The organism is Cyclobacterium sediminis (assembly GCF_054781075.1).
The window spans coordinates 978,785-1,094,127 of record NZ_BAAGVC010000003.1 but is presented as its reverse complement, the minus strand read 5'-3'; the positions used below and the strand labels follow the sequence as shown (position 1 = coordinate 1,094,127).

At 39.3% G+C, this 115,343-nt stretch carries 80 protein-coding genes (2 of these 80 running past the window's edge); 48 read left to right on the top strand and 32 right to left on the bottom strand.

The features are described 5' to 3' along the window. From ACYVHJ_RS06820 to ACYVHJ_RS06810, 3 genes are all read left to right on the top strand, one after another. Positions 1–1,160, top strand: partial view of a 7TM diverse intracellular signaling domain-containing protein gene (locus tag ACYVHJ_RS06820; protein ID WP_460513468.1) — the 3' portion only. 979 nt of this gene lie to the left of the window's left edge; only the last 1,160 of its 2,139 coding nucleotides appear in the window; the start codon falls outside the window, past its left edge; the stop codon is at positions 1,158–1,160. A gap of 3 nt (positions 1,161–1,163) precedes the next feature. Beyond that, the gene (locus ACYVHJ_RS06815) at positions 1,164–2,252 is read left to right on the top strand and encodes a hybrid sensor histidine kinase/response regulator (RefSeq protein WP_339903666.1); all 1,089 of its coding nucleotides are present in this window, start codon (positions 1,164–1,166) and stop codon (positions 2,250–2,252) included. Between the two features lie 194 nt (positions 2,253–2,446). After that, the gene (locus tag ACYVHJ_RS06810) at positions 2,447–2,986 is read left to right on the top strand and encodes an inorganic diphosphatase (protein ID WP_339903665.1); all 540 of its coding nucleotides are present in this window, start codon (positions 2,447–2,449) and stop codon (positions 2,984–2,986) included. Positions 2,987–3,084: 98 nt separating this feature from the next. On the opposite strand, the gene ACYVHJ_RS06805 is transcribed toward ACYVHJ_RS06810, so the two are convergent. From ACYVHJ_RS06805 to sppA, 3 genes are all read right to left on the bottom strand, one after another. Beyond that, entirely contained in the window at positions 3,085–5,712 is a 2,628-nt protein-coding gene (locus tag ACYVHJ_RS06805) for a valine--tRNA ligase (protein WP_460513465.1), read from the bottom strand. A 122-nt stretch (positions 5,713–5,834) separates the two neighbouring features. Then, positions 5,835–6,731 (bottom strand): endonuclease/exonuclease/phosphatase family protein, encoded by an 897-nt coding sequence (locus tag ACYVHJ_RS06800; protein WP_460513463.1) that lies wholly within the window; start codon positions 6,729–6,731, stop codon positions 5,835–5,837. 12 nt (positions 6,732–6,743) lie between these two features. Then, positions 6,744–8,504 (bottom strand): SppA family protein, encoded by a 1,761-nt coding sequence (gene sppA, locus ACYVHJ_RS06795; protein ID WP_460513461.1) that lies wholly within the window; start codon positions 8,502–8,504, stop codon positions 6,744–6,746. 78 nt (positions 8,505–8,582) lie between these two features. On the opposite strand from sppA, the gene folK reads away from it, so the two are divergent. Continuing rightward, positions 8,583–9,068 carry a 2-amino-4-hydroxy-6-hydroxymethyldihydropteridine diphosphokinase gene (folK, locus tag ACYVHJ_RS06790; RefSeq protein ID WP_460513459.1) on the top strand — a complete coding sequence of 162 codons (486 nt, stop codon included), beginning with the start codon at positions 8,583–8,585 and terminating at the stop codon, positions 9,066–9,068. A 180-nt stretch (positions 9,069–9,248) separates the two neighbouring features. Here the strand turns inward: folK and fabD are convergent, their stop codons facing one another. Both fabD and ACYVHJ_RS06780 read right to left on the bottom strand, forming a co-directional pair. Then, positions 9,249–10,127: an ACP S-malonyltransferase gene (gene fabD, locus ACYVHJ_RS06785; RefSeq protein WP_460513457.1), complete on the bottom strand. Its 879-nt coding sequence runs from the start codon at positions 10,125–10,127 to the stop codon at positions 9,249–9,251. Between the two features lie 166 nt (positions 10,128–10,293). After that, entirely contained in the window at positions 10,294–13,068 is a 2,775-nt protein-coding gene (locus ACYVHJ_RS06780) for a T9SS type B sorting domain-containing protein (RefSeq protein ID WP_460513455.1), read from the bottom strand. 477 nt (positions 13,069–13,545) lie between these two features. On the opposite strand from ACYVHJ_RS06780, the gene ACYVHJ_RS06775 reads away from it, so the two are divergent. The 7 genes from ACYVHJ_RS06775 (at position 13,546) to ACYVHJ_RS06745 (ending at position 21,013) form a co-directional block, all read left to right on the top strand. After that, on the top strand, positions 13,546–14,229 hold the full coding sequence (locus ACYVHJ_RS06775) for a succinate dehydrogenase cytochrome b subunit (RefSeq protein WP_460513453.1): 684 nt from the start codon (positions 13,546–13,548) through the stop codon (positions 14,227–14,229). Between the two features lie 46 nt (positions 14,230–14,275). Continuing rightward, complete coding sequence (locus ACYVHJ_RS06770; protein ID WP_460513451.1) at positions 14,276–16,210, top strand: fumarate reductase/succinate dehydrogenase flavoprotein subunit; 1,935 nt, start codon at positions 14,276–14,278, stop codon at positions 16,208–16,210. Between the two features lie 29 nt (positions 16,211–16,239). Further along, entirely contained in the window at positions 16,240–16,989 is a 750-nt protein-coding gene (locus ACYVHJ_RS06765) for a succinate dehydrogenase/fumarate reductase iron-sulfur subunit (RefSeq protein ID WP_339901366.1), read from the top strand. 161 nt (positions 16,990–17,150) lie between these two features. Next, positions 17,151–18,575, top strand: a complete 1,425-nt coding sequence (locus ACYVHJ_RS06760; RefSeq protein ID WP_339901364.1) for a sodium:solute symporter family protein — start codon at positions 17,151–17,153, stop codon at positions 18,573–18,575. 18 nt (positions 18,576–18,593) lie between these two features. Then, entirely contained in the window at positions 18,594–19,034 is a 441-nt protein-coding gene (locus ACYVHJ_RS06755; protein WP_339901362.1) for a GNAT family N-acetyltransferase, read from the top strand. Between the two features lies 1 nt (position 19,035). Beyond that, positions 19,036–20,106, top strand: coding sequence for an alanine racemase (locus tag ACYVHJ_RS06750; RefSeq protein WP_460513448.1), 1,071 nt, complete (start codon positions 19,036–19,038; stop codon positions 20,104–20,106). Positions 20,107–20,428: 322 nt separating this feature from the next. Then, entirely contained in the window at positions 20,429–21,013 is a 585-nt protein-coding gene (locus ACYVHJ_RS06745) for a porin family protein (RefSeq protein ID WP_460513446.1), read from the top strand. A gap of 157 nt (positions 21,014–21,170) precedes the next feature. Here the strand turns inward: ACYVHJ_RS06745 and ACYVHJ_RS06740 are convergent, their stop codons facing one another. The 5 genes from ACYVHJ_RS06740 to truA all read right to left on the bottom strand — a co-directional run bounded on the left by ACYVHJ_RS06740 (position 21,171) and on the right by truA (position 26,229). Beyond that, a complete protein-coding gene (locus ACYVHJ_RS06740) occupies positions 21,171–22,052 on the bottom strand; it encodes a carbohydrate kinase family protein (protein WP_339901356.1) in 882 nt (293 codons plus the stop codon). Beyond that, complete coding sequence (locus ACYVHJ_RS06735) at positions 22,045–23,388, bottom strand: MFS transporter (RefSeq protein WP_460513443.1); 1,344 nt, start codon at positions 23,386–23,388, stop codon at positions 22,045–22,047. The genes ACYVHJ_RS06740 and ACYVHJ_RS06735 overlap by 8 nt, the downstream gene beginning before the upstream one ends. A gap of 231 nt (positions 23,389–23,619) precedes the next feature. Next, the gene (locus ACYVHJ_RS06730; protein WP_460513441.1) at positions 23,620–24,315 is read right to left on the bottom strand and encodes a hypothetical protein; all 696 of its coding nucleotides are present in this window, start codon (positions 24,313–24,315) and stop codon (positions 23,620–23,622) included. Positions 24,316–24,726: 411 nt separating this feature from the next. Beyond that, entirely contained in the window at positions 24,727–25,248 is a 522-nt protein-coding gene (locus ACYVHJ_RS06725) for a DUF4494 domain-containing protein (RefSeq protein WP_339901349.1), read from the bottom strand. Between the two features lie 186 nt (positions 25,249–25,434). After that, positions 25,435–26,229, bottom strand: coding sequence for a tRNA pseudouridine synthase A (gene truA, locus ACYVHJ_RS06720; RefSeq protein ID WP_460513439.1), 795 nt, complete (start codon positions 26,227–26,229; stop codon positions 25,435–25,437). A gap of 191 nt (positions 26,230–26,420) precedes the next feature. On the opposite strand from truA, the gene ACYVHJ_RS06715 reads away from it, so the two are divergent. Then, a complete protein-coding gene (locus tag ACYVHJ_RS06715) occupies positions 26,421–27,929 on the top strand; it encodes a sulfatase family protein (protein WP_460513437.1) in 1,509 nt (502 codons plus the stop codon). Between the two features lie 127 nt (positions 27,930–28,056). Here ACYVHJ_RS06715 and ACYVHJ_RS06710 read toward each other — a convergent pair whose 3' ends face one another. The 6 genes from ACYVHJ_RS06710 to ACYVHJ_RS06685 all read right to left on the bottom strand — a co-directional run bounded on the left by ACYVHJ_RS06710 (position 28,057) and on the right by ACYVHJ_RS06685 (position 38,677). Continuing rightward, positions 28,057–28,416, bottom strand: coding sequence for a four helix bundle protein (locus ACYVHJ_RS06710; protein ID WP_460513435.1), 360 nt, complete (start codon positions 28,414–28,416; stop codon positions 28,057–28,059). A gap of 170 nt (positions 28,417–28,586) precedes the next feature. Beyond that, positions 28,587–29,933: an enolase C-terminal domain-like protein gene (locus ACYVHJ_RS06705; protein ID WP_339901341.1), complete on the bottom strand. Its 1,347-nt coding sequence runs from the start codon at positions 29,931–29,933 to the stop codon at positions 28,587–28,589. Between the two features lie 53 nt (positions 29,934–29,986). Then, positions 29,987–31,255 carry a galactonate dehydratase gene (gene dgoD, locus ACYVHJ_RS06700; protein ID WP_460513432.1) on the bottom strand — a complete coding sequence of 423 codons (1,269 nt, stop codon included), beginning with the start codon at positions 31,253–31,255 and terminating at the stop codon, positions 29,987–29,989. 288 nt (positions 31,256–31,543) lie between these two features. Next, positions 31,544–33,082, bottom strand: a complete 1,539-nt coding sequence (locus ACYVHJ_RS06695) for a RagB/SusD family nutrient uptake outer membrane protein (protein WP_460513430.1) — start codon at positions 33,080–33,082, stop codon at positions 31,544–31,546. A 4-nt stretch (positions 33,083–33,086) separates the two neighbouring features. After that, positions 33,087–36,218 (bottom strand): SusC/RagA family TonB-linked outer membrane protein, encoded by a 3,132-nt coding sequence (locus tag ACYVHJ_RS06690; RefSeq protein WP_460513428.1) that lies wholly within the window; start codon positions 36,216–36,218, stop codon positions 33,087–33,089. Between the two features lie 1,220 nt (positions 36,219–37,438). Beyond that, positions 37,439–38,677, bottom strand: coding sequence for a mandelate racemase/muconate lactonizing enzyme family protein (locus ACYVHJ_RS06685; RefSeq protein WP_460513427.1), 1,239 nt, complete (start codon positions 38,675–38,677; stop codon positions 37,439–37,441). A 247-nt stretch (positions 38,678–38,924) separates the two neighbouring features. Between ACYVHJ_RS06685 and ACYVHJ_RS06680 the strand changes: the two genes are divergently transcribed. The 7 genes from ACYVHJ_RS06680 (at position 38,925) to ACYVHJ_RS06650 (ending at position 52,982) form a co-directional block, all read left to right on the top strand. Further along, positions 38,925–40,079 (top strand): DUF4221 family protein, encoded by a 1,155-nt coding sequence (locus ACYVHJ_RS06680; RefSeq protein ID WP_460513424.1) that lies wholly within the window; start codon positions 38,925–38,927, stop codon positions 40,077–40,079. Positions 40,080–40,709: 630 nt separating this feature from the next. Then, a complete protein-coding gene (locus tag ACYVHJ_RS06675) occupies positions 40,710–41,954 on the top strand; it encodes a serpin family protein (protein ID WP_460513422.1) in 1,245 nt (414 codons plus the stop codon). 1,910 nt (positions 41,955–43,864) lie between these two features. After that, entirely contained in the window at positions 43,865–47,419 is a 3,555-nt protein-coding gene (locus ACYVHJ_RS06670) for a PAS domain-containing protein (protein ID WP_460513420.1), read from the top strand. A 14-nt stretch (positions 47,420–47,433) separates the two neighbouring features. Beyond that, on the top strand, positions 47,434–47,919 hold the full coding sequence (locus ACYVHJ_RS06665) for a DinB family protein (protein ID WP_460513418.1): 486 nt from the start codon (positions 47,434–47,436) through the stop codon (positions 47,917–47,919). A 430-nt stretch (positions 47,920–48,349) separates the two neighbouring features. Continuing rightward, positions 48,350–50,527 (top strand): NACHT domain-containing protein, encoded by a 2,178-nt coding sequence (locus ACYVHJ_RS06660; protein WP_460513416.1) that lies wholly within the window; start codon positions 48,350–48,352, stop codon positions 50,525–50,527. After that, positions 50,524–51,414: a hypothetical protein gene (locus ACYVHJ_RS06655; RefSeq protein ID WP_460513414.1), complete on the top strand. Its 891-nt coding sequence runs from the start codon at positions 50,524–50,526 to the stop codon at positions 51,412–51,414. Before ACYVHJ_RS06660 ends, ACYVHJ_RS06655 begins: the two co-directional genes overlap by 4 nt. 257 nt (positions 51,415–51,671) lie before the next feature. Beyond that, complete coding sequence (locus ACYVHJ_RS06650) at positions 51,672–52,982, top strand: J domain-containing protein (RefSeq protein ID WP_460513412.1); 1,311 nt, start codon at positions 51,672–51,674, stop codon at positions 52,980–52,982. Positions 52,983–54,958: 1,976 nt separating this feature from the next. Here ACYVHJ_RS06650 and fdhA read toward each other — a convergent pair. Both fdhA and ACYVHJ_RS06640 read right to left on the bottom strand, forming a co-directional pair. Continuing rightward, positions 54,959–56,149, bottom strand: coding sequence for a formaldehyde dehydrogenase, glutathione-independent (gene fdhA / locus ACYVHJ_RS06645; protein WP_460513407.1), 1,191 nt, complete (start codon positions 56,147–56,149; stop codon positions 54,959–54,961). Positions 56,150–56,423: 274 nt separating this feature from the next. Next, a complete protein-coding gene (locus tag ACYVHJ_RS06640; RefSeq protein ID WP_460513405.1) occupies positions 56,424–58,490 on the bottom strand; it encodes a M13 family metallopeptidase in 2,067 nt (688 codons plus the stop codon). A gap of 270 nt (positions 58,491–58,760) precedes the next feature. On the opposite strand from ACYVHJ_RS06640, the gene ACYVHJ_RS06635 reads away from it, so the two are divergent. Both ACYVHJ_RS06635 and ACYVHJ_RS06630 read left to right on the top strand, forming a co-directional pair. After that, positions 58,761–60,521 (top strand): DUF5060 domain-containing protein, encoded by a 1,761-nt coding sequence (locus ACYVHJ_RS06635; protein WP_460513403.1) that lies wholly within the window; start codon positions 58,761–58,763, stop codon positions 60,519–60,521. A gap of 193 nt (positions 60,522–60,714) precedes the next feature. After that, a complete protein-coding gene (locus ACYVHJ_RS06630) occupies positions 60,715–62,907 on the top strand; it encodes an APC family permease (protein WP_460513401.1) in 2,193 nt (730 codons plus the stop codon). Positions 62,908–63,367: 460 nt separating this feature from the next. On the opposite strand, the gene ACYVHJ_RS06625 is transcribed toward ACYVHJ_RS06630, so the two are convergent. The 3 genes from ACYVHJ_RS06625 to ACYVHJ_RS06615 all read right to left on the bottom strand — a co-directional run bounded on the left by ACYVHJ_RS06625 (position 63,368) and on the right by ACYVHJ_RS06615 (position 66,748). Then, positions 63,368–64,618 carry an NRAMP family divalent metal transporter gene (locus ACYVHJ_RS06625; protein ID WP_460513399.1) on the bottom strand — a complete coding sequence of 417 codons (1,251 nt, stop codon included), beginning with the start codon at positions 64,616–64,618 and terminating at the stop codon, positions 63,368–63,370. Between the two features lie 15 nt (positions 64,619–64,633). Next, positions 64,634–65,707, bottom strand: a complete 1,074-nt coding sequence (locus tag ACYVHJ_RS06620) for an Ldh family oxidoreductase (RefSeq protein WP_460513397.1) — start codon at positions 65,705–65,707, stop codon at positions 64,634–64,636. 75 nt (positions 65,708–65,782) lie between these two features. Further along, positions 65,783–66,748, bottom strand: a complete 966-nt coding sequence (locus ACYVHJ_RS06615) for a Ppx/GppA phosphatase family protein (protein WP_339903650.1) — start codon at positions 66,746–66,748, stop codon at positions 65,783–65,785. A gap of 356 nt (positions 66,749–67,104) precedes the next feature. On the opposite strand from ACYVHJ_RS06615, the gene ACYVHJ_RS06610 reads away from it, so the two are divergent. The 6 genes from ACYVHJ_RS06610 to ACYVHJ_RS06585 all read left to right on the top strand — a co-directional run bounded on the left by ACYVHJ_RS06610 (position 67,105) and on the right by ACYVHJ_RS06585 (position 75,413). Further along, positions 67,105–67,641: a lipocalin family protein gene (locus tag ACYVHJ_RS06610; protein WP_460513395.1), complete on the top strand. Its 537-nt coding sequence runs from the start codon at positions 67,105–67,107 to the stop codon at positions 67,639–67,641. A 282-nt stretch (positions 67,642–67,923) separates the two neighbouring features. Further along, the gene (locus ACYVHJ_RS06605; RefSeq protein ID WP_339903652.1) at positions 67,924–68,862 is read left to right on the top strand and encodes a mechanosensitive ion channel family protein; all 939 of its coding nucleotides are present in this window, start codon (positions 67,924–67,926) and stop codon (positions 68,860–68,862) included. Positions 68,863–69,236: 374 nt separating this feature from the next. Further along, a complete protein-coding gene (locus tag ACYVHJ_RS06600) occupies positions 69,237–69,710 on the top strand; it encodes a MarR family winged helix-turn-helix transcriptional regulator (protein WP_460513392.1) in 474 nt (157 codons plus the stop codon). 5 nt (positions 69,711–69,715) lie between these two features. After that, positions 69,716–70,834: an efflux RND transporter periplasmic adaptor subunit gene (locus ACYVHJ_RS06595; protein WP_460513390.1), complete on the top strand. Its 1,119-nt coding sequence runs from the start codon at positions 69,716–69,718 to the stop codon at positions 70,832–70,834. A gap of 57 nt (positions 70,835–70,891) precedes the next feature. Then, complete coding sequence (locus ACYVHJ_RS06590) at positions 70,892–74,053, top strand: efflux RND transporter permease subunit (RefSeq protein WP_460513388.1); 3,162 nt, start codon at positions 70,892–70,894, stop codon at positions 74,051–74,053. 4 nt (positions 74,054–74,057) lie between these two features. After that, positions 74,058–75,413: a TolC family protein gene (locus ACYVHJ_RS06585; RefSeq protein ID WP_460513386.1), complete on the top strand. Its 1,356-nt coding sequence runs from the start codon at positions 74,058–74,060 to the stop codon at positions 75,411–75,413. Between the two features lie 112 nt (positions 75,414–75,525). On the opposite strand, the gene ACYVHJ_RS06580 is transcribed toward ACYVHJ_RS06585, so the two are convergent. Further along, positions 75,526–76,962 (bottom strand): SusD/RagB family nutrient-binding outer membrane lipoprotein, encoded by a 1,437-nt coding sequence (locus ACYVHJ_RS06580; protein WP_460513384.1) that lies wholly within the window; start codon positions 76,960–76,962, stop codon positions 75,526–75,528. A gap of 10 nt (positions 76,963–76,972) precedes the next feature. After that, positions 76,973–80,227 carry a SusC/RagA family TonB-linked outer membrane protein gene (locus ACYVHJ_RS06575; protein WP_460513382.1) on the bottom strand — a complete coding sequence of 1,085 codons (3,255 nt, stop codon included), beginning with the start codon at positions 80,225–80,227 and terminating at the stop codon, positions 76,973–76,975. A 430-nt stretch (positions 80,228–80,657) separates the two neighbouring features. On the opposite strand from ACYVHJ_RS06575, the gene ACYVHJ_RS06570 reads away from it, so the two are divergent. Then, a complete protein-coding gene (locus ACYVHJ_RS06570) occupies positions 80,658–82,055 on the top strand; it encodes a M56 family metallopeptidase (RefSeq protein WP_460513380.1) in 1,398 nt (465 codons plus the stop codon). Between the two features lie 355 nt (positions 82,056–82,410). Here ACYVHJ_RS06570 and ACYVHJ_RS06565 read toward each other — a convergent pair whose 3' ends face one another. Next, positions 82,411–83,601: a winged helix-turn-helix domain-containing protein gene (locus tag ACYVHJ_RS06565; RefSeq protein WP_460513378.1), complete on the bottom strand. Its 1,191-nt coding sequence runs from the start codon at positions 83,599–83,601 to the stop codon at positions 82,411–82,413. 62 nt (positions 83,602–83,663) lie between these two features. Continuing rightward, a complete protein-coding gene (locus ACYVHJ_RS06560) occupies positions 83,664–85,178 on the bottom strand; it encodes a sulfatase (protein WP_460513375.1) in 1,515 nt (504 codons plus the stop codon). A gap of 277 nt (positions 85,179–85,455) precedes the next feature. On the opposite strand from ACYVHJ_RS06560, the gene ACYVHJ_RS06555 reads away from it, so the two are divergent. The 3 genes from ACYVHJ_RS06555 to ACYVHJ_RS06545 all read left to right on the top strand — a co-directional run bounded on the left by ACYVHJ_RS06555 (position 85,456) and on the right by ACYVHJ_RS06545 (position 87,927). Beyond that, a complete protein-coding gene (locus ACYVHJ_RS06555; protein WP_460513373.1) occupies positions 85,456–86,568 on the top strand; it encodes a DUF6920 family protein in 1,113 nt (370 codons plus the stop codon). A 194-nt stretch (positions 86,569–86,762) separates the two neighbouring features. Continuing rightward, the gene (locus tag ACYVHJ_RS06550) at positions 86,763–87,287 is read left to right on the top strand and encodes an RNA polymerase sigma factor (protein WP_460513371.1); all 525 of its coding nucleotides are present in this window, start codon (positions 86,763–86,765) and stop codon (positions 87,285–87,287) included. Next, positions 87,271–87,927 carry a hypothetical protein gene (locus ACYVHJ_RS06545; RefSeq protein ID WP_339902860.1) on the top strand — a complete coding sequence of 219 codons (657 nt, stop codon included), beginning with the start codon at positions 87,271–87,273 and terminating at the stop codon, positions 87,925–87,927. The genes ACYVHJ_RS06550 and ACYVHJ_RS06545 overlap by 17 nt, the downstream gene beginning before the upstream one ends. Positions 87,928–88,188: 261 nt before the next feature. Here the strand turns inward: ACYVHJ_RS06545 and ACYVHJ_RS06540 are convergent, their stop codons facing one another. Then, the gene (locus tag ACYVHJ_RS06540) at positions 88,189–89,631 is read right to left on the bottom strand and encodes a nucleoside hydrolase-like domain-containing protein (protein ID WP_460513369.1); all 1,443 of its coding nucleotides are present in this window, start codon (positions 89,629–89,631) and stop codon (positions 88,189–88,191) included. 557 nt (positions 89,632–90,188) lie between these two features. Between ACYVHJ_RS06540 and ACYVHJ_RS06535 the strand changes: the two genes are divergently transcribed. Further along, on the top strand, positions 90,189–92,684 hold the full coding sequence (locus ACYVHJ_RS06535) for a hypothetical protein (protein ID WP_460513367.1): 2,496 nt from the start codon (positions 90,189–90,191) through the stop codon (positions 92,682–92,684). 183 nt (positions 92,685–92,867) lie between these two features. Here ACYVHJ_RS06535 and ACYVHJ_RS06530 read toward each other — a convergent pair whose 3' ends face one another. Further along, a complete protein-coding gene (locus ACYVHJ_RS06530; protein WP_460513365.1) occupies positions 92,868–94,568 on the bottom strand; it encodes a right-handed parallel beta-helix repeat-containing protein in 1,701 nt (566 codons plus the stop codon). Positions 94,569–95,110: 542 nt separating this feature from the next. On the opposite strand from ACYVHJ_RS06530, the gene ACYVHJ_RS06525 reads away from it, so the two are divergent. The 3 genes from ACYVHJ_RS06525 (at position 95,111) to ACYVHJ_RS06515 (ending at position 97,061) form a co-directional block, all read left to right on the top strand. Beyond that, the gene (locus tag ACYVHJ_RS06525) at positions 95,111–95,410 is read left to right on the top strand and encodes an EthD domain-containing protein (RefSeq protein ID WP_460513363.1); all 300 of its coding nucleotides are present in this window, start codon (positions 95,111–95,113) and stop codon (positions 95,408–95,410) included. A gap of 78 nt (positions 95,411–95,488) precedes the next feature. After that, positions 95,489–95,875, top strand: coding sequence for a hypothetical protein (locus ACYVHJ_RS06520; protein ID WP_460513361.1), 387 nt, complete (start codon positions 95,489–95,491; stop codon positions 95,873–95,875). A 61-nt stretch (positions 95,876–95,936) separates the two neighbouring features. After that, complete coding sequence (locus ACYVHJ_RS06515) at positions 95,937–97,061, top strand: serine hydrolase domain-containing protein (RefSeq protein ID WP_460513359.1); 1,125 nt, start codon at positions 95,937–95,939, stop codon at positions 97,059–97,061. A gap of 43 nt (positions 97,062–97,104) precedes the next feature. Here the strand turns inward: ACYVHJ_RS06515 and ACYVHJ_RS06510 are convergent, their stop codons facing one another. Then, positions 97,105–98,160, bottom strand: a complete 1,056-nt coding sequence (locus ACYVHJ_RS06510) for a TolB-like 6-bladed beta-propeller domain-containing protein (protein ID WP_460513357.1) — start codon at positions 98,158–98,160, stop codon at positions 97,105–97,107. Between the two features lie 313 nt (positions 98,161–98,473). Between ACYVHJ_RS06510 and ACYVHJ_RS06505 the strand changes: the two genes are divergently transcribed. Both ACYVHJ_RS06505 and ACYVHJ_RS06500 read left to right on the top strand, forming a co-directional pair. Next, positions 98,474–99,541 carry a M42 family metallopeptidase gene (locus ACYVHJ_RS06505; RefSeq protein ID WP_460513355.1) on the top strand — a complete coding sequence of 356 codons (1,068 nt, stop codon included), beginning with the start codon at positions 98,474–98,476 and terminating at the stop codon, positions 99,539–99,541. 71 nt (positions 99,542–99,612) lie between these two features. Then, complete coding sequence (locus tag ACYVHJ_RS06500; protein WP_339903021.1) at positions 99,613–100,593, top strand: 2-hydroxyacid dehydrogenase; 981 nt, start codon at positions 99,613–99,615, stop codon at positions 100,591–100,593. Positions 100,594–100,598: 5 nt separating this feature from the next. Here the strand turns inward: ACYVHJ_RS06500 and ACYVHJ_RS06495 are convergent, their stop codons facing one another. Continuing rightward, positions 100,599–101,417 carry a ZIP family metal transporter gene (locus ACYVHJ_RS06495; RefSeq protein ID WP_460513353.1) on the bottom strand — a complete coding sequence of 273 codons (819 nt, stop codon included), beginning with the start codon at positions 101,415–101,417 and terminating at the stop codon, positions 100,599–100,601. Positions 101,418–101,618: 201 nt separating this feature from the next. Here ACYVHJ_RS06495 and ACYVHJ_RS06490 point away from each other — a divergent pair, with 201 nt between their 5' ends. The 5 genes from ACYVHJ_RS06490 (at position 101,619) to ACYVHJ_RS06470 (ending at position 105,607) form a co-directional block, all read left to right on the top strand. Then, on the top strand, positions 101,619–102,269 hold the full coding sequence (locus ACYVHJ_RS06490; protein WP_339903024.1) for a metal-dependent transcriptional regulator: 651 nt from the start codon (positions 101,619–101,621) through the stop codon (positions 102,267–102,269). A 6-nt stretch (positions 102,270–102,275) separates the two neighbouring features. After that, entirely contained in the window at positions 102,276–102,977 is a 702-nt protein-coding gene (locus tag ACYVHJ_RS06485; protein ID WP_460513350.1) for an IspD/TarI family cytidylyltransferase, read from the top strand. Positions 102,978–103,084: 107 nt separating this feature from the next. Then, positions 103,085–103,822 carry a LiaF transmembrane domain-containing protein gene (locus ACYVHJ_RS06480; protein WP_460513348.1) on the top strand — a complete coding sequence of 246 codons (738 nt, stop codon included), beginning with the start codon at positions 103,085–103,087 and terminating at the stop codon, positions 103,820–103,822. Between the two features lie 10 nt (positions 103,823–103,832). Then, on the top strand, positions 103,833–104,879 hold the full coding sequence (locus ACYVHJ_RS06475; protein ID WP_460513346.1) for a sensor histidine kinase: 1,047 nt from the start codon (positions 103,833–103,835) through the stop codon (positions 104,877–104,879). Next, positions 104,876–105,607, top strand: coding sequence for a LytR/AlgR family response regulator transcription factor (locus ACYVHJ_RS06470; RefSeq protein WP_460513344.1), 732 nt, complete (start codon positions 104,876–104,878; stop codon positions 105,605–105,607). The genes ACYVHJ_RS06475 and ACYVHJ_RS06470 overlap by 4 nt, the downstream gene beginning before the upstream one ends. A gap of 40 nt (positions 105,608–105,647) precedes the next feature. Here ACYVHJ_RS06470 and ACYVHJ_RS06465 read toward each other — a convergent pair whose 3' ends face one another. Beyond that, the gene (locus tag ACYVHJ_RS06465; RefSeq protein ID WP_010855875.1) at positions 105,648–105,869 is read right to left on the bottom strand and encodes a DUF2795 domain-containing protein; all 222 of its coding nucleotides are present in this window, start codon (positions 105,867–105,869) and stop codon (positions 105,648–105,650) included. Positions 105,870–105,945: 76 nt separating this feature from the next. After that, positions 105,946–107,196 (bottom strand): DUF349 domain-containing protein, encoded by a 1,251-nt coding sequence (locus tag ACYVHJ_RS06460; protein WP_460513342.1) that lies wholly within the window; start codon positions 107,194–107,196, stop codon positions 105,946–105,948. A 129-nt stretch (positions 107,197–107,325) separates the two neighbouring features. Here ACYVHJ_RS06460 and ettA point away from each other — a divergent pair, with 129 nt between their 5' ends. Together ettA and ACYVHJ_RS06450 are read left to right on the top strand one after the other, a co-directional pair. Beyond that, positions 107,326–109,005 carry an ABC transporter ATP-binding protein gene (gene ettA / locus ACYVHJ_RS06455; RefSeq protein WP_460513340.1) on the top strand — a complete coding sequence of 560 codons (1,680 nt, stop codon included), beginning with the start codon at positions 107,326–107,328 and terminating at the stop codon, positions 109,003–109,005. 163 nt (positions 109,006–109,168) lie between these two features. Then, complete coding sequence (locus ACYVHJ_RS06450) at positions 109,169–110,500, top strand: pyridoxal phosphate-dependent aminotransferase (protein ID WP_460513696.1); 1,332 nt, start codon at positions 109,169–109,171, stop codon at positions 110,498–110,500. Here the strand turns inward: ACYVHJ_RS06450 and ACYVHJ_RS06445 are convergent. Further along, positions 110,391–111,461 carry a zinc dependent phospholipase C family protein gene (locus ACYVHJ_RS06445; RefSeq protein ID WP_460513338.1) on the bottom strand — a complete coding sequence of 357 codons (1,071 nt, stop codon included), beginning with the start codon at positions 111,459–111,461 and terminating at the stop codon, positions 110,391–110,393. The genes ACYVHJ_RS06450 and ACYVHJ_RS06445 overlap by 110 nt on opposite strands. A gap of 164 nt (positions 111,462–111,625) precedes the next feature. Here ACYVHJ_RS06445 and rpsT point away from each other — a divergent pair, with 164 nt between their 5' ends. The 4 genes from rpsT to pheT form a co-directional block, all read left to right on the top strand. Continuing rightward, positions 111,626–111,877, top strand: coding sequence for a 30S ribosomal protein S20 (rpsT, locus tag ACYVHJ_RS06440; RefSeq protein WP_041934949.1), 252 nt, complete (start codon positions 111,626–111,628; stop codon positions 111,875–111,877). 174 nt (positions 111,878–112,051) lie between these two features. Then, positions 112,052–112,747, top strand: coding sequence for a RadC family protein (gene radC / locus ACYVHJ_RS06435; protein WP_339905894.1), 696 nt, complete (start codon positions 112,052–112,054; stop codon positions 112,745–112,747). 6 nt (positions 112,748–112,753) lie between these two features. Further along, positions 112,754–113,371: a DUF1684 domain-containing protein gene (locus ACYVHJ_RS06430; protein WP_460513335.1), complete on the top strand. Its 618-nt coding sequence runs from the start codon at positions 112,754–112,756 to the stop codon at positions 113,369–113,371. 54 nt (positions 113,372–113,425) lie between these two features. After that, positions 113,426–115,343 carry the 5' portion of a phenylalanine--tRNA ligase subunit beta gene (gene pheT, locus ACYVHJ_RS06425; protein ID WP_460513333.1) on the top strand. Its footprint extends 494 nt past the window's final position, so the window shows 1,918 of its 2,412 coding nt (coding positions 1–1,918); the start codon lies at positions 113,426–113,428; its stop codon lies beyond the right edge, outside the window.

Below are 115,343 nucleotides of genomic sequence, written 5' to 3'. Positions count from 1 at the left end.
CCAAAGGAAATAATCGATCTGCCTATTTCTTTTTACTGGCATGGAGCTTTTTATTGATAGGTCTAGTGGTGTATATCCTCCACAATTTGATGATCATTAATTTAGGTTCCTTTGCAAATGCTCCATTACTGGCAGGAACTGCTATTGAAGCTTTGCTACTTTCTTTTGCTTTGGCTGATAAAATCAATATATTAAAAAAAGAGAAAGAAAAAGAGCAATTAGATAAGTTGGAAGCTGTAAAGGAAAATGAAAGGTTAATAAAAGAGCAAAACATTTACTTGGAAAAAATGGTTAAGTCTCGAACAGAAGAATTGGAGTTGACCCTCAAAAACCTTCAAAATACCCAAACCCAGCTTGTAAATCAGGAGAAAATGGCTTCTTTGGGTCAGTTGACAGCAGGTATTGCCCATGAGATTAATAATCCGATAAACTTTGTGAGTTCAAATATATCTCCCTTAAAACGTGACATGAAAGATATTTTGGAGCTGATGGATGTTTACCGAGAGAAGGGTAAACTTGAATTTTCGGAGGAAAGTAAAGAAGAGATAGAAGAATTGGAAGAGGATATTGAGTTTGAATACCTTCTAGAAGAGGTGGATCAATTACTTACGGGTATGGAAGATGGTGCCAAAAGGACCGTAGAAATCGTTCGTGGATTGAAATTATTTTCTCGAGTAGATGAGCAAGATGTAAAAGAAGTTGATCTTCGTGAAGGGTTGGATAGTACATTAATCCTGCTTAATAGTACTATTTCAGGGAGGATTAAAGTGAATAAAAACTACGAGGAGATTCCTATGGTAGAGTGCCTTGCCGGGAAAATAAATCAGGTGTTTATGAATATCATTAGCAATGCTATTCATGCCCTCCTGGACCACCCCATTGAAGGTAGAGAGCCTGAACTTACAATTAACACCTCCTTTAAGGATGGATTTGTTAATATTGAAATAAAAGACAATGGTATTGGCATGCCGGAAAGTGTCAAAGAAAAGATTTTTGACCCGTTTTTTACCACCAAAGCAGTTGGTAAAGGTACTGGACTTGGACTCTCTATAGTTTATACCATAATTTTAGAGAACCATAAAGGTACCTTGGAGGTTGAATCTGAAGAAAATGTTGGGACAGTTTTTTATATAGGATTGCCAGTTAACCAAAAAGGATAACAGATGAGGAAGAGGATCGATGTGCTGTACATTGATGATGAAGATAATAATTTGAATTCATTTAAGGCAGCATTGAGGAAAGAGTTTAAAGTAAAGACAGCTATGGATGCTGAGGAGGGGTTGATCCTTGCTAAAAAATATGAATTTCAAGTGGTCATTGCTGATCAAAGAATGCCAGGAATGACAGGTGTTGAGTTTTTTGAGAAGCTTGTTGAGATTAACCCTGACCCAATCAGAATATTATTAACCGGCTATTCTGATATATCAAGTGTGATAGATGCCATTAATAGAGGGGAGGTTTATCGTTTTATAGACAAACCTTGGAATATTGAGCAAATTAAAAATGCGATCCTAAATGCTGCGGAAATATATGATGCAAGAAAGGAACTAAAAGAAAAAAATACCCGATTGCAGAAATTGCATTCTGAAATGAATCAATTCGTTTACAGTTTGTCGCATGAATTAAGAGGCCCTCTTATGAGTATTTCGGGTATTTCCAAATTAGCCAAAATGGAAGTTTCGGACCCGGGGATTATTGAATATTTCGAGATGATTGATTCAGCCACATTGAAACTGGATGACTTCATTTATAAAATGCTCGACTTTTACAGGTCTACTAAAATTGAAAACAAAGTTGTATCCATAAATTTCAATTCAATTTTGGATCAATTATTGGCTGAATACAAGGAGAAATGGGATCTTGTAGGAATTGAATTATTGGTTGAAATTGAACAAGAGGAGTCTTTCCATTCAGATGAATCAAAAATAAGGGTAATCCTTAATAATTTATTTAGTAACGCATTAAAGTTTCAGAAGGATGAACTAGGTAAATGGATAAAAATAGACATCAAGGCAAACAAGACAACTGCAGTAATTCAAATTTCTGATAATGGTATAGGAATTGAAGACAGGCACAAAAGTGATGTGTTTAATCTTTTTCATAGAGCTACACAAAGAAATGTGGGCTCCGGACTTGGTCTGTATATGGTGAAAGAGTCTATTGAACAACTCAATGGTAAAGTGGAACTCAACTCAATTTCCGGAAATGGAACTGAAGTTCTTGTTCATCTTCCAAATTTGTTAGATCGTTGATCTTGTGTTAGTTGTAGAATTCCCTTTTTTCCCGATTATTGGTTTAGGAAATTATTTCAATTAAAATCGCAATTTTCTACTGTCTCGTAAGCTTGAATATCTTCAAATCCTTTTTAAATTTTATTAATTCCTTTGTTGGGATATAAAATGGAGGTAATTTGCAACATTAGTTTTATCAATTAAGATGTTTTTTTATGATTAACCCTTGGCATGATGTAAGTATTGGGGATGACTCACCGGAGTACGTAACGGGAGTAATTGAAATACCCAAAGGAAGTAAAGGTAAATATGAACTTGATAAAAAATCAGGTATGCTTTTGTTGGATCGGGTGCTATTTTCAGCCGTCCACTATCCGGCAAATTATGGTTTCATTCCTCAGACATTCTGTGAGGACCATGATCCGCTAGATATATTAATTATTTCCCAAATTGATATACCTTCTATGACGCTTGTCAAAGCCAAAGTCATAGGTGTAATGAGAATGATTGATGGGGGAGAAGCAGATGATAAAATCATTGCTGTAGCTGCTGATGACCAGTCTGTTAATTATTATGAAGATATTTCAGAGCTCCCTCCTCATTTAATGAAAGAAACGCATCGATTTTTTGAGGATTATAAAAAACTTGAAAATAAAGAAGTGAAGGTGGAAGATTTTCTTGGTAAAGAAGATGCTATGCGAATTATTACCGAGGCCGTAAATTTGTATGACAGAACTTTTAGGACGGTAAAATAAAAATAATTTTAAGGTTTTTTCCTTTTATAAAATAACTCCTTTAATTCCCAATTTAGATTAGAAAAACTATTTTATATCGGGAATTAAAGGAGTTTTTTTTACCCTAGCTTTTTAATATTGTCTTCTAAGGCTTTTACTTTAGATTTGGCATCTTCCATTTTTTTCTTTTCCCTAGCTACCACTGCCTCTGGGGCATGATTGACAAAACGCTCATTTTCCAGTTTTTTGGATACAGCCTTCAAGAATCCCAAAGTGTAATCCAATTCCTTTTGAAGGTTTTCTCTTTCCTGATCAAGGTCAATCTTTTCATTCAATGGAATAAAAAATTCATCCGATTTCACCACGAAGCTAACGGCGTTGGCTACATTTTCGCCAAATTGTATGCTGGAAATATTGGCTAATTTGGAAATAATATCCCCATACCTATCGTATAGGCTAGTATTTGAGGTGTGAATGGTCAGTTCAAAACCTTCTTTTGGAGAAATTCCTTTGGATGCCCTTACATTACGAATTTGCGATACTATTTCAAATACCTTAGAAGCTTCTTCAATAATTTGGCTATCAAATTCGGCCGATTGAGGCCAAGAAGAGATCATTATGGCATCCCCTGCTTTCCTGTTACCCAACTGCTGCCAAAGTTCCTCGGTAATAAAAGGCATAAATGGATGTAAAACCTTCATAAGGTTTTCAAAGAAAACAATGGTCTGTTCTTTAGTAGCCTTGTCAATCGGTGCTTGGTATTCGGGTTTGATCATTTCCAAATACCAAGAGCAGAAGTCATCCCATATCAATTTATACACAGACATCAAAGCGTCTGAAATACGGAATTTCTGAAAATGATCAGCAATCTCATGAAGTGCTTGATTGAATCGGTTTTCAAACCAAGCAATGGCAGTGTTATTATTTGTATCTGCTTTTTCAGTCACTTCCCATCCATCAATCAAACGGTAGGCATTCCAAATTTTATTGCAAAAATTACGTCCTTGCTCTACAAGCTTTTCGTCATAGGGAAGGTCATTTCCTGCAGGACTACTGAAGAGCATTCCGGTCCTCACTCCATCTGCACCATATTGTTCAATCAATTCCAGTGGGTCCGGTGAGTTGCCCAAGGATTTGGACATCTTTCTGCCTAGTTTGTCTCTTACTATTCCAGTTAAATAAACATTTCTAAAGGGTTTCTCTCCCGTGTACTCATACCCGGCAATTATCATTCTAGCCACCCAGAAAAATAAAATCTCCGGTGCAGTTACCAAATCATTGGTAGGGTAGTAATAGGCCAAGTCCTTATTTTTTTCACCTGTTCTAAAAAAGTCAGGATCAAACACTGAAATAGGCCATAACCAGGAAGAAAACCAGGTGTCCAATACATCTTCATCTTGCCTCAAGTCTGAAGCAGTGAATTCTCCTTCATGGTTTTCATTGGCTAGTCTCACGGCTTCTTCAACCGATGATGCTACCACATATTCACCATTGGGAAGGTAATAAGCAGGTATTTGATGGCCCCACCACAGCTGCCGTGAGATGCACCAATCCCTTACGTTTTCCATCCAACTTTTGTACATGTTTTTGAATTTAGGAGGGAATAGCTTGACACTATCGTCCATCACTGCTTTAAGTGCAGGTTGGGTTATTTCCTCCATATTCAAAAACCATTGCATGGATAATTTCGGCTCAATTACTGCATCTGTTCGTTCAGAATGACCTACGTTGGAGGTGTAAGCTTCTTCTTTGTGTAGTTGTCCGGCCTCCTTTAATAACTTGGCAATCTTTTTTCTCGCAATAAATCGGTCCTCACCAACCAACAATTGAGCCTTCTCATTTAAGGTGCCATCATCACTCAAAATATCGATGACTTCAAGTTGATGCCTGATTCCAATCTCATAATCATTGATATCATGGGCCGGAGTGATTTTTAAGCAACCGGTACCAAACTCCATGTCGACATAGGCATCTTCAATGATTGGAATCGGCTTATTTATCAATGGGATAATCGCTTTTTTTCCTTTTAAATGTGTGAATCTTGGGTCCTCCGGGTGAATACATATGGCCACATCCGCCATAATGGTTTCCGGCCTGGTGGTGGCTATGGTAAGGTATTCATCCTCACCTTCAACCTTATAATTGATGTAATATAATTTTGAAGCAATTTCTTTAAAAATTACCTCATCGTCAGATAGTGCCGTTCGACCCTTGGGGTCCCAGTTTACCATTCTTATGCCCCTATAAATTTTGCCTTTTTTGTGTAAGTCGACAAATACATTGATTACAGCCTCGCTCAGATCCTTGTCCATGGTGAAACGGGTTCTTTCCCAATCACAGGAAGCCCCTAGCTTTTTCAGCTGCTCAAGAATAATCCCACCATATTTTTCTTTCCATTCCCATGCATGGGTGAGAAAAGATTCTCGGTTAAGTGATTTTTTTTCTATCCCTTTTTCCTTTAACATGGCCACCACCTTTGCCTCAGTGGCAATAGATGCATGGTCGGTTCCGGGAACCCAACATGCATTTTTACCTTCCATTCTCGCTTTCCTTACAAGGATGTCCTGGATGGTATTGTTAAGCATATGCCCCATGTGGAGTACACCGGTCACATTGGGAGGGGGGATTACAATGGAATAAGGTTCTTTATTGCTGTCCGGTTCAGAATGAAACATTCCATGTTCCATCCAGTATTGGTACCATTTGGATTCAGTATTTGAGGGGGTATATTTGGTAGGTAGTGCCATTTTAAATCATTTTGAGGTGCAAAAATAATAAATTAATACTTTTTGGCGCACCTTTATGGAAAGGATTACCAAAAGTTATCCGCTTTTTGCAAATAGAAGGACCTTGAATTGCTGTTAGGTTATTAATTGCCCAGCTGAACTTTTACCATTACCGGAAAGTGATCAGAAGGGTATTTTTTGCCATAATTATCCGATAGGGTTCCGTGGTGAAGCGTTTTTACTTTATCGTTCACAAAAATGTAATCGATTCTCTTATTGGGCAACATGTCCCATTTAAACCCTGTAAAGGTGCCCAATGGCCCATAAGGAGGGAGGATAGATTCTTTTTTACTGTCTTTCATCAAATTCCCCTTGGTGATTTCATCGTAGGCTGGATTGTCATCCTCAATATTAAAATCTCCCGTAAGGATACAAGGAAGGTTCTCTTTATTGATTGATTTGATTTTTTGAAGCACTAATTTGCTGCTTTCCTCTCTTGCTTTTTGTCCCCTATGATCATAATGAACATTGAAAACATAAAATTCTTGCTCATCTTGGGTTTTGAATTTTGCCCAAGAACAAACCCTATTCAAAGAGGCATCCCATCCTTTAGATGGTTTTTCTGGAGTAGAAGAAAGCCAAAAAGTACTTTGTTCGAGTAAAGTAAATTTTTCGGGATTATAAAATACAGCGCTAAATTCACCTTCTTTTTTTCCTGTATCTCTTCCCACACCTATGTATGGAAAATTCAATTCTTCTTTTACCAATTCAAGCTGGTTGAACAATCCCTCTTGGGTTCCAATGATGTCCATTTCATGGAATTGAATCAAGTTTATTAGATGTGGAGCCCTGTCTTCCCATAGATTTCCCTCATCATTTTGGTTCGCATAGCGTATATTGTAGGTAGCGATATTATAGGTTTCCTGCGCAATTAATGCATGGGTTTGAACCCCAATAAACAAAAGTAGTGCGACTTGAAATTTTAAAACAGGTAGATTGAAAATGGGTGCTTTAAATCCTGAAAACTTGGAAATATTCATTGTTATGTTTAGTTATTTAATTTCTGATTGAAAAGGTAAAAGCACCATGCTGCCTTGCAGCTTTTCGAGTCGTTCAAGCGTTTTAAAAATCTCATAGGATTGGCCCATTTTGATGCGTTGGTAGGTGCTCTCTACATCAGTGCCAAAATCTTCCATAATCTGTTCTAACATGCTTTTTTGTTTGGGGTAAACCACGAGTTTGTAATCCTCCTCTATGCCGGCTTTTTTCGCCGCAATCTCGATGGCATCATCAAAATCTCCCAATACATCTACTAAGCCTTTTTCTTTGGCCATTTTACCAGACCAAACCCTACCACCGGCTATGGCTAGCACTTGCTCTTTGCTCATATTTCTACCTTCAGAAACCCTACTGATAAAAGTATTATAACCTTCTTCTACCTTTTTTTGCATGATGGCTTTTTCTGCTTCTGAAATAGGTTTTGTCGGGTCAAGCAAGTTTGAATATTTGCCTGTTTTGACTTCATCTGTGGTAATACCAAGTTTGTTGTTCAAGAATCCTTTGGCATTGAACCATAAACCAAAAATACCTATAGATCCTGTAATGGTGTTGGGGTAGGCCACAATGGTATCTGCCGGTGCGGCTATATAATAGCCTCCGGACGCAGCATAATTGGACATGGAAGCGATCAATGGTTTTTCTTTTTGGGCTTCAGAAAGCTCCCTCCAAATCACCTCCGAAGCAATGACGGAGCCACCCGGAGAGTTAATTCTTATTACTATGGCCTTCACATCCTCATTTTTCCTGGCTTTCCTGATTTCTTTCAAAAAGCGATCAGAACTAATTTGATCCAAAGCTTCACCTCCCACAATTTCACCATCAGCAATGATAAGCGCTATGGTGTTTTCAGAAAGGCGATTTTTTGCTTTTGCAGTTTGATTGATTCCTGTGATGCCAATGCTGTTGATTTCTTTGCTGTCTTCAGATAGGCCCAACTTTTCCTTCAATCGTGTTTTTACCTGATCATCATACCAAAGTCCGTCGACCAATTTGTAGTCAAGCGCATCTTGAGCATTTCTTACCAACATACCATCATTAACCGATCTCATCTTTTCCAGGTCAAGCTGACGACTTTCAGCTACACCCTCTACAAGAACAGTGTTGATGTCATTGAGGTATTGTTTGGTCTGAAGTTGGTTTTCTTCACTCATTTTCTTTAAAATGAATGGTTCAACGGCGCTTTTAAATTCACCTACTCTAAAAATTACAGGTTCAATCTCTAATTTTTCAAATAGACCTTTGAAGAAAACCGGCGCACTTGCCAGACCATTGAATTCAACATCACCTATGGGGTTAACGTAGATTTCATCTGCTACGGAACTAAGAAAATAACCGGCCTCAGTATAGTACTCAGAATAAGAGACAATGAATTTTCCATTATCTTTAAACGTCTTGAGTGCATTTCTAATTTCCAGGATATGGGCTTGCCCCGCCGATAGCATGCCGCTTTCCAGGTATATTCCTTTGATGTCATCATTTTCTGTAGCTGTGCGGATGGCTTTAATTATTTGATTGAGTCCTATAGTGGTAGTATTCCCAAGGTAAGGTAGGGTTGGCAAACCAAGATCATCATCCGGCGCACTTTCTACAATCGGTATACCGTTGAGCTTTATGTGCAGCACTGAATTTTCTTCAATAGTCGCTTGATCCCCACTGGATCCAATAGCGATGATTCCGGCCAATAAAAAGAAGCCTATTACCCAGAAAATTAGCAGCCCAACAATGACGGCCAATACATTGCTCAAAAATTTCATATCTTTGCTCTCTTTTAATAATATTCAAAATTAACCTATTTTTCACAAAACTGTTGGTTTTGATTTAATTAATTCTTTATGCATCAGGTAGTATTGGGCTTAGGAGGAAATATGGGAGATAGGCTTTCTTTGCTCGACAAAGCAAGCAAACTACTCGTCCAAAAAATGAACTTGGAAAAGGCATCTTCAATCTATCATACAGCAGCTTGGGGAGGAAATTCGCAAGGGGCTTATTTAAATCAGGTGCTTGTGTTGAATACGTCTATGAAGGCGGAGGAATGCCTGAATTTTATCCAACAAATAGAAAAACAATTGGGCAGAAAGCGAGAGGTGAAGTGGGGGGATAGAACCATGGATATTGACATTCTCTATTTTGACAATGAAATCATTAATACCGAAAGACTGAAAGTGCCGCACCCTCAAATGACCTTAAGAAACTTTGTGCTGGTGCCCTTGGTCGAAGTCTTACCGGATTATATTCATCCTGAGTTTGGAAAGTCTTCCGTAGAATTAATGCAAGCGTGCGAAGACAAATTGAAAGTGAAGGCTTGGCAGGAGGGCTAAATAAACTTGGTAATTTCAATAAGAAAGCTTACAAATTCTCCTTTTATTTAGTAGGTCGTTTAATGGCTTTTTAGTGCGGATAGGATTGAATCAATATATGGGCTAAAAACCTAAAAACAAAAGCCTATTTCCATCTTTGGAAATAGGCTTTTGTTTCAAATTATTGCTATATAGAAAACACTAATCGAGCGATTTGGTTTCAACTTCTCTATTGATCTTTTTTACCAAGCCTTGCAATACTTTCCCTGGGCCACATTCTATAAATTGGGTAGATCCATCCTTGATCATGTTTTGTACAGACTGGGTCCACTTGACGGGAGCGGTAAGTTGAGCAATTAAATTTGCCTTGATGGCATCAATATCGCTAACTGCAGTGGTACTTACATTTTGATATACCGGGCAAATCGGTTCGGAAAAAGTAGTGGCATTGATTGCAGCTTCCAGCTTAAGCTTGGCAGGTTCCATTAGTGGAGAATGGAAAGCGCCTCCCACAGGTAGTGGAAGCGCCCTTTTAGCTCCTGCTTCCTTTAATTGCTCGCAAGCAATTTGTATTCCTTCCAAGCTTCCTGAAATGACCAATTGTCCCGGGCAATTGTAATTCGCTGCTACGACTACTTGTCCTTCAATGGAAGCACAAATTTCTTCTACCTTTTCATCGGCTAGTCCAAGAATGGCAGCCATGGTAGAAGGGTTGATTTCACAAGCTTCTTGCATGGCAAGGGCTCTTTGGTGAACCAATTTTAATGCATCCTCAAATTTTAATGCTTTGTTGGCTACAAGCGCAGAAAATTCCCCTAAGGAATGCCCTGCTACCATGTCAGGGTTAAAGTTAGCGGCTGTTAAAGCGGCTATGGCAGAATGGAGAAATACTGCGGGTTGGGTTACATTGGTTTGTTTTAATTCTTCCTGGGTACCATCAAACATGATATCGGTTATACTAAACCCAAGAATTTCATTGGCCTTTTCAAATAATACTTTGGCTTCTGAACTGCTTTCATAAAGTGACTTTCCCATGCCTGGGAATTGGGCTCCTTGGCCCGGAAACATATAAGCTACCATTGTAATTGGTTCAAATTTAAAATAAAGGCTCAAAGATAAGTAAAAAAATGAGTAGGCTCAATTTTTAGTTATTTGGTCATTATTTTTTAGAAGGAAAGATTATTTTAAAGTGATTAAAGGGTTAGGTCAAGACTTCATTTCTCCTTTACCATACATTATATGTTTATTATTTCATTAGTTGTACTGTTCCTTTAATCTTTTGCTGCCTACGGTTTTCGTCCAAGACATCAAAAAGAATTATGGCTTCATAGTAATAGGTGCCAGAAGGAAGATCATTACCATTTTGGTCTTTACCATCCCAATTGATGAAAATATTGTTCTCTGAAGCTTGAGCACTGTTGTATTCATGTACCAATACACCCCATCTGTTATAGATTTTGATGGCAACCGCTTCTACAAACCTTGGGCACTTGGCATAAGGATTGTCAAAAGCTTGAAAGGTTTCATTTATATTGTCTCCATTTGGGGTAAAAACGTTTGGAAGCTCATAGTATGGACAGTTATCAATACAAACGATATTACTTGGCTCACTTTCATTTCCGGACCGGTCAATGGCTGTGATATAATAACAGCCCTTCAGTTCACTTAAGCCCTCTATCCTTGTTTCATTGTTGATTACCGAAACATCTTTCACGAAGTTGAAGGTGCCTTCTTCCCCGGTTTCAGAGTAATAAATCTTGTAGCCATTTAACTCTGTATCGCAGTTGCCTGAGAAGTCAGGCTCCCAACTCAGGTCATGGTAGAAGTCGCTGAAGTTACAAGGCTTGTCTGCTAAAAAGGCTTCGCATTCAGGTCCTTCGTAGGAAAGTACCGGAGGACAAGGCAATCTGTCATCATCAGGTTTTGCACATACAATCTGTGATTTATTGGCCAACGGATATTCCAAAATGTCCAAATTATAATCCCCATTTGTAATTACATAATAGCAATATTCTTTTTCGGTATCCAAAGGAACACCATTATGGCTTCCATCATCAAGGAATACAAAACCATTCTGTGTAACATCTACTTCCCCAATCAATACAAAGGTATCTTCATCCGCGGCATTTGCATCCGTCCTATTTCTGTAAACCTGATGTGGGTATTGGGCAACTTCATTGTTCCAAGAGACTTCAAAATCCCAGCTCAATTCAATGGCTTCATTGATAATGGTGGGTTCTAGCCGGACTGAGGAGGCTGTATTGGACGAATCTGTTTTTACACCCTGAGACAGGAGAATTACTTGATAATTGTACACCAGATTTTCAGTATTGATATTACTGTCTGTAAAGACGGTGTCACTGGTGGTGATTAATGAAGTTCGGTCATTGGTTCCTGAAAACCCTTCACTTCGAAGCAATTCATAGGTGTATGGTCCCGGATACAATTGCGTGTCAATATCATATGGAGGAGTCCACCTTACTAAAATCTCACCTTCGTCTGTACTGGTTTTTTCTACGCTTACATTGGTGATTAGGGGTACGTCTACATCTATGGTGATACAAATTTCATCCGAAACATAACTTTCACCACTTCTTGGGGCCGGAAAAGCAGCTACCAATCGGTAACAATAGGTATTTCCCGGACTTAGTCCCATACCATTGTTATCGTCAAGGAATTCGACTTCGTCCATATTTGTGGTGCCTACCAGTTCATATCCGGGTCTAATACCGGTTTCACAAGAATCAGGTTCATAATTGTCACTATTGATCCTTCTCCAAACCTGCATGGTCTCTGCTGTATTGGCACAGGAATAAGGGTCCCATTCCAAATTGACTGATCTTCCCGGTGCTTGTTCAATTCCAAAGAAACTCGGAGGAGGAGCCACTACTGTGATATTCCAGGTTTTAATATCGATCAAAGATGGCCCGGAATCAGGATCATCCGCAATTCTCACCCTTACCTGATAAGTTCGGGCCCTGACATGGCTACATACGGTTTGCCATTGGAAATTAACAATGCCGGGAGAAGATTGAAAGGTTGAGATAGGGTTATAGGTGGCTGGTGAAGAGGTGATTTCAATGGGGTCTCCAAAGACCTCAATTAAAATTGGATCTCCATCAGGGTCCATGCCTTGAAAAATCTCTGTTATTTCAGTACCCGCTTCTACACATATATCATCCGGCATGATTAATTCAGGTCTTCGATTGTCCGTGTTTTCGACAATAATTTGCATGTCTCGCAGTACATAGCCGATTCGCGTCCATTCCCCTGCGACTAGGCGCCATTCTTCAATTCTAAAGGCAACATTGTATTGACCTGCAATGCCCGGAGCATCCCAAATTAAATCCCCGGTAACGGGGTCTAATTCCAATATGGGAGGAGTGGACCCATCTTGTTTAGTGAAGCTAAATTCACTTGAAGCAGGGCTTCTGTAATTGTTTACTTGGCGTTGAAATGCTTGTTTGGGAATGTCCAGCACATAGGCCAAACTATCCCCGTCAGGATCATAAGCTCCCGGATTGTGAATATAGGTTTGGTTGACGGCACCATTGTCTACAGGGGCAATGGTAAGAACCGGAGAATTATTGACACCTAAAAAGGGGTCAATATTAATCATGGTTTCAATATAAAAAGGAGTGTCTACAGATTGATCCATGTTTAAAGTATTCGCATTCCGGTTAAATTCCATGAATCGGATGGTGTAAGTTCCCGGACCTTGGTAGGTATGGGTAATTACAAAAGTGTTTTTTTCAATGTCATTTCCTAAGTTTTCTGTGCTCGTAATGTCACTTTCAGTATTGAGCACTTCAACTCTCCCATCCCCAAAGTCAATTTCCCCCGGGCCAAAAACTACAGAGGAGCGGGTATCTGTATAACCTACAACTGTTATTTTATAGGTCAATGTTTGGGTGGAGACTCTTTCGGCAATGATCTCTCCGGCTCTAATGTGGGTGGCATAAGAAGAGGCTGCGCTTAGCATCAAGGCCATTAAGCCCAAAAGAAAGTAACAATATTTCATATTTTGGTATATTTCAGCGGTTTGCTCTGGTCAAGTTATTTGGTTTTGTATTTTTAAAGTTTTCCATTCAAAACCACTCTATTAGATCAAAACGTTTTTATTTTTTCAATGGTTACCCTAAATTATAGCTTTATAGTGAATTTTTCACTTACAGTAGTATTTATTATTGTTTAGTTTTTATTTGGTTCTCTTTTTTCTCCGGATCTTTTATGGGCAATATTTAGAGATCATTTGCTCAAAATAATTAATTTGGACATTCATAGCGGTCTGATCTTTAACCTTTACTTTCTTGATTGGTAGAATTTATCAAACAAAACCACTGAAAGAGTAGTTACTAGTTAAGCAAATTTTAAATTTATCTGATTATTTAGAACTATTTAAAATAAGATGATTGACAGATGATTGATTGTTTGCTATCGATTACAAATGTAAATTTGGCCTCATTACTAAGATCAAACCGTAATAACGAAAAATTATATGAGTTGGGTATCTAAAACCTTAAATAGTACGCTGGGCAAAAAATTATTGATGGCCCTAACGGGATTATTTCTTATTTTGTTTCTGGTGGTTCACCTTGCCGGTAACCTACAATTGATTTTTCCGGATGAGGGAAAGTCATTTAATATCTATGCAGAAACAATGGCAACGAATCCGTTAATCAGAGTTGTTTCAATTTTAAACTTTGGTTTTATTCTTCTTCATGCTGTGTATGCTATTATCCTCACCCGGCACAATAAGAAATCCAGACCCATTGGTTATGCTGTGTCAAAAGCTTCAGAGAATAGTACCTGGAGCTCCAGAAGTATGGGGATCCTGGGAACTTTGATTTTCATTTTCCTTTTGGTACACTTGAGAGGTTTTTGGTATGAATTGAAGTTTGGAGAAGTGCCAATGGTTACCTATGATGGCGTGAGTTACAAAGATAGCTTTGCTATTGTGTCTGCTGCCTACCAAAATATACTTTATGTGATTTTTTATGTGGTAAGCATGGGAGTTTTGGCATTTCATTTATCACATGGCTTTGCAAGTGCTTTTCAAACTTTAGGAATTAATCATACAAAATACACCCCTTTTATAAAGAAGCTGGGCTTGGCATTTGCCATTATAGTTCCTGCATTGTTTGCATTGATTCCCATCGTGATGTTTATTCAGGGAAGCTAAGGAGACTACAATTAAGAAATTAAAGGGAAATTAAATTTGAATATTGATGAAACTTGATTCAAAAATACCCAATGGTCCTTTGGCTGATAAATGGACCAATCATAAGTTTAACATTAAGTTGGTCAATCCGGCCAACAAAAGAAAATACAATATTATAGTGGTAGGTACCGGTTTGGCCGGTGCCTCAGCTGCGGCCTCTCTTGCCGAATTAGGATATAATGTGCAGGCTTTTTGCTTTCAGGACAGCCCTAGAAGAGCGCACTCCATTGCTGCGCAGGGAGGGATAAATGCCGCTAAGAATTATCAAAATGATGGTGATTCGGTGTTCCGTCTATTTTATGACACCATCAAAGGTGGTGATTACCGTTCCAGAGAAGCCAATGTATACCGACTGGCACAAGTTTCTGTAAATATCATTGACCAGTGTGTGGCACAAGGTGTTCCATTTGCAAGAGAATACGGTGGCTTATTGGCCAATAGGTCTTTTGGTGGGGCTCAGGTGTCCAGGACTTTCTACGCAAGGGGTCAAACTGGACAACAATTGTTGTTGGGAGCCTATTCAGCCTTGAGTCGTCAGGTAGCCAATGGTAAGGTAAAGCTATATCCTAGGACAGAGATGATGGATGTGGTGACCATCGATGGTAAAGCTAAGGGAATCGTAACCAGAAATCTAATTACAGGCGCAGTTGAGTCCCATAGTGGAGATGCAGTGTTGCTTTGTACCGGTGGATATGGTAATGTGTTCTTCCTTTCTACCAACGCTATGGGTTCCAATGTGACAGCAGCCTGGAGGGCCCATAAAAAGGGTGCTTACTTTAGCAACCCTTGTTACACTCAAATTCACCCCACTTGTATACCTGTTTCAGGTGACCATCAATCAAAGTTGACCCTAATGTCTGAGTCCTTAAGGAATGATGGACGAGTATGGGTACCAAAGACAGTGGAGATGGCTGAAAAATTAAGAAAAAAAGAAATAGCTCCTAAGGACATCAAAGATGAAGACAGGGACTATTACTTGGAAACAAAATACCCATCATTTGGTAACTTGGTGCCTAGGGATGTGGCCTCAAGGAATGCAAAGTATGTATGTGATGATGGTCGAGGTGTTAATGAAACAGGAGAAGCCGTTTTCCTAGATTTCAGGGATGCTATTCTAAGAGATGGAGAAGATGCCGTGAGAGGAAAATATGGCAACTTGTTTGACATGTATGAAAAAATCACCGGTGAAAATCCTTACCAAACCCCAATGAAGATTTATCCGGCAGTCCATTATACTATGGGAGGCCTTTGGGTAGATTATAATTTGATGACCAATGTGTCCGGTTTGTATGCTTTGGGAGAGGCTAATTTCTCCGATCATGGTGCGAACCGCCTTGGAGCTTCTGCCCTTATGCAAGGTTTAGCAGATGGCTACTTTGTAATCCCTTATACAATTGGTGATTACTTGGCCAAGCATCCAAATGAAAAAGTAACGGTAGATCATCCTGAATTCAAGAAATGTGAGGAGGAAGTTAAGGCCAAGATTCAGAATTTGTTAAGCATCAACGGTAGTAAAACTGTAGATCATTTCCACAAAAAATTAGGAAAGATCATGTGGAACTATTGTGGAATGGCAAGAAATGCTGCAGGTCTTTCCAAGGCAAAAGAAATGATCAAGGAACTGAAAAAAGAATTTTGGTCTGATGTAAAAGTGCTTGGTACCGGTGAGGAGCTGAACCTTTCTTTAGAAAAAGCCCATAGAGTGGCTGATTTCTTAGAGTTAGGAGAACTAATGGTAGTAGATGCCTTGCATCGAGAAGAGTCTTGTGGTGGTCATTTCAGAGAAGAGTATCAAACTCCTGAAGGAGAGGCTTTGAGAGATGATGAGAAATTTGCCTATGTAGCTGCTTGGGAGTACTCGGGTGAAGGAAAAGAAGAAATCTTGAATAAAGAAGATCTTGTTTTTGAAAATGTTAAGCTTACACAGAGAAGCTACAAATAATTGATTGAACCTATAAAATTCATCATAATATGAATCTTACATTAAAAGTGTGGAGGCAACAAAACCCATCTGATAAAGGGGGTTTTAAAGAATATAAGTTAAGTGGAATTTCTGCAGATATGTCTTTCTTAGAAATGTTAGACGTTCTGAATGAAGACCTTTCAGAAAAGGGAGATGACCCTGTTCATTTTGATCATGACTGTAGGGAAGGTATCTGTGGAATGTGTTCACTGTATATCAATGGACAGCCTCATGGGCCCACTCAGACCACTACCTGTCAATTACACATGCGCTCTTTTAAAGATGGAGATACCATCACGATAGAGCCATGGAGAGCCAATGCTTTCCCTATCATTAAAGATTTGGTTGTAGATAGAGGTTCTTTTGATAGAATCATACAGTCAGGAGGCTATGTTTCGGTAAATACCGGTGGAGTACCTGATGCCAATGAGATTCCTATTCCAAAAATTATTGCGGACGAGGCTTTTGATTCGGCTACCTGTATCGGTTGTGGAGCCTGTGTGGCAGCTTGTAAAAATGCTTCTGCCATGTTGTTTGTCTCTGCCAAAGTTTCTCAATTGGCGCTATTGCCTCAGGGAAAAGTTGAAAAGCGGGAACGTGCAGAAAAAATGGTCGCTCAGATGGACGAAGAAGGATTTGGCGCATGTACCAATACGGGTGCCTGCTCGGCCGAATGTCCTAAAGAAATTGACTTGAGTAATATAGCTAGAATGAATAGAGAGTATTTTGCTGCTTCTGTCAGTACAGATAAAAGCTAAAATTCTCTAAAATATTATATGAAAGACCGGGCTCCCGGTCTTTTTTTTTGCCTATCCATGGTTAGTTAATGATAAATGCTTGCAATTCCAGACGAAGACATTAGGAATTGTAAGTATTTATTTTATCTATGGAGGGCTATTAATCAAACAACCAAATTTAAATGTCACTTATAGATTTATCTATTTTCATTGTCTACATGATTTTAATGCTTGGTGTAGGCTTTTACTTTATGCGAAAGAATACTGGCCAGGATGACTACTATGTAGGAGGGCGGAATATTGGAAGCTGGCACATCGGGCTCTCAGTAGTTGCCACTGATGTTGGAGGGGGCTTTTCTGTGGGGTTGGGAGGCTTGGGTTTTATGATGGGTTTATCCGGTAGCTGGATGCTCTTTACAGGCCTTTTAGGGGCCTGGATGGCCGCTGTTCTGTTGATACCAAAAGTGAGATCCAATCCTGCCTTTGAGAATTTCTATACTTTGCCTCAAATTTTCCAATATTTATTTGATAAGAAGGTGGGGATTGCGGCTGCCATTATTTCTTTTGTTGGCTATCTGGGATTTACTTCCTCCCAATTGCTAGCCGGAGCGAAATTGGCTTCGGGAACCTTTCCTACCTTGGATTTAAATATGGCCCTACTTATTATGGGCATCATAGCGGTTGTATATACAGTTCTTGGTGGGTTAAAAGCGGTGATTTATACCGATACTGTTCAATGGATAGTTTTAATGGCGGGATTTATTTTTATAGGACTACCTATATCTTATTTCCATGTCGGTGGATGGGATGCCATCAGAAGTACATTGCCGGATGAATATTTTTCCCTCACCAATTTGAGCTGGCAAGACTTTGCCAATTGGGGGATTACCATTTTGCCTATTTGGTTTGTTGGGATGACTTTGTATCAAAGGATATTTGCAAGTGAAGATGAAAAGTCTGCCAAAAAAGCATGGTTTATAGCCGGATTATTTGAATGGCCTATCATGGCCTTTATGGGAGTGTCCTTAGGGCTTTTAGCCAAGGTTGCATTCGAACAAGGGTTGATTGTAGAGAGTTTGGAAACTTTAGATCCGGAGATGGGCTTACCCATTCTTTTAAGCACTGTTTTACCTCCCGGAATAATGGGGTTGATGATGTCTGCATATTTTTCAGCAGTACTTTCTACCGCAGACTCATGTTTGATGGCTGCTTCCGGAAATCTGACCACCGACATATTTGGGAAAATACTCAAAACCAAAGAGGATAAATTTGTGATGCGAATTAGCCAGTTGTTTACCCTCTTGATAGGCGTGGTAGCACTTGTTATTGCGCTACAAATGACCAATGTACTAGAGCTCATGTTGTATTCTTATGCCTTTATGGTTTCAGGCCTTTTTGTGCCAATCATTGCAGGTCTTTTTTGGAACATGCGCTCTCCAAAAGCGGCTTTGACTTCAATGATTATAGGGGGAGGAACCACGGCGGTGCTCTCTTTGTTAAAATTGACCCTGCCATTTGGTCTTGATCCTAACTTTTTTGGCGTTTTTGCATCTTTAGCAGTGTTTTTGCTTGTTTTTAGGTTCGATAAAAGATTACATAAAATTTAATTTAAATACAGAACATAAATGATTACCTTAGAAACCCTATCGGCCATAGACAATGCCACTTACTTGCAGAAAAATGAAATTGCCGACTTCTTATTTGAGCACCTAGAGCAATATGGTGATCCAAAAAATGACATTATGCGATGTCTGGATTATGCACTAGATCAGGCCGGAGATAAAGGCGGTTTTACAGTTTTAGCTAGGGAAGAGGGTAAAATAGTTGGTGCGGTGATCGTTAATAAAACCGGTATGTCGGGATATATCCCCGAAAATATTCTTGTTTATATAGCCGTAGACGCTTCACAGAGAGGAAAAGGAGTAGGTAAAAAACTGATGAAAACAGCCATTGATATGGCACATGGTGATATTGCGCTACATGTTGAACCGGATAATCCGGCAAAAATTCTCTATGAAAAACTTGGCTTTACTAACAAATACCTGGAAATGAGGTTGAAAAAATAATATGGCATATTTAAATCTATACAGGGATAAGCTCAAATCAAACTTTGAATTTCTAAAGAAAGAATTTGATGCTAATGAAGTGTCATGGGGTGTAGTGTCTAAAATTCTTTGTGGAAATAGAATGTACTTGCAGGAGCTAATAGACATGGGGGCCAGTGAAATCCACGATTCCCGAATTAGTAACCTGGCCAAAGTGAAAGAATTAAATGCTGATGTTCAGACTGTTTATATCAAGCCACCCTCAAAAAGAAATCTTGGAGATGTGGTTAGGTATGCGGATGTCAGCCTAAACAGTGAGCTTAATACCATTCGGTGGATAAGTGAGGAGGCTGTCAAGCAGAAAAAGAGCCATAAAATCATCATCATGGTAGAAACAGGGGATCTTCGGGAAGGAGTGATGGGAGACCATCTGCTGGATTTTTATGCCAAAGTTTTTGACCTTCCAAATCTTGAGATTATCGGATTGGGAACCAATTTGAACTGCTTGAATGGCGTGCTTCCTTCTGCAGATAAATTGATTCAGCTATCTCTCTACAAGCAAATTATTGAGTTGAAATTCAATAAAAAGATTCCCTGGGTGTCAGCGGGAACCTCAGTTACCATTCCACTTATGCTGCGCAAGCAATTGCCTAAAGGAGTTAATCATTTTAGGATTGGTGAAACGCTTTATTTTGGTGTAGACTTGGTGGAGGAAAAAACGATTGATGGAATGCATGGGAATGTATTCGAACTCTTTGCTGAGATTATTGAAATGCAGGAGAAGCCTTTGCTTCCCACAGGAACCCTGGCATCCAATCCTCAAGGTGAGGTTACAGAAATTGATGAATCATTATATGGAAAATCTTCCTATAGAGCCATTTTGGATTTGGGACTTTTAGATGTAGATCCCAAATACCTCATGCCCGACGATGGCGCCTTTGAGATTTTAGGAGCGAGTTCAGATATGATTATTATTAATCTTGGAGAAAATCCCAAAAAATACAAGGTTGGTGACTTGATTAAGTTTCAGCTGAAATACATGGGGGCACTCGCCATCCTAAACTCTAGCTATATAGAAAAAAGAGTAGTTTAATTGGAACAGTTTCTTAGTTGTTGCGATTCGTTATTCACCCTCAACGAATCTAATAGCTAAGAAACTTTTTTTATATATACCTGGGTGTCTTCTTTCATTTGTATCCTTGCTCTACAGGGAATAATATTTTTATAGTTGTCGTTGATTTTTTATCTGTTCCTATATATTTATTACTGATACGGCTGATTTCAATTTTTTAATTCCATTCTTAATCGCCGGATGTTTGACGATCAGAATTTACCCTTCCTTAAGTGAATAAAGTGAAACATGCGCTTTGGCATAGAATTGGTTTAAGATGATCTAAACCAATTATTATATAACTATGAAAAATCTAGGATTATTATTATCACTATTATTAATAGGAACAGTTGCAGTTCACGGCCAGAGCAATTCTGGATTTGGTCTTAGAGGGGGAGCAAATTTGTTTACATGGGGAGGATCGGATGTAAATAGCAATGATTACAATAATCGAGTTGGTTTTCATGCAGGCTTTTATGGAAATGGTTTTGTTTCAGAAAGGTTTTCCATCGAGCCGGGTTTGTACTATTCGGTAAAAGGTACCCAAAATGATGACATGGTCAATTCCCGCGCTGTTTTAGACTATGTAGAGTTGCCGGTGTTGTTTAGGATTTATGCTACAGATGGGGTGAATTTGTTTTTTGGCCCACAGGCTTCAGTATTGGTAGGCTCAAGCTTTGAGGCAGACGCTTTAGGTAATACCTATGGATGGGACACGGATAATATCAATGATTTCGATGCAGCGGTGGTAGTAGGTGTGGGATATAACTTACCTAAAGGCTTTAATTTACAAGCAAGTTATGATTTTGGTATAAACCCTGTATTTAAAGATTCAGATGCATCTGTTTACAACAGAGGGTTTAAATTATCTGCAGGAATTAGTTTCTAAGATTACGAAATTGCTGTTACTTATTGTCATAAATCCCTAACAATACACCTGATCCCATCATTGGGTTAAATGGATTAGCGTCATTATTTCCATTTGTTTTAGGTTTTGGTATCTTAGAAAATAACCCCCCGTTAATTTATCTTCGGGGGGTTGTCTCTTACATATCCATTATTGACCGGATATCTTCGGCCTTATATTGTGGTGTTCCACCATTAAATGTAGCCACCAAAGCACCCAAAGCACAAGCGAAATCCAAGGTTTTTTCCAGAGACTCTTTGCTAAGGTATTTATAGATAAAGCCTGCTAGAAAAGCATCCCCTGAGCCTACAGTATCTTTTACACTAACAGGATAACCGGGATGTTTGATGATTTCTCCGTCTTGATAGATAGCGGCCCCATTACTTCCTAAAGTGATGCAAACCAATTCAAACGAAAATAGCTCACTTAGCTTTTCTAAAGCACCATCCATTTGATTGGGTAGGTCGTAAAAATTAGCCAAAAGTGTAAGTTCATCTTCATTTATTTTGAGAATATCCGCTTTCGTTAATAGCTTATCAAGCAAGTCTGCTGTATAAAAGGGTGGGCGTAGGTTGATGTCCAAAATTTTCAAAACCGGAGAATCCAGAATTTTAAATAGCGTTTGTCGGCTTTCTTCGTCCCTTGCAGCGAGAGAGCCAAAAACAACAGCATCGACAATTCTGCTTTCTCTGTCAATTTGCTGATTCCATTGTATATGGTCCCAAGCTACCGGTTTTACAATTTCATATTTAATATTCTCTTTATCCTCGTCATTGATAAGTACACTTCCTGTAGGAAATTCATTATCTATTTGGATCAAATCTTCTGACATTCCAAATTTTTCTATAAAGGATAGTAATTTACGTCCGGATTTATCATCCCCTATTTTGGAGATCATTTTTACATCCAATCCAAGATGTTGTAAGTGTAAGGCAACATTCATAGGTGCTCCTCCCGCAATGCTTTCTTTAGGAAAGACATCCCACAACATTTCGCCAAAGCAGATTATTTTTTTAACCATTTTCTTTTATAAATTCTTGTTGAATCTCTTCTAGGGATCGACCTTTTGTTTCTGGCATTTTGGTAAATACCCATAATAACTGTAGTACCATCATAAAGGCAAAGAATCCAAAAATCACTACCGGGCCAAATTGATTAGCCATGAGTGGGAAGACATTAGCGATGATTGCAGCTAGTATCCAATGCGTAAAGCATCCCATTGATTGTCCGTGGGCTCTAAGTTCGTTAGGAAAAATTTCCGAAATAAATACCCATATAACTGCTCCCTGACCAACGGCATGGGAGGCGATAAACATAAATACAAAAATGGGCAAGAAGGTATTATTAATTTGAGCACCCGAAAATGAATAGGCAATAAGGAGTAAGGATATAATATAACCGAAAGAGCCAATGTACATTAATTTTTTTCTTCCAATTCTATCAATTAAGAAAAGCCCCAACATGGTAGCGATAATATTAGTTACACCAATACCTACAGTGGACAATAATGCGCTTTCTGCACTGATTCCTGCCATGTCAAAAATTCTTGGAGCAAAATAGATAATGGCATTGATGCCGGACAACTGGTTAAATAAAGCAATGAGAATTGCCAGCATAGTAATTTTAATGTATTTTCTATTGAACAGTGCCATAAAACCTACTTGAGCTCTGTTGAGTTTTTTCTCTTCTATGGCAAGTCGCACCGCCTCTTCAACACCTTCAGGATCTGTTCGCTTTAAAATTCTTTCAGCATTTTCGAAATCATCTTTTTTGGCAATTAACCACCGAGGACTCAAAGGTACCCTAAACACCAATAAGGTGTAGATTAAGGCCGGTATAGCTTCCATGCCCAACATCCACCTCCAGCTATTGGTTTCAATATTTAAATCAATTAAGTAATTAGATAAATAGGCCATCAAAATTCCGAAAACAAGATTAAACTGGTACAAAGCTACCAATTGTCCTCTGTTTTTAGCTGGAGATATTTCACTAATGTACATAGGGGCCACAACTGATGAGGCCCCAACTCCTAATCCTCCAATAAATCTGAAGAACATAAATGAATATATTTCAGGTGCGATGGCTGAACCTAATGCCGAAACAAAAAAGAGTATTCCGATCCAAATCAGCGATGTTTTTCTTCCATATTTGTCGGCGGGTATTCCTCCAAATAAAGCACCTATAACAGTACCGTACAGTGCAATAGCTATGGCTAATCCATGACTCCAGTCACTCAATGACCATAATTCTTGAATCTGTCTTTCTGCACCGGAAATTACAGCAGTATCAAAACCAAATAAAAACCCTCCCAAGGCTGCTACTAGGGAGAGAAACAAAACATAACTATTAATTTTCATAGGTTATCGGGGTGTGAAGATTTTTTAAATCTAGAAAGATATGGGCTTTTTAAAAAATATATTTGATTTTAAGTTTAGCAAGTAGGGATTAATATATCATAATTGTTTTATTAGGCATCAAAAAAAAGAGACAAGTAAGGTGAGGCTTACTTAAGAACCATGTTTTAATTATGGGGAAAGCTAGTTTTTGATCTCCGTTTTACAGGGAATCCGATGTCAAAAGGACCTCAGTTAATACCTCCGCCCAATATGTATTCTATAATAAAACTGAAATTGCATCAGCATATCTGCACTGACCCGTTTTTGCTGAAGATCATTTCCATCAAGTTCACTAAAAGGGCTGTAAATAAAGGTAGCTTCTAGGCCAATGTCAGCATCAGATTGGAGGTCTTTGAAAGCCCCAATCCTAAATGGAATGTAGATTCCTGAATCAGATGCCTTATAACTTTCAGTACGTCTCTGAGGGTCATTAAGAATGAGCCTTTCATCTGTCCGACTAGAATAGATGTACCCTAAGCCCAGACCACTGTACACTTTAATTAAAGAAGGGATGTAACCGCTTAAATTCGGGTTAAAATGATATATAGGCATTATATCTCCAAAAAAAACACTGCCGGAAAAAGCATGCGGTTGATTGTCTGCTGCGATAATATCTATTTGTTCTTGATTATAATGGTCGCCACTGTTTACCAATTGCCAACCTATGGTACCTTTAACATCAAAATAAGCATTGATCTTTTTTTGGTAATCAAGAGAAAGGGCAGGTAGAACCTTAAATTTAAACTTACTGTGAACCCCCGTATTGTCCCCATACATAAAAGATGGTCCAACGCCAACACCTATTCTATCTGTTCGGTTATCTTGGGCTAAAATTGGGTTTACAGACAATAAAAAGATGCAAATTAAAAATGATACAAAACTTTTCATAAAATCGAACTTTTTCAATATACTCCCGACAAGTTACTAATAACTTCTAAATATATAAAGCAAAATGTATTTCGCATTAGGTAAAAACATTTTGATTTTTAATTTTCAAGTCATTTATTAATTACGATAATTTACTCGAAATAGATCGATAAGCTTATTAAAATAGGTGTTTAAAGTAATTTATTTTTCCTTAAGTATATAGAAAGTGGGGTTGCAAGAATGAAATCCTCTTAGGGGAAATTTACTAGTATAACCTGATGGCCAGCTAAATAAAAAAAAATCAGGGGAATGAGCTTGTAAAGAAAAAAAAACCGAGGTAAGGCTAAAGCCTCCTCGGTTTGTGCTTTTTTATGACATAATAGGTGGATTTTTATCAGGGGTCCATTAAGCCATTAAGGTTTAATGTAATTATTAAGATTGGTTTTCTTCTACTTTCTCACTGCTTTCTTCCACTTCCGAAAGTGGCTTTAAATTATCAGGGATAGCAGGATTTAGTTCCTCGTCATCTTTTTCATAGGGAAAAATCTCTACAATGGGACTTTCTGAAATATCAGGGACATTGAAACTTACAAGCATATTGTTTAGGCTTTCATAAATACGATCGTAGGCCTCTTTGACATTATGTGCAGTGACCAGCATGTACTGCGTCACTTTTTTCTCCTTGCCGCTGTCTGCGTCAGTCACTATATAAGTAATCTTACATTTGTGCCATACGTCCACATCATCAAAGAAAAATACATCAACAATATTACTTTTGCTGATACTTGTTACTTGGAAATCCCCTCTGATGACACTGCCAAGCATATCGTATATTCTAGCCTCAGCTTCTGTAAATGAAACCGCATCCACCAAATATTGTTCTGAGACATTCTTGAGAAGTCCCTCTTCATTTTCTTTGGCATACTTTACCTTACACAAAAACCATGTTCTCATATCTGTATTTCTTCTTTACGATGAAGTTACGAAGGTAATCTGAAATCCTAAAAACAAAAAAACCTTTGCAAAAAATCCGAGAAATTACTGGAATTAATAGTCATGTCTTTTTATAATTCCCTTAAAGGGGCCATTATATAAGACCAACTATTTATGCCTTGGTTTATCTAATCTTTTCTTTGCGATTTATTCAAATTTGTCACCAACAAAAGATACTTTTTCTAAAATTAAGCCGTTGGCAGGAGCTTTGGCACTAAAAGGAGTTTTTGCCGAACTGATAAGCGCCTCCTCAATATCGTTCAGTTTTATTTCACCTTTTCCTAAAGAGACAAGGCATGCAGCCATCCTTCTTACCTGATGCATTAGAAATCCGCTGCCTTTAACCCTAAAAACTTTACTATTTTCCTTTGGAAGGAAAGCATAATCCTCCGGTGGGCCATCAATTTGGGAGTAGGTAATTTTTCTTATAAAATCATGCGTATTTTTTCCTTGGCTGCAGAACCTCCTGAAATCATGTGTCCCCTTAAATAGCGCTGCACCTTCATTCATAATATTTAAATCCAATGATTTGCCGGCATAAGCCACTGAACCGGCAAACATAGGATGTGGTTTTGGACCAAAAGTAAAATAGTAGCCATATGTTTTGTTGCTCACATCTTGAATTACATTGAAGTCATAGTTGCTTTCGAACCCTTCTATAATTCTAATGTCTGCCGGCAAGATATCGTTCAATGGGTCTACCAAGCTATTTGGATCTACTGTATTTGGTAAAAACAATTCAAAAGCCCCATTTAAACAAGAAACCCCTGCGTCTGTCCGGCTTGATCCTAATATTTTAAAGTTTTCATGTTGCAGTACATAACGGAAAGTTTTTTCTAAGGTGCCCTGAATTGTCTTAACTCCTTTTTGGACCTGCCATCCATGATAACGGAGGCCTAAATATTGAATCCTGAATAAGTATTTAAAAGGCTTGGTCTGCATGCTGCAAAGCTATAAATTGAAGGAGTAAATGCCAAAATGGTTTCGAAAGGATTTTTTTTTACATAGTACCCTCGATGGGTTGAGGAGAGGGTTTGTGTTTTTATATCACTAAATTGAAATTGTTTTAGTTTTTGGGAAAATACACATTCCCATTCGGTGAGAGAAGGATCAAAAAAAATAATAGGTTAAGAATGAATTCCAAAGTTATTAAGATTATAGGTGCTGTTTGTTATCTGTTGTTGAACGTTCAGGAAGTTTATCCCTTCCAAAACAAAGATGAGCGGCCCAATATATTATTTATATTAACCGATGACCAAGCTCCTTGGGCTTTTGGCGCCTCAGGAGATCCCAATGCCTACACTCCCAATATTGATAAATTGGCAGCAGAAGGAGTGACTTTTTTAAATGCTTTTACGACCACACCTGTTTGTAGTCCCTCGCGGACAAGTATCATGACAGGTCGCTATGCAAGCGAATACAATATTTTGGATTTTATTGTAAGCCCTAATCATAGCAAGCTAAAATATGATCCCAATGTAAATGCTGGTTTGGATCCTAGCAGCATAACTTTTGCAGAAAAGTTACAAAAATCCGGATATCACACCGGCTTGATAGGGAAGTGGCACCTGGGAGATTGGTCTTCGGAAGAAGGAGAAAAGTTTCACCCTAAGAATCATGGGTTTGATTTTTTTATGGGACTTACGGGTGGTGGTGCCAGTCCTGTAGACCCTGAACTTGAGATTGAGGGTAAATTGAAGACCGTTCAGGGACTGACCACTGATATTTTGGCAGATCATGCCATTTCATTTATAAAGAATAAATCAGAGAATCCTTTTCTTTTATGCTACAATACTAGAGCACCTCACAGTCAATGGTTGCCGGTGGCTGAGGAAGATTGGGTACCTTTTGAAAATTTAGACCCTGTGCTTCCTAATCCAAACTACCCTGATTTAAACATTGAAAAAGCCAAAAGGCGCATGAAGGAATACCTGGCTAGTACTGCGGGGATGGATAGGAATGTGGGTAGGCTGATTGCCGCTTTGGAAGAAAAAGGAATCATGGACAATACCATTGTGATTTTTATGTCTGACCATGGTTACAATATGGGACACAATGGTATAGAGCATAAAGGGAACGGGAAGTGGATTACCAAAACCATCCCAAAGAAAACCGAGAACATTAACGAAGGCTATCGACCCAATCTTTTCGATAATTCTTTAAAAATACCGGCCATTGTGTATTGGAAAGGGGTAGCTAAAGCTGGGAGAAAAGTTGATCAGACCATTTCTGTCTTGGATATTTATCCAACATTACTTGAGATGGCAGGAGTGGAACTCCCATCTTCTTCAGAGCATCTACTCAGGGGTCGAAGTTTGCTGCCTTTGATTAAAGGGGAAGAAGTAGTTGACTGGGACAATGATTTTTATGCAGAATACAGCATGGTAAACTATGCAACTTCTTTTCTGAGGAGTTATCGAACCCCAGAGTGGAAATTGGTGAGGGATTTTATGGACCCTAGCCGGGATGAATTGTATCACATTGCCCTAGATCCTGAAGAAAATATTAATCTTATCCATGATAATAGAGAAGCGGTGAAAGAGATAGTTGCTGTTTTACATCAAAAAATATTGGATAAAATGAGAGAAATAAACGATCCTTTATTGGAAGAAGTAAGGGTAAATAGGGGGTATTTTAGGTGAGGTGAGGTGATGGGGGATTTGGGGATTTTGTGATGTGGTGATAGGGTGATGGAGTGATTTGGTGATGGGGTGATGTAGTTCTCGCTTGATCATTCGATTGCTCTCACACGTCCATTCCATTACTGTTTTATCCTTTTAACTTTTTTCTGTAGGAGGCCATCACTTTGAGGATTTCTTCGGCTTCTTTATAGCTTTCTGTCATTTTTTCTTTGGAAATAAATCCTGCTTCTGTGATCATCTCTATCCAGAATAAGGTTTCATCGGCTTCTTCAACCACTATGCAAAGTTTAGCGAAGCGTTCTCTCTCAGACCTTGCCCTGCAGACAGCTCTAAAGTTGGCGGCAGTGGCGGTTACTGATCTAATCAATTGCTTTCTTATTACCCCTAAGGCATCGCTGTGCTTAAGTTTACCCAATAAAGTTATTATCTGTAAAGCCAAGATTTTGGTTCGGTCCCTGAATATTTCATTGAAATCTTCCTGTTTCATGGTAAATTTGATGTGGTGATGTGGTGATGTGGTGATGTAGTGATGTGGTGATGTGGTGATGTGGTGATCAAGTGATGTGGTGATCAAGTGATGTGGTGAGATTTATTCTCGTTACCCTATCACCGATCACTTTATCACCCAATCACAGATCACCACATACCTTCTCCTTCTTAAGGCCTAATAATCGTCCCATCAAACTTCCTGACTGTCCATCTTGAATTGGTATGCATGGGGTATTTGGCAGCAAGTTTTTCATTGATGTCCACACCGAGACCGGGCACTTCGTTTACCCACATATAGCCATCTTTCATGGTTGGGGATCCCGGGAATATTTCTCTGGATAAATCAGATATTCTGGCGGCTTCCTGTATTCCAAAATTCCAAATGGCCAAATCAATATGTGCATTGGCTGCATGACCGACAGGAGAAACATCCCCCGGTCCATGCCAAGCTGTTTTGATGCCATAAAACTCACCCAATCTAGCCACTTTCATGGCTGGTGTAATACCGCCAATCTGCGAAATATGAATTCGAATATAGTCAAACAATCTGTTGGTCATGGGCTCCTTAAACTCGTTGATATTGTTGAAAAGTTCACCCATGGCTAAAGGAACGGTAGTGGCATTTCTCAATTGTTTGAACCATTCCATCTGCTCCGGAGAGAATGGATCTTCAATAAAAAACGGATGGTAGGGCTCCACACTTTTCACTACATTGATGGCATCAATCGGATCTAGCCTCTCGTGAATGTCATGCAACAACTCTACTTCCTCTCCACATTGCCTTCTTACGGTTTCAAATAACTTAGGAACATCTTTCCTGTATTTTCCCTGATCCATGTATTGATCGGTATCCCTAGCAAATCCTTGCTTTTTAAAGTCTGGTTCACCGGATATGCCTGCACCTCCATAACCTCCTTGCTGGATCCTTACATAGCGATACCCTTCTTCCATATAAGAGGAAACCTGGTTGGCTGCTTCTTCGGGGGTGTTGCCACTGGCATGGGTGTAACATGGAATGGCAAACCTGCATTTTCCTCCCAGTAATTGGTAAACGGGCATATTGGCCCGCTTGCCCTTTATGTCCCACAAAGCCTGGTCAAGTCCGCTGATGGCGTTGTTAAGTACCGGGCCATTGCGCCAGTAGGAGCTTACAAAGGCAGCCTGCCACATGTCCTCTATATTGTCAACATCCTTTCCTACACAAAAATCCTTGAGGTATTTCTCAATGGCAGTGATCACTGCAAATGCCCTCTGCGTAAATGTGGCACAGCCCAAGCCATAAAGACCGGGCTCTGAGGTTTCTACTTTGATGACAATTAAATTAGACCCGCTGGGGGCAAGACCAATGGCCTTTACATTGGTAATCTTTAATGGAGGTAAACCATTTAGGTAAGCAGGTTTTTCTTTTTCAGTGGCAGCCTTGGCCTTTGGGTACATGCCTAACATTCCGGCCATGGTGCCCAGTCCCAACCCTTTCAGTAAATTCCTTCTGGTATTGTTTTCCTTTTCTTTCATTTTTTATTGATGGTCTGATTTGAGTTTGTCTTATTTTTATGGATAATGATAGATTACCAGTCCACTACTGATCCGTCTCTAGGATCATAGGATTGAGGGTTGGTCCAGTCATGGCCTATTTTGTCTGCCAAAGCGTCTTCATCTAGTTCTATTCCTAAGCCGGGACCTTTGGGTATAAGCACTGTCCCATCAGATTCCAGTTTGAATGGAGTTTTTAAATAACCTTCACCTAAAGTAACTTGCTCTTGCACAAGGAAATTGGGGACACTCGCAGCCAAATGCAACCCGCAAGCTAAGGAGATGGGACCCATAGGATTGTGGGGTGCGATGGCGGCATAATAAGCTTCTGCCATTCCGGCAATTAACCTGCCTTCGGTAAGTCCTCCGGCATGGCAGAGATCCGGCTGAACGATGGCAGCAGCTCCTTTTTCTAAAATTTCCCGAAAACCCCACTTTGTGAATATCCTTTCCCCTGTGGCGATAGGGAGATGGGTCCCTCTGGCAATTTCTGCCATCACATCCACATTTTGTGCTTGGCAGGGCTCTTCTACAAACATGGGCTGATATTGTTCCAATTCTTTGATGAGCACCTTGGCAGTCTGTGGGGAAATGGAGCCATGAAAATCTATCCCTATGTCCATCTCAGGTCCTCCCGCTTCCCTAAGTGAAGCGAAATTATCAGCAGCATATTGAATAAATGCAGGGTTCTCTACAATCCTTGCAGGCTGTTTTTTAGCAACCCCTGTTTTGATGACGGTATAGCCTTCCTGTTTTCTTTTTTTCATGTCTTCAGCGTTGGAGGCCCTACCGTAAATCCTTACCCGATCTCGCGTAGGGCCTCCAAAAAGTTCATAAACAGGTACGCCCAGGAGTTTTCCTTTGATGTCCCATAATGCATGGTCTATGCCGCTAAGTGCTGAGGTTAAAATTGGGCCTCCTCTGTAAAAAGCATGGCGGTAAATTGCCTGCCAATGATGCACCACACGCCTTGGGTCCTTGCCAATCAGGTAAGGTTCCAGCTCCTTAATGGCGGTTTGGATGGTGAGGGCACGGCCTTCTAAAAGTGGTTCACCTAACCCTACCACACCTGCGTCCGTGTGAATTTTGAGGAAAATCCAGCGTGGTTTTACTAAAAATGTTTCCAGTTTGGTGATTCTTACCTCTCCTTCTTTAAAGGAGGTTGGACTTGGTTTTTCTGCGTAAGAAGAAAGTGGGAGAAGAAGGCCTGTTCCTGCCAGCCCTAATACAGACTGTATGGCATTTCTCCTGCTCACTTGAGCTCCGGCAGGTTTTCGTGTCACCTTTTTTTTAGTTTTTTTCATCGATTATTGGGTTGTTGTTTGCGTTTTTATGACTTAGATTAATTGTTTTATCCAAAGGTTGCTTAAAGTCGTAGGTATCAAAAAAAGAACAGCATGTTTAATTTTTGTGTTTTGTGGTTAACCTGAATACCTAATTAATCTTCTTTTTTTGACGTGTTTTAAAGTGAAAAAGAAAGTTAAAATTTAGTGTACAATTTAAACTATTAAAAACCTTCTATGGAATAAATTTAATTTTCAGAAAAATTAGTTAGGCGCACCTGCCTTTTATTGGCAAGTACGCCTAAATGCTTAAGGTTGGTCCCACCAAACTCTTCTGTCTAAGTTGTTGGGGCCTTGTCTGCTGATGGCTTCCTGTAAATTAGATCGATTGACGACCGTTTCTGAATCAGGGTATGGCATGCTTCGGATAAAATCTCCAGTGATTTCAGAACCTGCATAGGGATTGGGCTCCAAGGTAGGGTAGCCACTTCTCCTGAAATTCGCGAATAATTCAGAGCCATCGAGAAAAGAAGCTATCCAATACTCTGTGTTGATTTGCTCCAGTGCCATTTCAGTTACCAGAGGATGGTTGGAAATATAACTGTTGATGGCGGATTCTGAAATTGAAGCAGCTGCATCGTACATGGCCATTTGCTCCATATTGGCCCTAATCCCGGCTTCATAATAACTTGCAGCATCACCTTGCACCCACCCTCGGATGGCAGCCTCAGCCAATAGCAATTGGTTTTGGGCATAGGTGAGAAAAAACTGTGGGGAGTCCACTTTCAACACCGTATAAATATTTGCTTGGGAGAAATCCCAAAGACTCACCACTCCGTTTTCATCCAATACGCTATTGATGGAAACGTCATCATGTCCCATGGGCATGCCTATCTGTAAGTCGGGGTCACGGGTGATCCGATCAATGGTTTGGCTTGGGCCGTTTGTTGCGCCCACATGTCTGATAGCAATGGATTCCAACCTGGGATCTTCATTATTTTTGAGGTGGTCTACAAAGGGTTCGGTAAGGTAATAGTTGGCTTTTTCCCTTGCACCAAGATGAACACCTATATAATTATTGAAGACGGATGTGTTGCGCAGGATGGCATTCTCCCCATTGGAGGAGATTAAGCCTCCGGCCACGGCCTTTGAAACGTAAGTTTGTGCAGTGGAGGGGTCAACTTTGGTCAAGCGCATGGCTGCGCGTAACATCAGCGAATAGCCGAATTTTTTCCATTTCAATGGGTCTCCTCCATAGAGAATTTCACTAGAGGAAGAGGGGTTGTTGGGATCTAGTCCGGCTGTAGCTTCTTCCAATTCTTTTAGAATGTCCATATAGATGGTTTCTTGGCTATCGTATTTTGGTGTCACAATCTGTTCGATGAATCCTTTGGCCCCTTCAAAGTAGGGGATGTCGCCATAAGAGTCTGTCAAAACCATATAGGCATAGGCTTTCCATATTCTGGCAGAATGGTAAAGGTTGGTGTCTTCAGAGGCCTCCTTACTTTTCTCTACTGCATCCACCGTGTTTTTTAGTACGTTGCGGTAGGTGTTTTGCCAGATATGTTGGGAGCGGGCCAGGTTCAGTTGGTTGTAATTGGCTCCGGCTAGGGAGCTACCAAAGGGGGTGATGATTTGTTGAACAATCCCAAAATTGTAGGAAAGGTCCTGCAAAGAACTTACACCATCTCTATAGCGCATGTCTAAGATCCCCTGATTCAATAGAAAAACTGGGTTTAAAGAAGTAGGATCTACCAGATTGGTGTTGATTTCATCAAATTTCTCATCACAACTGAAAAATCCTACAGCCATTATCAGGCTCAAAATATATTTTGTTAGCTTTTTCATGGTTTTAAAATTTTACGTTTAGATTAAATCCTAAACTTCTGGTTGGTGGCAATGCAGGCCAAAAATCCATGCCATTGGCATTGTCTGAGGTGACCGATACATTTTCTGGATCCATGTTTTGGGTCCATTTCTTAAGGATCAATACATTGTTGGCTACCCCGCTTAGGCGCAGCTGCTTGATAAACAGGTTTTCTGGCAAGTGTTTGCTAAAGTCATAGCTCAAGGATACCTGTCGAAGCTTCCAAAACCCGGCATTGCTTACCCAGTCTTCGTTAATTCCCAGCACATTGGTGGTTTCGTAGAAGGGTTGAATCAAAGATTGGGTGGTGTTGATCTCTCCATTAGGATTGACACCATCACCTACTACATAGCCTTGATCCCTGCCATTGAGGGTGTTTTTGTGAAGGCCATGGCGCAGGTAATTTTGATTTCTCCCGGCGATCATTTTGTGGCCCAATTTAAAATCAATAAGGGTGTACAGGCTTAATCCTTTATAAGTGAAAGAATTGGAAATACCACCGTAGTATTTGGGAAGTACAGAACCCATGTTTTGCGGTTCGTCATTTCTAAGGGGGCGGCCACTGTTTTCGTCAAAAACCATTCTTCCCTGATCATCCCGAAGATAGGTAAAGGTGTAGATTTGGCCTATGGGTTGACCTACCACTTGCCTGAGTATCCGCCCGCCCCCTGAGCTTACCGTAATCATGGTGTCGGCCTCAGTTAACCCGAGTTGCAAAACTTCGGAAGTGTTGTAAGTGGTGTTTACACTTACATCCCATCGGAATTTTTCTGATCGAATAGGTGCGCCCGAGACCAAAACTTCCAATCCTTTGTTCATGCTTCGACCGATATTTACCAGTTGATTGGTAAAGCTGGATGCATCTGAGATTTGGGTAGCAAGGATTTGGTCATTGGTGATTTTATGGTAATAGGCAAAATCCAAGTTTAGTTTTTCGTCAAATAACCGGAGTTCCATGCCAATTTCAGTTTCCTGCACTCTCAGTGGTTTTAAGTTGGTATTGGGAACGGTGCTGGCATTGACTCTTCCAAGAGGAGATGGAAGGCCATCAGGGTTTGGGAAAAGATTGTTGTCTACGGCATAAAACAAGGCGTTGGAATAGGGGGAGACGTTGTCATCGCCCACTTCTGCATATGCCATTCTGAGTTTACCGAAATATAGCCATTCCGGAAGGTTTTGGAAGGCTTGGGAAAACACAAAGCTGGTCGCCACAGAAGGGTACATGATGCTTCTATTGGCAGGAGCCAAAGTGGAAAACCAATCGTTTCTGGCTGTTAGGTTAAGAAAGAGCCACTCCTTGTATGAAAATTCTCCCAGACCATACAGGGAGTTGATTTTCCTTTCCGAAAGGCTGTACAATGGGTCTTTTACACGGCCATTCATGACTGTGTATAAGTCGGGAATGACAAAGTCCTTGACAGCCACACTATTGTAGTCCATTCTTACAAAGCGTTGGTTTCCGCCCATGGTCAGGTCTATATTAAAATTGCCAAAGGTTCGGTTGGCGCCAATCAAGAAGTCATGGTTGGTTTCCCGAAACCTTCTGGTGTCTTGGGTGAAACTCCCGTTTACAAAGCCTGCAGGAGCAGGGGGTATGGGAGCGTAGCCATTGGGTGTGTTATAATCATTGTCTCTGACGTAAAAATCCATGGAAAGACGCCCCATGGCATAAAGCCAGGGTGTAAATTGATAGTTTAGAGAAACGTTGCCGATAAGTCGGTCTCTTTTTACATTGTCAAATCGTTTGGAGGTGGAATAGTAAGGATTGTTTCTTACCAGAAACCTAGCCATCACCACCTCGTCTCCATTGGGATGGGTGATATTGTTTCGCAAAGCTTCAAAAGGCATGGAATTGGCCAGGGTCATGATAACGGTGGCGGTAGAAAAATCCTGGGCATTTACCTGAGGTGGATTTTGGTTGGCTTCATGGGAGTAATTGGCGTTTCCAGAGGCCACCAGCTTGTCTGTTATGTTTTGAGAAAAGCCTAAATTGATCGTTTTTCTGTTCAACTCTGAGTTGGGGACAATGCTGTTATTGTTAGTATTGGCAAAGGAAAGACTAAAGCCGCCATTTTCCCCACTGTTGGCTACAGTTACTGTGTTGGTCCAGTTGGTGCCTACATTGTAAAATTGGCTGATCCGATCGTATACTGGTTCGTAAGGCCATTCCTCATTGTCAAATAAAATCTGAGTCATACCCGGTTCAAATTTTTCACCAAAGCTCCAAACCCCGGAAGTAGGGTAGGCGCTGGTTGGTCGGACACCTCCTTCACCTTGTCCGTATTCGTATTGGAAATCAGTAAAATCAAGTGGAGTGTCTGTAGTGAAATTGGAGTTGATTTCTACTCCCAGGCCTTTGCTTGCGTTTTTGCTTTTTGTGGTGATCATGATGACCCCGTCTTTTGCCCGAGATCCGTACAAGGCTGCGGCGGTTGCCCCTTTTAGTACGGTCAAGGTTTCGATGTCGTCCGGGTTGATGCTCAAAAGTCCATCTCCTCCATCTGAATTGTTCATTTGTCGATTGCCGTAATTTCCTCCCAGAGAGTAATTCGAATTGTCCATGGGTACGCCATTGATGACTATCAAGGGGTTGTTTTGACCACTAAAGGAAGATTGTCCCCTAATCCGGATTTTGCTTGTGCCTCCAGGGCCGGTAGACATGGAGGAGATGTTTACCCCGGCAACCTTACCTTGAAGGGCGTCTGCAAAATTAGGGGTTCGGTTGTCTGAAATGAGTTCGCCATCTACCGTGGTTGTAGAAAACCCGAGGGTTTTGGCTTCTCTTTTAATTCCCAGTGCGGTTACTACCACTTCTTCCAAACCAATATCGCTGGAATTTAGCATCACATCTATTTGGCTTCTGTTTCGAACTTCGATGGTTTGGGGCTGGTGGCCAATGTAGGAAAAAATAAGGGTTGCATTTGGTGGAGCGCTTAAGCTGTACTTCCCGTCAATGTCTGTGACGGTACCTTGTGATGTTCCGCTAATGATGATACTTACTCCGGGGAGGGGTTCGTCGCTGGCATCTCTCACTGTGCCACTGATGCTGTTGTTTTGTGCGTAGATTTGGCCATACCAAATCATGGTGAGAAAAAGCAAAATTACTTTGTTTTTCATAACTAAGGTTATTTTGGGTTAGTGATATAAAGTAATTAAGCACAGCAATGGGTTGAATAATTAAAAATAGTATTTAAATACTAATTAATTGATTTAAAATAATTTTAAAATTAAAATTGGTAAATAAATTAAGACCAAAAGTGTTTAAATATTTCAATTATTACCATTATTGACTTTAATACTTTATTTATTGTTTACCCAATATATTATTAATCATTATATATATCAATTTCATATTGTTTAAATTTTATATAATGCGTAAATATTTTGTCAAATGGTTAAAAAATAAATGAAATGGTTTGAATAATAGGTGAATACCTTGTTAAAATGTTTTGGTACATTTTTTTAATACAATTGATTTTATCATCTAAAAAATTTTAATAAATGACTAGTATTTAAGTCCTGTTTGGTAAGGTGTCTTTTGTATAGAATCTAAGAAAATATTTAATACAGGTAGAAATTTGGATAACTATAGGCGCAAGTGATTTTGTCAGCATTGTTGCGGAAAAAAAGCAACAATACCGCCAAAATCGTATCATGCTTATCGTTTTTACCAAAGCTTAACAGCCTTGGCTACAAAAATGCCACCCCTATGGGGTTTGGGGATTTGTTAGGCTTTGCCTTCAATATTACCATAGAGAGTAGTGTCAAGCGAAAATGAGTTCTATGTAAGGTTAAATAGCTAGCCTATATGATTTTAGTTGCCTAAGCTTGTTCAATTCTATTTACTTTTATTGGCCTTATGGAAATTAGTAAAATGGATTGCTCAATGGTGTCAAAAACAAAAATCTGTTTGAGGCCTTTTCGGCCGAGTTTTTTTTGTTTAGCCAAAGAGTGATTCATTTTGCGTTAAGATTTACATACAGCCTTGATTTTTTGGTTCGTTTTTGTAGTAAGCCTGCCCTGTAGCAACTCAGAGCCTTTCCTGATTTTTAACTCACTCAGGGCCTGCCTTGAAGCGTAGCAACTCTGGGGGAGTAATGTCGAGCGATAACAATTGATGTTGAATTCCAATACCGTTAATGCATGAAACTTAGGTTGTGATTTTGTCAGCATTGTTGCGGAAAAAAAAGCAACAATACCGCCAAAATCAGGTTGTGTCTACCGTTTTGACCAGGGCTTCACAGCCTAGGCTACAAAAATGACCCCCTAAGGGTTTTTGTAATCATTAAATTTTAACGTTAAGCTTTCCATAGGATCTTAGATTACTAAAATATCTTCTACCAATTGTGAATGGCACCATCAGGGCTTTTTAGATAAGGATGGGTAAATTCAGTGTTTTTGGTTACCTCAAACAATAAGTTGGCTTTTTCAGGTGAGAAAATCACGCCAAGTCCCGGGCGGTCGTTGAGGTGGACTTTTCCATCTCTGAAATCAATAAAATCTTCGTTGAAATAATCGGGTTTCTCAGGTTCACCACCTGCCAGCTCTATCATGCATCGGGTGGGGCTGGATGATCCCAAAACATGTACCAGTGCGGCCGTAGACAGTGGCCCGGTAAAGTGCGGAATGATGCCTACGTAGTGGGTTTCCCCAATGGCTATTATTTTCTTTAATTCGGAAATTCCTCCCGTATTGGGTAGGGTGACCCTGCTGTAATCGATCAGGTGGTTTTCCATCAATACATTGCTGTCCCAGCGATCCCCGAATTGTTCTCCCACGGCAATAGGGACTTTGGTCATGTTTCTGATGGTTTTGTAAACCTCGGGATTTTCAGACCTGATGATGTCTTCTACGAAATAGGGTTCCAATTCTTCCAACGCATCACAGATTTTTATGGCCTCTGTGGTGTCAAAGCGGGTGTGGAGGTCAATGGCCCAATTGCCGCTTCCACCCACAGCTTTGTCTAATCGCTGGCAGGTTTCTATGGTTTTTTTGCTGTTTTCGTAAAAATCAAACGGGGTGGCTCCATTTCCTCCGGTGGGGCCAATTCTATAACACCTTAGGCCTGCCTCAAGACAGTCCTGCGCCTGGCCTTCCATGGTGCTGGCTTTGCTTTTGCGAAATCCAGTGGCATAGCATTCTACATAATTACGGGTTTTTCCGCCCAGTAGCTCATAAACAGGAACGCCCAAAGCTTTGCCTTTAAGGTCCCAGAGGGCCATTTCTATGGCGCCGACTCCATGAAGCTTCTCACGGCCCGGGGGATAAAACATCCCACGATAGAGGTATTGCCACAGGTGTTCGATTCTGAAAGGGTCTTCTCCAATGAGCATTTCAGCACATTGTTTGACCATGTCGGGAGTGCCCCCTTCACCTATTCCAATCAATCCGGAATCGGTTTCTATTTCCACAATGCCTCTTGCCTGGTTAAAGAGTGGCTTGTTGTATCCGGGAGCTGCATAATAACGGATTTTTTTGATTTTGAAATCGGAACGTGCGTGACTTGAAAAAGGTATTCCGGAAAATAAGGCGACGGAACTCAGGCCACCAATCTTTAAAAATTGTCTTCTTTCCATGGTTAAGGGAGGGTTTTTTGCTTTTGAACTGCCTAATCTTCTAATTAAATTTTAATAATGCAAATGCTATCAGTTAAATTAAGTTTTCATCGGTTGGTTGGGGGGAATCCGGAGCAATTGAAATTAAAATTAGACACTAATGAATATTGCCCAACAAATATTCTCTTCTCCAGGATAAAAGGGAGCGGTTTATTGGGAAGCGGTAATTATTTGTTTAGTTTTAAGCATGTTCTTAGCCAAGCCTTTTATGAAGTGGAGTCTGTTTTATTATTGTTCGGTACTTAGTCTCCTCTTTTTTTCCTGCCAAAATAACAATGAAAAAGGAGAGTTGAAATTAAAAGTGGTGGATGAAATTACTTTTGAAACAGACAGCCTGGTGCCTATCAATCCGGGGCATATTCAGTTTTTGGAAACTGATTCGGGATCTCAACTATTTATATACAATTATTTTAAAAAAATATACCAGTTTTATTCCTATCCTGAAGGGGAATTGCTGAAGGAAGTCCCCTTGCATATGGATGGACCCAATAGTGTCAAGCCTTTTTCAGGTGGAGTACTCATGGCTGAAGACTCTATCTGGCTGGTCAATTATGCCCCTCAAAAAATCGTTTTAATTAACTTGGAAGGAGAGGTTCAGTTAAGGAAACCCATTCATAATGAGCTTTTCCCTATTTCCCATATAGGTGTTTCCTTGGAAACCCCACTTTACCAAATAGGTAATAAGGTATATGGTGCGCAGCCACTTTTTATGAAGTACCATGACATGGATAAGGCGGACATTCAAAAACACCAACTGGTTTACAGTTATGATATATTAGAGGATACCGTGCAGTGGTACAATGTTTTTTACCGGGAAGATTATTGGGACAAGGGCAAAAAAGGCAGTGGGTATTCCTGGGTAAAAAGAGGAGATAAAATTTATATTGCGGCCTTGTATGACCATGAAATACAGGTTTTTGACACGAAATCGGGTAAGGTTGTCCATAGAAAAGAGGTTAAATCTGAAACAGTCAATGATTTTCTTTATGTAGAGGAATTGGCACCTAATCACAGGGCGGCTTTGGAAAATAGGATAAAGTATGACCAATATGGTGCCCTGATCTATGATCCTTTTAGGGATGTTTTTTATAGAATCACCACTCCGGCAGTGGAATATGATCCGGAGGCCTCTGATGAAGACTTAAACCATTTGAATTATTACCGTCCCTATACCGGTATTATGGTTTTAGACAAAGACCTAAATATATTGGCGGAACATACTTTTGACACTTTCGAAGTTTATGTAGGAAGAAATTTTTTTGTTAGGGAAGATGGCTTGTACCTCTCTAGAAATAATCTTTTCCACCCTGATTATGATGAGGGAGTTTTTAGGTTTCTGGTGGTCAGGTTTGAAAAGGAGTAAAAGTAAAATTTGGCGGAAGCCCGTTTAAATCCCTCCCGACTCTGTCGGGACAGGCACTGCACCCCCTTAAGAAGGGGGATTCTGGGCTTTCCAATGTTGGCGAATACGTTTTTGAGGCTAAATTTTATCTGCTCCGGTTGAATTCTACCAATTCCGAATAAAATACCTTTTGTCGCAACTCCCCCTTGGCAAGGGGGTAGGGGGATTTGAAGTTGTATGTCATTGAATTAAAACATTTTATTTTTATTATGAAAGTGCCTTAATAAGCGAAACCGAAGGAAAGGGTAGGTCGAAGTTATTAGCATTGTCCTCCAATTCACTTAGTCACTGGAATAACGAACTTTAATTTAAATCTAAGGTAAGAAGGGGGAGTTTCGGCCAATGCTTTTCAACCCTGAATCTTTAAAATTTTAAGGTGCTTTAAAAATGTTAAATCAGGAACCTACTCGTAAATCCTGAAAAACGAAAATCCCTCCGCCGCGGCGGAGGGACCAAGGGGGATTCTTTCGTAAACATTAAAAATACGAGTTATTCCAATCCGAAAATGGAAGGCGATTTTGTTTTTTTCAATTTTTATTGTAGCATTTACCCACCTCTTTCCGTATAGGTGATAAATAAATCCCGAAAATCATGAAAATAACTACTGCTTTGTTCTGTTTATTGGCATTTAGCGCTTGCAACTGGGGTGAAGATGATGAAATCGATCTTGCAGCCAATATCCGACCCTTGCAGGTTCAGGAGCAAGAGATGGTTTTGAGCAGTTCTCAATTTGCCTTCGATTTGTTTCATGAACTTCAGAAGAAGGAGGATGTCAACCAGTTTTTTAGTCCCTACAGTGTGCATCAGGCACTCGCCATGGCCATGAATGGCAATGAAGGCGAGGTAGAAGAAGAGTTTATGCGGGTTTTGCGTTTTGAGGGGATGGAATTGGAAGAAGCGAATCAAGCGGCCAAATCCCTGACCAATTATTTACTGGAGCTTGATCCCAAGGTAAGGTTGGCTATCGCCAATGCCATTTGGTACAGACAGGGCTTTGAATTGAATCAGGAATTTGCAGAGGATGTCAGGGACAGTTTCAATGCAGAGATTGCGAGCCTTGATATGTCCAATCCACAATCCAAGGATATAATTAATCAGTGGATTGAAAACAATACCAATGGAATGATCAAAGACATGCTTGACGCGGTTTCTCCGGATGCAGCCATGTACCTGGTCAATGCCATCTATTTCAAAGCGGATTGGAAGTACCGTTTTGATGTTGGTAATACAAAGAAAGCGCCTTTTTATACCGCCTCGGGTCAGGAAGTGGAAGTGGATATGATGGAATTGTCTTCTCCGGCAGGGTTGAGGTATTACGCTGATGGCGCATTGGAGTACCTAGAAATCCCATACAGTACCGGGCAATATACCATGGGAGTGATCATGGACAAGGATTTTGAATTGGATAGTAAGATGGAGGCTTTTACTTTGGAAGACCTGGAGCATTTTAGGGCCAATGCGGATACTTCAAATTTTACCCTAAAGATGCCCAAGTTTAAAATGGGGTATAGAATAAACAATTTAAAAGAAGAGCTACAGCACTTGGGTTTGGTAAAACCATTTGTACCCAGTCCTTTAAATTTCAGTAATTTATTTGTGAATCCAACCGCACCAATGGCGATCAGCAGGGTGATTCACGAGGCAGTAATTGAAGTGAGTGAAGAAGGTACCGAAGCTGCTGCAGCTACTGTGGTGGAAATCGAGTTAACCAACGCAGGCCCTTCTCAGCCAAGGGTTTTCAGTCTGGACAAGCCCTTTGTCTTTTTTATCCAGGAGAATAGCAGTGGAGCGCTATTGTTTTCAGGAAAACTTGGAGATCCTTCCATATTGAATTAGACGAGGTTATTTATTTTTCCCAAAAAAAGCACTCAGGTTAAATGAAACAGCAAACTTGCTAAATGATTTTGTCAGCATTGTTGCAAAAATGAGCAACAATACCGCCAAAATCGGTTTGTGTTTCTAGCTTTAACCAAGGCTTGACAGCCTTGGCTACAAAAATGCCACACCTACGGTGTTTTGGGATTTGTTAGGCTTTGCCGTCAATATTACCATAGGGAGTAATGTCAAGCGAAAATGAATTCTAGTGTAGGTTAAATATCTAGTCTATATTGCTTTAGTTGTCTAAGCTTATTCAATTCTATTTACTTTTTTCGGCCTTATGGAAATTAGTAAAATGGATTGCTCAATGGCGTTAAAAACATAAATCTGTTTGAGGCCTTTTCGGCCGAGTTTTTTTTGTTTAGCCAGGGAGTGATTCATTTTGCGTTAAGATTTACATACAGCCTTGATTTTTTTGGTTCGTTTTTGTATCAAAGCCTGCCCTGAAACGTAGTAACTCAGGGGCAAAAATGAACAGGAAAGGAAAAGGGTAACCATTAGAAAAAATCAATAAACCATCTCAAAAGGTTAAATTCCCATATAAATTATATTGATTATATTTTATGATTTTGTCAGCATTGTTGCAGAAAAAAGAGCAACAATACCGCCAAAATCGGGTAGTGCTTATGGTTTTGACCAAGGCTTGACAGCCTTGGCTACAAAAATGCCACACCTACGGTGTTATGGGATTTGTAAACTATCCGTCTTTGGATGGAAATTCTTATATGGGTAATTATTTTCTTTTTGAAAGCACAATGTATTAGGTTTTATCGGCCTTCAAAGGTTATGGTTTTTGGAGCAGGGTGGAGGGCGTTAAGAAAATGAGTTAGCTCCCACAAGGAGATCCACTCATTTTTAGCCTGGAATCCTGATTCAAAAATCAAATGATGGCTACGAAAACGACATCTGTTCATTAAACGATTACCCATCATTTGAAATAAGATTTGACAGCCTTGATTTTTTTTGGTTGGTTTTTGTATTAAAGCCTGCCCTGAAGCGAAGCAACTCAGGGCCTGCCCTGAAGCGAAGTAACTCAGGGCCTGCCCTGAATTTTAACTCCCTCAGGGGGAAAAATGAACAGGAAAGGAAAAGGGTAACCATTGGGAAAAGTCCATAAATCACATGAAAAGGTTAATTTTGCTACCATTAAATAATATTGATTACATTTTATCATCTTTTAAAAAGTGATTTTGTCAGCATTGTTGCAGAAAAATAGCATCAATACGGCCAAAACCGGGATGTACTTATCGTTTTGAAGCACGGTGTTAGGGATTAATAATTTATAACCAAACCCTGGAAGGGAAGTAATACCAATGGTATAGGGAGCACCAATTCCTGTAAGGACGATTAAAAGCGGGGGTAAATGCTTCCCTAAAAAATCAATTGGCCAATAGGACCTGTAATTATGTGAATAACTCCGTTTTCATTTGTGAACGGATTACTTATAACACCTTGAAAAGATAGTTTTTTGCTGTGATTGGCGCAATGTTTAATTCCTAAGCGGTCTCAGGGAGTGAAAGCTCTTCTAAATGGTGAAGCTTAAAGACTTTCTGTTGCCTTTGTGAACGCGAACTTACAAATTGGATGCAACGAAAAACAATTTCTCCAAAGCAGAGGCCAAAGATAGACTTTCCCACCCACCGCTTATAAATATTCAAACAAATATAGAATAAACCTTCTGGATAGGCTGGCTTATGGAATATTATCCCATTTTTGCAAAGATTCTCACATTTTATACAATTACCATTGATATTTTGGTGTTACAAATGTAATCTTTGTTTGAAATACCTAATTTAACAAAGAAACAAGTTGGAAGGAGCTGAGAGATTATACCGCACAGGCAACCTCCCATCTAAAATAGCGCATTGATGGAAACAAATTACCTCAAAAAAGAACTATACGAGCTCATAAAATCGGATGAGCGAATTTTTGATTTCATTCAAGAATCTTGTTTGGATGGCATGTGGTATTGGGATTTGGAAAATCCTGAAGAAGAATGGATGAATGCTAAATTTTGGGAGGTATTGGGGTACAACCCCAGTGAAATGCCTCACAAAACTTCGGCTTGGAAAGATATTATACACCCTGATGATTTAAAAATTGCTACGGAAAGGATTACCCAACATTTTGAAAACCCGGATTACCCTTATGATCAAACGGTACGGTATACGCATAAAAATGGCTCCACCGTGTGGGTTAGGTGCCGTGGTTTAGCCATTAGAGATAAGCAAGGCAAACCCGTACGAATGTTGGGGGCTCACCAAAATATTACTGCATTTAAAAACAGTGAATTAAAGTTTCAAAAGAGTGCCGAACTTCTTCGCAATGCCCAGCAAGTTTCTAAGTTAGGGAGTTGGGAGTTGGATCTAAAAACCAATGAGGTAGTCTGGACAGAGGAGCTTTATAAAATGTATGGTTTTGACCCCACGAAGCCCCCTCCTCCTATTACCGAACACATGAAGCTATTTACTCCGGAAAGCTGGGAGCAACTTACTGCTTCCTTGGCGGTAGCCACAGACCAAGGCATTTCTTATGAATTAGAACTAAGAACCATTCAAAAAGATGGAAGCCAGGGATGGATGTGGGTACGTGGAGAAGCAATATTCAGTGAAAGCAAGGAGATTATAGGACTGAGGGGAGTAGCGCAGGATATTAAGGAAAGAAAAACCATAGAATTGGAAAAAGAGGCACTCACCAAACGCTTGAATTATGCGATGGATGCTTCGGGGGATGGGATTTGGGATTGGACTCCCATGGATGGTGTTACTGTTTATTCAAAGGCATGGGTAGAAATGCTGGGGTATAAAGTGGGGGAGCTTGCCTCCTTAGCCAGCGAATGGTCAGACAGATTGCACCCTGACGACATTGAAAGGGTGTTTGCAGAGATCAATAAAGTTACGCAAACCCCGGAAAATGGCGACACCTTTAGCCATGAATACCGATTTAGGCACAAGGAAGGCAAGTATCTTTGGATATGGAACAAGGCGAAAGTAGTTGAGAGAAACGAGAAAGGAGAAGCGACAAGGGTTGTAGGTACTCATAAAGATATTACGGATCGCAAAAAATTAGATGAAGAGAAGAAGGAAAGTGAATTGCGCTTTTCAGTGGCTATAGAAGGTACCGAAGCAGGGGTATGGGATTGGGACATGATCAACAACAAGGTGGTTTTTTCCAAACAATGGAAAGCCATGCTTGGGTATGAAGACTCAGAAATAGAGAATGCTTTTGAGGGATGGCAAAAACTTTGGCATCCTGATGATGCCACTTCAATTGAAAAAGCCGTAGCAGACCATCTGAATGGCATCACCCAAAAATATGAAATAGTACATCGCTGTCTCCATAAAGATGGCAGCTGGCATTGGATCATGACGCGAGGTAAAATTCTCCGGGATGAAGTTGGCGAACCTTATCGCTGGATAGGAACCAATGTGGACATTACAGCTCAGAAGAATGCGGAAGAAGAGCAGAAAATAGCTAAAGAACAAGCAGAAAGTGCCAGTAGAGCAAAATCTGAGTTTCTAGCTAATATGAGTCACGAAATCCGTACGCCCCTAAATGGGGTAATTGGCTTTACCGAATTACTTACCAAGACGCCACTTAGCCCTGTTCAGCAGCAATATGTGAACAGTGCCAACGTGTCTGGCCATACGCTTCTTGGGATTATCAATGATATTCTTGATTTTTCTAAGATAGAAGCGGGCATGTTGGAGCTGGAGGAGATGCAAACCGATATGATAGCGCTTTTCGAGAACAGCATAGATATAGTTAAATTTTCGGCAGCAGAGAAAGCGCTTGAACTGTTAATGGATATTGACCCTAATATGCCTCGTTTTGCCTATGTAGATCCCATTCGTACCCAGCAGATTCTGGCAAATCTTTTAAGCAATGCGGTTAAGTTCACGAAAAAAGGGGAAGTGATCGTTAAAGTGGATTATATTCCACTTGAAGGCAATCAGGGTACCCTTAAAATTTCCGTAAAAGATACCGGTATCGGCATTAGCCAAGAACAAAAAGCCAAGCTTTTCAAATCATTTTCTCAAGCAGATAGTTCCACAACGCGTAAATTTGGAGGTACCGGTTTAGGGCTTGTCATTTCGCAAATGATTGCAGAAAAAATGGGAAGCAAAATCAATATTGATAGCGAACCTGATGTGGGTACTACTTTCTTTTTTGAGATCATGACTCGTTTTGAAAGAGGGGAAAAACCAGATCAAACCCGGATTGCAAGTGTAAAACGTTGTTTGATTATTGATGACAATGCCAACAACAGGGTTATTTTGCAACAAATGCTTAATCAGTGGCAGATTGACTCAGATTTATGTGAAAATGGGTTCCAGGCACTCCAGGTACTGGAGAAGGCATTGCCATATGATGTAATTATTTGCGATTATAATATGCCTTATATAAATGGTCTGGAAACCATTCGCATCATGAAGGAAAAGTTGAACCTTAGCCTTGAAAAACAGCCGGTAATTCTGCTTTATTCCTCCGCTCAGGATGAAGCAATTCACCAAAAATGTTTGGAAATAGGGGTTCGTTTTCGATTAACCAAGCCGGTCAAAAGCCATGATTTATTCATTTATCTATCTAATTTAAACCAAGAATTAAAGGCTAGTCCAAAGAAAGAAAGGGAAGAAACAACGCATTCAATTGATCCAAATGAAAAGATAAAAATCATCATTGCTGAAGACAATTCTCTGAACATGGTACTAAGCAAGACTTTGCTGCTCCAATTAATGCCCAATAGCGAAATTTACGAAGCAAAGAATGGTGTAATTGCTGTTAAACAATACAAGAAGATAATTCCTGACATAGTATTTATGGACATACAAATGCCTGAACTTGATGGGATAGGAGCCACCAAGCAAATTAGAGCCATAGAAATGGATAGCGGCAACCATGTTCCTATTATTGCACTTACAGCGGGAGCAATAAAAGCGGAAAAAGAAAGGTGTTTGGCTGCAGGAATGGATGAATTCCTGACCAAACCACTAGAGATACAGAAAATTGAAATGGTGCTGAAAAAATTCATTCATCAAAATAATAAAGTCAAAACAACCAGGGATGAGGCAGTGGTTCCAATTGAAGCCCATTTCGGCTATAGCGAACTCTTATATAGCCTTGGGGGAAATATAAACAGTGCGCAACAATTAATCTCAATGTGTTTGGGGGATATGCCGGATAAAATAAACCAACTCAACCTGGCCTATGAGAAAAAGGATAGCAAAACCATTAGACAAATTGCGCATTCAATAAAGGGATCAATGCTGGCCATTCGATGCAATATTTTAGCTGATATCGCTACCAAAATAGAAAATGATGCCCAAGACAATTCCCTTGAGAAGCTAAAAACACTGTTAACAGCGCTCAAAGAAGAATGGGAATTCGTCAAGCAATTATTGCTGGAAAAAATAGATGAATAGCCGTGTAACCTGATATGCTTGAAATAAAGGAAATGACGCATTCCGAACTTTTAATTTTGAACTTTACAGAAATAAGGAGAAGAAGCATAAAACTGTGGGAAAGTCTTCCTAAGAGCCATTACCATTGGAAACCTGACGCAAAAGCCATGTCTGCAATGGAGATGATTAGGCACGTTTTAGAAGCCGACTATGGATGGAACATTATTATCAATAAGGGGAGCATGACCAATTATCAAAGCCCTTGGAAAAATCAACCCATGATTAGCCTTACTGAAGAGCTTAAGTTTGCGGAACCACATAGGCATGCATTTTTAGAAAGTGTTCGGAAATTTTCAGATAAAACATTAAAGGAAACTGAAATCCTTCACCCCGGAAATGGAGAAAAGAAAATCCTTGGAAAATATTTATTGCGAATTGCCTATCACGAATCCGTTCATGCCGGACAATTCCTTTCGTATTTACGCGCAATGAATATCGAGAGACCTGAAATATGGGATTAAAAAGAAAACATTATACACTGATCTTGTGCCCTGAGCCTGTCGTAGGGTGTCTAATGGAACCGTAGGAACCACTTTATAGGGTGAGAGGAATTGGGCTGATTCGGGGATTGTATTTTTTTATTTAGCCTTGTGGAAGGGTTTTAGGGTTTATTGCATAAAAATTATAGAAGTAAGGAAAAGCTTAGGCCTAAGTATATTCTGTATTTTGGTCAAAGCAATGTCCATTTATATCCCTTTTCTGACCGTTTTTAATAAATTCCATTAAGATTTTAGTATTTACAAAGGTTTGGTTGGCCTAAATTGTTAATTTAAGGGGAGAAATAAGCCTAAAGAGTTGGGGGTATAGTTGGTATATATGTAACTTTTTGGGTAGAATTGTTTATATGCAATTTTTGAGTGTAACTTAAATAAAGACGGAAACCAGACTTAAATGGGAAACGATAAAATAAAAAAATTAGACGAGTTATTTAAAACTTACAACTACACATTATCGAGCAAGTCAAATTCTGAAGTAAGAATTTACACTTTAAGATACGGAATGTATCACGCTGCAGAAATCTTACTTATAAATGAAAACTATGACCCGAAAGCTATTAAATCTGAATTTTCTGAACTTGGATATGCGACAGAAATAAAGATACTTAAAGACATTGAAAATATTGAAGAATATTTATTTGAAGGATTTTTTATCAAAACACCTCTCGGAAATGAACTTAAGACGAGATACAAACAATTTGTATCAAAGCAATTAAAAAATTTACCAGAAGGTAGTAAATATGAATATGTAAAAAGTTCCTATGATATTTTACATCAAGATGAAACGGGTGCTTTAATCGAAACTAAAAGTTATGATAGTTTAAATGGAATTTCATTAATTGAAAAATTAAACTCCTTGATGTCTCAATCTAAAGGGGCTTTATTCATTATTTTGGAAGCAGCAGCGGGTTTTGGTAAAACTTGTACCGCTAATGAAGTTTTAAATACTTTTTCTACAAAGCATACAAATCAATTACCATTTTTCACAGAGTTATCTAGAAATCGTGAAGCAAGAATATTTAATCACATTTTACATAAAGAAATTGATGAGCAATTTCCCAATGGGATAAAGAGAAATATTGTAATTGAGCAAATTACTAAAGGTCGTATTCCATTAATAATTGATGGGTTTGATGAATTAATAACAAAAGAAAGTAACAAAGAAGAAGTTGAAAGTATGCTCACAACAATTATCGAATTGTTGAAAGGAAAGGCAAAGATTATTATCACTTCAAGAAAGACTGCGATTTTCAACAGTGATGAATTTTTAAATTCAATTAATCAATCCAAAAATGATTTTTCTCTTGCAAGAATAGAAATAAAAGAACCTACTATTGAAAATTGGTTATCAAAAGAAAGAATAGATTTACTGAAACAAAAAAACTTTCCATTAGAACAGATTGCAAATCCAGTTCTACTATCTTATATAAAAAATATATCACAGGAAAAGTTGCAGTCTTATCTAAACGATTCGCAAAAAAACTCATTAATAGATAAATATGTCAGCTATTTACTTGAAAGGGAAAAAGTTAGACAAAACATAAAGCTTAATACTGAAACCCAACTTCGTATTTTTAGAAAATTAATGCGATTTATGACTGAGTTTAATATTACAGCTGAGTCAAAAGACACAATTAAGGATTTAATTAAATCCTATAATCAAAAAATTCTTCAAAGTAGCCTTAAAGAATATATCTCGGAAGAAAAACCATCAATGGAAGACCTTGTTGAAACATTATCGAACCACGTTTTTCTAGACAGAAAACCAAATGGCGATATTGGTTTCGTTAACGATTTTATTTTTGGGCTACTTGTTGGAGAAAATTTGATTATGAAAAAATATGAAGAGTATTATTCAAATATAGCTGATTTATTACCTCAAGACTTTGCATCAAAAGCAGTACAATCATTTAAAATTCAAAGTATTGATAGACGACTTATTCTTTTTGAAGAATTCAATTCAAAACCATTTAGTTTTGATTCAAAGTTCTTTTTTCACCTCGAATATTCGTACCTCAATAAATTCAGTAGGAAATATAACAATCTGTATATTGATGATGTTGAATTAGATGGTATTTCATTTGATGTTAATCAACAATTCATTGAATGTGGTTTTTCTAATATCATATTTAATAATTGTGCATTTTATCTAAAAGCATTTTCTAATTGCACTTTTCATAACTGTTCATTTTACAATTGTAAAATAGAATATTGTAACGAAAAGAAATTTAATGATTTTGCTGTTTTTGCCTGTTTCGCTAATAACGATTTCTTAAAGTTGTTGGACTCATATATAGACCAAAATATTCAAGAAGAAAATACAAAGTTAAACACCTATAAAGAGTTAAATGATGTTTATGTTTTAAGTCAATTTTTTGGAATTGGTAATTTAAAACCCAGAGCACGTAAGGTATCTCATTTGAAAGATATATTGGCTGAATACCAACCAAAGGAAATAAACAAAGTATTGAGTAATCTTAAAAGTAATGGCTACTTATACTTTAAGGACGATGTTGGATTTATTTCAAAATCTGGGATTAATTATTTTAATCAAAACAAATTTCAGTTATGATTACAGGCTTTCAATTAATTGAACAAGAAATTTGTCAAAGAATTCAGGACGAACTTGATAAAATTGGTATTCATTACAGAATTTTTAGCAGATCAAAAGATGAAAAATCAATTTTGGAAAAAGTTGACAGAAAAGCTAAAGAGGGTAGGCCATATGAAAAAGATGGGAAACTAATTCAAGACATTATTGGAATTAGAGTGGTAACATATTTTAGAGATGATGTCAACTTGGTTAAAACAATTCTTTCTCGAATAATAACCTTTAAAGAAGAAGAAATTGATAATCTTGAATTAACAGTCTTTAAACCCAAAAGAACTAATATTATTTGCTCCTTCAATGATTCCCAAAATAAAACTTTCTCAGAAGTCCAACAATCAAGTGAAAAAGAATATTATGATGTCCTTGATTCTACTTTTGAGTTGCAATTAAGAACCATTTTGTCAGAGGGCTGGCACGAAATAGATCATAGTTTGAGGTACAAATGTAAGAATGATTGGGAAGGTCATTATGACAATGAAAGACTTCTAAATGGGATTTACGCTAGTCTAGAAACAAATGATATTGCATTAAAAAACCTATTTAATGAATTGGCTTACAAACATTTTAAAAGTAAAAACTGGGAAGGATTATTAAGAAATAAGTTTAGACTTCGATTTCAATTAGTTCCATTAAAAGAGGAAATAGTTACCTTATTCAACGAAGATATAGAAATTGGTAAAGAGCTTTTTAAAATGGATAGAGAAACCTCACTTATGAAGCTTTATGATATAGATTTATCACTTCCTGTGAATATGAATAATCTTGTTTTTCTATTAAATAGTCTCATTATTAAAAATAAAAAAATTTTGAAAATAACTCCAGATGTAATATTAGAAGAAATTAAATGAAAGCTATACACACTAACGCCTATACGCAATGTTCTTCGGAGCACTGCGCATAGCCTAGTCATCGGGATTTGATTCAGTTTCTGATAGTTTTCGGCTTTGGTAAGTGGCATAATTTGAGGGATTTAATGCCTTCCCCATATTTTCAGGGTTTGGTTTGATAAAGGGAGTTGATTAAAATGATTACCTATTTTTATCTTTTTTAGTATAAACATGAGTAAGCTATCAGTTAATACTCTACTTAGGAATCTTAGACGAACATGACGGACTACTATAAACTGTTGGGAGTTTTAACAACTTCAACGACTGAAGAAATTAAGAAGGCATATCGACAACTTGCCTTAAAGTATCATCCTGACCGAAATTCGGGTGACAAAAAATCTGAGGCTTTCTTCAAAAAGGTGACTGAAGCATATACTATTCTGTCTGACCCAGAAGCAAGGGAAAGTTATAACTGGGAATACAAGAAAAGTCAGCAGAATTCAAACAATCAAAACCAACAAAAACGAGCCCAACCGAAACAAGAAAAGCAAGTTACGCCAACAGTGATTCTTTCGGGCTTCCATGACATTAAAAAGAAGGTAAACGGCATTGAGAAGAGCCGAATAAATCAATCTGCTCTTTACAACTCCTTAAATGAATTGCTTTCAGTTATCAACCTGAATTTTCTAATTTCATGGGGTGACACAGAAACCAACAAACAGATTATTAGTGAGGTGATGATTTGCTGCAAGGTGCTTCCTTATTCGTATGTAGAGAAGCTATCATCAAAACTTGCAAAGCTAGCAGGTTCGGATAATGAAACCATTCATGAGATTTTTAACTATTTAAAGTCCCAAAAGAAAAAACAGTTCAGAAAGAAATATGGCCTTTTAATTGGGCTTGGAACCTTTGTAGTCATTTTAATATTGATGGCATTGCTCAAACCAATAGAACCATATACTTCAAAAACTTATGCTAAGTCTAACCGCCAGACCAACGGGGACTTAAATAATACATTTGTTGACGAGCAGTCCGCATTTATGACACCTGACAAGAAAGAATCTGGTTATATTCCTGAATTGACCCCTGAACAAAAATTACAGCAAGAGAAAGATAAGTTGATTGCTATAGGCTGGGAAGAAATTGAAATTGATAACGGACACCTTCCTTCTTGCTACAACTTTGCTCCTAAAAAGAGCGATATAGATAACTATCTTGAAGTTCATGTTGGAGGAGGCACGGATGTAGTAATAAAAGTTATGAATTTAAGTACAGAAAGGTGCATTCGTTATGTATTTATAAACAGTGGCTCAACATACAAGATACGCAATATGCCAGAGGGGACTTTCTATTTGAAAATTGCCTACGGTAAAGATTGGTTTTCAAAAGTTGAAAATGGGCAATGTGTTGGTAAGTTCCTCCGCAACCCTATGTATGAAAAGGGTGCCGACATTATGGACTTTAATCTTCAACAAACATCTGATGGATATAGCATTCCAAGTTTTCAACTTAAACTTGATGTAATTTCAACTAATAATATGAATACATTTAATTCGCAGGATATTTCTGAAACCGAGTTTAACCAATGACAGACCAAAGAAAAACTGTAGCTAATAACTTAGCATTCTAACAACTATAATAGCCTGACTTGGCCCCTTCGGCAGGCTCAGGGGCCAAGTTCGGGGTCCACCTCATAACCATTGATAAGGTGTCGAGAATTTGGGTAATTATAAGGGATGATTTCCCCAATTTTTTGATTTCATAAAAATTTATTATATTCATAGTTATAGCCATATCGTCTATAAATTAGGGAGTTGTGATGGGAAGGGACAGGCTTGTAAGCGGTAGGGGTTGAATTGTAGCCTGTAAGGATGGAAATGTAAGCGGTAGGAACACAAATGCAGGTCGTAGGAAGGGAGATGTAAGTGATTGGGTGATCGTGTGATGTAGTGATTGGCTGATGGGGTGATTTGGTGATGTGGTGAAAGGTGATGGTTCTGGATTGCTTTCAAACTGGTAATTTGTAAAATAACCACATATCACATATCACATATCACAAAATCACAGATCCCGACCTGAAAACAAAATTGTAAGACTTAAGATTTCAGCGGATGACCTTTCCGCCGCCTTTGCAAAGATAGACGACTGGATGAGTGAGTTCTACGCCGTTGCCCGGATTGAATTAGATGACAATCCACAGCTATTGGAAGCATTAGGTAAGGTGGTAAGGTAATCCGGTTTACGAAAGTGATTTTGTCAGTATTGTTGCAGAAAAAAGAGCAACAATATCGCCAAAATCGTGTTGTGCTTATGGTTTTGATCAAGGCTTGACAGCCTTGGCTACAAAAATGCCACACCTACGGTGTTTTTGGGATTGGTTAAGATTTGCCGTCAATATTATCCAAGCCTGCCCTGATTTTTAACTCACTCAGGGCCTGCCCTGCGTAGCAACTCTGGGGGAGAATTGTCAGGCGAAAGCGAGTTTTATGCTAGATTAAATAGCTAGCCTATATAGCTTAAGCTGCCTAAGTTTATTCAATTCCATTTACTTTTTCCANTGCCCTGAAACGTAGTAACTCAGGGCCTGCCCTGAAACGTAGTAACTCAGGGCCTGCCCTGAAACGTAGTAACTCAGGGCCTGCCCTGAAACGTAGTAACTCAGGGCCTGCCCTGAAACGTAGTAACTCAGGGGGAAAAATGAACAGTAAAAAAAAAAGGGTAACCATTAGAAAAAATCAATAAACCATCTCAAAAAGTTAAATTTCCATATAAATTATATTGATTATATTTTATGATTTTGTCAGCATTGTTGCAGAAAAAAGCAACAATACCGCCAAAATCGGGTAGTGCTTATGGTGTTGACCAAGGCTTGACAGCCTTGGCTACAAAAATGCCACACCTACGGTGTTTTGAGATTCGTTAGGCTTTTCCGTCAATATTACCATAGGGAGTAATGTCAAGCGAAAATGAATTCTAGTGTAGGTTAAATATCTAGTCTATATAGCTTTAGTTGCCTAAGCTTATTCCATTCTATTTACTTTTTTCGGCCTTATGGAAATTAGTAAAATGGATTGCTCAATGGCGTTAAAAACAAAAATCTGTTTGAGGCCTTTTCGGCCGAGTTTTTTTTGTTTAGCCAGGGAGTGATTCATTTTGCGTTAAGATTTACATACAGCCTTGATTTTTTTGGTTCGTTTTTGTATCAAGACAAAAATGAACAGCTAGAAATTTGGATAACCATAAACATTTGTGATTTTGTCAGCATTGTTGCAGAAAAAAGCAACAATACCGCCAAAATCGGTTTGTGCTTATGGTTTTGACCAAGGCTTGACAGCCTTGGCTACAAAAATGCCACACCTACGGTGTTTTGGGATTCGTTAGGCCTTGCAGTTCATAAAATTTAATCCTAAATATCCTGCCATTTAAATTGGCCTTTACTGATAAGCATAAACAATTATTTATTACCTCCTGAATCAATCTACTTTTCAGGTGGGTACCATAGGAAAGCCACCGAAATCTAGTATCGGTGGCCTTTTATTAATTAGAAAATTTCCAATTGACTGAATCAATTCGGGATCATTCCATGAGGATCAATCACGAATTTCTTGGCAGCACCTCCGTCAAAATCTTTGTACCCTTGAACAGATTCCTGCAAGGAAATTATCTGCACATTCACTGCTTTGGCAATCTGAATTTTGTCGTACAAGATGGCATTCATTAGTTGACGATGGTATTTCATTACCGGACACTGGCCGGTATGAAAGCTGCAGGATTTGGCCCATCCCAGGCCTAAGCGAATGCTTAGACTTCCTTCCTTGGCTGCTTCAGTTGAAGCGCCGGGATCTCCTGTTACATACAAACCCGGAATACCTATATTTCCTCCGGCCCTTGTGATGTCCATGGCTGCATTCAATACCGTAGCAGGCTTTTCTTTGTCAGCATCCCCACCATGGCCTCTGGCTTCAAAGCCTACGCAGTCCACAGCGCAATCCACTTCTGGTTCACCTGTGATTTCAGCAATTGCATCAGCAAGTGGCGTATTGTCTCTCAGGTCAACCGTTTCACAACCAAAGCTTCTGGCTTGAGCAAGTCGCTCAGGAATCATGTCTCCCACAATCACTACTGCAGCACCCAAAAGGTGGCAAGAAGCTGCACATGCCAAACCAACAGGCCCTGCCCCTGCAACATATACGATGGAGCCCGGCCCAACACCTGCGGTAACGGCGCCATGAAAACCTGTAGGGAAGATATCTGAAAGTAAGGTAAGGTCTTTGATCTTGTCCATGGCTTGGTCCTTGTCCGGGAATTTCAATAAATTGAAATCAGCATAGGGAACCATTACATATTCAGATTGACCACCAACCCATCCACCCATGTCCACATAGCCATAAGCTGCGCCTGGTCGGGCAGGGTTTACATTCAAACAAATGCCAGTTTTTTGTTCTTTACAGTTCCGGCACCTTCCACAGGCAATATTGAAAGGAACAGATACAAGATCGCCTTCCTTGATAAACTCGACATCTCTTCCTGCTTCAATTACTATTCCGGTGATTTCATGACCTAAAATAAGTCCTTTTGGAGCGGTGGTACGCCCCCTTACCATGTGCTGGTCACTGCCACAAATATTGGTTGATACAATTTTTAAAATGACCCCATGATCACATTTTCTGTTACCTAAGGCTAGTTTAGGGTAATCGATTTCCTGGACCTCTACTTTACCGGGTTCTAAATAGGCCACACCGTGGTTTTTACACATATTAATTTGGGTTTAGTTGAAAATTGCTTTTAATAATTACTATTTCCGTTTAGAAATTAGTAAAAAAATCCAATAAAGTGTATTTTTTCAACCATTTCCTATGGGCATTCCCTCCAAAAATTAGGGAAAGCTTTATTCCACCCCATTATTTGCGCCAAAAAGCCAAGGTGAAAGGCATGATCAACCCATAACTAAAACAGTATCAATACCTAAAAAAAAGAGTTGCTGTTACATACAGCACCTCTTTTTTTCCTAACAGGTCAAATATCTGGTCTTACCAGATCCTAACCCTTTCCTTAGGTGCGACATACATTTGATCCCCTTCTTTGACATCAAAGGCCTGATAAAAAGCGTCAACATTGACCAATGGACCATTGGCACGATATTGTGCGGGTGAATGAGGGTCAGTTTGGATTTGGGTGCGCAAGGCCTCTTCCCTGCTTTTTGTGCGCCATACAGTGGCCCATGAAAGGAAGAAACGCTGGGAGGGTGTGAAACCATCAATTTTCCCCGGATTACCATGCTCTTCTAAATGTTTTTGTAGTCCGTCGTAGGCCACCAGTACACCACCCAGGTCACCAATATTTTCTCCCAAGGTAAGTTGACCTTTCACATTCAATCCTTTAATAGGTTCATATTGATCATACTGGGCCACAAGTGCTCCGGTTCTCTCCTTAAAGCGTTCAAGATCTTCTTCTTTCCACCAGTTTTCCAAGTTGCCATCCGGACTGTAGCGACTGCCTTGATCATCAAATCCATGGGATATCTCATGTCCGATTACAGCACCTATGCCGCCATAATTTACCGCAGCATCTGCTTTGTAATTGTAAAAAGGTGGCTGAAGAATGGCTGCAGGAAATACGATTTCATTATAGGTAGGATTGTAGTAGGCATTTACCGTTTGAGGCGTCATAAACCACTCTGAGCGATCTACCTCTTTGCCCAGTTTGTCCATGTTTTTGCGGAATTGAAATTGGTTCGCAGCGATAATATTGGACAGGTAACTAGTGGTCTCCTTATTGTCATCCAGTTCCAGGGCAGCATAGCTTTCCCATTTATCCGGATAGCCTATCTTTACTGTGAAGGTAGCCAGCTTGTCCATGGCTTTGGCCTTGGTTTCATCACTCATCCAGTCCAGGTTTTGAATTCGATCACCCATGGCTTCCAATATATTATTGACCATCTCATTGGCTTTTTCTTTGGCTTCTTCGGGAAAGAATTCTTCGGTGTATAATTTACCAATGGCTTCTCCTACAGCCCCTTCTGCACTGCTCAGCACCCTTTTCCATCGGGCTCTCAATGCTTCTGTTCCCTGCAATTCTTTTCCGTAAAAATCAAAATTTGTCTGTACCAATGCATGATTCATATAGGGAGAGGACTTGCGCACTAGGTGCCATTTTAAGTAGTTTTGCCACATTTCAGGATCCGATTCATTGAAAACCCTTTCCAAGGCGACCATAAAATCCGGGCTACTGACAATAACCTCATCTGTGGCTGCACCAAAAGTTTCAAACAAAGCAGACCAATCCAGTGAAGGAGTAGTTGCTTGAAGCTTTTCTACTGAATATTTATTGTATCTACCTTCAGCATCTCGCATTTCGATTCTGGTCTTGCTGGCAGCGGCCAGCTTTGTTTCTATCGCCAAAACATCTTTCGCTACCTTGCGGGCTGCTGCCTCTGAACTGCCTAGTAGTTGAAATACCCTGGAGATATGGGTTTCGTATTTCGCCTTGATTTCTTTGAATTTTTCGTTGCTTTCATCCACATAATAATCCCTGTCAGGCAATCCAAGCCCCCCTTGACTAAGGTATAAGGCATTTTTGTCTGAGTCCTTGGCATCTGAACTTACATAAATATTGAAAAATGCACTTACACCGGAAGGGTGGATTTTGCCTATAAATGCCTGCAGGTCTGCTTTGTTTTTAATCTGCTCTATCTGTTCAAACCAGGGGAGCAAGACATCATGACCTCTTTTTTCTGCCAAGAGGGAATCCATACCAATGGTATAAAATGTTACGGCCTTGTATTGATCAGTTCCTTTAGGATACTCGGAAATATTGGCCTTGGCTGTTTCCATAACCTGCTTTACTCCGGCTATACTTTGGTCTCTAAGTTCCAGAAAGCTACCCCATCTCCCTTGGTCTGCAGGTATTTCTGCCTCCGCTAACCAGGTTCCATTGACATACTGAAAAAAATCATCTTGCGCACGGATAGAGGTATCCATATGGCTTAAGTTTATGGCTTCAATTTCTTCCTCCGTCTCTACTTGCTTTGGAGCACAAGAAAAGACTGTGAATAAAATTAAAGCAGGGATTACACTAGTTTGACTTAGCAATTTCATAGGATCATCAGGTTTGTGATTATTTAAAGTACAAAAAACAAGAAAAAATTGTTCAATACGGATTTGAATTTGTTGCGAAATATAAATTGACGACCATTTATACTGATCACATTTGCTGGTAATCCCTATTCAATAAATTTAAATCAAGCGCATTTTATAAGTGAAAAACGGAGTGTACTGACTTTAGTCTCTAATCAAAAAGCACTATATGAATTGGTCAATGCATTTCCTATATTTAGCCAATAATCCAACCTTTAAACCTAAAATTATATGCGCCTTATATCATTTATTTGCTTCTCTCTAATGGGGTTGATTTTATTCGCCTGCGGTCAGCAATCTCTGGTTAAAGGGGACTCCGTTGCCTACCAAAAAATGACATTTTCATGGAATGGACCGGAGTTGACTGAAGACAAAGCAACATTTTTAAATTATAAAATGGAGGTGCATTTTACCGATCCTGACGGTGAAGCCATAGTGGTGCCGGGGTATTTTGCCGCGGATGGTGATGCCGGTGAGAGTGGAGCAGATAGAGGTACGGTGTGGAGGGCCCACTTATTGCCCCTAAAACCGGGAGAGTGGTCATATCGAGTCAGCTTTTTGGAAGGTGAAAATATAGCCATAGCCACAGGAAATGCCAAAGGGAGCAGTTTGGCCTTTGATGGTGAGCAAGGAACATTCACTGTAACCCCTGCAGATACAAGCCAAGCTGGCTTTTTGGGCAAGGGGAAATTACAATATATTGGGGAGCATTTTCTTCAATTCACCAATGGAGAATATTTTTTTAAAATGGGAGCCAATGCGCCTGAGGTATTGCTTCAATACAAAGACTTTGATGGAACTGATTCTGAAAGGACTTATCAGAAACACATCGCTGATTGGGAAGAAGGTGATCTGCTTTGGCATAAAGATAAAGGGAAAGGAATAGTAGGGGTGGTCAATTACCTTAAGAAGCAAGGGATCAATTCCCATTACTTTTTGCTAATGAGTGCTTATGGCGATGGAAAGACGGCCTTTCCATGGGTTGGGCAAGATGATTATTACCAATACGATGTCTCCAAACTTGATCAGTGGCAAGGGCTTTTTGATTATATGATGGAGGAAGGCATGATGGTTCAATTTGTATTGTCTGAGCAAGAGAATCAATCCTATTTTGAATTTAAAGAAAGGGGTGATTTTGCCAACAGCCGAAAGCTTTTTTATAGAGAATTAGCTGCCAGATTTGGTTACCTTAATGCGGTTACCTGGAATATAGGAGAAGAAAACGGTTGGCAAAAAGATGAAGGTTACGGAAAATCAATTACCACTCAGCAGAGAAAACAATTCGCTGCTTACCTTAAAGATTTACTTCCTTATGATGAATTAATTGTGGTGCACAATGGCCCTTCAAATACAGATGCAATTTTCGAAGATTTGGTGGGAGACCCATCCTATACGGGGATAAGTTTTCAAGGAAATTATCAAGATGTAACGCATGGGTATGACCGAATTTTACATTGGAGAAAAGCCTCTGCTGCTACTGGACATCCTTGGGTGGTTGCTTATGATGAGCCTTATACCGGCCCTGAGTATCCGGAATTGGATGTGTGGAGAAAGCATTCCCTTTGGGCTTCATTAATGGCCGGTGCCGCTGGCACGGAGGTGTATATCGGGAAAGGCGAAGATCTAAGAATACAAGATTACCGAAAATACCAAGCCTATTATGAGCAGATGAATCATGCCAAAAACTTTTTCACCCAAAGTGAAATCCCTTTTCAAGAATTGGCCCCTCAAAAAAATGAAGCTGCAAATGCCTGGTTGCTAGCTGCCAATGATGAAGTATTTGTATATTACCTCAGAGATGGTGGGGAAGGGGAACTCAAATTGCCTGAAGGGGTGTTTGAAATTCATTGGTTTAACCCGAGAACAGGCGCCAGGTCTCAAAATGAGACTTTAAAGCAAGTGTCGGGTGGACAAAATACCTCACTGGGAAAAGCTCCGGAAGAAACTGATTTAGACTGGGTGATTTTGGTGAAAAAGGTTAATAATAAATAAGGTATTCAATCCAAAATCTCCGTTATTTTACCTAGACAAGTGCATTGGTCCCGGTTTTTAGCTAAGTTATTGCAGCAAATAACCAAGACCTTAAGGGGAGCATTGTCCTGAAAATAAAACTAATGCGATCATTTGACCCAGTGATAACTTGGCTTTATACGATTAGCTGAAACCTAGACTGTAGCGCTTTCATATGAATATAAAAAACATAAAAAATGCCGGTTCTGCCAAACTAGGCACCTTTGGTGGGGTCTTTACTCCTTCTTTACTTACCATCTTGGGGGTTATCATGTACCTAAGATTTGGTTGGGTTGTGGGGAATGTGGGTTTGATAGGGACATTACTTATTGTAACCCTTTCAACTGCCATTACCTTTCTGACTTCCTTGTCAATATCGGCCATTGCTACCAATGCACCGGTAAAAGGTGGAGGCGCCTATTTTTTAATCAGTAGGTCTTTGGGAGCAGAAATTGGAGGAGCTGTCGGGATACCCTTATACCTGGCGCAGGCTTTTTCAGTTTCCTTGTATGTCATTGGTTTTTCTGAATCTGTCGTTGCTATTTTCCCTGCTTTGGACATGAAATGGGTAGGGATAGTTACCACCTTGGTTTTAGGAGGATTGGCCTTGTTTTCCACCACGGCTACGATCAAAAGCCAGTTTTTTATCATGGGCTTGATTGCATTGTCTTTATTGTCTTTGGCGTTTGGTAGTCCCATGGAAGACTCCAATGTTGAACTTTGGGGAGTGCCGGCAGCGCAGTCGGTAGATTTTTGGCAGGTATTTGCTATTTTCTTTCCGGCGGTTACCGGGATTATGGCAGGGGTAAATATGTCAGGAGATTTAAAAAACCCTTCCAAATCCATACCCAAAGGTACTTTTATGGCCATTGGTGTGGGTTATTTGATTTATATGATTTTGCCGGTGATATTGGCTAGCAGAGCAGATGCTTCTACGCTGATCGATAATCCTCTTATTATGCAGGATATTGCCATTTGGGGTGGAGCCATTGTGCTGGGGATTTGGGGAGCAACCTTGTCAAGTGCCACCGGTAGTTTGTTGGGAGCGCCGCGCGTTTTGCAGGCCTTGGCCAATGATAAGATTTTGCCTAAATGGGCCGGCGTATTTAGTAAGGTAGGAGGGAAGGAAAAGATTCCTAGAGCGGCAACGATCTTTACCATTGGCATCACCCTATTGACGGTGTATTTTGGTAACTTAAACCTCATTGCCCCTGTACTCACCATGTTTTTCCTTACCACCTATGCCGTATTAAATATAACGGCGGCCACAGAGCGGTTTTTAGGTAGTGCTTCTTTCAGACCCAAGTTTAAGGTTCATTGGGTGTTTTCACTTTTGGGTGCCCTTGGTTGTGCAGGAGTGATGTTTTTGATTAATGCTTTGGCAACCCTTATGGCTTTTTTGGTGATAGGGATCATTTTTGTTTGGCTGGAAAGGAGAAAGATTGAGGCGACGTGGGGAGGCCTGGGAAGAGGGGTTTTTTCCTCTATAATAAGGTATGCTTTGTTTAGGCTAGAGAAAGAGGCCAATGCCAAAAGTTGGCGTCCAAACATTCTTGTATTGTCTGGGTCTCCCGGGAAGAGGTGGCGGTTGATTGAGCTTGCTGATGATATTACCAACGGTAACGCCCTTTTTACTGTGACCACCATTGTCTCTGAATCCAATGTTCCTCAGGAGAAAGTCAAAGACTTTGAGGGAAGAATTATGGATTACCTGGCCAATAAGAATGTGCAGGCCTTGGTAAGAGTGGTTCGGGCATCTGATCCCTTTTCAGGAGCCATGCATATGGTCAATTCTTACGGTTTGGGACAATTGGTCCCCAATACCATCTTGCTCGGTGATACCAGAGAAAACCGAAGCCTGGTGCCCTATTCGGAAATGATAAGACATTTCTATAAATCCAGAAAAAATGTAATTATCGTTCAGGATGAAGGGAATATAGGCTTTAAGGAAAAAAAAGTGATTGATATCTGGTGGGGAGGATTAAAGCGAAATGGAAGCTTGATGATAATTCTGGCTTACCTGTTGAAAAATAGCAGGGAATGGCAACAAGCTTCTGTAAATGTAAAAATGGTAGTTCCGAATAAGGAAGCTTATGCAGGAGCAAAAGATAATTTGGATAAAATTTTTGAAGGGATGCGTACAGGTTTCGACTATCAGATATTGACAGCTGAGGGCCGGAATTTTTGGGATATAATGGCTGAAGAGTCGAAAAACAGTGACATGATCATGATGGGCTTGGCGGTGCCTGAAGAGGAGGGGGCTTTTGAGGATTACTATGTTAAACTGAAGGAACGAACCAAATCTTTGCCTACCAAGGTTTTTGTTCTGGCTGCACAAGAGGTGGAGTTTGACAAAGTATTGGTTTAGTTGCTTAGTGTAATACTATATCAAGTTTATTTTTTAAAATGGTTACGAAATAAATCCCCCTGCACCCCCTTAAAGAAAAAGGGGGATTTGCAGCAAAGGACTTTTAAGGCTAACCTAGAGTGATTTGATTGGGCTGAGAAAGTGAAATGCAATAATATATCAGCTAATCCAAAGGTCACTATTCCCCCTTCAAAAAGGGGGACAAAGGGGGATTTTTTCGTAAACTGTAAATCCAAAACAGTATTTAAACAATAATTTATAAACCTTTCTAGGACGAGTCAGCATGCCGTTCCCCTTAAAATCCTCCTGCACCCCCTTTAGAGAAAGGGGGATTTCGTGCTTAGCGGACATGCGATTTTCGTAACTGATTTTGTATTTCTCATCAGGTTTCACTGATTAAAAATTAGTCTTTACGAATTTTTAATCGTAAAAAATAATTTCCCAAGGCTTGTTGCCGGATCTATTGGGTCCAATTGAAATAAACAAATACTAGGGAAAATAGAAAAAGGAAGCTGATTCCAGTAATGGAAAGCCAACGCATCCAATTCCCAGGTTGTTGTGCTTTAGTGAGATGTTTGCTAAATATCAATTTGTAATTGAGAATCGCAATGATAGGAGCAATTAGGAAGGATATGGTTGTGGCCAATCCTATTAATTGATTAAAAGATGCCATGAAAAAACCGATCACCAGTATTCCTCCGAGTGTTATCAAGGTCAGCCATAAAAGATAGTCAGTATTTTTTTCTTGCCGATTATTCATTACTGCAATTACTCTAGCGGTGGAACGGGCGTAGCCATCCATGGCTCCAATACAGGTGCCTAGCATAATGGAAAAACCTGCTGCAGCAATGACCATAAACGCCCAGGAGCCCAATTGCGTAGCGAATAAATTTACTACACCTGTGGCAAAAGAAACATTATTGTCCGGCAATGAGTCTCCCGTATTGAAAAGTAAAAATGCGCCTAGCACTACAAAGCATATGGAAAGGGCGGAGGAAATCCAATAGCTAAAGTTGAATTCAAAAACGGATTCTTTAACGGTAGGAGCGTAGCCACTTTGCTTTCTTCGAGCGATGGTCCATAGGCTATTCCATGTTGATGCGTCTATGGCTGTGGGCATCCAGCCCATTAAGCCAATAACGAATGGTAAAGATTGAGGTGTCAATTCGATGAAGATGGAATAATCTTCTATAGGAACTTTGGGGCCATTAAAAAGAGCAATAAAGAAAGCCAAAAGTGTGCTCAAAAACATAAAGCTTCCGATGACTTTTATCCCTGAATCGAGCAGAGAATACCTTCCCAAAGCAAGAAATAGAAAAGAGATCAGCAATAATAGTATAGAAGGGACATAGAAATAGTTTGGTGATAGTTCTATTCTAAATAAGTTTTGTAAAAAACCTGCTGCCACAAAGGTAACAGCGGCATTAACAAAAAACATGGAAAGCAAGTTTATGCCTAGAAACAAGCGAGAAAACCAAGGGCTGATTTTTTGGTATCCATCGATCAGAGATTCACCTGTGGCTGCTGCATACCTGGAACCAAATTCAAAGAATGGCCACTTGAAAAGGTTCGCTGCTATTATGAAACCCACCAAACCGAAGCCGTATTCAGCCCCTGCCCTGGTGCTTTGCACCAAGTGAGACACACCAATGGCTGTGCTGGCAAAGAGAATGCCGGGGCCTAACGTCTGTAAAAATCCTTTAATATTCAATTGGTATGTAATAGCTTATTCCAATGCTACACCTAGTTTATCACCCAGTGCACGTAGGTCTTCTACCACTGCTGTTAATAATGGTATCCCGTTGGCTTTTCTTTCTTGTTCTAATTCCCTTTCAGGGTCACCTGGGATCAACACTTTTTCTTGACCATCCACCGGTGAAGCCTCTCGGAACCGGCTGATCCAATTGTCCATATGTTGTTTGAAATCATCTGCAGGCCTGAAGGCATCCACGCGCATTGCGCCGAAGAAATGACCCAAACCTTCCCCAACAGGGTTTGGGTGAGGTTCTAAAAATGCAACGAAAGGGGGGACCCAAGGGCCGTAATTGGCTCCTGAAAGTACTGCGGAAAAGATATCGACTACCGCTCCCAATCCATAACCTTTCTGAGAACCATGTTCTCTGTCGCCACCTAGGGGCAAAAGTGCACCACCATCTTTCACCCCTAAAGGATCTCTGGTTGATTGCCCATTCTTGTCTTGGATCCAGCCTTCAGGAGCTTGTTCTTTTTTCCTTTGGAGGATTTCCAGTTTGCCATTGGCGGCAGTAGTTGTTGCCATGTCCAACACAAAGGGAGGTTGCTCATTGGCCGGAATGGCTACCGATATGGGATTGGTGCCCAAAAGGCGCTCTTTTGAAAAAGTAGGGCTTACCAAGGGGCTTGCATTCGTTAGTGAAATGCCAATCATGTCGTATTGCAAAGCTTCCATAGCATGAACACCCGCTATGCCGTAGTGGTTGGAGTTTTTTACAGATACCCATCCGGTACCAGCTGTTTTGGCTTTTTCTATGGCCACTTTCATGGCATAGGGGGCCACCACCAAACCTAAACCTGCATCGCCATCCACAACGGCCGTACTTGGAGTCTCATGCACTACCCTAATATTAGGTGAAGGATTGATACGTCCCGCTTCCCATAGTCTGACGTATCCTGACAATCGAGCAACTCCGTGGGAGTCTACCCCTCTTAAGTCTGCGGACAACAAGACGGAGGCAGCAGTTTTTGCATCAGTCTCAGGGCATCCTATTTTTTGTAATACGGCAAAGGTAAATTTTTCTAATTGTTGGTGGGTGAAGTTCATTATTGGACAAGAAATTGGGTGATCGATGGTGCAAAAATGCTAAAAGTTAAAGCCTAATGGAAGAACTTTCCTTTTTTATTGGGTAGGTGTAAGGCTGGTGCTTTTTATTTTTTCCGTTTTGGTCATTGCTTCCGAAACAGCACCTTCCTTCAAGGAGTAAGTTGAACAAACCAACTGATCCGTTGGAACCCATTGAGTGATGAAACGAATCAGACAGGAAGCCACCACAATCATGTCTACTCTTAAAGGAATCATACCGGGGATTTTAAGTCGCTTGGCTTTGTCAAGTAGCAACAGTTCTGAAGCCATGTTTTCAAAGGCTGAAACAGGTAAAATATGACGAATAGTTTTTCTGTCTTTTTTCTTTCCTTCCGAAGCCAGGTACATGTCTGTCAAAGTATCAAAGGTGCCGGAAGCTCCTATTAGTTGTTGAGGAGCATGTGTATTGATGGCTTTTATAAGCGGAGTTAATTTTTCCGCCAGGTAGAGGGATAGTTTTTCCACTTCTTCAGGGAGAATAGGATCATGGTAATGGAACAAGTCCAATAACCTTTGGCCACCTATTTCAAAACTTCCTTTCCAAAGTATTTTATGCACATTTCCAATAATAAATTCAACAGATCCTCCACCAATATCCATCATTAGGGCATTGGCTGAGCTGAGACAAGCACTCAAGCGAATACCTTTATAAATCAGTTCAGCCTCCCGCTCACCGTCTATGATTTGTACATCTATTCCGATTTGTATTTTAATTTTCCGGATAAAAGAAAATCCATTGTCAGCATTCCTTACCGCACTGGTGGCAAATGCGAAAATTTGGGAAATGCCTTCCCCTTTAATGAGGTTGTGAAAATGCTCAAGGGTATGCAATCCACGTTTTTCAGCTTCCGGAAGAATGATGTTTTGATTGATGCCTCCCTGACCGATTTTCACGGGAACCTTTTCTTGGTAGATTACCTCAAAACCATTGCTGTCAAATGCTATCATTAGCAGATGAAAGGTATTGGTGCCCATGTCGATGACTGCCGCCTTTTTTTTCATAAAACCTGGCTTTCAAAAGTTTGTGCGAATATATAAAGTTTCTTGAAAAATTATTCATGCCCGGGATTTTATATTCAAAAAAATGATGTTAAAAACTATTCAGAGAAACTTCAAATTATTATAATCAAAATAATTAGGAGTTTAATTATAGATCATAGATCAGTTTTGGTGGATAAAAGTGATATATTGGCTCAAGAAGAATGGAATGCAAAGTGTTTGGGGCGATGAAGTTTTTCTGAAATACTGAAGGAATAACAACACTTGATTTATGCTATCAAGATTTTTATTTAGATATAGGGATACAGGCACAACATTTGTTTTAATAGTTAATACATCTTCTAAAAGGCTTTCTATTAATGAAAAACCAAATTTTAGTTTTCTTATTATTAACATGGATATTTATGATAGGGCTTTTCTCTTGTGCAACGATCCCAAAAGGGGCGGAAGCAGTGCAATCCTTTGATCAGGAAAAATATTTAGGTAAATGGTATGAGATTGCCAGGATGGATTTCAAGTTTGAAAAAAACTTAAATAATACCACAGCCACCTATTCTATCAATGACAATGGGACGATTAAGGTCGACAATCGAGGTTACAATACAAAAAAAGAAGAATGGACTCAAGCCATAGGAAAGGCAAAATTTGTTGAGACTGAGAATGTGGGGAAGCTAAAAGTGTCATTTTTCGGGCCATTTTATTCAGGGTATAATGTAATCGCAATTGACAAAGACTATCAATATGCTTTGGTTGCCGGGAAAAGTCAAAAATACCTATGGATACTTTCTAGAGGGACGGATATACCTATAAACATTAGGAGTAAGTACCTGAAAATGGCTGAGAATATCGGTTATGATACTTCAACGCTTCTTTGGGTAAGTCATGATAAGATATAAAAATTCTACTGTAAGTTATTACTGTGGAGGCGACCGAACAATGGTCTGAGGTTATAAATTGGCTGGAGGTCTCTGCGGGCAGGATTTTGCTTGTTATAATGTGTGTCGGAATAAAATTATTTTATTATTAAAATATAATATTGCCTTTTCCCAACTGATTAAATTGATGTTGCGCCAAATAGTTTAAAACTTTTTTTTATGCAATAGGTTTATCTTTTGGCTCCTTAAAAATTAAAGGCATAGTAATTGGCTTCGAAATTGAATAACTGAAATTAATATACCATGGAAATTAATAAATATTACGATATTCTTACTCAAAAATTAATTGGATGGCTAGAACTTTTGGTTAAAATGCTTCCAAATTTTGTGGTAGCGATATTGGTGCTTATCGCATTTGTTTTAGTTGCTAGGGTGGTCAAAAATTTAAGCGATAGATTTCTGGGTAAGGCAATTAAGAACGACTCGCTTTCTTCCATAATATCGAAAATAATTTATATCATAGTTATTTCAATTGGTGTCTTTACAGCTTTAAGTTTCCTAAACCTTGACAAAACTGTTTCTTCCTTGCTTGCAGGGGCAGGAATAATTGGTTTGGCTTTGGGTTTTGCCTTCCAGGACATTGCCACTAATTTTATTGCCGGCTTTTTCATGGCCATAAAACGACCATTTAAAATTGGGCAGGTGATCCACTGTGAAGGGTACAGTGGTATTATCAAACGTATTGGCATACGAACCACAGAGCTGACCTCATTTCAAGGACAGGAGGTTATCATTCCTAACAAGATGTTGTTTCAAAATCCCCTGGTAAACGATTCTGAAAACACTTATAAAAGAATAGATTTAAATGTCGGGGTATCCTATGGGGAGGATTTGGAGCGGGTAAGAGACATTGCCATAGCAGCAGTAGAAAACGTACCTAATATTAATAAAAATAAAGACATTGACCTTGTTTATTTGGCCTTTGGAAGTAGCTCCATTGATTTTAGAATTATGATTTGGGTAGCCTTTAAAAGTCAATTGGAGTTTCTGAAGAGTCAAAGTGAAGCTATTATTGCGATTAAAAAAGCATTTGATAAGGAAGATATCATGATTCCATTCCCAATCCGAACCTTGGACTTTGGTATCAAAGGCGGTGAAAAATTGAATCAGGTTTTTCCCAGGGAAAAAATGCAAGCCAATATAAGTGATCAGCGTCAAGACAAGCCGCAAGGAGAGCAATAGGAATTATGTGGAACTAAGGTTTTTACTTTAATCCATGTAGTGGAGTAAATGTTTATTGTTGCTTTACCGGTCTAAGTATTTCAATTATCATTTATGGGGAGGTTAAATTGATTTTAGCCTTTTTTCATAATTAATGTCACAGGATTGGTGAATTTTTCAAACTGCCTTCAATTTTTTTGTATAGTTTTTAATTTGAAGGCTAAACTACAGGGTTGATCTAGTTTAGCCTTTTTATTTACTAAATACACCTCTATAAAACTAATGATTTTAGGTTGTGTGTTTATCTCTCAATTCATTGGATAAAATTATTTTTAAACATTTGAATAGTTGCATATGCAATCATTTAATTTATATTTGCTCAAAATTTGATGGAAATGGATAAGGATTATAAGCCCAATATTAATGAATATGGTATTTTGCCATGGTTAGGAAAGACCATGAAATGGGTAGATATTTTCATTAATGCAAACCTAAAGGAAGCCGGGGTGGATTTGACTAAAAAGCAGATGCTTGTGTTAAAAGCCTTGTCGATGAAGGGGCCTTTACCTCAGAATGATTTGGCATTTATTACAGAAAGAGACAAAGCTTCATTGGCCAGATTTATTAATACTTTGGAAAAGAAAAATCTTGTAGCGAGAATCCCTTCTGCAACGGATAAGAGAATAAACATGGTTCATTTGACCAAACACGGAGAGCAGGTGTTTCAGAATACTGTTCCGATCTTTAGAAAATTGGTATTACAAATCCAGGAAAATATACCGGCGGAGGAGCTAGAACAAACGATAAGAACTTTAGGTAAAATAAAAAAAAATATTGAGAATCTAAAAAGTGGTTGCAATAGCAACTAGTGTATATGAAAAGAAAACTAATCATTATTGGCGTAAGTATTGCGGTTTTGTTTGGCGGGTTTACATTATCTAATATTCTGAAAGAAAGCAAAAAGCCACCATTAAAAAATAAAGGCATTTCCACGGCTACCGTGTTTGCTGAAACCATTAAAAATTCCACATTACCCTTGGGCTTTACAGCTACCGGAAGTTTGGAGGCAAAGAATAGGGTTGAAATTTACGCAGAAGTGCAAGGTGTAATGACATCTCCTATAGGTAGTTTTAAGGAGGGGGCTTTCTATAAAAAAGGAAAGCCTTTGGTTGCCATTGAGTCGGATGTTTACCGTGCTAGTTTAATGTCTCAGAAAAGTAGTCTTCAAAATTTGGTGACTTCAGCACTTGCTGATCTTCGTTTAGACTACTCCTCGTCTTTTGAAAAATGGAATGATTTCCTGAGTCAAATCGATGTAAATAAACCCTTGCCAGCACTTCCGGAACCTGAATCCAATCAGGAAAAGATGTTTATTACCGGCCGGACCATTTATTCTACCTATTACAATGTGAGGAATATGGAATTGACTTTGGCCAAATACAATATTATGGCACCTTTTGATGGGGTATTGGTGGAAGCTTTGGTGACTCCGGGTTCTTTGATTAGGCCTGGACAAAAGTTGGGAGAATTTATTCAGCCAACAGTTTTTGAAATTGAAGCACCTGTGAGTGTTAGCATGATTGATTTTTTAGGGATTGGTCAAAAAGTAACTGTTACCTCCACAAATAACGATTCAAAAGAATGGGTTGGAGAAATTGTTCGAATCAACAGATTGGTCAACAGTGAAACCCAAACGATAAACGTGTATGTACAAGTCACAGGTAAAAGCTTGGAAGAAGGCATGTATGTGAAAACAAATATCATGGCCACGGAGGTTGAAAATGCTTATGAATTGAGCAGAAGTGTGGTATTTGATAAGAATCAAGTTTTTGTGGTTGAGGATTCAGTACTTGTCCAGAAAACAATTGAACCTTTGTTTTATAAGGAAAAGTCTGTGGTGATAAGCGGGTTAAAAGATGGTGAGAAAGTGCTTACAAAGTTGCCTACAGGAGCTTACCCGGGCATGAAAGTAAGTATTTACGAGGAGCAATAACGGTGACTTCTTTTCTGCTTTTTTCGTACAGTTTTTTCACCATTCACTAGATTAAAAATGAAATCAATTATATCACATTTTATAAAATTCCCTGTGGCAGTCAATGTCATTATCCTGGCGGTAGTGGTTTTGGGTACATTTGGGATGTTATCCTTAAAATCCAGCTTTTTTCCTTTGCAGGATTCGAAGTTTATAGACATTACTATCAATTATCCCGGAGCATCCCCACAAGAAATGGAAGAAGGGGTTGTTCTAAAAATTGAGGACAATTTACGTGGGATTGTGGGGATTGACCGTTTTACTTCAGCTTCCTCGGAAAATACGGCTAGCATTTCTATAGAGGCCATCAAAGGTTATGATATAGATATATTATTGGCCGATGTAAAAAATGCTGTAGATAAAGTCCCTTCCTTTCCGGCAGAAATGGAGCCACCGGTAGTGGCCAAAAATGAAAATTTAAATGTCTCCATTGAGTTGGCATTAAGTGGGGAGAATATCCCTTTGAAAACCCTTAAAACCATCGGAAGGGAGATAGAGAATGACTTGCGAGGTATTGAAGGAATATCTCAGCTGACAATTGCCGGCTATCCTGATGAAGAAATTACGGTTTCGGTAAATGAAGAAGTATTACGTTCCTATAATTTGACATTTAGTGATGTTGCCAATGCTGTGGCCAATAACAATATTTTGGTTACCGGTGGGGCTATTAAAACCGAGGCAGAGGATTATTTGATTCGGGTAAATAATCGATCTTATTATGGAAAAGAGCTTAACAATATTATTCTAAAAACCGAGGAAAATGGTGCTATTGTTACTTTAGAAGATGTGGCAGTAACAGAAGATGCCTGGTCTGAAACTCCTGATAGAAGTTATTTCAATAATCAACCCTCTATTTCATTTACAATTAGTACAACTAACAATGAAGATTTAATTGAAGCTGCAGAGAAAACGACCAAATATGCCAAAGAATTCAATGAAACCCACAACAATATCCAGCTAAGTATAACCAATGACAGGTCTCAAATAGTTGTAGAACGTACGGAGCTTTTATTGGTTAATGGTATACAGGGGATAGCTTTGGTACTGTTTTTTCTTTCCTTGTTTTTGCGTCCAAGGTTGGCAGCTTGGGTGGCTTTTGGTATTCCTATTTCATTTATGGGAATGTTTATGATGGCCTCCTATTTTGATATTACCATAAATGTACTTTCTCTATTTGGGATGATAATAGTGATAGGGATCTTGGTTGATGATGGAATTGTGATTGCTGAGAATATTTTCTACCACCATGAACAGGGGAAATCCCGCGTTCAGGCAGCCATAGATGGGACAATGGAGGTTTTACCGGCAATTACTTCAGCCATTCTTACCACCTTGGTTGCATTTTCCACCTTCTTTTATTTGGATGGCCGATTAGGAGAGTTTTTTGGAGAGGTATCTATAGTGGTCATATTAACACTTGCCTTCTCTCTGTTTGAAGCCTTGGTTATTCTCCCTGCGCATGTGGCACATTCAAAAGCACTTTCCGGTAGTCAGAAAGAGTATTGGTTTAATACCAGGGCAACTACATTCTTGAATTTTCTGCGCAATAAGTTCTATAGTCCGGTTCTTCATTTCTGTATGGAAAACAAGGTGTTGGGCTTTTCAATTCTTATCGCCTTGTTTGTGATCACTACAGGAGCCATCCAAGGGGGGATAATTAGAACAACCTTTTTTCCCGTCATAGCATCAGACCAAGTTAATGTTACTTTGAAAATGCCACAAGGAATAAACCCTAGCGTGACAGACTCTATCATAACACAAATTGAGAATGTGGCCATCGAGGTCAATAAGGAATACACGGCAAAGCAGTCAGGTGGCGCCCAGGTTTTTCAAAGTATTATTAAGAGAATTGGTCCGGGTACAGCCAATGCCTCTTTAAAAATCAACTTGCTACCGGGTGAAGATCGTGATTTTACGGCTTCAGAAATAGCCGGATCTATTGCTCAGGCAGCAGGTGAGCACCCTTCTGCGGAGAGTTTAACCTTTGATGCCGGGTCCAGTTTTGGGGGCAAACCTGTTTCTGTATCACTGTTAAGTTACAATATAGAGGAGCTAAAGGCAGCCAAATTTGAGCTAAAAGAAAAAATCAAAGAAAACAGCCTATTGCGTGATATAAGTGATAATGATCCTGCAGGTATAAATGAAATTAATATTGAATTAAAGGACAAGGCCTATGTTTTGGGTTTTACTTTAAATGACGTGATAGGGCAGGTTCGTGCCGGGTTTAATGGTTTACAGGTTCAAAGATTTCAGCGGGGACAGGATGAGATTATTGTCTGGGTGCGTTATGAAAGAGAAGGGCGTTCTTCTATTTTGAATTTAGATAATATGCATATAGTAAGTGCCTCCGGTAATCGTGTTCCCTTAGGTGAAATTGCTACCTATTATATCGCTAGAGGAGAAATCACTATCAATCATTTGGACGGAAAACGAGAAATAAAAGTAGAGGCCGACCTAAAAGATCCTAAGGATAGCTCTTCAGATATTATTGCTGATATTAGGGAGAATGTAATGCCTGAGATCATGGCGAAATACCCAACTGTTTCGGCATTGTATGAAGGTCAAAATCGTGAGGCCGGAAAGGTGACTGCCTCTGCCGGTAAGGTTTTTCCCATCATCATCTTTCTAATCCTGGTTATCATCGCTTTTACTTTTCGTTCCTATTTGCAGCCGATCTTGCTATTGGTGATGATACCGTTTAGTTTGATTGGGGTGGCTTGGGGGCATTGGTTACATGATTTCCCGATTAATATGCTATCACTACTAGGTATCATCGCCCTTATTGGAATCGTGGTAAATGACGGTTTGGTGCTTATAAGTAAGTTTAACAACTTCTTGCAAGAGGGGGTTGATTTTGATGAGGCTTTAATTCAAGCAGGAAAATCCAGATTCCGAGCCATTTTTCTTACCTCTGTGACTACCATCGCAGGTCTGTCTCCCTTGATCTTAGAAAAAAGCAGGCAAGCTCAATTTCTAATTCCAATGGCCATTGCCATTGCTTATGGAATAGCCATCGCTACGGTGCTTACTTTGATTATGCTTCCCATGCTTTTGTCAGTAGGTAATTTGTTAAAAGTTTATTCATTATGGCTTTGGGAAGGAATTAAGCCATCAAAGGAATCGGTGGAGCCAGCAGTGGAGGAGCTGCATGAAAATGAAGAATCAACGCAGAATGTTTAACAAAATGAGAGTAAAAATAAAAAATATCCAAATGGAGTCGCGGCATTCTCAATTATTTACGGTGGTTACTGGGTTGGTTTTATTTGCCTCAAGCTTGGTTGCTAATGGGCAAGAAATGCTTTCACGTGAAGATGCAATGAATCTTACGCTGAAATACAACTATGACATCAAGGTGGCAGAAAAAGACCTGGAGGTAGCCAATAACAATCAAAGCATTTTAAATAGTGGCTACCTGCCTTCAATACAGGCCAATGGGGATATAGGCGTTTCAGGTTATCAAGGCGAAAACAAAACCGCAAATGGGGACTTTAGCTATGATCCGACGGAAGCTTACAATTATAGTGGTTCCGTTAACCTAAACTACATACTGTTCGATGGATTTGGGAGGATGTACAATTACAAACAGTTGAAAGAGTTGTACAATATTTCCGAATTGCAGGCAAGACAAATCATAGAGAATACGGTTTTGGAACTGTCTAATGCTTACTTTTTGATGGCTCAATTGACGGAGGGTGTAAGTATTTTAAAAAATGCTTTGAGTATTTCCACCACCAGAATGCAACGTGCGGCCTATAGTTTTGAATATGGGCAAACCACTCAGATTGATTTATTGAATGCGCAAGTTGATGTAAACAATGATAGCATTAATTTGCTTAACACTACTCAGGATTTGGAGAACGCCAGAAGGAATCTAAATCTGATAATGGGACGTGAAATTGAAACTGAGTTTGTAGTGGATACAACCAATTCTTTTTCTATACCAGGAACCAAAGAGGAGCTGGTAAGTCAAGCCTATCAGCGAAATGTATTGATTGAACAAACCAATAGTCAATTGAGGAACAGTGAGTTTGCATTGAAGGCAAGCCAATCGGGCTGGTTTCCTGCTATTTCTTTAAATGCCGGTTACAATTATTCCGGCAATAGAAATCCTGCCGGAGCATTTGTAACTGGTAGTTATAATTTTGGTCCACAAGCCGGATTGACTTTGAGCTGGAATATTTTTGATGGAGGCGCGACGCGGGTAAGAAATAAAAATGCCAGAATAGAGATCGAACGCCAGCAAGTTTTAAAAGAGCAAACTGAGTATTCTGTGAAAAGGGATGTGCTCAATGCCTATTCTGCTTATCAAAATTCATTGTTTGTTTTTAATGCCGAGAAAGCAAATTTGGAAACAGCTTTAAAGAATTTTGAACGCAGTGACGATTTGTACAAACAAGGACAAATTAATTCAATAGAATTTAGGCAAGCTCAATTGAATTTAAGAAACGCTCAGAATAATTTCAGCATTGCAAAGTACAATGCCAAGTTTGAGGAACTTAGCTTAAAGCAATTGGCAGGAATACTTTTAGAGGGGTTGTAAGGAGTACTGGCGGATCTGGGAGATTATATAAAACAAAAGCGGTCCTGAGATAGTACCGCTTTTGTTTTTAATTACTTATAAATTATTTGGGGGCATAGCTAAGCTGAAAGTGCTATTCCACGTCCCACCATAAATAGGTTTCGCTATTGTCTCCTCCAATGGCCTGTCCTGCTACTGATCGATTTGTTCCATTGAGCGTTTGTTCATTAATAGGATAAATCACCCTCTTAGGAATAACAAGATCACTTGTTCCTTCTATAGATGGGGGTTGCAAATCGGGAGCATCCAGTCTTCTCCATTCAAGCCAGGCATCATAGCCTCGATTGTATAGAGCAATCCATTTTTGGTTGCCAATCTTATCCCGCCAATTACCTGGGGCCGTTGAGTAATCAACTTGAGATTGGGCGAGGTAAGTGTTGGTTTGTTCCTCGGTTCCTCCCCAGTAAGCTATAGAAGCAGCAATTGCTTCGTTATAATGTCCCTCAGCAGTTCCTTCCACATTATACCCTCGCTCAACAGCTTCTGCAAGCAGGAATCTCACTTCTGAATAATCCAATAATAGAGCTTCAAAGGTAGGGTCTGTTATGGTTGGGTTGATGGTGGAGAAATCTGAATAGGAATTTGAAAAACCATAAATCCCCCCTTGGTATTCTCCATCCACCTGAGTGAAATAAAAAGGTCTTCTAGGGTCATTTAATTCATTCATGGCATCTACTAAGGTATTTGCCACCACATAATCCTGCCTGGAGGTAAATAAAGGATTCATCTCTTCCGAAACAGGGTTGTTATTAGGAGGTGCGTTTAAATAAGGGAAGGCGCCATTTTCTGAATTGTCCATAAATACATTTGGAGCAGCAGCTTCTACCACACTTTGTGCCATGCTGCTATTGACATCCGCGATTACCATTCCTAGTTTTAGTTTAAGCGTATTTCCAAACTTCCACCACAGTTCCATATTTCCTTCATATATGATATCTCCTTCGTCAAAACCTATTTCGTCAGTATCAATACGATTAAGAGCGGCATCTAGACGGGTTAAGATTTCTCCATACACGGAGGATGCATCATCATATGCAGGAAGTGAATTTTCCGGATTTAAGGCTTCAGAATAAGGGACATTTCCAAAGGTGTTTAGTAAAACAGACCAGGCAAAAACTTCCATTATTTCTATCTGGGCCATTTGATTGCCTTTCACGGGCTCTGTAGTGAATGCATCTTCTTCCACCAGTCTTTTAGATTCTCCAAGATCTGCCAAAACATCTCTATACAACGCTTGCCATACATTTTGTGGGATGAGCCGGGTGGTCATATTATACCTAGGCTCATCCAAATATTGGGTTGTTGTCCAGTGCTGAACATAAAACCTATAGTTATTGACGTTCACATCAGGTGTAGTAATCACATCCGAAAGCTCTTTTACTGCTCCGGTATATAAGGTGGCAGGCGGTACGTTTGCAGCACTCTTTTGATCCACATTGTAATCTTCTAAATTTTCTACACATGATACCATCAGTATCATGGAGAATATAGTTATAATTATCTTTTTCATCTTTTCAGGTTTAGAAATTTAACCGAACATTAAAACCATAATTCTTTAAAGCAGGATAAGCTCCGCTTTGATAACCTCTACCGGCATTCCCGGAGCTTAATCCTTCCTCCGGATCAGAGAATTCCATGTTCTTATGAATAATCCATAAGTTTCGACCGATAAATTGTAAGTCTACACTTTCGAAAACTCCAATCTTTTGCATCAATGAAGCTGGCAGTGTATAAGTAAGAGCAACTTCTCTTAGTTTTACAAAGCTACCGTCAAAAGTATAAAGTGAGCGGGGGGACTCGCCATAGTTATTTGCAGCATAGCCAAAAGGAGTGATCCCGTCACCATTTAGGTTTTCTGCATAAATATCATTGGGACTGCCATCTTCTTTCACTCCAGGCAGCAAAACTCCTCCACCATCTTCTACAGGTAGACGGGATGGAAACCCTTTTTGATTGATAGCTGCTGTTTTAGGGTATAAACCGGTTCCTTCACCGTAGTATTGATCCAAGGAAAAAACGTCTCCACCACTTCGAATATCAATAAGAAAACCTAAAGAAATGCCTTTGTAAGCAAGGGTGTTGTTGATTCCACCGATCCAGTCAGGATTTGGATCTCCAATGACTTCATCCGAGTTTTCCGAAACCATATAATAGCCGTCTTCATTAACTGTAGGTTGTCCATTGGTATAGATAAAATCCCTACCCTTAATGATTCCATATGGTTCACCGACTGCTGCATTTACCGAAACTCCACCTTGAAAAGAAGCAATTGGTACATTCAATACTTTGTTTTCTCCTTCTCCAAACAAACTTATGACTTCATTTCTATTCCTGGCGTAATTCAGGTTCATGGTCCATGAAAAATCCCTTGTCTGAATAGGAGTCACAAAAGCCGAAACTTCAACTCCTTGATTCTGCACCTCTCCTGCATTGACAAACCTCTTGGTGTATCCACTGGCTGCCGAGGTATTGACAGGTAAAATTTGATTTATGGTATTGGACTTGTAATAGGTGATGTCAAAACCAAATAGACTACTGAAAAAGTCTAACTCCATACCTGCTTCAAAACTTTTTTGTCTTTCAGGTAACAAGGAATTGTTGTTTCTCGTGCTGGGTAATGAAAAAATCGGAATAGAACCGTATCCTGTCTGTGAAGTATATACATTGTATAAACTCAGCGCAGGAGCATCATTACCTACTTCAGCATAGTTTGCCCTGATCTTTCCATGGGTAATCCATGGGACATCAATTAAATTTGAAAACACCAAGTTGGCTGCCGCAGCAGGGTAAAAATAAGTGTTGTTGTCTTCAGGCAAGGTGGTTGATTTATCCTGTCTGGCCGAAATCTCTACAAATAAAGTTTCTTTGTACCCGAAATTGGCATTGGCAAATACTCCGTCTACTCCTATATTTTCTACCTCTTCAAAAGGAGGCTGTATAGGATTTAGTGAGTTGGATAAACTATACAGTCCGGGGACTACCAAGCCTCCATTTGTACTGGCTCTGATGGAACTCATTCTACTTCTTCGGAGATTGGAACCCAATAATCCGGTAAAGCTGATGTCTTCGGATATGTCCTTATTGAAATTTAATAACAAATCAAAGTTGGACTCATTGAAATCCCTATTGAACCTGGTGTATTGACTGACATCTGCACTTCCAATGGCTACCCGCTCTTCCTGTAAGTCAATGGTGGTATTGAAAGATGCCCGCCCCATAACGCTAAGCCAATCATTTATTTCATAGTTTACGGAGGCGTATCCGTAAAAATTGTCTCTGCTGTCGTTGGAGTAATTTTGATACCTCGTCCAGTACAAGTTGTCTGAGTAAATGGGGCCGGTATTGGAACTGTTCCAGTTCCAGGTTATGTTTTGTTCATTTCTCCAGTAGGCTTCTTCCTGTTCCCTTATATCGACATTGGTTTGCCACCATTGCCTAAATTGCTGATTGGGATTCCTGCCGTTATAGCCTGTGCCATATCTACCCATACCTACAGTTCTTGCATAGTTTCCGGAAGCTGAAATGGTCAATTTATCCGAAGCTTTATAGGACCCATTGAAATTGAATTGGTCTTTGTCTATGGTACTGTTTGGAAGATTGCCTTTGATATCATTCCTGGTATATCCTAAGCTAAAAGTAGCATCATTTCCACCACCGCTGATAATGATGCTCTGGTTGGAGTTCAGGCCGGTTTCGTAATAAGTACTTGGATCATTTTGTGCAGCCACCCATGGGGTCATTTTTCCAAAATTGGGAGAAAATGGATCCAATGCATCCCATTGATAAACCATTAGGCCAGGATCAAATGCAGGTCCGTAAGAAGCATCATCTTGAAACCTGACCACCGGACCAACTCCGCCTCCCAGATCCCGGGGTGTTCTGAAAGCATCTATATATCCTGCACCATAGTCTTTTTGGTACCTCACAAAAGTACTTTTGTCAATTGAACTCCAAATGACACCGGAGTTGATGGTGATATCCATGCTGTTTTCCTTACCTTTTTTGGTGGTAATCATGATCACGCCATTGGCTGCACGAGAACCATAAAGCGCTGTTGCTGCTGCTCCTTTCAATACGTTAACTGATTCTATATTGTCGGGGTTTAAATCCGCAGCGGCGTTTCCAAAGTCAGTACCAACGCGTCCAGTTTGTTGGCTACCAAAGCTTTCATTGGCTTCATAAGCTTTGGTGCTGGTATTGTTATTCGCATTACTGATGGGAACGCCGTCGATTACGAAAAGTGCTTGGTTGTTGCCTGTAATAGAGGAGTAGCCCCTAATAATAACATTGGTAGATCCCCCCATTGTATTATTACTCCTGATGTCAAGCCCTGCCACCTTACCTGAAAGGGAGTTGACAAAATCCGGGCTTCTTGTTCGGGTAATCAACTCTCCATCTACCTCCTGAGCAGAATAGGCCAATTCATTTCTATTCCTTTCTACACCTAAGGCGGTAATAACAACTTCTGAAAGTTCATTAACATCTTGTTGTAATACAATATCAATCGTAGATCGATTGCCGACATTTACTTCTTGACTCATATAGCCAACAAAACTAAATACCAATGTGCTTGATCCATCAGGAACAGCCACAGAATAGTTGCCGTCAATATCTGTTATTGATCCTACCATTGAACCTTTAACTAATACGTTTACGCCCGGAATTCCCTCCGGTTCATCTGATGAGGTTACCCTCCCTGTCACTGTCCTGTTCTGAGCAATAGCAGAAATTGTTGTGCATGCGATAAGCACAAAACAGAGTAAAATATTCTTCATAGCTTTATCATTTAAGTGATAATTGATAAATAAATCCTAACCTAAATTATTTAATTATAATAAATTAAGGATAGAGAAATTATTGTCTACAAAAACAGTTCCAAAATTCTATAGAATATTATTTTTATAAAATAGTGTTAGGTTAATTTGATTTAACCAATAATGCCTGTCATTTGTTTAATTGCTTATAGAATATCCTATGGGCATTTTTTTCAATTGAGCTAAAAAAGCAGGTAAATTTGATTTCTGCTCTGTTTTTAGAAATGATAATTTATCTATGATATTTGATATGTACTAAATATTTCTTCTTCTCCGATTTTGTGTGTTTTAAATTGTTAAAAATCAAGTATAATAAAAAATTAGTTATGATTATTTGAAGTTTAAATTATTTAATCTACATTTGTAGAATAAAGTATTTAAATATAGAATAATGATCTATTACCTAATTAAAATTATCGGTTGTTCTGCTTTGTTTATTCTTTTCTACAAGCTAGTATTAGAGGGGGAACATATGTATAAATTCAATAGGTTTTATTTGTTGATAAGCTTGATGCTATCATTTATTATCCCATTTATTGCCTTTAAACAGCAGGTATTGCCAAGGGAGCTCGTTGATGCGGTGGTATTTGAATCAACATTTTCTATTAATCCCGAATCGTTCAAAAATAAACCATATGTAAAAAGTATTAATTATATGATTTGGGGTTTTGGGTTAGTCTATTTTTTCGTTACTGTAGCATTTTTATCGAGGTTTTTAATAAATATTAAATATATATTACAAAAGCTAAGAAAAGGGGTTTGTATACCTTATAGGGGAAGCAAAATTGTTCTCTTTAATCAAAATACGGTGCCTCATAGTTTTTTAGGATATGTATTTCTCAATGAGGAAGCATATACAAGTGGAAATATTGAAGAAGAGATTCTAGTTCATGAACTTGCACATGTATCCCAAAAGCATTCATTGGATATCTTATTCGTAGAAGTCCTCCAAATTTTTTTCTGGTTTAATCCATTTATTTTCCTATTCCGAAAAGCCATTGCGCTCAACCATGAGTTTCTTGCCGATGAGGCAGTGATCAATCAAATCTCTGATATTAAATCCTATCGTTATCTATTGTTTGATAAAGTCAGTGAACAGGCAAGCTCATTTATTACAAGTCGATTTAATTATTCTATTACTAAAAAACGTTTACTTATGATGACCAAAACTAAATCATTCCGAAATGCACTGTGTAAGCAAGTAGCTGTTGTTCCTCTATTGGGTATGGCCGTATTTTTTTTCGGCACAGTAACAATTGCCCAAGAAGAAACTAAAAATGTACAGTCAAAACAAATTGTTGTTCCATCAACGACAGAAGGGGCGACTCCTGCACAACTTGCTGAGTACAGAGAGATTGTTAATAAAGCAAAAAATGATAAAGGGCGTCCTGTGGAATATAAAATTTCTATTGTGGATAGGGAAAGATTACAAGCCTTGTTTTTAATAATGAGTAAGGATCAACAGTCCCAACAAATGATAGTGTTTAGGTCCTCACCTCCACCTATGAATAAAAAGGTGCCTACTGAACAGCAAATCGAGTCATGGAAGGATGCTAATAGGTATGGAGTTTGGATGGATGGAAAACGAATAAGTAATGCAGATTTGGATAATTACACCAATACGGATATTGGGAGGTTTTTTGTAAGCAAACTTGAAAAGAACGCCAAAAATTATGGCAAACATTATTATCAAGTTGACTTGATGACCAATGATTATTATGCGGCTTATTATAAAAAGGCTGTAGTAGATCGACATAAATATTATATGAATTTTCGTGATAATAAATAAAAGAGAGATGTCTTAATAGATGCAGGTTTAATCGTTTTGCAAATGGCCAATAAAGGAGTCCATTATGTCTTCGGATCCTCGGGATTTATTTCTGGCCCACAATCACCTTCTTTTTTGCCTTAGTTTTCTGCTTCTTTAATTGTATCAGGTTTGGTAATATTCCGGTAAAAAATAAGGTAAAAAGCAATAACCGATAATGCCTGTTTATTCCGAACTTTTCTCCAAAGAACTTCAAATTGATCAACCTCAAGTGCCAATTGTAGATATAAGCCATTGGTTAATAATAGGGGTTGATTTTTTTTAATTTGTGTCTCATCGGAAGGATAAAGGAGGTCGGGGGGATAGTTAGCCTTTACTAATTGGTTAATAAAGTTTTGTTGATTGATGTTTTGACCTCAGAAGGGCTGGTTTTGTGAAATTGGATTTCCATGCAATTATTGAATTCTTTAAAGGCTTCCAGCTCTTTGCAGAGGGCCAAGGCAAAAGCGTCCCTGTCTCCCAGACCTTCTTCCAATGCCAAATGATGGATGTTTAAAATGGAAGTTTTTCTATCTGCTTTGCAATCCATTCTTGCAGCAAATGAGCCGTTCCATAATATTGGTAATGAAAAGTAGCCATATTTACGTTTTGTTTCCGGGAGATAACATTCAATCTGGTAATCAAAATCAAACAAATTGAGCATGCGTTTTCGTTGGATGAGCAAATTGTCAAAAGGGGAGAGGATTTTTAGTTGTTTACAGTTCAATGGCTTGTCAAGCAATGCCAAAGATTTCGGCAAAGCAAAATAATCAATCCCATTTACTGTAACTTTTGTTAATTCCCCTGAAGAATGCATTTCCTTCAGTTCGGCAGCAATGTGTGTTTTGGTGTTTTTTAACAGGTAGGAGATCTCAGAAGCTTGCCCAATACCATTGGCCTTAAGGTAATTGTTGATTAAGAATCGATGATATTCTTTCTGAGAAGGCATTCGTAGGTCAATGGCCTTTGGCAATACCCTTTCTGTCAGGTCATAAACCTTGTGAAAGTTTTTGCGAGAGGTGATCATTAATTCCCCCTGCATAAACAAGTTTTCCAAGGCCTGCTTGGCAGGCTTGCTACCCCAGGCTTTAGTTTGTTTCTCTGAACCAAAGTCTTTAGCCATCAGAGGTCCTTCATTTTTGATTCTGTTTAAGACCAGATCCATCAATTGAAGGTCTTTCTTGAACCAATGTTTTTCCTCACCCTTTAATAGGGCATTTTTTCGAAAAAGACTAAACCTGTAATCCTTCATGGGTAAATACGAAGCAGCATGAGACCAATATTCAAATATTTTTCTCTCGGCCACCAATTTATCTATTTGTGCATTTTGATACTTTGGGTTTCTACTCCATAAGACATGATGGTGGGCACGCTGAACAGTAGATATTGTATCTATTTGAATATAGCCGAGCTTTTCTATGGTCAAAAGAGTTTGCTCTATGGCGGGCACATTTTTTCTAGGGTTAAAGATCCCTTGAGACGCAAGGACTAGTTTTTGTGCTTGCTGAAGCGTAAGTTTTTCAGTCATTTTTTCTATTTCTATGATAAGCAATAACTGATAGGTATTTGTGGAGTTTAGCCGATTTCATCTCAATAAGTTATGCCCAGATCATTGTTACGAACATCAACTAATTTACCTTTTAAGAGGCCTTGCATTTCAGCGATCACATTTGTGTATTGGGGGTAGTTTGCCAGATTGTTGTATTGCCCCTGATCATAATTCATGTCATACAATTCCATGCCACCTTCGGCTTCATCCCCATATTGAATATAGGCCCAGTCTGATGAACGAATTAAATATCCCATCCTACCATTTCTTTGGGAAACGGAAAACGCAAAATCCCTTACTTTTAGCTTGGGGTTGTCTATCAGTTTCCCCAAGCTTTTACCTTGGATAGCTTTTGGTGCTTGCAAACCCGCCAATTCTGAAATGGTAGGATATAGATCAATTAATTCTGCAAAAGAATGGCAAACGGTAGGTTTTTGCCCGGGAACTTTAATAATAAGTGGAACCCTTACAGATTCTTCCATCAACCCAACCTTCATCCAAAAGCGGTGTTCTCCTAAAAAGAAACCATGATCTGAGGTGAAAATTACAATGGTGTTGCCTTCCAAGCCCTCGTCTTCCAAGGTTTGCAATACTTTGCCTACCTGCTCATCCAAAAATGAAGTAGAGGCATAATAAGCAGCAATAGCCTTTTTCTCTTGCTCCTCTGTCATTTCTCCGTTCAGGCTGTTTACATAGTTTATTCCCTGCTCAGGAATGTCATCCCAGTCATTGGTGACCTTAGGAGGCAAGACTACTTGTTCGTATGGATAGTTTTCAAATGAAGATTTAGGAGCTACAAAAGGTACATGAGGACGAAAAAAACCGGCGGCTATAAAAAATGGTTCGTTTTTATGCAGCCTTAATAATTGTGAAACTTTATTGGCTGTTTCGGCATCAGTGTGAATTTCATTTTCAACGGTTTTGACAATATTGATTTGATTTCCACCATTCCAATTGCTGTCATTGGAAACTTCAAGCAAACCAAAAGGATTGTTTTGTACCAATTCCCTACTGCCTTTTGCATGGACCTCCGGGGCAGGACTGTTGTACCTTTCAGTCCATGAATCCGGGTCATCTTTGCCATCTCTCCCTTTCATAATATCAACAGATCCCATATGGAAAATCTTCCCTACTCTTGCAGTATAGTAGCCATTGTCTTTAAAAAATTGGGCCCAGGATTGACGTTCAGGGCCTACGTTTTCTCTACCACTTACATACCCATAGGTGGTGGTGGCATTGGGATAATAACCAAACATCATTGAGGCTCTCGAGGGGCCACACACCGGGTATTGACAATAAGCTTTTGTGAATTGGGTGCCTTTAGCAGCCAGTTGATCTATGTTAGGTGTTAGGCTTGCTCCGTTTTCATAGCTGGATATCGCAGTGGCTGTAAGGTCATCGGAGATCATGAACAATACATTCAATTTCCCATGATCTTGGGCTTGTGTCGGTATAACCAACAAGAATAAAAGCGTAGAAAAAAGTAGGATTATGTTTTTTTTGGCCTTGCGAATATCCAATTTTATTTTGTGGTTTTTGTATGTGAAATAGGTCATTAATATTTTTTTTAGCCGATGGCTTGTCAAGCTTATTTCCAGGTGGAAGATGCTATTGACAGCCTCAATATTGTTGTTTCCTCTAATTTAAATATTTCATGGTGTAAAACAGTCATTTAGAATTCTGTAATTCTTCCGGAAAATTGGTTTGAAGGTGGGTGTTTGTCGCAAATGCTTAGATTATAAAAGGTTATAGGACAACAGGTCCTTTTTTTTATTATTTTAGAGTTGCTAAATAAATGTATTTCCGAACTTTTTTCATCATTAATAAAGAATTATGCGAGTAGCATTCATTGTAATTATTGCCTTACATGGGGTAATTCACCTCTTTGGATTTTTGAAAGCGTTTGACCTGTCGGAATTTAATGCCATTTCTCAGCCAATTTCCCGCCCCATGGGGTTGTTGTGGTTGATAACCTTCGTCTTATTTGTTGTTACTGCTTTTCTTCTGGCAATAAAGTTACATTATTGGCAGTTTACAGGGTTAGCCGGCATAGTCCTATCTCAGTTTTTAATTCTAAATAATTGGTATGATGCCAAATTTGGGACAATTATAAATTTGGTTATTCTGGCTGCGATAATTCTTGCCTTTTCCAGTTTTAATTTCAAAAATAAGGTGAAGCGTGAAGTTGAAAAAATTTTTACCGACTCCAAGGCCAACAGTCAAGCCCTTTTATCTGAAGAAATGTTGGAAGGATTTCCTTTAATTGTCCAAAAATGGTTGCGCAACACTGGATCAATAGGCAAACCGATGGTATACTACGTTTACTTGGGACAAGATTTACAAATGCGGTTGAAACCGGAGCAAGAGAAATGGACCAATGCTCAAGCGAATCAATATTTTTCTATAGACCCTCCGGCTTTTAATTGGTCAGTAGATTTACAAATGAACCCATTATTACCTGTGGTGGGAAGAGATAAATTTGAAAAAGGGGAGGGAGAAATGACAATCAAGTTGTGGTCTCTTTTTTCAATAGTGAATACCAAAAAAGAGGATAAAATAAATCAAGCCTCTTTACAGCGTTATTTGGCTGAGATGGTATGGTTTCCATCTTTTGCAGTAAGTCCTTATTTAAAATGGGAAGCGATTGACAATTCTTCGGCCAAAGCAACTATGGAGTATAAAGGAACAATAGGATCCGGTATTTTTCACTTTGATGAGAGAGGGGATTTCAAAAAGTTTGTAGCCATGCGTTATAAAGACTCCAAGGACTCCATTCCTACAGAATGGACAGTTAGTGCCATAAAAACAGAGGAACGTAATGGTATTAGAATCCCTGTTTCTTCCAAAGCAGAATGGAAGTTAGCGCATGTCAATTGGACTTGGCTAAAGCTGGAAATAACAGATATTAAATACAATGTTACAGAAATGCCGTTGGTTTTGGACTAAGGTTTAATCTACATGTGCTACCTTATACATAGGCTGTCTCACTTGATTTCCGAATCATATTTCCATCGCCTGATAGATGGTCTGCTGAATGTTTCAGTTTTATATAAAGGCAACAAAATTTCTATTTAGGAGAAAAGCCCAATTTACTTCCTCCGTATTTTTTGATAAAAATTTCAATTTAGGTGTAATAATTTTTGATTTACACCACTAACCAAGAAAAAAAAGCAGTGAGCAGCGACTTCTACAGATCTTCAATTTTACCTTATGCAGCAATCGTAATTAAGATATGCAGGGCCTATACTAATACACAAGAGGATTTTGAAGATTATTATCAAGAAGTATGCTTACAAATTTGGAAAAGTAGAGACAACTTCCGCCAACAGTCTGAATGGTCTACCTGGGTTTATAGACTGTCTTTGAATGTGTGCTTGACCTTGTTGAAAAAAAAGAAAAACGACTACCAGTATTTTGCTTCAGATGCCCTGCCTGAGGAACTGGTTGAAGATAGCCATGCATTTTCAGATGAGGCGCTAAATCACTTGTATGATGCCATTAAACAATTATCGGAAGTAGACAGAGGGGTGATTTTACTTTATTTGGAGGAAAAATCTTACCAAGAAATAGCGGATATTATTGGTACCAACCCAAACAATATAGGAGTAAGGATAAAACGAATTAAAGAACGATTAAAGAAACGATTAAATGGAAAAGTCAATTGAAACAATTTGGAAAGAAGGATTTATGAAAAATGAGGCATTGGTAGGTCCGAAGGTAATCAACCTATACAATCAGAAATCGATTCATTTCATCGATAAATATAAAAGGATGTTTAAAACTAATTTGAATGCCATTGCGATTGGTTCCATATTGGTTTTGGGTGCTTCCTTTTTTGTAGGAATCCCCATTATGGGGATAGGTCTTTTTCTTGTGGCAGCAGGTGTGTTTGCAGTGAATAAAAAGCTTGTAAAGGGATTGGAGCGCATTGACGAAAATGTCAATAGCTACGAATACCTTAAATCATTCAGAAGTTGGTTGGATGATCAAATATCGGTCAACACAAAAATGGCCAGGTTTTATTACCCTTTAATATTTCTATCGACCATAATGGGTTTTTGGTTTTCAAGTAAAAATGGGCAGCAACTAAACGAAACGGTAATGAATGAATTGATGGTGAAATATCCTGACCTTACTGTGGTTTTTGGAATGCCATTAATCGGACTATTTGCCATGGTGTTAATTCTGGTTGTTTTGGCACTATTTGGAGGAAAGATTTACTACTGGGATTTAAATATTGTCTACGGAAGGGTGATTAGAAAACTTGATGAGTTGATTTCAGATATGGAAGAGTTAAGGGCTTAATAAAGCTAAGTATTTGGATTTAAAAGAGCATGCCATAGCAATTTTACTCGAAGCTTCTGTAAGTTAAACGAGAGTTAAAATTAAGTCGATGACATTTCTTTCTTCAGGCCTGTTTAATTCCTTAACCTTTTTTTATAAAGGAAATATGTGATGACTGTCAAGGTAAAAGGTCTAGATTATTCCAGTAGCTATATAAATTTATCATTTATTGTTAAAAGAATCCTTTGAATGGGAATTATTCACATCCAAAGGATTCTATGATTATTTATTTTTTGGTAGAATATTAATGATGATTCGTTGGTACCTGGTTAGGGCTGGTGAGCCACTGTCCGTTACAGCCACAATTAAATGAGTGGTTTGTGCTTTATTCAATTCAATCCGTTCACCTATGGCTAATGTGACTTTTGCACTATTGGGGTTAGTAATTGTAAGGGGTTTGTACCAATTGAAGGCCCAATAGGTTCCGGGCTCTTTGTAATTGAACCAATGATAGGACAAAGCATCGCCATCCGGATCTGTGCTTCCACTTGCATCAAATTGAATGGATTCTCCGGGGCGAATGGTGATGTTGGTTGTTTTATCTACCTTGACTATAGGAGGGTGATTCGCCTCATCATAGGATTTAACACACCAGTCCATTCTTGCTGCAAAGTCATTTTGGAAAGCTTCCCTCCACCTCCAAATGGTTGCTTGGTTATTAATGTAGATCCTTCCATCTATTCCCATTACTTCGTCACTGGCATCTGTCCAAATGGCCCTTTGCTCTGGTGCTTGGTGGTCAAAATTGCGGTAGGGTTTAAAGCGGGGTTTATACAGCTCATACCGACCACCCCAGCCCCCATAGTCAGGTCTTTCGGGCACATTCAGCCCATTGTCTATCAAGCCTAAGAAACTGGGCGTGTCACCTTCCATGATGTATTCAACTTCGGGATATTGGGCACCCAATGGACCGTGATTTTCCATGATGTTTTTCCTGAGCCAAGGGTTTTCAGCCAGCGATGCATCAGCACCGGAGGCATACTTGCGAAAGGATTCCCCTCCAATTCCATTCCAAGTAGAATGGATGTAATCTTCTCCCGGGCTGACGATATAAAAGAGTTTTGGGAACTCATTTCTCATCCAAACACCTGAATCATCTTGATCTGATATGGTGTAGACCCTTATTTTGGCAACAAATTTATCCAGCTCTTCCATAGTTCTGGTATGTCTGATTTTCCAAAGGGCTTGAGCCAGAACATTGGCACCACCCCACACGGGAACCCATACAGGTCTTTCATCATCTTTATCCACTACTTTAATCAATAATTCGCTTCCTTCAGAATCATTGCCCGGGCCTACAGCATTCATTCCATATTTTGGAAGGCCGGATTTAATTTTGGATTGTAGGTATTCTTCTGTTGGGAAACCATCTTCATGCTTCAGTAAATTATTTCTAACCTCCCCATAGGCTTTGACGATTTCTTTAATCCTCCAAGCTGCTGTTTTATCACGCAGGTGAGTAGAGGTAGTGGCAATTAGGCCTTCCACATGAAACTGATTGCTGTACAATAAGAAACGCACCAAAGATTGGGCATCATCAGGCTCATTTTCAATGTCCGTCAGAACAAATACTCGTGGTTTTTCATTTGTTTGGGCGATAGATGGTGAACCGATGAAAAATAAGAGCATGCCATAAATCAGGCTTGGGAATTTTAGGTTTTTCATTTTAGCTGAATTAGTTATTATGTAAATAAGGTAAAACTTAATCTTACAGTGATTGATGCTGGAGAATTGGTTCGTGGTGAAATTTTATTTGTTTTAATTTGCCATGAATAGCTTTAATCTTTCACCTTAGCAAAATAGTGAATCTGTTAGTAAATTATTTAGTTTTTTTAATATAGTTTAATCCATTTTAGCTCTAGCAGCGGATTTATTTCTTGTTCGATGGAGATTATATAGGTTTTACTAGACAAAAGTTCAATTAAGGGTAAGCTACATTGTTTCTTAGGTGTTTTTGTAGGATTAGTAAGTGTCGAGATTCAAATTTGATACCGATGAATATTAGAATATTACCTGGCCAATGGGTATGAAATAAGTCTTGCAATATATTTTAGATTAATTATTTTAAATCAGTTTTTATTGGTATTTTTATAGCTTTTAATGTAATAATATTTTGATTAAAATGTTTTTCCAGTCGTCTTGGTGTCTTTTATTTTCCGAAAGGATACTGATGTAGAATGCTTAAAAGTTTAATATTTTACTTGTACCATATAAATTTTCAAATGAAGCATCCACTTAAGATTGCGATACTTTTACTTGGCTTAAGTACGCTGACTATTAATGAGGTGATACCCTTGTCATCAGGGGCCAAAGAGGAGCCAAACCTGATTTTGAACCCATCTTTTGAATTCCATTCATTTATGAGTCACCGAACAGGTAAAGCTTCAGATTTTCAATCACATAATGTAGCTTTCTGGAACACTGAGGCATGGGGTGATATTGAAGTAATGCGTGAGTCTCATGTTCCCAGCACCATACGGCCTGATTTTTCAACCCATAACATGGTAGCAATAAGTCCCGGTAAAAAGATATGGCAATTTTTTACCCTTCCCGAAGCGGGGCTGGCTTTTGGTGACGAGTTGAGTTTATCCGTACATGGATACCAGGAAGGGGCCAATCAGCTTAAGTCTGCGATTAAAGTGATGAAGGCAGATAGTGAAGATGGTGAATGGAGTCCTAAGGACTTTGGCATGAGAGACAGTCGTAGTTTTCCCAAACATGCAAGGGGTGAGCTGAATGTGGCTAAAGAATATAGCGGTTCGATGGAGGATACCGGCACCATTAACATCTTGGTAGAGCATGCCTCCATCGTTGGGAAAGCAAGCGTTGGAAACAAGTCAAGTTCAAAAGACATCAATACATTTGGGATTCAGGTTGAATTTGAGAATTTAAGCTCATCCGATACAGTTTGGGTTTATGCTCCAAAGCTCACCGTCAATGGTGCTTCCCAAAACAAAATCCTTACCTCAAGGGAAATGACACCAAACTACAGGTATATTCCAAGAACAATTCAAAAACTATGGAAAGGAGAGCCTATTCATATCATCGTAATGGGATCAAGTATTGACAGAGGAAGCGCCAATCCCCCCATGTATCTATATGACGAGGACCCTGATTCTGAGACTTTCAAACAACCTCTTTCAGAAGACCTCTTTAATGCAGAAAAAGTAGGGAGACCTGATCTAGATGGGTATTTTGGACAGTGGAGGCATTATTACAGTTATGCGGGGAGGTTAAAGCTTGAGCTTATGAAGAAATTTAATCTTCCTGCTGACAAAATTTGCCTAAATTTTATGGCCGCTGATGGATCTAGTATCGGAGAATCACACTCCGGGCTTCAACAGTATTTTTCCTTATCAATTCCACCCAATCCCGGATTAAATGGTCATAAGGAAGGGGAAACTTGGGAAGCATTGTATCCGGATCTTTTTAAGCGCCAAGAAGGAGCAAGACCAGACCTTGTGATTTTTGGAAGTGGAGCCAATGAGAAAACGGACACACCGGATGAAATAGCTGTTTTTGAGGGGGCCATACGGTGGATTCAACAAAATTATCCCAATACGGAATTTTTGTTTAGCCCTTTTCAGAATCAGGGTAAATATACGCCCAATACAGTAGACCTTCAGGCGCTATCTTTAAGATACCAAATTCCCTATATGGATTATCCAAAAATAGCTGATGATCTCACCCGTTGGGGAAACAAGTATTCCTTGGTACCTTCTGACGGTCATCCTCAAGCAGCAAGCCATTATTTATGGTTCAAACAGCTGGAGAAGGCTTTTGAGTGCTGGAATCCGATTTTTACCGGGCAAGCTCAGCTTCAATTGCCTGAACGGCTTCACCAGAATTCCTATGGTTGGGAAGGGGATATGATTACTTTTGATTCCACCAGCTCAAGAATAAAGAACAATAGGTTTATATTTGAAGACAATGCCATAAACAGTTGGGGCAAAACAGACAGTGAGCCTCCTATTCCCTATGTTGATGGTGTAAAATTTTCATCTAGAAGATCAAGCCCGTCCTACAACTTACGCAATTCAATGTTTCGACATGGGCGAACCAGTTTAGGGGACAGACATATTCTTGAAATAGAAGGCGAGAATGCAAAATTGACCTACGTTGATGCAAAAATAAACCCAAACAGACGCTTCTTTTCTGTTTTAAATCCAAACTGGAACTTGATGGGGCAAGCAATAGTGCCGTTCCATTCAGAATGGGGAGCTCCTTATGGTACAGAGAAAGTCACGCTCCAGCCCGGGAAATTCATTGAAATTGAAGTGGTATGCACAGATATTTCTGTGGCTTGGGTAGATAATCCGGATGCAGGTTTACTCGAAATATACGTTGATGAGCAACTTATGAAGACGCAAGCTTGTAATATTGGCTTTACCGATACTGACAAAAAGGTCAATTACCTGGAAAATCGCAAAGGTATATTGGGTTTAGGTTTTGGTTTGCATAAAGTTCGCATACAGGCAAAAGAGTCAGCAGTAGATGTATTGAGCCTTTTCACCTATGATTCTCGTTCAAATCTAAATGCTGAACGTAGGCTAACCGGGTTGGCTGTTGGCGGAGAGACGCTAAAATTCACAAGACCTTTTAAAACCAGACCATTGGTAATATGTTCAGGCGATTTATCTGTAGACACCGAAGACATTTCTAGTACTGAGGTCAGGTTTTCAGGGTCAAATGGAAGTTATATTATCATTGGTGAATGATCGGTAATGCTTAATTGAATTCGCTTTAAAGAGCTCAGCATAAGGTTTTGGCGGTATAGGTGTTTTTTTGCATCAATACTGCCAAATCCCCTTCCTAAATTTTTCTCTAGTCTAAGGGGGTAAACCAAAGGCTATTTCAATTTTAGGGTTTAACTACAGACTTCCAGTTTAACGTACGCTAATCTACCTCTCCCATGCAGACCAGCCTTCATCATGGGTCAAATAGGCACGTCTACCGAATTCCAGCGGTGCAACTCCTACCTCAAAAGCACCCAAGTCCGGAGCCTTCCCCTTAAAATCCTTATTGAATCCCGGAATTTCGATGCCGCTATCAATCAATGGGTTGCGAATTTGTACCACAGGGTCTGTTATATTTCTTTTGACATCACCGAATTGATAAGGCTTTCGTCCCCAGATGATAGAATTAATTCGGGATCGAGGAAAATATTCCAAAGAATACGAAGTCCTGTAGAGTCTGGTTCCGGAAGGTGTGGTACTGAATCCAATTCTGTTTGTTTCTTTGGCCACTCCCTTTGATAGACCTGAAAAATAATCGTAGTCGTAATCACTGTTGTCAACCGTCTCGCGGTCAGCTGCCAGTCTTCCGGGTACATCAAAAATATTATTTCGTGTGACTGTGTTGGAAATCCCATGACCTGAAAAGGCATGAGTAACACCCATTGGTTGTACTACTGTATTATGAAATACATATCTTCGGCCTCCGGCAAATGGTTCACGCTCTCCGGTTTTAATAAAGGCTCCTCCACTGGAATTTCGATGACCTACCCTGCTTTCTCCAACTACATTTCTATAAATATATATTGGCCCTTGGGTAGTAGAAGCCGTAGCGATACCATTGAAAAATTGATGGGCATAATTACCAAATACCCGAACATTCATATTGGCTCCTTCGACTTCAATGGCATCGTCCCATACACTGCGGATCAAATTCCCGTATATATCTGAGTCCCGGTTCATATTGCCCACATTGGAATAATTTGCACCACCGCCGATTCCATCATTGAATCCATGATCCTCTGTAGATAGAATATCGTTGTAACGAATCACATTCCCACCCAGACTTTGTCGAATGGTGATACCTTGAGGGCCTGCCGGGTGTCCCGTTTCCCAATCGTTTGAGGCACCCCTTGGGTCTTCAATCAGGTTTCGTTGGATGGTCAAATTCCATGTGCCATTTTCTGCGTTAATCCCACTATCCGTACTTCCTTCTAAATTTCCGTAGGTGATAGGGCCGCCTATCCTGCCCCAAAAAGTGATGTAACACTGTTCGATAACAATATCATGTCTGTTTTCTTTGATACGAATGCCATCTACTTTCGCATTGCGGATTTCTATTCCACGGACAATCACATAGTCAGCATCAATTTGTATCCCTTCATTGCCTATATTGCCCATATTGAGCAAGGACTGACTGTTCTCAGGTACCGTTACGAGATGATAACCTTCCGGTGTGCCCGACTCTGTAATTAGGATGGGCTCTGTCGACTCCCCTTCCGAGAGGTGGGTTATTTTTCCAATTGGAAATTGATCATTTCTAGTGGTGAACCTTATGGCTGTTTTAGCCTGATCATTGGATAGTTCTACTTGATAGTCGGTGTTTGGGTCAAGGCCAATAATACTCCCCCGGTATTGCCCATCTCTTTCATCAAAGACCAAATCAAGTCCTTGTGTCCAAGTGGATTCCGTTTGTTTTTTATATCTTATAGTGCAATTTCCGGACTTAGGAGTTGTCCAATACAAGCCGGTACATTCATAGGTAGATACTGCATAAGGATTGGGCGCGTTTTCTCCCGGTGATTGACAATACCCATCATTTAAGAAAATCAGGGCAAGGAAGAAGGTAATAAAAGGGAAAGATTTCATGCTAGCTTGAGAGATATTGATGGCTTAAATTTAAACTTATCGGTCGCACATTTCCCTAAATTTTGTTTGGAGTATTATGTCAAAATGAAGACCTTTTATAGGTAATATTACATTGTTTTTTTCAAATAATGGAAAATTTGGACAATCAATATTCAAAGAGCTTGTAAGCTTGTAGAGTAAAGGTTTTGCCAGTTGGTGGTTTTTAACGTCTTGTTTATTCTCCACAATCAGCCAAAAACAAGTGAAAGAATATTCAAAAATTAACAGTTTCAATTATTGTTTTTGACCAACAATCTTTCAAAATAAGGTAACATTAGCATTAGGGAACAGTACTATCTGCTCCTTCTGGGAATGTTTTTCATAATGGATCTCATGTTTTGAATTTATTTGGTTAGATTTAAATTTACTTCTTAATTATTTCATTTTAGAAAAATAATAAAAGTGGAGATCTTTTAATTTTCATTTAAGCGAAATATTTCAAAGTTTAAAAAGTGTTTATAATACAATCTTGTAAAAATAATCGAAATTATAATTAGTCAACCATGGTAAAATTAGTCGTAATGTACGGTCATCCTAAAGACCCTGAAGCCTTTGAGGCTTACTATTCAGAAACACACCTTCCCATTGCTGCTAAAATCAAAGGCTTAAGCAAGGTGGAGTTTACTAAGTTTGTGGGTACCCCGGATGGAGGTAAACCTATTCATTATAGAATGGCAGAATTGTATTTCGAGTCATTAGAGGAACTTCAAAATCAAATGGCCACCCCCGAAGGGCAAGCTGCTGTAAAGGACATTCCCAACTTTGCCACAGGCGGTGTGGATGTGATGATTGGAGAAGTTTAAAATTGAATGAATACCGATTTGGTTTGATACGTTCAATGTTTTTATAAAAAAAAATCATACTAAAAAAAATATTTGTCAATGAGCAAGAAGATAGCTATAAAAATAATGTTTGGCCTGCTAGGGGCAGTTTTAATCTATCATTTTTTGATCTTCTTTGAGTTTATTCCTTATGATAAGGTATGGGCCGGTAGACTTAAGTCTGTAGAGGAAATGAAGACTTTTGAAACCTTCTCCATATTGGTGAATGTCTTTATGATAACAGTGATGATCATCAAGTACCAAAATCTCCAAAATCAGAAACCAAACAGAATAATAGATATTCTGATTTGGGTTTTTGCCTTGTTTTTTTCATTGAATACCTTTGGGAATTTATTTTCACAAAACATCCTAGAGTTAATTTTTGGAACATTGTTTACCCTGATTGCTGCAATCCTTTGCGTGCTTATAGCTAAAAAGAAAAAATGACTGTAATCATTTTTTCTTTTTTCGGACTTTATTAAATTATTTGGAATACTCCCCTACACCCATGAATAAAAGCATATTAATACTGTCCATGGTTGTAGCCATTCAAGGCTGTGGTAATCCAGAGGCAAAAAGGTCCAAGTCTCAGGTCATAGAAGCAGAAACCTTGCCGGAAGCCCAATATGAATTGGTTTTTGACAAGGTGAAGGCATTGCCAAATCAAGCTGAGCTTGCTATTGCCATTATTGAAAATGGGAAGGTTAATTTTGTTGGGGTCAAACGCGAACAGGATTCTACAGTGCTTATTCAAAATAAGGACCGGATTTTCGAAATAGGGTCCATTACAAAAGTTTTTACAGGCACCTTGTTGGCCAACTACCTGGTGGAGGGAGAGGTGAATTTGGAGGATCAAATTGATAAATATTTAGGTTATTCATTGAAGGAGGATGTTAAAATTACACTGAAGCAATTGGCTACCCATAGCTCCGGCTTACCTAGGGTGCCTGCAAGTTTGGAGGCCTTAAGTTTAGAAAACCCTTACAAGGATTTTGGAGAAAAAGAACTGAAAACCTATTTGACCCATGACCTGCGAATGAAGCATAAACCCGGGGAAGTTTCTGATTACTCAAATTTGGGGGTAGGCCTGTTAGGCTATGTGTTAAGCAATAAAGCCCAGATGACTTACGAAGAGATGCTTCAAAGGAAGGTTTTTTCTAAATACGGTATGGATGCTTCAACTACGTTAAGAAGCATATTAGAAAATAAATTGGTTAAAGGACTTAATGATGAAGGAGAAGAGGTGTCCAATTGGGACATGTCTGTACTTGCGGGGGCCGGTGGAATTTTATCCTCGGTAAAGGATATGTCAAAGTTTGCCTTGGCTCAATTTGACAGTTTAAACCGAGAGTTGGTGCTTTCAAGAACAGCATTTTTTGAGGTAACTGAGAATTATTCTATGGCTTTGGGTTGGAGTGTTATCCAAACGGAGTCGGGAGATGTTTGGAATTGGCACAATGGTGGAACAGGCGGTTATACCTCGTCCATGATAATAGATGTGATAGCGAAAAATGGGGTGATCATTCTTTCCAATGTATCCGCTCTTGGTGAATTGACCAATACTATCACAAGCTTGGCACCGGCCTTAATGGGTGCTATTAAAGGTGAGGAAATTGCTTCGGACAGCAATTGAAATTATATCGGGAATCACTTTTTAAAAAAATGGGCGCTTTTAACTACAACATCTCCTTTGGGATAGTATAAACTGCAATGCCGGGATCCTCGTCGGTAGTCAATCCATAAATTTCATTTGTATCTTCATTAATAACAAAATTGATGAGTGACCTATCCAATTTTAAATTCCTGAGGGGTTTTCCTTTGTGATCGAAGACCCAAATTTGTGTAGCCATAACTGCTGTTTTGTTGAAATCAGACTGGCTTACTCCCCCATATAATGCAAAAATATAATTTTTAGTGACAACAGCGTCTCTATAGCGAAAGTGAGGATTTGATCCTAGGTATAACTCATTTCCAATTAGTTCAAATGCTGGCAATGCTAGATCCGGCCCATCTATGATGATAAAGGATTTGTCCCGGTTGTCAAAAATTTCAAGCCTATCTCTGAAAAGTCCCACTCTAATAAAAAGACCTTCCTCAGCATTTCCTTTAAAAAAACTGCCGTTTAAGTGGGACAGTTGGTAATCATTCAGGTCAGGTCTATCCTTTACCTTTTCCCAATTTCCATATCCTCCGATTTTATTACCTTCTTTATCAAATTCCAATATTCGATGTTTATCAACCCTTGAAATACCAAGAAAACTGCTGTCAGATGCCTGGGTAAAAAACCAAAGGTCTCTCATGGGCTCAGGCATTTTCCACTCATTTTTCCCAAGAAGTGTAGTGTCCGACATTGAATATTCCACCAGTTTCCTTCCATTCATAGAATAGGCCCAAAAAGTATTGCCATTTTCTCCTTTATAAAACAAACTAGCATCAATCGCCTCTAAGGGACCTTCTCCATATTTACCCTTTGGCTTGTCATAAGTCCAATTTTGGGAATTGATAATATGAATACGGGGATGTTCCTCGGGAACCCTGTGTCTTTCAGATATTAGAATCTTGCTGTCAATTATTCCAATATTAGCTGGATTGATGATTTCTTCGAAATAATGTTTTTCGGATTTTAAGGGGATTATAGTGAAATCCTCTTTTTGGATAATGATATAATTGTCGTTTTCTTTTGATGTCTCACAGGAAACAAATAGAATTAGGAATAGCATTATTCTGTTCATTCTTTAATATAATATGAATTAGAATGACTTGCAATTAAAAGATTAGTTTAGTTGATAAAGGAAAAGGCCTTAATTTTTTATAATAACATGAAGAAAGAGGCCTTGATTGGCCGGAATATTGATTTTACCCACCAAAAAGTAATATATTTATTTTCTAATTAAGATTGTAGCAAACAGCATTTTCACACTAACAATCTTGTTTGTAACTTTATCCCGGATGATTTGACCAAATAGCTTCACCTTCACTGGAGTCGGTGGCAGAATTAATGGCAGCTATTTTGTGGACAAACTTCAGATACAATTAAAACACTATATGGATACTAACGAAAAATTTCTTTACAAATACCTAAACAATGCCTCTCCAACAGGCTTTGAAGCTTCCGGCCAACAGATTTGGTTGGATTATATTAAACCTTTTGTAGATGATTATTTTACAGATGCTTATGGGACGGCAGTGGGAGTGATCAATCCTGATGCAAAATTCAAGGTTGTCATCGAAGCGCATGCGGATGAGATTAGCTGGTTTGTGAATTACATTACCCCGGAGGGATACATTTATGTGATAAGAAATGGAGGGTCTGATCATATGATTGCCCCTTCGATGCGTGTCAATATCCATACAGACAAAGGTGTGGTGCCCGGGGTTTTCGGCTGGCCGGCGATTCATGTCAGAGATAAAGGGAAAGAAGAGACGCCCAAAATGGAAAATATTTTCATTGATATAGGTGCCAGGTCAAAAGAGGAAGTCCTTGAAATGGGCGTTCACGTGGGAAGTGTCATAACATTTAATGACGAGTTGACAGAATTGAATAAAAAATTCTATTCGGGAAGAGCGCTCGACAATCGCATTGGTGGATATATGATTGCTGAAGTGGCCAGATTATTGAAGGAGCAACAGGTGGAATTACCATTTGGCTTGTATATAGTCAATGCTGTACAGGAAGAAATAGGCTTAAGAGGAGCAGAGATGATTGCGGCTAGGATCAAGCCGGATGTAGCCATCATTACGGATGTATGTCATGACACAACCGCTCCAATGTACAGTAAAATTGCTAGCGGTGATTATACTGCGGGCAAGGGCCCTGTGCTGACCTGTGGTGCTGCAGTGCATAAAAAGTTATTGGATCTGATCATTGACAGTGCCAAGAAAGAAGACATCCCTTTTCAAAGATCAGCATCTTCAAGGAGTACAGGGACTGATACAGATGCCTTTGCCTACTCGAATGGAGGAGTGCCGGCAGCTTTGATTTCATTGCCTTTGAAATACATGCATACTACTGTAGAAACTGCCAGTAAGGAAGATATTGAAAGTGTTATAGAGTTAATGATTGCCTTCTTAAAGGACTTTGACCTAAATTTTGATTTTAGGTACGTAAAGTAAATGTTAATAAAGGCGGGTTATCTCGTCTTTATTAATTTTAAGTATACCTTTTTTTGATAAACTCAAGATTCATGAAAGTTTTTATAAATAAGATTATTCCCGAGATTGGATTTAAATTGCTTGAAGAAGCAGGAATTGAATATACTGTTTGGAAAGAGAAACCTATTTTGGATAGAGGGCAAGCCATTCAGTTTTGCAAAGGTCATGATGCTTTTTTAAGTGTTGGACAGGCTGGATTGGATGCTGATTTTTTCAAGGAATGCAAGCACCTGAAGGTGGTGGCACTACATTCAGTAGGATTTGATGGGGTCGATATAAAAGCAGCCACAGCCAATGGAATACCTATAGGGAATACTCCCAATGTATTGAATAAGGCAACCGCTGAAACGGCGCTCTTGTTGATGTTAACGGTAGCAAGAAAAGCCTTATTCCTTCATAATAAGATAAAAAAAGGACAGTGGGGCGTTTCTCAACCTACTCAAGATCTTGGCTTTGATCTGGCCGGAAAGACCTTAGGAATTGTAGGTTTGGGAAGGATTGGAACAGAATTGGCCAAGATTTGTACCCGATCTTGGGGGATGAAAATTCTTTACCATAACCGAAGTGCCAATGCACAGGCCGAGAAAGAATTTGGAGCCAAGCTGGTGAGTATGGATGAACTATTAACAAGCAGTGATGTGGTTTCTGTTCACACTGCTTTGACTTCGGAGACCAAAGGTATGTTTGGTATGGAGCAGTTCAAGAAAATGAAATCTTCAGCAATCTTTATCAATACTGCCCGTGGAGGTGTACATAAGGAGGATGAACTGATTGAAGCTTTGCAAGAGCAGGTTATTTGGGGAGCAGGCCTGGATGTTACCAATCCTGAACCCATGGCCAAAGACAATCCTTTGTTGGAAATGGATAATGCGGTGGTTTTTCCACACATTGGGTCTGCTACAAAGGAAACCAGAGATGAAATGTCCAGATGTGCTGTAGAGAATATCATTGCCGGACTAAAAGGAGAGCCACTGCCTTATCCTGTTAATCCGGAAGTGCAAAAAGGTAAATAAGTTTATTATCCTAGAGCTACATCTAAAACCATCATGATGATAAAACCACCGATGAAGCCCATTGTGGCCAAGTCGGTGTTTCCATCCTGCTGGGATTCCGGGACAACCTCCTCAATTACCACAAATATCATGGCTCCGGCGGCAAATGCTAAAGCATAGGGTAGGATGGGGGTGAAAATGGAAACAGCCACTGCACCCAATACACCGGCAATAGGTTCAACCAAAGCGGAGGCTTGTCCCATCATAAAGCTTTTCCTCCTGCTTAAGCCCATTCTTCTAAGTGGAACAGCAACAGCTATTCCTTCCGGAAGGTTTTGTAACCCTATCCCTATGGCGAGAATCAAAGCTCCGGCAATGCTGGCTTCAGGAACACCGGAGGCAGCTCCACCAAACAGCACGCCTACCGCCAAGCCTTCAGGGATATTATGCATGGTGATGGCCAAAACCAAAAGAGTTGTCCTTTGCCAAGGTGTTTTAATTCCTTCTGTTTTTTTGAAATTGATATGTACATGAGGCAATATTTTGTCCAGAACAAAAATAAACAAGGCACCTCCAAAAAATCCTACAGCGGCAGGAATGACCTTTGCAAAGCTTTCACCCTCTGTCATGCTAATGGCAGGAGCCAAGAGGCTCCAGAAACTCGCCGCAATCATTACTCCTCCGGTAAAACCCATCATGGTATCTAAGAAAGGTCTGTTCAATTTCTTAAAGAAAAACACAAAAGCAGCTCCAACTGCAGTGACAAACCAGGTAAATGTGGTAGCTATTAGTGCGGCATAAGCCGGTGCAATACTACTTAAATAGTCAACGAGGATATCAAACATTCTTTTTTCTTTAAAATATATTTCTGCTATTATTGGTCAATTGCTAAAAGGAACAAATCTTAATCCAGTGGAAATCACTTGAAACAGTTTGTTTTTTGTGAATTTTAATTTGGGTTTAGCCAAGGCAAATTTATATAGTTAGATTGGGCTAACAAATTTATTTCAATATTTTTTTATCTTTGTTTTGAAATAATTAAAGCAATGAATAACAGCCAATCCATAGAAAATTACTTAAAAGTGATTTTTAACCAAGCCATCGCTTCTGATGATGTCAATACCACAAGTATTGCCCAAGCTCTGGAAGTCAGCCTTCCATCAGTTAATAGTATGGTCAAAAAATTGGCAGGAATGGGCTTATTGGAGTACGAAAAATACAAGCCTCTCAAGATTACTGCTAAGGGGAGAAAGATGGCCGCCATGATCATCAGGAAGCACAGGCTTACAGAAATGTATCTGGTGGAAAAGATGGGTTTTGGTTGGGAAGAAGTACATGAGATAGCAGAGCAGTTGGAACATATCCAATCAACAGCCTTTTTTGATAGGATGGATGAAATTTTAGGTTACCCTGAGAGAGATCCCCATGGATCCCCTATACCAACAAGTAGTGGTGAAATTGCCACACAAAAATTCAGGTTGCTTTCTGATTGTCAGCCTGAGGAGTTGGTAACATTAAAGGCATTAAGCAAGACTTCAGATGAATTTTTAAAATACCTTAACAGCAAAGGCTTGGCATTAGGAGTGGAGGTGGAGATTTTGGAAGTGGAGCCTTATGACAAAAACATGACGGTATCTTACGGCGGACATAAAGAAGTTTTATCAGCCTTGGTATGTTCCAAACTTTTGGTAAGTTAAGAAGGTATGGGAAATAAGCAGGTTAAATATGCTGTAATAGTAGCTGGTGGAGCAGGAGTTAGAATGGGAGGAGAAGTGCCGAAGCAATTTCTCCCAATTGGAGGCTTGCCGGTATTGATGCATACCCTACAAGTGTTTCATGCATACGATGCTGAATTGAGACTGGTTTTGGTTTTGCCGGAAAGTCAGTTCGACTATTGGAAGAAATTATGTGGTGAATACAATTTCAAGGTGCCTCATCAATTGATTCAAGGTGGGACAAGTAGGTTTGGATCTGTCAAAAATGGTTTGAATAGTATTCCCGATTGTGAAAATGGCTTGGTGGCCATTCATGATGGGGTTAGGCCTTTTGTGTCAGAGGAAGTGATTCATGAGAGTTACCGGACGGCGGCCAAAGAAGGAAGCGCTATTGCGGTGATAGGATTGAAAGATTCCATAAGGCAGGTTGATGTCAATGGAAGTTCTCAGTTTAAAAACAGGGATGAATTTAGGTTGGTACAGACCCCACAGACTTTCCAGCTTACAAAGATAAAGGAAGCTTTCCTTACAGAAGAAAAACCATACTTTACGGATGATGCAACGGTATATGAAAATATGGGCTGGGATGTTCAACTGATCCTCGGAAACAGAGAAAATATCAAATTGACCACTCCGGAGGACTTAAGCTATGCCACTTTTCTGTTGACTGAAAAGAAAAGAATCATTTAACCATAAAAATAGGTCGTTTATCGGTATTTTTTTTTGCTTTGCCGAAATGGTTTTTGAAAAGGAGCGTGATTGTAAGACCTTTCGTTCATTATTAAAATACTAAAATCATGAATGGAAAAAGAAATGGTAATTTCGTGCTAGGAGTCATTATATTAGTGGTAGGCGCACTACTTTTACTCAAACAGATGGGCTTGTTTATACCTTACTGGGTATTTTCATGGCCAATGATTCTCATTGCAATAGGTATTTACACGGGGTATAAAAACAGGTTCCAGAGTACAGGTTCGGTCGTTTTAATTCTAATAGGTGGTTTTTTTCTGCTGAAAGATTTCTTATTCTTACCTTTCCATATAGGGCCTATGCTATTTCCTATTGCCTTAATTTTACTTGGCCTTTATATTATCTTTAAAAAAAACAGAAATAAATCTTTTAATATAGAAGGTTGGGAAAAAGGTTTTGACAAGAGTACTGCGGAGACTGAAAATGTTTTTGGTCAGTACAGTCCCGACTTTATCAATGTAGATGCTTTTCTTACCGGAATTAAAAGAAAAGTAATGAGCAAGAATTTTAAAGGAGGAGACGTCACTTCTGTATTTGGAGGAGCAGACATAGATTTAATGCATGCAGATATTCAAGATCAAGCAGTATTGAAAGTCTCTGTAGCTTTTGGTGGTTTGAAACTCATTGTTCCTCCCCATTGGGACGTTCAGTTGGGGGTAACTAACTTGGCAGCCGGTATAGATGACAAGAGGTATTCCCAACAAGGAGCGGCTCAAAACGCTGATAAAAAATTAATCCTCACAGGTTCGGTGATTTTCGGTGGAATAGAAATTACTTCTTATTAAAATTAAGTGCATGATGGAAAAGTCACCTGAATTCTTAAAAGTCAATGAAAATAGTAAGGATCAGGTGATTTTTCTTTTAATGGTTTTTGCAGGGGTTTTTGTCTCTGCCTATTTGAGTCAAGGTAATTTGGAATGGAGCATTGCTGATGGGCTGGTCAGTACCATTTCTGTTGGGTTGGGGGCCATTCTTATCAAACTAATGTTGAATTACTACCCTGTTGGCGTAGTAAAAAGTTGGCCAACCCTATTGTTTTCACTGGTTTTAGCAGCTGTACTTACCTATGGAAACCAAATGCTCTGGGGGTCCGGTTGGCTAGGTTTTGCAGAGAATTTAATTTTATTTAAGGTTACTGTTCCTTTAAGGATCTCCATCGGAACATGGCTTTTTCATCTGGTAGGGATGAATGTGCTATCCAATAGGTCAAGCACCAAAGACATTCATAAACTGCAGCATGAGGAAAGTCGACAAAAATTGTCAACGGATGCAGAGTTGCATTACCTACGGCAGCAAATGCAACCTCATTTCCTTTTTAACAGTTTGAATTCGATCAATGCCCTATTAAAGAGAGACCCGGAGAAAGCGCGCAATATGGTGCAGGGCCTGGCAGATTTTTATAGAAAAAACTTAAAGGCGGATTCAAAAAAATGGACCGTAGTGGCCACTGAGATAGAGGCCATTACTCAGTATTTTTATTTGGAAAAAATTCGCTTTGGACAAAGGCTCAATTATGAGATAGATATACCCGAAAGTATTTTAACTTTAAAGTTACCTTCCCTACTGTTGCAGACCTTGGTAGAAAATGCAGTGAAACATGGCTTGTATGGTGTCACAGGAGAAGTTTCAATCCAGATAGAAGGCAAACTAAAAGAGGGTAACCTTGAAATAACTGTGAGAAACCCCAGTGAAGAGAATTCTAAAAAAGCAACAGGTACAGGCTTTGGTTTAGAAAGCTTAGATAGAAGATTGTTTTTGATTTTTGGTAGAAAGGATTTATTGAGTTATAGCCAAAGCGAGGGGCAGTTTACTGCTATTTTAAAAATTCCACAAATCAAATGATACGCTGTATAATTGTAGATGACGAGCCATTGGCTCAAGACCTACTTCAAGACTATTTAGAAGAATTTACGGATCTTGAAGTGGTTGGTTGTTTTAATGATGGATTTGAGGCTTTTAAAGGAATTGGAGAACTCCAGCCGGACCTGATATTCCTTGATATTGAAATGCCTAAAATTACCGGGTTTGAACTGGTAGAGCTTTTAGAAGAGCCTCCAAAGATAATTTTTACTACAGCTTATGACAATTATGCGATCAAAGCATTTGAATTACAGGCTGTGGATTATTTGCTAAAGCCTTTTTCCAAAGAAAGGCTAAGGCAAGCGATACAACGGGTGACTATAGCTCCCAATGACCCGTCAAAATTGGCAAAACTAAATGAGGAAATGCCATTGGAAGGCTTTTTAAATAGGATTGTTGTAAAGACCGGGAATAGGATTGAGGTTTTAAATGAAGTTACTATTTCATCCATAAGTGCCGATGGTGATTATATAAAGATCAATTCAGCAGGTAAGCAATACCTGAAGTTAGGAACCATGGCTTACTATGAAAAAATGCTTGACCCTCAAAGTTTCACGCGGATCCATCGATCACATATAGTGAATATTTCAGCGATAAGTAAAATAGAGCCTTATCAAAAGGAAAACTATCTGGTATTTCTAAAAGACAATAGCCAATTGCCAGTAAGCAAAAAGGGCATGGTGAAACTAAAAAAAGTCTTAAGGATATAAAGTAGCAAAAAGCCTTCACTAAATAGAGAAGGCTTGATACTTAATATTCATCTTCATTAAAGAAGAAATCGTCTTTTGTTGGATAATCCGGCCATATTTCCTCAATATTTTCATAAGGTTCTCCGTCGTCCTCAAGCTCTTGGAGGTTTTCTACAACCTCTAATGGTGCTCCGGAGCGAATAGCAAAATCAATTAACTCATCCTTGGTGGCTGGCCACGGAGCGTCTTCCAAATAGGAGGCAAGTTCTAAAGTCCAATACATAATCTACACAAGTTTAAAGATCCCCTTAAAGGGGTGCAAAAATAGAAATACTTTCTTAAACTAAAACATTTACGGATTATTTGTTTGTAAGTTCTTTTAAAATACTGTTTTTCACATCGACTTTTCTCTTATGGGCAGCAATTTTTTTCCTCATAATGTGATCAAATTCACCTTCCTGGCTTCTGAAGTTCTCAGCATTTTCCCTTACAGTGACAAGTTCTCTTTGATCTCGGGCAATAAGGTCTTTCAAAAGGTTTATTTTTAGGGAGTTTTGCTCCGCTTCAGGCATTTCTGCAAACCCTTCATATTTTGAATGACAAAGTTTGTCTAGAAATGATTTCTCAAAGATTATTTCTGAAAAGAATACGAAAGAGCCAATACTTTGTTGTGCATTTCTTGGTTTTTTTGGAGGAAGTTTTTTCCATTCCCCCTGTAATTTTTTCGCTTGATTCAATTTGCTTTCATTCACTTCACCTTTGGAGAGTAACCGCATTTCCTCTGCCCACCGATCAATTTTCTTGATCATCAATCCAGGGCTGATTGTGGGCATGCTCTGGCTCATGCGTTTGAATTTACTGAAAATACGGTTGTTAATTTTAGAAAACTCATCCCAAATGGGTTGTCTCTTAGAAGCGGGTACCCGCCCGGAAGTTTTCCATTCTTTCTGTATTCTTTTGCTTATTTCAAAAGCAGTTCTTACATCTGACATATTATAAGCTTCTCTGGCACGTTCCAAGAGGCTTTCATAGACTTTGATGTTTTGTTCTGCTTGCAAAGCCAGGCCGTCAAAATAATTTTTACGATTGCCGTAAAAAACATCGAGGATATCTTGGAATTTTTTGTTGATCTCTTCCTCCAATTCCTTCTCTACAGGACCTGTTTTTAGCCATTTGAGCTTTAGCTCTTTGAATACTTCAGAAGTTTCTTTCCAATCTGTGCTGTCCTTGTAGGTTTCAGCCTCTTGGATAAGTTCATTCTTTATTTCTAAATTTTTCTGGCGATTAGATTGTATGATCTCTTCCAAATAGGCTTCCTGCTCTTCTAGCTCTTTGATTAGTGCAGGAAAATCCCCTAGTCCGTCATAAGACATTAATGAGGACTTAAGGTGAATAAGTTTCATCAAGAAAGAGCCCTTGTTTTGGTTTTCCTGGATGTCACTTTTAAGCTTTTCTACCTTTTGTTTTACGGTGTCAAATCTACCTTCAAAATAGCGAAAGGTGGAGGCTTCATCTTCTTTAACCTCGCCTATCACCCGATCTTCTTGGCCTAAGAAGCCTTTCAGATAGATTTTATCTCCTATAATATATCCAAATGGATGTTCAGTCATGATTAAAAGGTTGGTTGCAAATATTTAGTGGTTTGACGTATTTCTGCAAATTAATTAAATATGGTTCATTTATCCTAAGAAAGCCGATTTTTTACCATCTTTGCCTTTTAAATTAAACATAAATAAACCATGAGTAATGAAAAAATAATTTTTTCTATGGCGGGAGTTTCCAAAGTATACCCTCCACAGAAGAAAGTACTTAAAGATATTTACCTTTCGTTTTTTTATGGTGCCAAAATAGGCGTGCTTGGGCTCAATGGTTCCGGAAAAAGTTCTTTGCTGAAAATAATTGCAGGAATGGAAACCGAATTCCAGGGGGAAGTGGTGTGGTCTCCGGGCTATTCTGTTGGTATGTTACAACAAGAACCGGTATTAGATCCTGCTAAAACGGTAAAAGAAGTGGTGGAAGAGGCTGTCAGTGATACAGTCAACCTATTGAAAGAGTTTGAGCAAATCAACGAAAAATTTATGGATCCGGCTGTCATGGAGGATCCGGATGCCATGCAGAAGCTGATCGATCAACAAGGAGAGGTTCAGGAAAAATTGGATGCCGCCAATGCTTGGGAATTGGAGACCATGTTGGAAAAAGCAATGGATGCGTTGCGTCTACCTCCCGCAGAAGCGATCGTAGAAAACCTATCGGGAGGAGAGAAGAGAAGAGTAGCTTTATGTAGGTTGCTTTTGCAAGAACCGGACGTGCTGTTACTTGATGAGCCTACCAACCACTTGGATGCCGAATCGGTACTTTGGCTTGAACAACATTTAAAAAATTATAAGGGCACTGTTATAGCCGTTACTCACGATCGTTATTTCCTGGACAATGTAGCAGGTTGGATTCTGGAATTGGATAGAGGGGAAGGAATTCCTTGGAAAGGCAATTATTCGAGTTGGCTTGAGCAGAAGCAAAACCGCTTGAAGCAAGAAGAAAAAACAGAGTCTAAGCGGCAGAAAACGCTTGAAAGAGAATTGGAGTGGATACGCATGTCGCCAAAGGCCAAACAATCCAAAGGCAAGGCAAGGCTAAATGCCTATGACAAGCTTGTGGGAGAAGATGCGAAAGAAAAAGAGTCTAAGCTTGAGTTGTATATCCCACCCGGACCAAGGCTGGGAAGCAAGGTTATAGAAGTCAAAGGGGTTTCTAAAGCCTTCGGAGATAAATTGCTGTTTGATGACCTTACTTTTTCTTTGCCACAAGGGGGGATCGTAGGAGTGATCGGTCCCAATGGAGCCGGTAAATCTACCCTGTTCAATTTAATAACAGAAGATGAAAAGCCGGATGCAGGCCATTTTGAAATAGGTGAAACTGTGGAGATTGCTTATGTAGATCAAGAACATGATACTTTGGATCCCAATAAAACGGTGTATGAAACCATTTCCGAAGGGAATGAATACGTGCAACTTGGAAACAAAGAGGTGAATGCCAGAGCTTATGTAAGTCGTTTCAATTTTGGTGGCTCCGATCAAGGTAAAAAGGTTGGTGTGCTTTCCGGAGGTGAAAGAAACCGTGTTCATTTGGCCATGACCTTGAAAAAGGGAGGGAACCTATTACTTTTGGATGAACCTACCAATGATTTGGATGTAAATACCCTAAGAGCGCTTGAGGAGGCATTGGAGAATTTTGCCGGATGTGCCGTTGTAATCTCTCACGATCGTTGGTTCCTTGATAGAATATGTACCCATATTCTTGCCTTTGAAGGAGATAGTAATGTGTATTGGTTTGAGGGGAATTTCTCCGATTATGAGGAGAATAAGAAGAAGCGTTTAGGTGACCTTGTGCCAAAACGAATTAAATATAAAAAGCTTAAATAATTAGCTTTTATAAAAATCCTGTGTTTGTGTTTTCCCTTTGTTATGTTTAGGCGTAGCAAAGGGGTTTTTTTTGTTTGATGTATTCCTTTTTTCAAAATATGGTTCAGTTTATTTTCGTTTTTTGTTTCTTTGTGCTTTAAAGCTAGCATCGCGTATAATTATGATGAGACAATTGCTATTGCGCCCGGGCGCTGAAGAGTTGAACTATGAGATCAGAGGGGTTGTAAAAAAGGCAAGACTGATTGAAGAGCTTGGGTATGACATTACCTGGGAAAATATAGGGGATCCCATACAAAAGAACAATACCATACCCACTTGGATGAAGGAAATCGTTTCCGAGCTTGTCCAAGATGATCATAGTTATGGCTATGCGGATAGCAAAGGCATGCTTGAAACCCGTAAATTTCTGGCCAATTTAAACAACGATAAAGGCGGAGTTAAAATAGAGGCTGAAGACATCTTGTTTTTCAATGGGCTGGGAGATGGTATTGCCAAATTGTACCAGTTCCTTACACCTACAGCACGGATCATAGGACCTTCACCTGCCTACTCTACTCATAGCTCTGCAGAAGCAGCTCATGCCAATTCAGCACCTTTGACCTATAAGCTGGATCCCGATAACAATTGGTATCCGGACATGGAGGACCTGTACAATAAGGTGAAATACAATACTTCTGTGGTAGGTATTTTGATCATAAATCCGGACAATCCTACCGGTATGGTTTACCCAAGAGAAGTATTGGATCGCTTCGTTGAAATTGCAAGAGAGTTTAACTTGCTTTTAATTGCAGATGAGATTTATCAAAATATAACCTATAATGGATATGAGGCCATTGGCTTGGCTGAAATTTTAGGTGACGATTTGCCGGGAATATCCTTAAAAGGTATCTCCAAAGAATTTCCTTGGCCGGGTTCCAGGTGTGGCTGGATGGAATTTTACAATAAACATACCTCAGAGGAATTCACCAAGCTTTGTATTACCCTTGAAAATGCAAAAATGATTGAGGTTTGTTCCACTACCTTACCTCAGCTTGCCATTCCCAAAATCATGAGTCACCCGGCTTATAAAGATTACAGGGTAACGGCAAATGCAGCGATTGGTACAAGGAGCAGAATCATGGAAGAAGTCTTGGGCAATGTAGCGGGAATTAAATTTAATAAAACCAAAGGTGCTTTTTACAATACTGTCATATTTGATGAAGGGGTATTGGATGAAGATCAGTTTCTTCCTGTGGAAAATAAAGCAATAAAATCCCATTTAGAGAAGTGGTTAGAAGAAAAGGATATGCCAAATGATAAGCGTTTCGTTTACAATTTGCTAGCCTCCGAGCGGATATGCGTTGTGCCGGTAAGTTCCTTTTGTTCAGACTTGCGAGGATTTAGGGTTACCCTTTTGGAAGAAAACGAGGACGTCTTTCGCAGTACCTTCGAAAGGCTTGCCAATAGTATAACTTCCTATCTGAACTCCTCCAAAAAGGTGCTTCAGGATCAGTAAAAATAGACTGGTGCTCTCTAACGTTTTTGATTGAATCTTGTGGGCTTTCTATACTGTCGATTTCAATAAATGGTCGAAGGTTTTTCGGCGCCAGTTGTATCAAGTCAGGTTGGCCGGCTAAAATCCAGGCACTGTACCAAAAGTCGGCAATAAGTTTGATCGTCTTTTTCATTTGCCTTTCCACTTGACCGGCTAACATTTGATGGTAGGCTTCGCTGAATGCTCTAGAATAAACCCTGGTGGTAATGCCTCCGCGGTTTTCATAACTGTATTTCTGGTCCTCCGGGAAATTATTAGTTAATGATTTCTCGAAACTAAATACTGAGTCTAAGGCAACATGGGCCATCTCAATGGCTTTCCAAATTTCATTTCTTGGATCATCCATGTATTCGGCTTTCCCAACAAAAAGATCATAATCTTGGGCAAACAATTCCGGTAGCCTGCTTTCCCAAAAGCCGTGGATTCCGTATTGACCTGTATTTTGGCCATTGTAATTTTCAGTGCTATGCAGGGGCACATTGATGTCGCCCAGGTAATGACCAAGATCAGCGGCTAATTTGAGAATGGCTTGGCGGTCTTTTTTTTGAAAGGCGTAGGTGAGGTATTGGAATGTCTGGTAAGTACTCCAGGGTGATATTCCATATTTTCTCAAACTGTCTTCTCCATGCAAAATCTTAGCCTCTTGCCATGATTTGGGCAGTTTAATGATGGCACTGTCGCCATAGACATCAAGGTCTATATAATGTTTTTCTGCTTCCCCCTGAACGGCATAGCGCCTTTTGTCCGGATTTACTGCTTTGTCAGAAATATAGGCTAAATTGGGCTTGAAAAACACCATTAGTTCCGGTGGGAGAGAGAATACTGCTTGACGATTGATTAAGCGATGCGCATAAAATCCCCAGGCGATAGCTTCTTGATGGCAGGTTAAAAATAGAAAGGTACAAAACAAATAAAGTCGCATATTTTACTTGTATTATAATGTCATCTATGAAAATAGTGAAAAAATCAGAGATTGTAAAATCTTCTATTCCTTCATATTTAAACAATTGTTTTGCAATTAAAAATAAAACAGCTAAATTTGCGATCCAATATTAAGCAAAAAAGGAAAAGTTAATTATATATAGTATGGCAAATCACAAATCGGCTTTAAAGAGAATTCGTGCAAATGAAGCCAAAAGGTTAAGAAACAGATACCAGGCCAAAACCACCAGGACTTTCATCAAGAGATTGAGAAATACTGAAGACAAGGCGGAAGCTCAGGAGCTCTTAAACCAGGTTAATTCCATGTTGGACAAACTGGCTAAGAAAAACGTTATTCATAAGAATAATGCAGCTAACAAAAAGTCCAAATTGACCAAGTTTGTTAACGCACTATAAGGTCTGTTTGCATTAGATATTTAAACCCTGCTTTTAAGTAGGGTTTTTTTTATGCCTATTTTTTTATATTTTTAATAGTATTCCCAAATAAATCAGCTGGTTAGCGTTTTTCTAAAAGCCGGGAATTGATTCTTTAAAGGATTTTTGTATCTATTATATGTGTTCTTTTTGCTTATGGATGATTACCGGTCAATAAGGATATCTGCCTTAGCAGAGGAGGATAGGCCTAGAGAAAAACTGCTACTTAAAGGTAAAGCCCAGCTTTCAGATGCAGAATTAATTGCCATTTTAATAGGCTCTGGTTCAAGAAACCTAAGTGCGGTAGATCTTTCCAAGTATATTTTGAAAAGTGTAAACAACGATTTGGCTCAGTTGGCAAGGTTGTCCGTAAATGATTTAAAGAAATTTAAGGGCATAGGTGAAGCTAAAGCTATAGGGATTGTAAGTGCCTTAGAACTGGGAAGAAGGAGAAAGGAATCCGAACCCCAAAAGAAAACAAAAATCACCTCATCGGCAGATGTCTACGCCTTAATGCGGCCGGAATTGTTAGATGAAACTATAGAGTATTTTTACGTTTTGTTTTTGAATCGCAGCAATGTGGTTATTAAAAAACAGTTGATAAGTCAGGGAGGTACTTCTGCTACCATTGCAGATCCTAAATTGATTTTTAAATATGCCATGGAAAACTTGGCAAGTGCCATCATATTGGTCCATAATCATCCCTCTGGAAATTTAAAACCATCCGGTGCTGATATAAGCCTTACCAAAAAATTATCCTTGGTAGGTAAAAATTTAGAGCTTCCGGTCTTAGATCATGTGATTTTCACAGATGTTGGCTATTTTAGCTTTGCAGATGAAAGTTTGATCTAATTTACTATGAATAAAAAATCTTTATTGTTTGTCATTGTTGGGGTGGTAGTCCTTGGCTCCCTGATATATACCTTTACAGGAACCACTGATCCTAAGCTGTATTTAGAGAATGTTGCCGCAGAAAGAGAGCGACAGTTTAAGTTCTTAAAGTATAATATTGATTCGCCTTTAGAAGAAGACCAAAAAAAAGAACTTGACTCTTTGGATTTCTATCCGATAGACCCATCCTATAAGGTTAGGGGAAGATTAGTGCCGGTGCCAAACAAAAGAATAGTTGAAATCCCTATGACGGATGGTACTTTAGAAAGATATATCAGGCACTCATTTGTAGAATTCGAATTGCAAGGGCAGTCTCTTAAACTACTATTGTTGCAGGCAGAAGACGAGGTGGATTTGAGAAACTTTTTTTTGGCCTTTGCAGATGGGACAAGTGCGGATGAAACCTATGGTGGAGGACGTTATATCAATCTTCGCCAGGACGGATCTAGTTCCATAACCATAGATTTTAACCTTGCTTATAACCCATATTGTGCTTATAACCCCGATTTTGCATGCCCGATTCCACCCAGAGAAAATATTTTAGAAATCCCTATTAGGGCAGGGGAGAAAAATTACAATAAATAATCTTTAAGTAGAGGGCAATTATTGTAAATTTGTATCTTAGTCAAAACCGTAATAATGAAAATTTCGATCAATCGACTCAAAGATTATATACCGTTCAATCAATCTACTAATGAAATTGCCGACCTGCTAACTGCCGGAGGCTTAGAAGTAGAAGGAATAACGACCTACGAATCAGTAAAAGGAAGCCTTAAAGGTATAGTAGTTGGAGAAGTGTTGAGCTGTGAGCCACACCCCAATGCAGATAAACTTAGACTCACCACTGTGGACCTAGGGGATGAGGTAGTGCCCATCGTTTGTGGAGCACCAAATGTTGCCAAAGGGCAGAAAGTGCCAGTAGCCACGGTTGGAGCTACCCTATATCCTTCCTCAGGTGAACCTTTTGTAATTAAAAAAGCCAAGATCAGAGGCGAAGTGTCTTTAGGGATGATTTGCGCCGAAGATGAGCTTGGACTGGGAGAAGGGCATGAAGGGATTCTTGTCTTAGATACCACTCTCCCAAATGGCAGTCCGGTAGGTCAGTTGTTTGATATCAAGGAAGTAGATGTACTTGAAATTGGCTTAACCCCGAATCGGGCAGATGCTGCTTCCCATCTGGGAGTGGCCAGGGATTTGAAGGCATTGTTAAACAAAGAGCTGGAATTAAAAGGAGTAGAAAGTTTTGCTATTGACAATGAGGATAAAATTATTAAGGTAAGCGTAGCGGACAGTAAAGATTGCCCCAGGTATTCAGGCCTGACGCTAAGCAATGTAAAAGTAGCGCCTTCTCCTAAATGGCTACAGGATTACCTTAAAGCGATTGGCTTGGAGCCAATCAATAATGTGGTAGATGCTACCAATTATATCCTACATGATCTTGGTCAACCGCTTCATGCCTTTGATGCTGATAAAATTCAAGGAGGTGAAATCAAGGTGAAAAGAATGCCTGAGGGAACAAAGTTTGTCACCTTGGACGGCAAAGAAAGGTCCTTGTCTGGCCAAGAGTTGATGATTTGTGACCAACAAGGAGGGCTTTGCATCGCAGGAACTTTAGGTGGGCTGGAATCAGGTGTAAGTAATGAGACAAGTACCATTTTCTTAGAAAGTGCTTGTTTTGGTACGGATGTGGTTCGTAGAGGAGCCCAATTTCATGGGATCAAGACTGATGCTTCTTTCCGTTTTGAAAGAGGTACAGATCCCAACATGCCTGTTTTTGCGCTGAAAATGGCTGCCATATTGATCAAAGAGCTTACCGGAGCCCTTATTAGTTCTCCAATTGTTGATATTTACCCTGAACCGGTAGCGGATTTTGAAATCCCAGTAAGTTATCGACATATTGATAGGTTGATTGGGGAAGAAATAGGCAAGGACAGGATAAAGCAAATACTAGAGGCATTGGAAATAAAAGTTACCAAGGAAACATCCTCCGGATTTGTGGCCATAGTAAAGCCCTACAGGGTGGATGTTACCCGAGAGGCTGATGTCATTGAGGAGATTTTGCGAATTTATGGATTTGAAGCCATTCCGCTAAAAGAAAATTATCAGGCAGACTTCTTGGCCGAGCATCCGGCAAAGGATGCCAATAAGTTACAGTACCGGGTTTCTGAAATGCTTGCAGGTATTGGTTATAGTGAAATGGTGACCAATTCTCTTAGCAAGTCTAGTTATGCTGAAAATGCTGCTTTCCTTGCTCCGGAAAAAGATGTCTTGATTCTAAATAAATTAAGTGAAGATTTGGGCGTGTTGCGACAAAGCCTGGTATTTACGGGTTTAGAAGTATTGGCACACAATATCAACAGGAGACAAAAAGACTTGAAATTATTTGAGTTTGGCTCGGTGTATGCTAAAGCTTCTGAAGGATATGAAGAAGGGAAAATGTTGTCCATTTTTCTTACCGGTAATGCAAGTCATGAAAACTGGATGCAGGCGGTAAAGCCTGTTGCATTTACAGATTTGTATGCTGTGGTTGAAGGATTGTTAACAAAACTAAACATTC

Excerpts from the sequence above, each read along its gene's own strand:
- ACYVHJ_RS06815 (WP_339903666.1), top strand. The coding sequence starts at position 1,164 with ATGAGGAAGAGGATCGATGTGCTGTACATTGATGATGAAGATAATAAT.
- ACYVHJ_RS06810 (WP_339903665.1), top strand. The coding sequence starts at position 2,447 with ATGATTAACCCTTGGCATGATGTAAGTATTGGGGATGACTCACCGGAG.
- ACYVHJ_RS06805 (WP_460513465.1), bottom strand. The coding sequence starts at position 5,712 with ATGGCACTACCTACCAAATATACCCCCTCAAATACTGAATCCAAATGG.
- ACYVHJ_RS06800 (WP_460513463.1), bottom strand. The coding sequence starts at position 6,731 with ATGAATATTTCCAAGTTTTCAGGATTTAAAGCACCCATTTTCAATCTA.
- sppA (WP_460513461.1), bottom strand. The coding sequence starts at position 8,504 with ATGAAATTTTTGAGCAATGTATTGGCCGTCATTGTTGGGCTGCTAATT.
- folK (WP_460513459.1), top strand. The coding sequence starts at position 8,583 with ATGCATCAGGTAGTATTGGGCTTAGGAGGAAATATGGGAGATAGGCTT.
- fabD (WP_460513457.1), bottom strand. The coding sequence starts at position 10,127 with ATGGTAGCTTATATGTTTCCGGGCCAAGGAGCCCAATTCCCAGGCATG.
- ACYVHJ_RS06780 (WP_460513455.1), bottom strand. The coding sequence starts at position 13,068 with ATGAAATATTGTTACTTTCTTTTGGGCTTAATGGCCTTGATGCTAAGC.
- ACYVHJ_RS06775 (WP_460513453.1), top strand. The coding sequence starts at position 13,546 with ATGAGTTGGGTATCTAAAACCTTAAATAGTACGCTGGGCAAAAAATTA.
- ACYVHJ_RS06770 (WP_460513451.1), top strand. The coding sequence starts at position 14,276 with ATGAAACTTGATTCAAAAATACCCAATGGTCCTTTGGCTGATAAATGG.
- ACYVHJ_RS06765 (WP_339901366.1), top strand. The coding sequence starts at position 16,240 with ATGAATCTTACATTAAAAGTGTGGAGGCAACAAAACCCATCTGATAAA.
- ACYVHJ_RS06760 (WP_339901364.1), top strand. The coding sequence starts at position 17,151 with ATGTCACTTATAGATTTATCTATTTTCATTGTCTACATGATTTTAATG.
- ACYVHJ_RS06755 (WP_339901362.1), top strand. The coding sequence starts at position 18,594 with ATGATTACCTTAGAAACCCTATCGGCCATAGACAATGCCACTTACTTG.
- ACYVHJ_RS06750 (WP_460513448.1), top strand. The coding sequence starts at position 19,036 with ATGGCATATTTAAATCTATACAGGGATAAGCTCAAATCAAACTTTGAA.
- ACYVHJ_RS06745 (WP_460513446.1), top strand. The coding sequence starts at position 20,429 with ATGAAAAATCTAGGATTATTATTATCACTATTATTAATAGGAACAGTT.
- ACYVHJ_RS06740 (WP_339901356.1), bottom strand. The coding sequence starts at position 22,052 with ATGGTTAAAAAAATAATCTGCTTTGGCGAAATGTTGTGGGATGTCTTT.
- ACYVHJ_RS06735 (WP_460513443.1), bottom strand. The coding sequence starts at position 23,388 with ATGAAAATTAATAGTTATGTTTTGTTTCTCTCCCTAGTAGCAGCCTTG.
- ACYVHJ_RS06730 (WP_460513441.1), bottom strand. The coding sequence starts at position 24,315 with ATGAAAAGTTTTGTATCATTTTTAATTTGCATCTTTTTATTGTCTGTA.
- ACYVHJ_RS06725 (WP_339901349.1), bottom strand. The coding sequence starts at position 25,248 with ATGAGAACATGGTTTTTGTGTAAGGTAAAGTATGCCAAAGAAAATGAA.
- truA (WP_460513439.1), bottom strand. The coding sequence starts at position 26,229 with ATGCAGACCAAGCCTTTTAAATACTTATTCAGGATTCAATATTTAGGC.
- ACYVHJ_RS06715 (WP_460513437.1), top strand. The coding sequence starts at position 26,421 with ATGAATTCCAAAGTTATTAAGATTATAGGTGCTGTTTGTTATCTGTTG.
- ACYVHJ_RS06710 (WP_460513435.1), bottom strand. The coding sequence starts at position 28,416 with ATGAAACAGGAAGATTTCAATGAAATATTCAGGGACCGAACCAAAATC.
- ACYVHJ_RS06705 (WP_339901341.1), bottom strand. The coding sequence starts at position 29,933 with ATGAAAGAAAAGGAAAACAATACCAGAAGGAATTTACTGAAAGGGTTG.
- dgoD (WP_460513432.1), bottom strand. The coding sequence starts at position 31,255 with ATGAAAAAAACTAAAAAAAAGGTGACACGAAAACCTGCCGGAGCTCAA.
- ACYVHJ_RS06695 (WP_460513430.1), bottom strand. The coding sequence starts at position 33,082 with ATGAAAAAGCTAACAAAATATATTTTGAGCCTGATAATGGCTGTAGGA.
- ACYVHJ_RS06690 (WP_460513428.1), bottom strand. The coding sequence starts at position 36,218 with ATGAAAAACAAAGTAATTTTGCTTTTTCTCACCATGATTTGGTATGGC.
- ACYVHJ_RS06685 (WP_460513427.1), bottom strand. The coding sequence starts at position 38,677 with ATGGAAAGAAGACAATTTTTAAAGATTGGTGGCCTGAGTTCCGTCGCC.
- ACYVHJ_RS06680 (WP_460513424.1), top strand. The coding sequence starts at position 38,925 with ATGAAGTGGAGTCTGTTTTATTATTGTTCGGTACTTAGTCTCCTCTTT.
- ACYVHJ_RS06675 (WP_460513422.1), top strand. The coding sequence starts at position 40,710 with ATGAAAATAACTACTGCTTTGTTCTGTTTATTGGCATTTAGCGCTTGC.
- ACYVHJ_RS06670 (WP_460513420.1), top strand. The coding sequence starts at position 43,865 with ATGGAAACAAATTACCTCAAAAAAGAACTATACGAGCTCATAAAATCG.
- ACYVHJ_RS06665 (WP_460513418.1), top strand. The coding sequence starts at position 47,434 with ATGCTTGAAATAAAGGAAATGACGCATTCCGAACTTTTAATTTTGAAC.
- ACYVHJ_RS06660 (WP_460513416.1), top strand. The coding sequence starts at position 48,350 with ATGGGAAACGATAAAATAAAAAAATTAGACGAGTTATTTAAAACTTAC.
- ACYVHJ_RS06655 (WP_460513414.1), top strand. The coding sequence starts at position 50,524 with ATGATTACAGGCTTTCAATTAATTGAACAAGAAATTTGTCAAAGAATT.
- ACYVHJ_RS06650 (WP_460513412.1), top strand. The coding sequence starts at position 51,672 with ATGACGGACTACTATAAACTGTTGGGAGTTTTAACAACTTCAACGACT.
- fdhA (WP_460513407.1), bottom strand. The coding sequence starts at position 56,149 with ATGTGTAAAAACCACGGTGTGGCCTATTTAGAACCCGGTAAAGTAGAG.
- ACYVHJ_RS06640 (WP_460513405.1), bottom strand. The coding sequence starts at position 58,490 with ATGAAATTGCTAAGTCAAACTAGTGTAATCCCTGCTTTAATTTTATTC.
- ACYVHJ_RS06635 (WP_460513403.1), top strand. The coding sequence starts at position 58,761 with ATGCGCCTTATATCATTTATTTGCTTCTCTCTAATGGGGTTGATTTTA.
- ACYVHJ_RS06630 (WP_460513401.1), top strand. The coding sequence starts at position 60,715 with ATGAATATAAAAAACATAAAAAATGCCGGTTCTGCCAAACTAGGCACC.
- ACYVHJ_RS06620 (WP_460513397.1), bottom strand. The coding sequence starts at position 65,707 with ATGAACTTCACCCACCAACAATTAGAAAAATTTACCTTTGCCGTATTA.
- ACYVHJ_RS06615 (WP_339903650.1), bottom strand. The coding sequence starts at position 66,748 with ATGAAAAAAAAGGCGGCAGTCATCGACATGGGCACCAATACCTTTCAT.
- ACYVHJ_RS06610 (WP_460513395.1), top strand. The coding sequence starts at position 67,105 with ATGAAAAACCAAATTTTAGTTTTCTTATTATTAACATGGATATTTATG.
- ACYVHJ_RS06605 (WP_339903652.1), top strand. The coding sequence starts at position 67,924 with ATGGAAATTAATAAATATTACGATATTCTTACTCAAAAATTAATTGGA.
- ACYVHJ_RS06600 (WP_460513392.1), top strand. The coding sequence starts at position 69,237 with ATGGATAAGGATTATAAGCCCAATATTAATGAATATGGTATTTTGCCA.
- ACYVHJ_RS06595 (WP_460513390.1), top strand. The coding sequence starts at position 69,716 with ATGAAAAGAAAACTAATCATTATTGGCGTAAGTATTGCGGTTTTGTTT.
- ACYVHJ_RS06590 (WP_460513388.1), top strand. The coding sequence starts at position 70,892 with ATGAAATCAATTATATCACATTTTATAAAATTCCCTGTGGCAGTCAAT.
- ACYVHJ_RS06585 (WP_460513386.1), top strand. The coding sequence starts at position 74,058 with ATGAGAGTAAAAATAAAAAATATCCAAATGGAGTCGCGGCATTCTCAA.
- ACYVHJ_RS06580 (WP_460513384.1), bottom strand. The coding sequence starts at position 76,962 with ATGAAAAAGATAATTATAACTATATTCTCCATGATACTGATGGTATCA.
- ACYVHJ_RS06575 (WP_460513382.1), bottom strand. The coding sequence starts at position 80,227 with ATGAAGAATATTTTACTCTGTTTTGTGCTTATCGCATGCACAACAATT.
- ACYVHJ_RS06570 (WP_460513380.1), top strand. The coding sequence starts at position 80,658 with ATGATCTATTACCTAATTAAAATTATCGGTTGTTCTGCTTTGTTTATT.
- ACYVHJ_RS06565 (WP_460513378.1), bottom strand. The coding sequence starts at position 83,601 with ATGACTGAAAAACTTACGCTTCAGCAAGCACAAAAACTAGTCCTTGCG.
- ACYVHJ_RS06560 (WP_460513375.1), bottom strand. The coding sequence starts at position 85,178 with ATGACCTATTTCACATACAAAAACCACAAAATAAAATTGGATATTCGC.
- ACYVHJ_RS06555 (WP_460513373.1), top strand. The coding sequence starts at position 85,456 with ATGCGAGTAGCATTCATTGTAATTATTGCCTTACATGGGGTAATTCAC.
- ACYVHJ_RS06545 (WP_339902860.1), top strand. The coding sequence starts at position 87,271 with ATGGAAAAGTCAATTGAAACAATTTGGAAAGAAGGATTTATGAAAAAT.
- ACYVHJ_RS06540 (WP_460513369.1), bottom strand. The coding sequence starts at position 89,631 with ATGAAAAACCTAAAATTCCCAAGCCTGATTTATGGCATGCTCTTATTT.
- ACYVHJ_RS06535 (WP_460513367.1), top strand. The coding sequence starts at position 90,189 with ATGAAGCATCCACTTAAGATTGCGATACTTTTACTTGGCTTAAGTACG.
- ACYVHJ_RS06530 (WP_460513365.1), bottom strand. The coding sequence starts at position 94,568 with ATGAAATCTTTCCCTTTTATTACCTTCTTCCTTGCCCTGATTTTCTTA.
- ACYVHJ_RS06525 (WP_460513363.1), top strand. The coding sequence starts at position 95,111 with ATGGTAAAATTAGTCGTAATGTACGGTCATCCTAAAGACCCTGAAGCC.
- ACYVHJ_RS06520 (WP_460513361.1), top strand. The coding sequence starts at position 95,489 with ATGAGCAAGAAGATAGCTATAAAAATAATGTTTGGCCTGCTAGGGGCA.
- ACYVHJ_RS06515 (WP_460513359.1), top strand. The coding sequence starts at position 95,937 with ATGAATAAAAGCATATTAATACTGTCCATGGTTGTAGCCATTCAAGGC.
- ACYVHJ_RS06510 (WP_460513357.1), bottom strand. The coding sequence starts at position 98,160 with ATGAACAGAATAATGCTATTCCTAATTCTATTTGTTTCCTGTGAGACA.
- ACYVHJ_RS06505 (WP_460513355.1), top strand. The coding sequence starts at position 98,474 with ATGGATACTAACGAAAAATTTCTTTACAAATACCTAAACAATGCCTCT.
- ACYVHJ_RS06500 (WP_339903021.1), top strand. The coding sequence starts at position 99,613 with ATGAAAGTTTTTATAAATAAGATTATTCCCGAGATTGGATTTAAATTG.
- ACYVHJ_RS06495 (WP_460513353.1), bottom strand. The coding sequence starts at position 101,417 with ATGTTTGATATCCTCGTTGACTATTTAAGTAGTATTGCACCGGCTTAT.
- ACYVHJ_RS06490 (WP_339903024.1), top strand. The coding sequence starts at position 101,619 with ATGAATAACAGCCAATCCATAGAAAATTACTTAAAAGTGATTTTTAAC.
- ACYVHJ_RS06485 (WP_460513350.1), top strand. The coding sequence starts at position 102,276 with ATGGGAAATAAGCAGGTTAAATATGCTGTAATAGTAGCTGGTGGAGCA.
- ACYVHJ_RS06480 (WP_460513348.1), top strand. The coding sequence starts at position 103,085 with ATGAATGGAAAAAGAAATGGTAATTTCGTGCTAGGAGTCATTATATTA.
- ACYVHJ_RS06475 (WP_460513346.1), top strand. The coding sequence starts at position 103,833 with ATGATGGAAAAGTCACCTGAATTCTTAAAAGTCAATGAAAATAGTAAG.
- ACYVHJ_RS06470 (WP_460513344.1), top strand. The coding sequence starts at position 104,876 with ATGATACGCTGTATAATTGTAGATGACGAGCCATTGGCTCAAGACCTA.
- ACYVHJ_RS06465 (WP_010855875.1), bottom strand. The coding sequence starts at position 105,869 with ATGTATTGGACTTTAGAACTTGCCTCCTATTTGGAAGACGCTCCGTGG.
- ACYVHJ_RS06460 (WP_460513342.1), bottom strand. The coding sequence starts at position 107,196 with ATGACTGAACATCCATTTGGATATATTATAGGAGATAAAATCTATCTG.
- ettA (WP_460513340.1), top strand. The coding sequence starts at position 107,326 with ATGAGTAATGAAAAAATAATTTTTTCTATGGCGGGAGTTTCCAAAGTA.
- ACYVHJ_RS06450 (WP_460513696.1), top strand. The coding sequence starts at position 109,169 with ATGAGACAATTGCTATTGCGCCCGGGCGCTGAAGAGTTGAACTATGAG.
- ACYVHJ_RS06445 (WP_460513338.1), bottom strand. The coding sequence starts at position 111,461 with ATGCGACTTTATTTGTTTTGTACCTTTCTATTTTTAACCTGCCATCAA.
- rpsT (WP_041934949.1), top strand. The coding sequence starts at position 111,626 with ATGGCAAATCACAAATCGGCTTTAAAGAGAATTCGTGCAAATGAAGCC.
- radC (WP_339905894.1), top strand. The coding sequence starts at position 112,052 with ATGGATGATTACCGGTCAATAAGGATATCTGCCTTAGCAGAGGAGGAT.
- ACYVHJ_RS06430 (WP_460513335.1), top strand. The coding sequence starts at position 112,754 with ATGAATAAAAAATCTTTATTGTTTGTCATTGTTGGGGTGGTAGTCCTT.